This window comes from Bradyrhizobium sp. LTSP857 (assembly GCF_000938285.1).
Classification (GTDB): domain Bacteria; phylum Pseudomonadota; class Alphaproteobacteria; order Rhizobiales; family Xanthobacteraceae; genus Bradyrhizobium.
Genome location: NZ_JYMS01000007.1, coordinates 111,108 through 223,395 on the forward strand (window position 1 = coordinate 111,108; position 112,288 = coordinate 223,395).

The following is a 112,288-nucleotide window of genomic DNA, read 5'->3' on the forward strand; positions in this document are numbered from 1 at the left end:
CATCGCCGTGTTCCGCGAGGTCGCAGGCGAGCTTGCCGACTATTTCGATCCCTTCGCGACCGAGTCGATCGTTGCCTCCGTCACCCGCGTGTTGGCGCGGCAGGAGGAGTACCGCGGCAGGATCCGGGCCCGACGGCACGAGCTTGCCGAGCGGTTCGGTTACCAGACCCAGGCTCGCGACTTCCTCGGGCACGAAGCGCCCCCGGAACGCCTGGTCGCGGCCCGATAGGCGCGTCTCCGTGACTATCCAACCCGCAGCGTGGGCTGGTCCCGTCGATGCACGGCCTTGGCGAAGCTCGGCCACGCTGATCCAGGCCGCCGACGTACTTGCAGCCCTGATCGCGGCGTCGCTGCCCTGGTCGACCACGGCGCCTTCGATCTTCGTCGGGCTGTGGCTGCTCGCGGTGACGCCGACCATCGACTGGCGCGATTATGCGCGCAGCTTGACGCGGCCCGCATTCGCCTTGCCCTTCGTCCTCCTGCTGCTCGCGCTCGTCGGCACGCTGTGGTCGGACGGTGCGTGGGCGGACAGACTGCATGCGATCAAGCCGGTCGCAAAACTCGTGCTGATTCCGCCGCTGCTCTATCATTTCAGCCGATCGGAGCGCGGCTTCCAGGTCTGCCTCGCCTTTCTCGTCTCCTGTGCGCTGCTCGCGGTGTACTCCTGGATCGTGCTGCTCGATCCCACCTGGAAATTGACCGCGACCGCCTCGGCCGGCGTTCCCGTCAAAAACTACATCGACCAGAGCCAGGAGTTCACGCTGTGCGCCTTCGCGCTCGCGCTACCCGCGCTGACCTTTTGGCGCGGCGGAAGCGTGATCGCGACAGCCGCTTGCCTCTCGCTGATCCTGCTGTTCGTCACCAACATGGTGTTCGTTGCCTCGGCCCGCACAGCGCTGCTCTGCATTGCGGTGCTGCTGGCACTGTTCGCCTGGCAGCATCTCAGCCGGCGCGCCGCGCTGCTCCTGCTTGCAGGCGCCCTGGCCGCAAGCGCGCTGGCCTGGACGGCGTCGCCCTATCTGCGCCAGCGCATCACCGATATCGCCGTCGAGTATCAGCACGGCCGTGAAGACATCAGCCGTGCCTCGACCGCGCAGCGCCTGACCTATTGGCGCAAATCGTTCTCAGCCTTTGCGGAGGCGCCGCTGCTCGGCCACGGCACCGGCTCGATCAAGCGGCAATTCGAACGTGCCGCCAGAGGCGAAAGCGGCCTCGACGCCGAGATCGTCAGCAACCCGCACAACCAGACCCTCAACGTAGCCGTGCAATGGGGCCTGCTGGGCATCGTCTTGCTCTACGCGATGTGGATCGCTCATCTACGCCTGTTCGCGGGCGAAGGTCTTGCGGCCTGGATCGGACTCGTCGTCGTTGCACAGAACATTGTGAGCTCAGTTCTGAACTCGCATCTGTTCGATTTCCACGAGGGCTGGATCTATGTGCTCGGCGTCGGAATTGCCGGCGGCATGGCACTGAAGACCAAAGCCGGCGGCCAGCCCTGACTACTGGCCACGCTCGTGGCCGACTTCGCCGGTGATGACGTCACCAAACAGTGCGATCGGCGTTGTTGCCGGCGGCCAATTGCGCCGGCGCGATCATTTGCGCGCACTCTTTTTCCTGCTGCAATCTTGTCGTCTTTTCCGGAGCCGGCACCAGATGGAGGGCTATCCGTGAAATTGAGCAGAATAGCTCGCTTGCAATCTGCGCCGTTGGTACAGGCTTAATCCTCGGAACGTCGTCACTGATCGCTCCGCTCGCTCACGGAGCACAGCCGTCATGTTCGGTCGAAAAGCTCCAAGGCCGCTACGTTTTTTCAGGCCAAGGCTCCAACCTGCATTATGGCGCATTCGACTTTGACGGCGCCGGAAAAGTCGATGGCCGGCAGACCTCACTGCGTTACAAAACATCGGTCCAGCGGGAATCCCTGAACGGCACGTATGTACTGGAAGCCGATTGCACGGGAACAATGACCCTCGAAGGTCAACCTGGCGGCACGGCACATTGGGACCTCTATGTAACGAGCGACGGCAAGAAGGGCCGTATGATCCGCACCGATTCCGGGACCACAGGCGTTCGCACGTTCGAACAATAATGCGGCCATAGGTCTTCTGCTTACGCTTTGAACATCCTCAGCGCCCGCCCGTCAATCACGAGCAACGCGCTGCCGATGACAACCGCCCCTGCGATCTCGCGCGCGGAAATCGGCTCGCCCAGCACCAACCATCCCAGAAGGATGGCGGTCACGGGAATGAGCAGCGTCACCAGCATGACATTGGTTGCGCCCGAACGCCGCAGGATCTGAAAGAAGACGATATAGGCCAGCGCCGTCGAAAGGCTGGCCGAGCCAAGCACGGCAAGCCAGGTCGCGATACCCGGCATCGGCAAGCGCCACGGTTGCTCCATCGCGCCGGCGACGATCGCCATCATCACTGTGGACGGCATCAGTTGAAAGGTGGCGGTCCCAAGCGGCGGCGAGTCCTTCAACAACCGCCGCGCCGCCAGCGCCGCGAGGCCATAGCTGAATGCGCCACCGAGGCAGAGCAGAATGCCGAACCCCTGCCCGGCTCGCGTCTCGACGCCCCACCCTCTCAGGATGATCACACCGGCAAGCCCCAGCGCGACCCCGGCCACGCGCCGCATCTGCAACGCCTCTTCCCGCGCTGCAGCCATCACCAGCACCGTGAACAACGGCGTGGTGGCATTCAGGATCGACGCGAGCCCGCTTGGAATGAAGGTCTGGCCGATTACGATCAGCGAAAACGGAATGACGTTGTTGAGCAGCCCGATCGCGACGAACGGTTTCCAGCCCGTCACGCCCCTGGGAAGGCTGATGCCCTGTAGACGGAGCAGCGGCAGCAGAATGGCCGCGCCCAGCGCCACGCGCAGGAACACCAGGGTGAGCGGCGGCAATTCCCGCAGCGCTGCACCATTGAAGAAGAACGAGCCGCCCCAGAGGATCGAGAGCACAGCGAGCAGCGACCAGTCTCGCGCGTCGATCCGGTTGTCATTCGGGGACATGGCGTCTCACATCAGCAGTTGGCCTCCGCCTAGTACAGCGCGACGCACTTTGCCACCCGATTTCCGGGAAGGACGTAATTTAAGGCGGCTCTCGCTTCCGCGTATCCCACGCAATGTCCGCGACCACCGCGCCGATCACCAGAGCACCGCCGATCAGTGCATGAACAGCAGGGATCTCCCGAAAGGCCACCCAGATCCAGAACGGCATCAGAGGCGTCTCCAACGTCGCGATCAGGGATGCCTGGCTCGACGGCAGCAGGCGCGAGCCGCGCATGTAGAATGTCAACCCGAGCGCGACCTGAAGGCAGCCAAACATCGCGAGGATCGCAAGGCTGTTGCCGCTGACCTGAGCGATGTCGTGGGCAAATGGCAGGCTGACGAGGCTGCCGAGGAAATTCGACAGAGCTGCTGCTGCCACCATCGACGTATCCCTGTGGCGCCTAATGACAACCGTCATGGCCGAGATGGCGAGCACCATCAGGCAGCTCAGCGCGACGCCGGTGACGTCGGCGCCGGCCTCGATGCCGCCGACCGTGATGCCCACGCCGGCAAAGGCGACGAGGCTCGCGAGGAGTGTGCGCCACGTCGCGGCCTCGCCGAGCCACAGCCACGCCAAGGCCGCCGCCACAAACGGTTGCGTGGCGATCAGCACAGCCACGTTCATCACCTTGGTCATCTGAAGCGCGGGGATGAAGGAGACCATGCCGAGCGTTGACAATGAGGCGACGAGCAAGCCGCCGCGTCCTGGGACCACCAATTGCCGCAGCGCACCGCGGCCCTGCATCAGAACGAGAAATACCGTGATCAAGCTGCCGCCGAACAGGCCGCGCCAGAACAGGATGGTCCAGGGATCGAACGGCAGCAGCCGCGTGAAGAACGGCGCCGTGCTCCAGGCAATCGCGGCGGCGATGACAAGGGCAATGCCGAGACCACGGTCCGAACGACGCTGCCCCATGTGAATGCGCCCGTCTAGGAGGGCTGCTTCGGCCGCGACACCAGCTCGATCATCTTGCCTTCGTCCTCGTCCGGCATCGCAGCCGTCGCCCGCGCATACGACTCGACCGCGGCGCGTGCGACGAGCGGCTTGTCCGCGAGCAGGCTCTCGGCCAGCTTCACGGCATAGGCGGCATCCTTGTGCCGCAGCGCCGACGTAAACGTCGCGCCGCTGAAGTCGCGGGCAACCATGCGCTTGGAATGGCGCTGCACCTGGGGGCTGGCAGCGACGCCGGCCTGGATCGATTCCAGCACCAGCTTCATATCGAGCCCGGCCTGCTCGGCGATCGCAAGGCCCTCGGCAAGACCAGCGATCTGGATCGCGCCCATGAGATTGTTGATAAGCTTGTAGACCGTGCCGGAGCCGACCGCGCCGAAATGCCGGATGGTCGAGCCGATCGGTGCGAGGAACGGCCGCGCACGCTCGAGATCGACCGCGTCGGCGCCGACCAGCAGCGCCAGCTTTCCGCTGGCTGCCGCATCCGGCAATCCCGTCACGGGGCAATCGATGTAGATCAGCCCGCGCGCGTTGAGCTCGCGGCCCATCTCGCGCGCATGGTCATAGGAGACGGTGGAGCATTCGATCGCGATGGTGCCGGCCTTCGCCGTCTTGGCCGCGCCCTCAGGCCCGAGCCAGACCGCGCGCGAGGCTCCGTCATCGGCGACCATGGTGACGACGGCGTCGGCATCGATCGCGGCATCTTCAGGCGAGGTCGCCCAATGCGCGCCGCGCGCGATCAGGTCTTCAGCCTTGGCCTTGCTGCGATTCCACAGCGTCACGGTGAAGCCGGCATCGAGATAACGGCCGGCCATGCCGTGGCCCATCCGTCCAAGCCCGATGAAGGCGACCCGCGTCATGGCTAATCCACGTCCTCGATGTCAGCACCGGTGGTGCCGAAGGCGCGTTGCGCCAGCGTCGCGGCCATGAAGTCGTCGAGCTCGCCGTTGAGCACGCCCGAGGTATCGGAGGTCTGCACGCCCGTGCGCAAATCCTTCACCATCTGGTAGGGCTGGAGCACGTAGGAGCGGATCTGGTGGCCCCAGCCGATATCGGTCTTGGCGGCCTGATCGGCGGCGGCTTTCTCTTCGCGCCTCTTCAGCTCGATCTGGTAGAGCCGCGCGCGCAGCATGTCCCAGGCCTGCGCCTTGTTTTTATGCTGGGAGCGGCCGGCCTGGCAGACCACCGCAACGCCGCTCGGAATGTGCGTCAGCCGCACCGCGGATTCAGTCTTGTTGACGTGCTGGCCGCCGGCGCCACCGGAGCGCATGGTGTCGACGCGGACGTCGGATTCCTTGATGTCGATCTTGATGCTGTCGTCGATCACCGGAAACACCGCGACCGACGAGAACGAGGTGTGCCGCCGCGCGTTGGAATCGTACGGCGAGATGCGCACCAGGCGGTGCACGCCGGCCTCGGTCTTGAGCCAACCGTAAGCGTTGTGGCCGGAGACCTGGATAGTCGCGGACTTGATGCCGGCCTCTTCGCCCTCGGACTCTTCGACAATTTCGACCTTGAAGTCGTGAGTCTCGGCCCAGCGCGTGTACATGCGGAGCAGCATCTGGGCCCAGTCCTGGCTCTCGGTACCACCGGCGCCGGCATGGACTTCGAGATAGGAATCGAAACCGTCGGCTTCGCCCGACAACAGCGCTTCGAGCTCGCGCCGCGCAACTTCCTTCTTAAGCGCTTTCAGCGCAGCTTCGGCCTCAGTCACGACACCCGTATCGCCCTCGGCCTCGCCGAGCTCGATCATGCCGATGTCGTCTTCGAGCTGCTGCTCGACCTTGCCGATGCCTGAGAGCGAATCCTCCAGCGAGGTACGCTCCTGCATCAGCTTCTGGGCCTTCTGGGGATCGTTCCAGAGGTTGGGATCTTCTGCGAGCTTGTTCAGCTCAGCGAGGCGCGCCGTCGATTTCTCGACGTCAAAGATGCCTCCTCAGCAGCCCGACAGACTGCTTGATCTCTTCTACCAACCGTTCGATTTCGGCGCGCATGTCGTTCTCTGGTCTCGCGGGGTCGTGCCCGCGTGCAATTAAAACGGGATGTAGCGGCGGCGGCGGCAAAGCGCAACCGTCGGCACGCGGATCGTCCGTCTTATCCTAGGCCCTAGTACAGCCCGCCGGTGCCCGGCCGCATGAAGAAGCCGGAATCCGGCTGCTGCTGTTGCGACGCCGGCACGCCACCGCGGCCGTCAGCGTCAGCAACGCCAATAACCGAGTAATTATCCGGCGGCGCCGTGCCCGGCTTGAAGGCCTCCAAAATGGTGCCACCGGTCTCGCCGGGACCTGCGCGCATGCCGGTCTTGGCGACGACGCGGATCAGCTTGATGCCGGCCGGCACCTTGAAGGGAACCGCGGGCTTGTCGGCGAGCGCGAGCTTGAGGAAATCGCGCGCGATGGGGGCAGCCAGATGGCCGCCAGTCGCGGCGTTGCCCTTACCCAGCGGACGCGGCTTGTCGTAGCCCATATAGATGGCGACCGCGACGTCCGGCGAGAACCCGACGAACCAGGCGTCCTTGGCCTCGTTGGTGGTGCCGGTCTTGCCGGCGATCGGCTTGCCCACTTCCCTCACGACGGTTGCGGTGCCGGCCTGGACAACGCCTTCCATCAGCTCGGTGATCTGATAGGCGGTCATGGAGTCCAGCACCTGCTCGCGGCGGTCGATCAGCTGCGGCTCGGGCTGGTTCTTCCAACCACCAGCCGCGTCGCAGCCGCGGCATTCGCGCTGGTCGTGCTTGAAGATGGTGTGACCGTAGCGATCCTGGATGCGGTCGATCAAGGTCGGCTTCACGCGACGGCCGCCATTGGCAAGCATCGAATAGGCCGTGACCATGCGCATCGCCGTGGTTTCGCCGGCGCCGAGTGCGTACGAGAGATAATTCGGCAGCTCGTCATAGACGCCGAAGCGGCGCGCATATTCGCCGATCAGGGGCATGCCGATGTCCTGTGCGAGGCGCACCGTCACCGTGTTGAGCGACTGCCGCAGCGCGTTCCGCAGCGTCACCGGTCCCTGATACTTATTGGTGGAGAAGTTCTCCGGTCGCCACACGCCAGCACCCTGGCCCTGGTCGATTTCGATCGGCGCATCGAGAACGACGGTCGAGGGCGTATAGCCGTTATCGAGCGCCGCCGAATAGACGATCGGCTTGAACGACGAACCCGGCTGCCGATAGGCCTGCGTGGCGCGGTTGAACTGGCTCTGGTCGAACGAGAAGCCTCCGACCATGGCGAGCACGCGGCCGGTCCAGGGATCCATCACCACCATCGCGCCCGACACTTCGGGGATCTGCCGCAAACGGTACTGGCCTTCGACCGGAGTGCCATCCTTGTAGAGCGGATCGGCATAGATCACGTCGCCAGGCTGGAGCACCTGCGCCACGCCCGTGGCAGCCCTGCCCTTCGCGGCTCCGGAAGCCGCCTTCGCCCATTTGACGCCGTCGAGCGTGATCAGGCCGGTCTCGCGCTGCTTGCTGACGGCGCCGCCGAGTTCGCGGTTCGGCTGGAAGCCGATGCGCGCCGACTGGTCGCTGGTCTCCAGCACCACCGCCATACGCCATGGCGAGATGTCGGAGAGCGACTTCATCTCTGCGAGCTTCACGCCCCAGTCGCCCGAAATATCGAGCTTGCTCATCGCGCCGCGATAGCCCTGCTGCTCGTCATAATTGACGAGACCTGCGACCATGGTCTTGCGCGCCATGACCTGGATCTTCGGATCGAGCGTGGTGCGGACCGAGAGGCCGCCCTCGTAGAGCTTCTTCTCGCCATAACGCTCGAAGATGTCGCGACGGACTTCCTCGGCAAAATATTCGCCCGCGAAGGTGTGGGCAGCGTTGGAACGGCTGGTGACGGCGAGCGGCTCCTTGCGCGCCTTCTCGGCATCGGCCTGCTTGATCCAGCCGTTCTCCTGGAGACGGTCGATCACGTAGTTGCGGCGCTCGATGGCGCGGTCGCGGTTGCGCACCGGATGCAGGGTCGCCGGCATCTTCGGCAGCGCCGCGAGATAAGCGGCTTCGGCCACGGTGAGCTCGTTCACCGACTTGTCGAAGTAGACGAGCGAAGCGGCTGCGATGCCGTAGGCACCGAGGCCGAGATAGATTTCGTTGAGATAGAGCTCGAGGATCTTGTCCTTCGAATAGGTCTTCTCGATCCGCATCGCGAGCAAGGCTTCCTTGATCTTGCGGGCGAACGAGACCTCATTGGTCAGCAGGAAGTTCTTGGCAACCTGCTGGGTGATGGTGGAAGCACCCTGCGGACGACGATTGGAGCCGTAGTTCTGGAGATAGACCAGGCCGGCGCGGGCCATGCCGGTGTAGTCGATGCCGCCATGCTCGTAGAAATTCTTGTCCTCGGCCGCGAGGAACGCATTGATCACGAGTTTCGGCACCGCCTGGATCGGCAAATACAGCCGCCGCTCCTTGGCGTATTCGCCGAGCAGCGAACCGTCAGTCGCGTGCACGCGGGTCATCACCGGCGGCTCGTAATCCTGAAGCTGAGAGTAATCCGGCAAGTCCTTGGAGAAATGCCAGATCAGGCCCGCTACGGCACCGACACCGACAAGGAACAGCACCGTTCCCGCGGCGAACAGGAAACCCATGAACCGCACCAGCAAGCGCATTATCTGTTTATCCGTTCAAACCTTGGACCAGCCCAAGATAATCCAAAGGCGCCGAAAATGGGCGCCATCCTCATGTCGCGAATTCACCGGCCTACTCAATTACATCAATGCCGGACCGAAAGACGCTTGCGGAACGGGATTCTCGTCGATTCCGGAACCCCCTGCGTCGTTTTTATAAAGCGCCCGCTGTGGCCAAACTAGGGCTTAACAGCAGGACCCAACATTCCGTTCTTAATTGGCCGTTTTCAATTGCCTTGCCCCGCCGTCGCCATCCGCTTGGCCAGGAACGCATCGATCGCCTGGCCCATCGAGGCCACCGCACGCGACCGCCAGCCCTCGGAAACGAGGTGCTCAAGGTCGCCCTTGTTGGAGACATAGCCGATTTCCACCAGGACCGATGGCACGTCGGGCGCCTTCAGCACCCGGAACCCGGCCGATTTCAGCGGATGCTTGTGCATCCGCACGGTCGACTTCATTTCGCCCATCAGCAAATGCGCAAAACGGTTTGAAAAGGTGCGGGTTTCCCGTTGGGTGAGGTCGATCAGGATGTCGGCGACGTCGGTTGGCTCCTCCGCAAGATTGAAGCCGGCGATCGCGTCTGCTCGGTTTTCCGCGTCCGCCAGACGCTGGGCCTCGGCGTCGGATGCCTTGTCGGACAAGGTGTAGATCGTGGCGCCCTGCGCATCGCCTTCCGCGCGCGGCAGCGCATCGGCATGGATCGAGACGAACAGCGCGGCCTTGAGGTTCCGGGCGATTTTGGTCCGATCATTGAGCGGAATGAAGGTGTCGTCGTCCCGCGTCATCACCACGCGGTATTTGCCGGTCTTTTCCAGCCGCTCGCGCAGCGCCAGTCCAAAGGCCAGCACCAGATTCTTTTCGCTCTCGCCGCTCGACTGCGTGCCGTTGTCGATGCCGCCATGGCCGGGATCGATCACGACGACCGGGCGGCCGTCAGCCGGCGCCCCCGGCTTCTGCGCCGGCTCCGGCGCTGCGGCGGGAACAGTTGCCGGCGGCGCGGCGGCGATCGTCGGCCGCAATTCGGGACGGTTTTCCGGGGCCGGCGATTGCAGGAAGGCGGCCCGATCGACCTCCTCGAGCTCGAGCACAAGCCGGGCGGGCTGGCCGTTGGTCGCCTCCAGCACGTAGGAATTGGCGATCTTGGCAGGACCCGTCAGGTCGAACACGATTCGGGAGCCGCCAGGCATCACGAGCCCGTAGCGGAAGGCCTTGACCAGCCCCCGCCCCCCGGCCCCGGTGCCCGGAGCGAGTTGAAAATTGACCTGGGGAACGTCGACCACCACCCGGTACGGATCGGCGAGCGTGGTGGCGCGGAAGCTGACGGTCTGGTCGAGGTCGAGAATGAAGCGGGTCTGCTTGCCGTCACCGGCCAGCCGGGCGGCCGAGGCGATCGGATAATTCGCTACCGCAACAGAGGGTTGCGGCTGGCCTTCCGCCGCGCTCAGGCGCGAGGAATCGGCATATGGCAGTGCTGCGGCGCAAAGAAGCGCGCATCCTAGCAAAACCCGTTGATTTGTGCGGCTCGCCACCGATTCCGTGCCTCCGAGCAGCCTCTTTAACGCAATAGAACCACAGGGTTAATCAGTCCTTAATGACAGAGACGCGAAACTCGCTGACTGTGACCGGCGTGCGACGCTCCCTTGCACCGGTGGCCCATTCCTCGTATGTACGAAGTGCTGACGGCCAATAATTTCCGGTTGTGTCGCATTCAGCCTCCCGGTGCAGCGCCGGAACTCTCAAGGTTTGGGAATTCCAGCGTTTTTCCGTTCCCCTCTAAGACCAGCGCGGTGCGCGGCAGCGAGGTGGAGCGGGGCAAGCCCCGGCGGCAGACGGTCTCTGGTTACCACTCGCGTATCCGGGACAGTTTTGACAGCGACGTAGCTCTTTACCCGATCCCTTAATCCCAAGGGAGCGGTTCGTGATCCCAGGGCGAGCGCACTCGCGCCATGCCTGGCCAACAGCAACTGATTAAGGGGCGGCCCCGCCGCCCAATGTTTCATACGGGCCGACGCTTGATGCGCCAGACTGTGCCGACGAATTCTGAAGGACCATTCGCGACGCTGCGGAGCGAAACTCCCGCGCGCCGCATTGGTCCTCCGGCTTCCGATTCGGCGAGGCGCGAGAGACGGCGTTTCGGCCTTCCCCTCACCCCCGAATCAGGTGGACCGTCGCGTCACCGGGCAGCGCAACTCGCGCCCACGGTGAATCGCGCCCGCCGCCGCCAAGAGTTAAGACATGCCCAACAAGATGTTGATCGATGCCACCCACCCGGAAGAGACCCGGGTTGTCGTGGTCCGCGGCAATCGCGTCGAAGAGTTTGATTTCGAGACCGCGCAACGCAAGCAACTGCGCGGGAACATCTACCTCGCCAAGGTCACCCGGGTCGAACCCTCGCTTCAAGCCGCGTTCGTCGAATATGGCGGCAACCGCCACGGCTTTCTCGCCTTCAGCGAAATCCATCCCGACTACTACCAGATCCCGGTCGCCGACCGACAGGCGCTGATCGAGGCCGAAGAACAGGCCCATCGCGAAGCCGAGGAAGAGACCGAGAACCGTTCCCACGGCCGCCGCCGCTCGCGCCACCGCAACGCCCGCCGCCGCGGTCAGGGCGAGCGCGTCCGCAGCGACGTCGTCGAGGGCGCTGACGCTAACGCGGCCCAGCCGATCGAGGGCGAGGCGCGGCCAGAGCACGCCGCAGGCGCTCCGCATGAGGGCGAACATCTGCACGCCGACGCGGAGCATCACGGCGAGCTCGAAGCCCATCATCACGAGCACGATCACGACGATCATGGGCACGACGATCATCATCATGCCCATGATGACGATCACCAGCACACTCACGATCATGATGACCATCATCATGACGGCGACCATGATGATCACGACCATGATCACGCCGACGAGACGCCCGCGCCTGTCGCGACCGTTGCCGAGCCGTACGAGGCTGCCGCTTTCGATACGCACGCCGAGGCTCTGTCCGAAGCCGTGACCTCCGCCGCTGAACCGGCCGATGCCGTGTACGCCGCCGGCGAGAGCGTCGAGGCTCCGCATCACGACTCCGAAGCGACGGCCGAGGACGACGATGAGGATGACGACGACGACGCCGAAGAGGAAGTCGTCGAATCCGTCGGTGGTGACGACGTGCTCGAGGAAGTGCCGGAGCGCACCTTCCGTCCGCGCCGCCAGTACAAGATCCAGGAAGTCATCAAGCGTCGCCAGGTGATGCTTGTGCAGGTGGTCAAGGAAGAGCGCGGCAATAAGGGCGCTGCGCTGACGACCTACCTCTCGCTCGCCGGCCGCTATGCCGTCCTGATGCCGAACACCGCCCGCGGCGGCGGCATCAGCCGCAAGATCACCAGCGCACAGGATCGCTCTCGTCTTAAGGAGGTCGTGCAGGATCTCGACGTGCCCGAGGGCATGGGCATCATCTTGCGCACCGCCGGCGCCGCCCGTACCAAGCCCGAGATCAAGCGTGACTTCGAGTACCTGATCCGGATGTGGGAGACGGTGCGCGACCTGACGCTGCAATCACAGGCCCCGACGCTGGTCTATGAGGAAGGCTCGCTGATCAAGCGCTCGCTGCGCGACCTCTACAACAAGGAGATCGACGAAATCTCGGTTGCCGGTGACTCCGGCTACCGCGAAGCGCGCGACTTCATGAAGATGCTGATGCCCGCCAATGTCAGCGCGGTGAAGCAGTATCGCGACGGCCAGCCACTGTTCTCGCGGATGGGCGTCGAAAGCCAGCTGGATGCGATGTTCTCGCCGACCGTGCAGTTGCGCTCCGGCGGCTACATCGTGATCAACCAGACCGAGGCGCTGGTCTCGATCGACGTCAACTCCGGCCGCTCGACCCGCGAGCACCATATCGAGGACACCGCGCTCAAGACCAATCTGGAAGCGTCCGAAGAGGTCGCCCGCCAGCTTCGCCTGCGCGACCTCGCCGGCCTGATCGTCATCGACTTCATCGACATGGACGAGAAGCGCAACAACCGCGCGGTCGAGCGCAAGCTGTCCGATTGCCTGAGGCAGGATCGCGCGCGCATCCAGGTCGGCCGTATCTCGCATTTCGGCCTCTTGGAGATGTCGCGCCAGCGCATCCGCGCCAGCGTGCTGGAATCCTCGACCGATCCCTGCCCGCATTGCGGCGGCACCGGCCACGTCCGCTCGGTGTCCTCGGTTGCGCTCCAGCTCCTACGCGGCCTCGAAGAAATCCTGATGAAGGGCGCGACCCACAATCTCGTGGTCCGCACCCGCACTGACGTCGCGCTCTATGTGCTGAACCACAAGCGCGGTCATCTGCGCGACCTCGAAAACGGCTTCAAGGTCACCCTGGCGGTCATCGCCGACCCAAGCGTCAGCGGACCGCAAGCTTACCTCATCGACCGTGGCGAACAGGTGCATACGCTCGAAGCCGCCAAGGCGCTGCTCGCGGCGCAGGCTGCCGCAAGCCCGCCGCCGTTGGTCGAAGAAGCCTATGACGACGAGGAGTTCGATCCGGAGCTGGAATCCGAGGTCGAGACCGAGGAAACCGAAGGTCTTGCCGAGGAGCAAGCTGCCGGCGAAGCAGCGCCCGATCAGGACGGTCAGCGCCGCAAGCGGCGCCGGCGTCGTCGCGGTCGCGGCGGCCCGCGCGAGGGCGAGCCTCGCGAGGATGGCGCGCCCGCATTGGCCGAAGGGGCCGTTGCAACCGCCGAGACAGACGAGGATGCCGAGTCCGAGCCGGAGGGCGAGGATCAGGCGGGTCAGGCCCGTGGCGAGCAGGAAGGCGCGAGTGATCGCCGCCGCCGGCGTGGTCGCCGCGGTGGACGCCGCCGGCGCGGTGGTGGCGAGGAAGGTCTCGCCGGCTCCATCGGCGACGAGCTCAGCGCCAATGCGCCGCCGGAAGCAACCGATGCGGTTGCCGATTTCGACGGGTCGGGCGGCGAGGCTGCGCCCTCGATTGCGCATTCCGAAGACATCAACATCGTCGAGCCGCGGGTCGCTCAGCCTGAGCCACGCACCGAATCGCAAGCCACAGCGCCGGCCCAGCCTGAGCCTGCGGTTGCAGAGGAAGAACCCGCCGACGACAAGGCCGCGCGGCGCCGCTCCACGGTCCGGGAGAAGGTGAGCTTCCTGTCGAGCAGCCAGAGCGAGCCCGCAGCACCGGTTGCATCAGCGCCGGAGCCGGCTGCTACGCCAACGCCTGAGCCTGCACCGGAAGCTACGGCCGAAACATCGACCGCGCCGCGTCGCGCCGGCTGGTGGTCACGCCGTTTCGGCGGCGGCGAATAGAACGAACACGCAATAAAAAAACGCCCGGCCTGGCCGGGCGTTTTTCGTTTCACGGCTCGCCAAAACGCTAAAACATGATCCGGAAAAGTGCGCAGCGGTTTTCCGAAAAGATCATGCTCAAACAATGATCTAAAGCGCGATGGCGATTCATCCTAATCGCATAGCGCTTTAGGACGGCAGTTCGTCATCGCCAAGCGGCGCCACGTCGCGCGATGCGATCTGGCGGAGCTGGTCGTAGAGATCGGGCGCCTCGCTGGTGCACAGACAAACCCCCTTGGCGGACGGTGCCTCCCCGGCGTTGAGGTAGGCGTGGCCCATGGTGCTGTCGATGTAGATGCCGTCGCCCTCGTCGAGGATCTCCGGCGCGTAGAACTCGGTGTGGACGGCCACGCGTCCGCTCGTCACCAGAAAATACTCCTCGCCGCCATGCCGCAGCAGCGGCCCGAACTCGTCCAGCGAGCGCGCGCGGACTTCGGCCACAATCGGCACCATGCGTTTGCCGATCAGGTCGGTGCATTGATAGGTGTAGGTGTAGAATTTCGTGGTGATGATCTGCCCCTGCCCGCTGCGGCTGATGCTCCGCCGCGCGGTGACCGGCCGGCCCTGTGCAGGGGCCGCAACCGCAGGATTGAACAGCTCCGCGATCTCCATCTTCAGGCCCGAGGTGAGCTGAAGCAGCTTATCGTAGGTCAGCGACATCAGGCCGTTCTCGACCTTGGACAAGGTCGACAGCGCCATGCCCGTCCGCTCCGCCACCTGCTTGAGCGTCAGGCCGCGCGCCTGGCGGGCGGCCTTGAGGCATTGGCCGAGCTGGGAATTGGCCCCTTCGGGCGTCGTGATCTCGCTCATGCAGCAATCCTATCACGTCGCTCGGAAAAACTATTGGCCGATCCATCTAATCTTTTCGGCGTAGCGCACATCCAGATACCTCCTGCGGCGACATCCTGAGCATCCGAGCCAGGATTTGCGCATGAAATGGCCGGATTTGGCGAAAATTGGTGCTGGAACGCACTTTCCGATATGCTAAATTATTTTCACAATCCTGAAAGGAGCTGGCGTTTGTCAGGACTTTGCGACACGAGCGCCGTTGAGCTGCGCCGTCTGCTGGCCGCGCGGACGATCTCGCCCGTCGAGCTGCTCGACGCCTGCCTGTCGCGCATCGCCACGACCAATGCCGCCGTCAACGCGGTCGTGACGCTCGACGAACCGGGCGCGCGTGCCGCGGCCAAGGTGGCTGAAGCCGCCATCCAGCGCGGGGAGGAAGGTGGCGCGCTGCACGGGCTCCCTGTCCTCATCAAGGATACCCAGGACACCGCCGGGATGCGCTCCACCTATGGCAGCCCGCTGTTGCGCGACAATATACCCGCCGCCGACCAGGGCTCGGTCGCGCGGCTGCGCGCAGCCGGTGCCATCATCTTCGGCAAGACCAACACGCCGGAATGGGCGGCGGGCGGCAACACCCGCAACCCTGTTTTCGGCGCGACCGGCAATCCCTTCGATCCCATGCGCTCGGCGGCCGGCTCCTCCGGCGGCTCGGCGGTGGCACTCGCCTGCGGCATGGCCCCGCTCGCCTCGGGCTCCGACACCGGCGGGTCATTGCGCAATCCGGCAGGCTTCTCCGGCATCGTCGGCATGCGCCCCTCCTACGGCCTCGTGGCCAGCGAAAAGCGTGCCTTCGGCTGGTCCAATTTGTCGACCGACGGCCCGATGGCGCGCAATGTCGCCGACACCGCGCTGATGCTGTCGGTGTTGGCGAGCGACGATGTCCGCGATCCGCTCGCCTACACGCTGCCGGGCGAGCCCTTGCGTGGACGCGCTGAGCGCTGGACCGCGCCGCGTCCCGCAGACCTCGGCAAGCTACGTCTCGCCTTCACTGAGGATTTCGGCTTCGCACCGACCGAGCAGGCCATCCGCCGCGTCTTCCGCGATCGCGTGAAAAAGCTTGCGCCGTTGTTCGCCGAATGCCGCGAGGCCACGCCGGACTGCTCAGGCGCCGACGATGCCTTCGCCGTGCTGCGCGCGGGCCTGTTCCTGGCGATGCACGGCAAGAACTATAAAGAGCGGCCGGAGATGCTCGGTCCGAATGTCCGCGCCAATGTCGAGGAAGGCCTGAGCTACACACTCGAAGACCACGGGCGCGCCGCGACGACGCAGACGCGAATCTATCGCGCCTACCAGACCTTCTTCGCAAGCTGCGACGTGCTGATCAGCCCGACCATCACGCTGAGCCCGCGGCCCTGGTCGGAGCTCTATCCGGCCGAGATCGACGGCGTGCCGACAAAATCCTACTTCCACTGGCTCGCGCTCGCCTATGCCGTCACGCTTCCCGGCCACCCCGCGATCAGCATTCCGCTCGGCCGCGATGAAGCCGGCCTGCCCTTCGGTCTCCAGATCGTCGGCCCGCGCGGTGGCGACGCCATCGTGCTTGCCGTTGCCGCGAGCATCGAGGCTGCGTTCGCCGGCGATGCGCAATTGTGCCGGCCGGTGCCCGACCTGGCGCAACTCGCCGTGGCGCCACCGCTGTCGGCCGCGCCGGGCTTCCTCACCTGGGAATAGATCCACAAGCAGGCCAGGACCGCCGGGGCGCCAGCAAATCGGAGTTGAGCATGACCGACTTGTCGAGGCGCAAGACCAGCATCATCGCGTTCGTCATGCTCTATGTCGCCTATTGCATCTCCTACATCGACCGCGCGGCGATCTCGCTGGCGCTGGCGCAGATCGGCAAGGACTTCAATCTCCAGGCCGCCGATCTCGGCATCGTCATCAGCGCGTTCTTCTTAGGTTATGCCGCGATGCAGGTTCCGGGCGGATGGCTCTCCGACCGCTTCGGCTCGAAATACGTGGTGATCGTCACCATCGTGATGTGGTCGCTGTTCACGGCCTTCACCAGCCTCGCCTGGTCATTGACCTCGCTGATCGCCATCCGCTTCGTCTTCGGCATCGCCGAGGGCGCCTTTCCGCCGGCGAGCATTCGCGCCATCGCGGAGGTGTTCAAGAAGGACAGCCGGCCAAAAATGGCGGCGCTGCTGTTGTCGTCGAACTATGCCGGCAGCATGGTCGCGCCGCTGATCATGGCGCCGCTGATCCTCTGGCTCGGCTGGCGCCATGCCTTTAACACGATCGGCATTGCCGGCATCGTCTTCGCGGTGATCTATTTCGTCTTCGTCCCGTATCTCGGCCGCTCGGGCGAGACCAACGCGGGCGCGGCGGCGAAGGCCGAAAGCCGCGCGCCGATGCGCGAGCTCATGAAGAATCCGCTGCTGTGGCAGCTGATGGTGGTGTGGTTTGGTCTCAGCTGCGTCAACAAGGGCCTGGATTCCTGGATGCCGCTCTATCTGCTCCAGCAGCGCGGGCTCGATCTCAAGACCGTCGGCATCGTGGCGCCGATCCCGTTCGTGATGGCAACGATCGCGACCGCGATCGGCGGCTGGGTGATGACGACGTTCTTTGACGAGCGCGAAAAATATCTCCTGATCGGCAGCTCCGCGTTGACCGGCACCTTCCTCTACGCCATGTACAAGGCGGAGACGATCACGGTGCTGATCGCCTACCAGTCACTGGTCTATTTCTTCAAATCCTTCGTGCTGGCCGCTGTGGTTGCGCTTCCGACAAAACTGCTCCGCGACGACCAGATCGGATCGGGAGTCGGCATGGTCAATCTCGGCGGTCAGAGCGCAGGCTTCGTCGCACCGGCGGCGATAGGCTTCATCGTGACCGGAACCGGATCGTTCGATGCGGCCTTCGGCTTCCTGGTGGCGATGACGGCGCTGTCCGTCGTCGTCGCCGCGACCATCAACACCGCGCAGCCCAAGCTCGCGCAGCAACCGGCCTGACAGGAGTTTTGCCGATGCAAAGCGCAATCGTTCTCGGCGGCGGCATGGTGGGCGTGGGTGCGGCGTTGCATCTGAAGCAGCGCGGCTGGTCGGTCACGCTCGTCGACCGCAGGGAGCCGGGCCGCGAGACCAGTTACGGCAACGCCGGGATGATCCAGGCGGAGGCGGTGCGGCCCTATCCGATGCCGCGCGACCTCGCCACGCTCCTGAAGATCGCGACCGGCCGGACCAACGACGTGCGCTACAGCTTCTCGTCGCTCCACCGCCACGTCGAGCCCCTGCTCCGCTATTGGTGGCATTCGGCGCCGAAGCGGCATCGCGAAGCGATCGAGGCCTGGGCGCGCCTGATCGCCTATGCGACGCCCGAGCATGACATCCTGATCCGCGAGGCCCATGCCGACAATCTGATCCGCCGCGCCGGTTATCGTGCGCTCTTTCGCGATCCCGCTGCGTTGGACCACTCGATCAAGGACGCCGAACAAGACCGGCGCGAATTCGGCGTGAATTTTCGCGTGCTGTCAGGCAGCGAGCTCAACAAGGCCGAGCCGATCCTGCGCGACGATCTGCCCGGCGCCATCCACTGGCTCGACACCTGGACCGTGTCCGATCCCGGCGCGCTGGTCACGGCCTACGCTGACCTCTTCCTGCGCCTCGGCGGCACAATCGTGCTCGGCGATGCTCAGTCGCTGCAACAGACTGCGACCGGCTGGTCTGTCGCTACGGACCAGGGACGCATCGATGCTGCGGCGGCCGTCGTGACGCTCGGGCCGTGGTCGCCCGATCTGTTGCACAAGTTCGGCTATCGCATCCCCCTGGTGCGCAAGCGCGGCTACCACATGCATTACAGCGGCGGCGCATCGCTCGATCTGCCTCTGGTCGACAAGGGCCGCGGCTACGCCATGGGCCCGATGGCCAAGGGCATCCGCATCACCACTGGCGCGGAGCTGACGGGACCGGATGCGCTGGCAACGCCGGTGCAACTCGCAAGCGCCGAGGCCTCGGCGCGCGAGCTGCTCGACCTCGGCAAGCGCGCCGAGCCGGAGCCGTGGTTCGGCACCCGCCCCTGCACGCCCGACATGGTGCCGGTGCTCGGCCCCGCCCCGCGCCACCGCGGCCTCTGGATGAATTTCGGCCACGGTCACCAGGGCTTTACGCTGGGGCCCGCGACCGGACGCCTGCTCGCGGAGATGATGAGCGGCGAGACACCGTCGATCGATCCGACGCCGTACCGGCCGGAGCGGTTCTAGCTCTCGGCTGTCGCGGCAAGGACCGCGAGCGCGGCCGACAGCCGCATCAGCGGGTCGTCCCATTCGCGTGGCCTGCGCTGGCGGAACAGCCGCATGGTCGGATACCAGGGGCTATCCTCGCGATCGCGCAGCCAGCGCCAATCGAGCGCGTAAGGCGTCAGCATCCACACCGGACGGCCGAGCGCGCCGGCAAGATGCGCGACTGACGTATCGACGGCGATGACGAGATCGAGCGCCGCGACGGCTGCCGCCGTATCGGCGAAATCGCCGAGCATGGGCGCGAGATCGATGACATCGTTACGAAGCGCCGCCAGCACCTCGCCATCCTCGGGGCGCGGCTCCTTTTGCAGGCTGTAGAGCTGCACGCCCGGCATGACGAGGCGCGGCAAGACGGCCTCGGCCGACAGCGATCGCTGCCGGTCGCCCTTGTGCCTGGGATTGCCGGCCCAGGCCACGCCGACCTTGAGCCCTGCCACGCGACCAAGCGCGGCACGCCAGCGCAACAATTTTTCGCAATCCGGATGAAGATACGGAATGTCCGCGGGCAGATTATCGAGCGTGGTGCCAAAAATGCGCGGCAGGCTCATCAGCGGCAGTTGCAGATCGAACGGCGGCAGCACTTCGCCGCGCGTGATCACGGTGACATCGGGCAGCTGCCGCAGCAGCGAGGCGAGCGCGGGCTGCACCTGCAAAATGATCTTGCCGCCCTTCCCCGTCACCATCGGCAGATAGCGCACGAAATGCAGGGCATCGCCGAGGCCGTATTCGGCAAACACCAGCAATGTGCGACCTTCGAGCGGCTCGCCCTGCCATTCCGGTTCGTTGAAGGTCGGATCGCCGTCCGACAGCGTCTTGCATTTGCGGCGCCACCGATAGGCTTCGAACCCCTCGGCGAAATGGCCGTTCATCAGCAGGAAATGCGCGTGGTTGTATTGCGCGAGCGGCTGCTCCGGAGCGAGCGCAACTGCGCGGGCCGAGACCGTGAGCGCCTCGTCGATCTCGCCGGCATTGCGCAGCGCGACCGCGAGATTGGCGTGGCCCTTGGCATAGGCGGGATCGGCGGCAACAGCACAGCGATGTGCGGCAACGGCGTCAGCGACGCGCTCCTGCTTCTCGAAGATGATGCCGAGATTGGTATAGGCCGGTGCGTGATCGAGCTTGAGCAGCAATGCGTGCTCACAGGCCGCAACGGCGTCGTCGAGCGCGCCGAGATCGGAGAGGCAGGCACCGAGATTGGTGGCGACCATGTGATCCGCCGGATCGAGCGCGAATGTTTGCCGGTAAGTCTCGGCAGCCTCGTGCAGATGACGGGCCTCGTGCAGGACGAGGCCAAGCAGGCGCAGCGCCGCGATGTTGTCCGGCGCGAGCGCGATAGCGCAGCGGTACTGGACGATGGCGTCCTCGAGCAACCCTTGCCGATAGAGCGCGGCGCCGAGATTGCAGAGCAGTCCGACATCATCCGGATCGACTTCCAAGCCGCGACGATAGGCGGCCACGGCCTCGCCGAGCCTGTTCTGGTCAGCAAGGACGTTGCCGAGATTGAGCCAGACGCCGTGATAGCCCGGCTCCCGTGCGATCACGGCGCGATAGGCGTCCTCCGCCTCGGCCAGCCTTCCCTGCTCTGCAAGCGCGACGGCGAGGTTGAAGCAGGCCCGCGTCAGATGGGCATCGAGCGCGATCGCGCGGCGATAGGCGGCCTCGGCCTCATCGAAGCGCGACAGCTCGCCGAGCGCCACGCCGAGCTTGTTGTGCAGACCGGCATCGTCCCCCCGCCGGCGCAGCGCGCGTTGGAACGCCGCCACCGCCCCCTCGTGCTCGCCCTTCACCGCAAGCGCGTCGCCGAGCGTCACCAGAGCCGGCGCATGGTCGGGATCGAGGTTGAAGACGCGGTTCAGCAGTGCGGCGCCGTCGGCGGCACGGTCGGTGACGAAGGCGGCCACGGCGGCCAGATGCAGCGCCGGCACATGATCCGGCTCTGCCTTCAAAACTTCCGCGCAGAGCGCATCCGCCTGATCCGGCCGACCCGCCGAAAAATGCTTCGCCGCCTCCAGCACAATCCGATTCACAGCCGTATTGCCCACGATACCGCCCGCCCCTTCGACGTCAGAGATGCGGGTTAAACGGACGAGATCGCAAATTCCGTCAGTCGGCGCGCTCAGCCAACACGGCCTTGATGCGCTCGGCGTCCGCAGGCGTTGCCGGATTGTAGACGACCATGCCGAGATCGGGCCGGCCGTCGACGGCGAAGGCCGAATATTCGAACGCGATCGGGCCGAGCACGGGGTGGCGCAAATGCTTGACGCCCTCGCCATAGCTGCGGACGTCGTTGTCCGCCCACAGCCGCGCGAAGTCCGGGCTGAGACCGCAGAGCTCGTCGACGAACTCGGCGACATGCGAGACAGCGCCGGCGCGCGCTGCATCCGCCCGGAACGCCGCGACCACGAAGCGGGCCACGCTCTCCCAATCATATTGCGCGGCGCGCACACGCGGCTCGCAGAAGATCAAGCGCAGGATGTTGCGCCGTTCCGGCGCGAGCTTTGCGTAATCGGTCAGCACAACCGTCGCCGCGCGATTCCAGGCGACGACGTCCCAGATCGTCGTCCGGATGATCGCCGGGCTGGTTTCCAGTGCGTCAAGCACGCGCTGGAGCCGCGGCGAGACGCTTTCGGATGCCTGGTAACGAACCGCCGGCGGGCGGCCGAGCCCGATCAGAAACAGATGCTCGCGCTCGACATCGGTCAGCATCAGCGCGCGGGCAATGCGGTCGAGCACGTCCGCCGATGGCGCGCCGCCGCGGCCCTGCTCCAGCCACGTGTACCAGGTCGGGCTGATATTGGCGCGCTGCGCCACCTCCTCGCGCCGGAGCCCGGGGGTGCGCCTGCGGCTGCCGCCAAAGCCGAACGCCGCCGCATCCAGCCGGATGCGGCGATCCCTGAGATAGGCTCCGAGCAGGTTCTCGCTGGTGGTCTCGCTCATCCTGTTAGCTATTATACCCTGATAATATCACTACTTTACCCGGATAATTCTAGCGCAGATGGTCGTCTCCACCAACCCTCGATCGATCCTTGGAGATTGCCCATGCGTGCATTTGTCACTGGCGCCACCGGCTTTGTCGGCTCGGCCGTCGTTTCGGACCTGATCGCAGTCGGCCATCGCGTGCTCGGCCTTGCCCGCTCTGATGCGGGTGCCGCAGCGCTGATCGCGATGGGGGCTGAGGTCCATCGTGGGTCGCTGGAGGATCATGCCTCCTTGCGCAGCGGCGCGGCCGCATCGGACGGCGTGCTCCACCTTGGCTTCAACCATGACTTCTCGAAATTCCAAGACAATTGCGAGCTCGACCGCCGTGCCATCCTCGCCCTCGGCGAAGAGCTCAAGGGCTCCGAGCGCCCTCTCATCGTCACATCCGGCGTTGCGCTCCTGGCTCCCGGCCGTCTTGCGACCGAGGACGATGAGTCCGCGCACCGCTTTCCGCGCGTATCGGAATCGACGGCACTGTCGCTTTCCGGCGTCCGCGCCGCTGTGGTCCGGCTTCCGCCGACGACCCATGGCGAAGGCGACCATGGTTTTGTCCCGATCCTGATCAACCTGGCTCGCCAAAAGGGCGTGGCGGCCTATATCGGCGACGGGATGAACCGCTGGCCGGCCGGCCACCGCTTCGATGCCGCGCGCGTCTATCGGCTTGCGCTCGAGCAAGGCGCAACTGCACCGCGCTATCACGCGATTGCCGAGGAAGGCATCCCGTTCAAGGCGATCGCGGAGGTGATCGGCAAAAGGCTTGGCGTGCCCGTGGTCTCGAAATCGCAGGACGAAGCGGCCGAGCATTTCGGATGGTTCGCGCAATTCGCAGGCGTCGACGTGCCGACGTCGAGTGCGAAGACCCGCGCCTTGCTCGGCTGGGTGCCGAAAGAGATAGGGCTGATCGAGGATCTCGACCAGCCCTACTATTTCAAAGTCTGACGGCTGCTTGCAGATCAGTCCGTTGTAACAGCGGTTTCCATGTCCGACGGATCGATCTGCTGGTTCAGCCGCGCGTTGAGCTTGTCGCGATCAAGCTCGCCTTCCCACCAGGCGACGATCACGCAGGCCACGCCGTTGCCGCATAGATTGGTCAGCGCGCGGCATTCGCTCATGAATTTGTCGATGCCGAGCACAATCGCCATGCCCGGCACGAGCCGCGGATCGACCACGGCGAGCGTTGCTGCCAGCGTGATGAAGCCCGCGCCGGTAATGCCGGAAGCCCCCTTCGAGGTCAGCATCGCCACGACCAGGATCGTGAGCTGCTGGCCGAAGGTGAGATCGAAGCCCAGCGCCTGCGCGATGAACAGCGTCGCCAGCGTCATGTAGATGTTGGTGCCGTCCAGATTGAACGAATAGCCCGTGGGGACCACGAGGCCGACCACCGATTTGGAGCAGCCGAGCCGTTCCAGCTTCTCCATCAAGGACGGCAGCGCGCTTTCCGACGACGAGGTGCCGAGCACGATCAGGAGCTCGTCCTTGATGTAGGCCAGGAACTTGAAGATCGAGAACCCTGCGATCCGCGCGATGGTGCCGAGCACCACGAGCACGAACAGCGCGGCGGTCAAATAGAACGTCGCGATCAGCCCCATCAAATTGAGGATCGCGCCGGTGCCGAACTTGCCGATGGTGTAGGCCATCGCGCCGAAGGCGCCGAGCGGCGCCGCGCGCATCACGATCGAGATGACGCCGAACACCGCATGCGCGGCATCGTCGATGAAGCTGCGGATCACATGGCCGCGCTCGCCGAGCCCCATGATGGCGAAGCCGAACAACACCGAGAACAGCAGCACCTGTAGGATCTCGCCTTGTGCGAAGGCGCCGACCACGGTGTCGGGAATGATGTGCAGGATGAAGTCGACCGACCTCTGACCTTCGGCCTGCTTGGCGTAGTTGGCAACGGCCTGCGCGTTGGCCGCCGCACTGCCGAAGCCTGCGCCCGGCTTGACGAGGTTGCCGATAACGAGGCCGATCACCAGCGCAAAGGTCGAAACGATTTCGAAATAGACCAGCGCCTTGACGCCGATGCGTCCGACTTTCTTGGCGTCCTGGATATGGGCGATGCCCGAGACCACGGTGCAGAAGATGATCGGCGCGATCACCATCTTGATCAGCTTGATGAAGCCGTCGCCAAGCGCCTTGATCCAGTCGTTGGTGGCAATTTGCGGCCAGAGCCAGCCGACGATGGCGCCGAGCACGATGGCGATCAGCACCTGGACGTAGAGAATTTTATACCACGGCTTGGCGGCGCTGGGTGCGACCGGCGCCCCAACGATCGTTGTCGTCGTCATTGTTTCACTCCCCCTCAAACTCCACGGCCAGCCAAGATCAACTTGGCCGGCCCTGTCAATTGGAACTGATCGGATTCGGACGCTTTACCCGCGACGATCGATGATGCGGCGCGCCGCCGGCATCAATGTCGCACCCAGCGCGTTCTTGACCAGAGAGGCCGCGATGAACGGCGCGACGCCGACCTGCCAGGCCTTGGCGGCACCAAGGCCTAAGGCCAGCCAGCCGAAGCCTGCGGCGAAAATGACGATGTGGCCCACGGCCATCGCCGCGAACAGCAGGACCACGCTGCGATCCCAGCCCCTCTCGGCCAGCCAGCCGGTGACGAAGGCAGCGGCAACAAAGCCGAACAGATAGCCGGCGGTCGGGCCAACCAGCGGCGCAAGTCCGCCGACAGGGCCGGCGAAGACCGGCAGTCCCATCGCGCCCTCAGCGAGGTAGGCGATCATGGTTGCGCTGCCAAGGCGCCAGCCATAGGCCGCGCCGATCATCAGCACGACCAGGCTCTGCAACGTCATGGGCACGTAGGGCAGCGGCAGATTCACCTTGGCCGACAGCGCCATCAGCGCGGTGCCGAGCGCAACCAGCACGACCGCGCGCAAGCTGCCGACGGTTTCGCCCGGGCGGGTCGGCCACAACAGTGCGGCGAGAGGAAAATGCGGCGTGGCGGCGGACTGGGCGGTTCGGTCAGACAAGATGCACTCCGGAAGGCTGTTCGAAACTGGCGGCTATTTAAGCCAGTGAGCGATCCGGTCAACAGCCTCGCGCATCTCCGCAGCCGAGCGTGCATAGGAGAATCGTATGAACGAGCGGCCATGGATGGGATCGAAATCGACGCCCGGGGTGGCCGCAACATGGGCCTGTTCCAGCATCTTCTTGGCGAAGTCGAAACTGTCGGAGGTGAAGTCCGAGACGTCGGCATAGAGATAGAATGCGCCGTCAGCAGGCAGGAACCGGGTCAGGCCGGCCTTGGGCAATCCCTCGATCAAAATGCGGCGGTTTTCCTGATAGCCGTGCTTGATTTCCTCCATCTCGGCCGCGCCGTCGAAGGCAGCTTCAGCCGCGATCTGCGACAGCGACGGCACCGAGATCGAGAGGTTCTGCTGAAGCCGTTCGATGGGGCGCACCAGGATTTCGGGCACGACCATCCAGCCGACGCGCCAGCCCGTCATGCAAAAATACTTCGAGAACGAATTGATCACGAGTGCGTGCTCCGACAGCTCTGCCGCCGTCACCGCCGGAAACGCATAGTCGAGCCCGTGATAGATTTCGTCCGAGATGAAACGGATGCCGGCGTCTTCGGCAGCCGCTATCAGGCCAGCGAGCGCTTCTTTGGACATCATCGTCCCGGTCGGATTGGCGGGGCTGCCGACCAGCACGCCCTTCAGCGGCGCCTTGCGATGGGCGGCAAGCAAGGCCTCGCCGGTCAGCGCGTGGCGCGTCTCGTTCGTGGTCTCGATCAGCACCGGCTCGCAGCCGAGCGCAGTCAGGATATGCCGGTACGGCGGATAGCCCGGCACCGTCACCGCGACGCGATCGCCGGGCTCGAACATCGACAGGAACGCCAGGATGAAGCCGCCGGAGGAGCCCGTGGTGACCACGATCCGATCGGGGCTGACGGTGCAGCCATAGGCATCGCGATAATGCCGCGCGATGCGCTCGCGCAGACTGGGGATGCCGAGCGCGGAGGTATAGTCGATCCGTCCGGCTTCGAGCGCTGCATGAGCAGCCGCAATCGCGGTCTTCGGCGCACCAGCCGCGGGCTGGCCGACCTCCATGTGAATGACATGTCCGCCGGCCGCCTCGATCCGGGCCGCCGCGGCCATCACGTCCATCACCATGAACGGGGGAACATCACTGCGGCGGGACGGCTCGAGCCACTGCCCCACCCGGTTCCTCAATGTCGCATCGTGCATCGATTTCTGCTATTTCGCTGGCGGACCGGCCCGTTCGGTCCGTGAAACAGGGCTCTTGCGCCCCAGACTGGCCGCATTGTACGGCTCATAAGGGCATATCGCGTATCCGGTCCGCCGCCAATCACCAAAAACCAGCTGCTTTTGAAGCCGTTTGACCCAGACCGTTTGATGTTGCTCCAGATCGCATTGCGCAAGAAGGCCTCCGCCCTCACCGCCCTCGTCACGGCGGCTGCGATCGCGCTGCTGCCGGTCCCGGCGACGCAGGCGCAGGAAGGCCGCGGACCGCCGGTCCTGCGCGACACCGAGACCGAGCAGTTGCTGCGTGAATACACGCGTCCGATCCTGCGGGTTGCCGGTCTGGAGAAGCAGAACATCCAGATGGTGATCATCAACGACAACTCGTTCAACGCGTTCGTCGCCGATGGCCACCGCATCTTCGTCAATTACGGCGCGATCCTCCAGTCGGAGACGCCGAACCAGATCATCGGCGTGCTCGCGCACGAGACCGGGCATCTGGCGGGCGGCCATCTGTCCAAGATGCGCGAGCAACTCGCCAACGCCCAGACACAGATGATCATCGCCATGCTGCTGGGCGCAGGCGCCCTGGTCGCAGGCGCCAGCCGCGGCTCGAGCAGCGCGGGCAATAACGGGCTCGCCAATGCGGGCGCGGCCGCGATCGCCGGACCGCAGGAGATGATCCGCCGCTCGCTGCTGTCCTACCAGCGCCAGCAGGAAGAGAACGCCGACCGCGCCGGCGTGAAATTCCTGACCGCGACCCAGCAATCGCCGAAGGGCATGTACGAGACCTTCAAGCGCTTCACCAGCGAGAGCCTGTTCGCGGCCCGCGGCGCCGATCCCTATCTCCAGTCGCACCCGATGCCCGCCGAGCGCGTCGCGGCGCTCCAGGAATTCGCCAGCACCAGCCCTTATTGGGACAAAAAGGACGATCCCGCGCTCCAACTCCGCCATGACATGGTGCGCGCCAAGATCTCAGCCTTCATGGAGCGGCCAGAGCTGGTGTACCGCCGCTATCCCCTGACCAACGACGGCATGCCGGCGCGCTATGCCCGCGCCATCAGCACCTATCTGCACGGCGATTTACGCAGCGCGCTCGCCCAGATCGATCTGCTGATCCAGGCCCAGCCGAACAACCCGTATTTCTACGAGGTCCGCGGCCAGGCGCTTCTGGAGAGCGGCAAACCGGCCGATGCCATCGCTCCCCTGCGCAAGGCTGTCGCACTATCAAACAATGCGCCGCTCATCGAGATGTTACTTGGGCAGGCTCTGGTTGGAACCGATAATAAGACGTACACGGACGACGCCATCCGGATTCTCCGTGCCGCTGTGGTGCGCGAGCCCGAAGCCCCGCTCGGCTACATGCAGCTCGCGATGGCCTATGGCCGGAAGGGAGACTATGCCGAGGCGGATCTCGCGTCGGCCCAGGCCGCCTTCTTGCGCGGCGACAACAAGACCGCCCGCGAGCTTGCCACGCGCGCGAAAACCCGTTTCGCCGTCGGCACGCCCGGATGGGTCAAGGCCGACGATATCGTGGCGTCGAAACCGCCGCGCAACTAGACGATGCCTGATCGCCACATCTGCCACCATGACGTCACGACGCTACGCTTAAGTCCGCCGGGACGTTTTTTCGAGACCTGCTCTGGATAAGAGGATTTGCCAATGCCTTCGCTGCGCCTGCTTGCTTCCGCGCTGTTTGCGCTCGCCATCTTCGGCGCAACGGGACCGGCTTCGGCCGACAGCTTCTCCGGCGCCCAGCGCACCGACATCGAGGCGATCGTCAAAAACTACCTCGTCACCCATCCCGAGGTGCTCGAGGAGGCGATGGCAGAGCTCAGCAAGCGCCAGGCCACCGCGGAATCCGAGAAGCACGAAGCCAGCATCGCGCAGAATTCCGACGCGATCTTCAATTCACCGCGCCAGGTCGTGCTCGGCAACAAGGACGGCGACGTCACCTTCGTCGAGTTCTTCGACTACAATTGCGGCTACTGCAAACGCGCGATGAGCGACATGCTCGACCTCATGAAGGCCGATCCCAAGCTCAAGGTCGTGCTGAAGGAATTTCCGGTCCTGAGCCAGGGCTCGGTCGAAGCAGCACAGGTCGCCGTCGCCGTCCGCATGCAGGATCCCTCCGGCAAGAAATATCTCGACTTCCACCAGAAGCTGCTTGGCGGCCGCGGCCCAGCCGACAAGGCGCGCGCGCTTCAAGCGGCCAAGGAAGCCGGCCTCGACACCGCGAAGATCGAGAAGGACATCGCCAGTCCCGAGGTGCGCACCACCATCGAGGAGAACTTCAAGCTCGCCGAAGCGATGGGCATGAACGGCACGCCGAGCTACGTGATCGGCAAGCAGATCGTCGTCGGCGCCGTCGGCCTCGATGGCCTCAAGGAAAAGATCGGCGTCGCCCGCTGCGGCAAAGCGACCTGCTAACAAGGCGACTTGCTGATCGCGCTTTTCACAACATCATTCATGCGACGAGGCCGGCTGAAAAGCCGGCCTTTTCGTTTGTGGTGTTGCTGTCCGCGATCGTGTCGCAAACCCGGCGCGCGCATTCATCTGGCGTTCAACAAACAAATCCCCCGGAACCGAAGATGTTCCGGAACTCCTGATACCTCCTTTCGTTGTTGGCGCGGGCAATGACGCAAAATAAACACGTGAGGAGAAATTCAATGTCGAACCGCTTTATGATCTCGGTCGCCGCGCTTGCACTGTTCGTCGGCACCGGTCTGGCGAACGCACAAGGTACGATGAAGAACGACAACGGCGGCGCCGGCGCGCAGCCGACGCAGCATTCGCAACCCGCCGGCGGTGCCGCCGAGCGCGGTGGCGCGATGGGCAAGGAAGCCGCTCCCGAGAAGGGCACTGTTGGTCAGGCTGGCGGCTCCATGAAGCCGGGCGGCGCGGCCGAAGAGAAGTCGCCCGGTGCGATGGAGAAGTCCGGCGCCACGGAGAAATCCGGCGGGATGGAAAAGTCCGGCGCGATGAACAAGAACGCGGCTGAGGACAAGGCCGGCGCCCCCAAGGGCCAGCGCACCGACGAACGCGCGCAGGGTCAGATGGACAAGTCCCAGATGGACAAGTCCAAGAGCACGGAGACTGACACCAAGAGCGGCAACATGAACGCTCAGACCAAGGGCGCGGAAACCAAGGGCGCGGACAGCAAGTCGCAGACCACGACCGGCAACGCCTCCGCGACCGCTGCTGCACCGCCTGCCGAGAAGCGGAGCCAAATCTCAACGGCGATCAAGTCGACCAAGATCGAAGAGACCACGAACGTCAACTTCAACATCTCGGTCGGCTCGGCTGTCCCGTCGACCGTCCGTTTCCACCCGCTTCCGCCCCAGATCGTCGAAATCTATCCGGAGTGGCGCGGCTATGACGTGATCTTCGTGCGCGGCCAGTACATTATCGTCCGTCCTCAGACGCACGAGATCGTCTACATCATCGAGGGTTAAGCCGCTCAACTTGAGCTGTTTGCCAAACGAGGCCCCTGCCGGGAGATCGGCGGGGGCTTTCGGCACTCCGCCCTCCCTTTCCGACAGCCACGCTTCAGACTGGTTAACAAGCAATTTCCGTAGCTTCCGCACAGATTTTTGCACCCCGGATGAGCTGCCTGAAGCCACCTGGGAGGCCCTTCAAGGCTTCCCCTAGGACATTTTGTTACCTATAACCCCCGCCACGCCGAAGCACCTGCCGGGTTAGGAATGGCTGAACCAGCAACCGACACGATCCTCGTCCTGAACGGGCCGAACCTCAACATGTTGGGGACGCGCGAGCCGGAGAAGTACGGCCATGCCACGCTGGCCGACGTCGAGGCGCTGTGCCGGGCGACGACGGCGCAATTCGGTCTCAAGGCCGACTGCCGGCAGTCCAACCGCGAGGGCGAGCTGATCGACTTCATCCACGAGGCGCATGCCCGCAAGATGAAGGGCATCATCATCAATGCCGGCGGCTATTCCCACACCTCGATCGCGCTGCACGACGCGCTGCTCGCGGTGCAGATTCCGACCGTCGAGGTGCACGTGACCAACATCCACGCCCGCGAGAGCTTCCGTCACCACTCCTACACCGCGCGCGCGGCCTTCGCCTCGCTCTGCGGCTTCGGCATCGAGGGCTATCGCCTCGCCATCCAGGGCCTTGCCGCCAAGCTCGGCATCAAGCCCAAAGCCTGACGCTCCCTCAATCACACAGAACATTCGGATCAAAGAACATGGCGCGCCAGCCAGACGACAAAGCAGCCGCAAAGTTTTCCAGCGAGGATTCCGCGCTCGTCCGCGAACTCGCACTTCTGCTCGATGAAACCAGCCTCACCGAGATCGAGATCGAACGTGCGGGCCTGCGCCTGCGCGTCGCCCGCAACATCAGCGTTGCCGCGACCATGCCCGCGCCGATGGCGTATGCGGCCCCCGTGCCGGTCACTGCGACGGCCGCCGCACCTGCGGCTGCTGCGGCAGACATGTCAAAGCATCCGGGCGCAGTGACCTCGCCGATGGTGGGCACCGCCTATTGGGCGCCGGAGCCGGGTGCAAAACCGTTCATCGAGGTCGGCTCGAAGGTCTCGGTCGGCCAGAACCTGCTCATCATCGAAGCCATGAAGACCATGAACCAGATCCCCTCGCCGCGCGCCGGCACGGTGACCCAGATCCTGGTCGAGGACGGCCAGCCCGTCGAGTATGGCGAGCCCTTGGTGATCATTGAGTAACGGCATTCAGTAAAGGCTTGGGGCGGCGCAGCCGCCCTCGCCGCTTTCCGCGCGCCATTCGTCCCTTAAGGACACCATGTTCGACAAGATCCTCATAGCCAATCGCGGCGAGATCGCCCTTCGCATCCTGCGGGCCTGCAAGGAGCTCGGGATCGCGACCGTCGCCGTGCACTCCACCGCCGACGCCGACGCCATGCATGTGCGTCTGTCGGATGAGAGCGTGTGCATCGGGCCGCCGCCGTCGAAGGACAGCTATCTCAACGTGCCCGCGCTTCTCGCGGCCTGCGAGATCACCGGCGCGGACGCGGTGCATCCCGGCTACGGCTTTCTTTCGGAGAACGCCCGCTTCGCCGAAATCCTTGGCGAGCACAATCTGCATTTCATCGGTCCCAAGGCCGAGCATATCCGCCTGATGGGCGACAAGATCGAGGCCAAGAAGACCGCCAAGAAGCTCGGCATCCCCGTGGTGCCCGGCTCCGACGGCGGGGTCGGCCCCAGTGACGACGCGATGGCGATCGCCAGGAAGATCGGTTTTCCCGTGCTGGTGAAGGCTGCAGCCGGCGGCGGCGGCCGCGGCATGAAGGTCGCGCAGAGCGAGGCGGACCTTCAGGTGGCGCTGTCGACGGCGGCCAATGAGGCGAAATCCGCCTTCGGCGACGCCTCGGTCTATCTGGAAAAATACCTCCAGAAGCCACGCCATATCGAAATCCAGATTCTCGGCGACGGCCGTGGCGGCGCGATCCATCTCGGCGAGCGCGACTGTTCGCTCCAGCGCCGTCACCAGAAGGTCTGGGAGGAAGGCCCCTCGCCGGTGCTCGCAGCAGCCGCGCGGGCCAAGATCGGCGAGACCTGCGCGAAAGCGATGCGCGAGATGAAATATCTCGGCGTCGGCACCATTGAATTCCTGTTCGAGGACGGCGAGTTCTACTTCATCGAGATGAACACCCGCATCCAGGTCGAGCATCCCGTCACCGAGAGCATCACCGACATCGATCTCGTGCTGGAGCAGATCCGCATCGCCGCCGGCGGCGAGCTGCCGGCCAAGCAGAGCGAGATCCAGATCATCGGCCATGCGATCGAATGCCGCATCAATGCCGAGAACCCGCAGACCTTCCGTCCCTCACCGGGTCGGATCACGCAATATCACCCGCCGGGCGGGCTCGGTGTGCGCATCGATTCCGCGGTCTATCAGGGCTACACCATCCCGCCCTATTACGACTCGCTGGTTGGCAAGCTGATCGTCCACGGCAAGACCCGCGCCGAGTGCCTGATGCGGCTGCGCCGGGCGCTGGACGAGATGGTGGTGGAGGGCATCGAGACCACACTGCCGCTGTTCCGCGACCTGGTGCGCCAGCCCGCCATCATCGACGGCGACTACCATATCCATTGGCTCGAACAGTATCTGGCCGGCCAGACGGAACCGACCGCCAAATAATTCTCACCTCACCCTATGGAACCCTTTGTCTCCAATCGCATTATGGACGTTTGGGGACTGTTCCAAGGGGACGTTTTGAACTCCGCGACACCTAACAAGGCGAGACCGTCGTGACGGCTGGGGAACAGCGGCGGCGCACATTTTGGCAGATCCTGCTGTTCGCGGCAGGACTTCTGGTGCTGACCGTGATCAGCGCCGGCTCCGTCTATCTCGTCAACAAGGCCCGCGACGACAGCAAATGGGTGGTTCACACCCTCGAGGTGGAGAACCAGATCAATGCGCTGCTGCTCGAAATCCGGCGCGCCGAAAGCGGCGCGCGCGGGTTTCTCCTGACGCACAGTGCGGATTTCAAGACTGACCATGACAAGGCCGTGGCGGCCATCATACCCGTCCTCGACAGGATCACGCGTCTGACCGGCGACAATCCGGCGCAACGCGACAACATCGAGAAACTGAGCGCGGCGATCGAGACCCGGCTTGGCCAATTCGCCCAGGAAATGGACTTCGTCCGGCAGAGCCAGCCGGACAAGGCCATCGCGATGGTCCGCGAGGCCGCCGCTGCCAATACCACCTCCGCAATTGGCAGTGTCGCAGGCGCAATGATCCAGGAAGAAGAGGGACTGTTTCGGCTGCGCTCGACGAACGCCGACCGCAGCCAGACGCTCGCCGCGTCGATGACCGGCATCGGCTCCGGCCTTGTCGTGCTGCTGACGTTGATCTCGATCTGGCTGGTGCGGCGCTCCGCACGCGCCCGCGACGACGCCGAGCTACGCTTGCGGGATGCCAATCTCAATCTGGAGGCGACCGTCGACGAGCGCACCGCAGACCTGCGCGAGGCCAACGACGAGATCCAGCGCTTCGCCTATATCGTCAGCCATGACCTGCGCTCGCCACTGATCAACATCATGGGCTTCACCAGCGAGCTCGAAGAGCTCGGCGGCGACATTTTCCGTCGCATCGGCGGCCTCACCCATGTCCCGGCTGATGGGCCGCCGCTGCCCTCTGGTGAGGTCAGGCTCGAAGACCCCGACAGGCAGCTTTCGGGTGATTTTTCCGAAGCTCTCGGTTTCATCAAGTCGTCGATCGCCAAGATGGACCGACTGATCTCGGCGATCCTCAACCTCACGCGCGAGGGCCGGCGCGAATTCGAACCCGTCAAGATCGACACGCGCGAGTTGATCGAGACCATCGTGTCAACGCTGGCGCACCAGGCGGCCGAAGCCCAGGCCGAGATCCACATCGCCCCCCTGCCGAATATCATCAGCGACCGCCTTGCGCTCGAGCAGGTATTCTCCAATCTGATCGACAATGCGATTAAGTATCTCAAGACCGGAATACCCGGCGAAATCAGAATTCGCGGGCGCACCAAGCTCGGCTACGCTATCTTCGAAATCAGCGATAACGGCCGCGGTATCGATCCGAAGGATCATCAGCGGATTTTCGACCTGTTTCGTCGTGCGGGAACCCAGGACAAGCCCGGTCAGGGGATAGGTCTTGCACATGTCCGTGCACTTGTGCGTCGTCTCGGCGGCACCATGTCGGTATCGTCGGAACTGAATACAGGCAGCACCTTCACGATCACGCTGCCGATCACCTGGAACACCAGCAACCGGAACGCAGATCGATGACCCAGCCTGTCAGCATCATCATGATCGAGGACGACGAGGGACACGCCCGGCTGATCGAGCGCAACATCCGTCGTTCTGGCGTGAACAACGAGATCATCTCGTTCACCAACGGCACCGATGCGATGAAGCACCTGTTCGGCGCCGACGGCAGCGGGCTTGTTCAAAAGGGCAATGCCCTCCTGATCCTGCTCGACCTCAACCTGCCCGATATGAGCGGGATCGATATCCTGAAGCAGATCAAGGAAAACAAATATCTCAAGGCGTCGCCCGTGGTGGTGCTGACCACGACCGACGACTCCCAGGAGATCAAGCGCTGCTACGAGCTCGGCTGCAACGTCTACATCACCAAGCCCGTCAACTACGAGAATTTCGCCAACGCCATCCGGCAGCTTGGCCTGTTCTTCTCGGTCATTCAGGTCCCGCCCGCCGCCACATGACCCAGCACACACCGACACTGCTCTATATTGACGACGACGGCGCGCTGGCGCGCCTGGTCGACCGCGGCCTGACGCGACGCGGGTACAAGGTCATCCATGCCGCGAGCGGCGAGGAAGGCCTCGATCGTATCCGCCGCGCGGAGACGGACGGCTGCATCGACGTCGTGGCGCTCGATCAATATATGCCCGGCCTCGACGGGCTCGAGACGCTCGAACAGATCATGGCGATCCCAGATGCCCCGCCGGTGGTCTTCGTCACGGCGTCGCAGGATTCCAGCATCGCCGTCACCGCGCTGAAAGCGGGTGCGGCCGACTATCTCGTCAAGGACGTCAAGGGCGACTTCATTCCGCTGCTGCACGTCGCGGCCGAAGGCGCGCTGCGCCAGGCCGCATTGCAGAAGGCGCGCGACGAAGCCGAAGCCGAGGTTCACGCCTCGCGCGACCGCTACGCGGCGCTGGCCGCCGAGCGCGAACTCCTGCTGCGCGAGGTCAACCACCGCGTCGGCAACTCGCTCCAGATTATCGCCTCGCTCCTGCACTTGCAGGCAAGCTCAGCCGGGCAGGAAGAGGTCAAGGCCGCGTTGACCAATGCGATGGGCCGCGTCGCCGCAGTCGCCCAGGTGCACCGCCGCCTCTACACCTCGCAGGATCTGAAGAGCGTGATGCTCAACCAGTATCTGGACGCGTTGCTGGAGGATCTGCGCCGCTCGGCCGAAGGTAACCGAATGTCGCGCCTGACGGTGAAGGCCGAAGCGGTCGAGATTGACCCGGACCGTGCGGTCGCCGTCGGCATCATCGTCAACGAGCTGGTGATGAATGCGGTGAAATACGCCTATCCGGACGGTGCCGGCCCGATCCATGTCGAGTTGACCTCGCAGGGCGATGATCTCCTGCTGTCGATCACGGACGACGGGGTCGGTGACAACGTCAAGGCCGATCCGCGCTCGACCGGCATGGGCCAGCGCATCGTCGCGGCCATGGCCTCCAAGCTCGATGCCTCCGTCGAGCGCGATCCCGCGCATTCCGGAACCCGCATCACTCTGAGGTTCCGCGGCGTGCCCGCCGCGCCCGGCAAGGCGAACAGCGCCGCTGCGGGTTGATCCTCGCCAAGCAATCGCCCCCATCGCACGCGCATCGCGATCCTGCTATTGTCGTTGACCATGACTTCGCGCGACTCTGCCTCGTCTGAAATCACGCCGGCCGTGCTGCTGCGCGCCTATGCCTGCGGCATCTTTCCGATGGCCGAGAGCGCCGATGATCCGACCCTGTTCTGGGTCGAGCCGGAAATGCGCGGCGTGATCCCGCTCGAAGGTTTTCGCGTGGCCTCGCGGCTTGCCCGCACCGTGCGTTCGGATGCGCTTCGCGTCACCGTCAACACCGCGTTCAAGGCGACCATCGCCGGCTGCGCCGCGCCGCAGGCCGGACGCGAAGACACCTGGATCAACAAGCGCATCCGCGACCTCTATGGCGGCCTGCACGAGCTCGGCCATTGCCACAGCGTCGAGGCTTGGCAGGGTGACGATCTCGTCGGCGGCCTCTATGGCGTCAGCCTGGGGCGTGCCTTCTTCGGCGAGAGCATGTTCCACACCGCGCGCGACGCGTCCAAGGTCGCGCTGGTGCATCTTGTCGCACGGCTCATCCATGGCGGTTTCGAGCTGCTCGACACGCAATATGTCACCGAGCATCTGAAGAGCTTTGGTGCGGCGGAGATTTCGCGGCGGCGCTACACCGGCCTGCTCGACAAGGCGCTCGCCGGCGAGCCCGGCGATTTCCTCAGACTGTCCGCCGGCGATGCGATCCCCGGCGCACGCGCGCTCGAAATCATCGCCTCGCGGCAATAATCAGAGGGATTACCGGCCGAACCCGGGGAAGCCGAACAGGCCCGGCTGCTGCCGTGGTGGCGGAGGCGGCGGGTCCGGTTGCTGCTGCGGTGGTGGCAACGGCTGCGGCGGACGTTGCTGCTGCACGGCTTGCTTGGGCGCGGCCTTCTTCTGTGCCGGAGGCGGCGCTGTCGGCGCGGGCTTGGTCGCGGGATCGGGTGCCGCGGTCGCAATGGTCTGCTGCGGCTCTTTGCAGTCGGTCAGCCAGATGTCGTAGATCGGGTGCTCGACGCCGTGCAGGCCGGGGCTCGCGGCATACATCCAGCCCGAGAAGATCCGCTTCACCTCGCCCTGCAAGGTGATCTCGTCGACCTCGACAAAGGCATCCGTGTTGGTGGCCTCCGTCGCGGGGCGCGTGTAGCAGGCGTCGGTCTTCACGCGCAGCGCGCCGAACTGCACCGTCTCGCCGATCTCCTCGTCGAAATTGATGATGCGCCCGGTGATCTTGTCCAGGCCCGAGAAGGTCGCCTTCTTGTTCACGATCTTCTGGGCCGGCGGCTCGGTGACGACCTCGTCGCCGGGCTGGAGGCTGGCCGGCGCCTGCGGTATGGCGCCCTGCTGCGTCCCGCCCTTCTGCTGGGGCTGGCGCTGGCCAGGGGCTCCGGGAGCGACTCCCGGCTGCGCGTTTTGCGGATTGGGCGGCGCAACCGCCACCGACGGCGGCTGGTTCGGCGGGGCGACGGTTGAGCCCGGCGGCGGCGCCAGCGGCTGAGTCTCGACCGGACCCGGCATCACATTGCCTTGCCGGCTCGGCGGCGGGATGGGGCGCGACGGCAGCACACGGCCCTGCGGCGGCAGTTCCGGCACCTCTTCGTCGTCGTCGGGAGTTGGCTGCGGTTGCGGCTGCCCGCCACGAGGGATGCTCCCCGGCGGCCGCAGCGGCGGCGGATCGGAGAAAATCGTGCCGATCTGCGCCTGCGCAGGTGTCGCAGCCGTCAGCGCGGTGGCGGCCAAAAGCGCCGCAAGACCTGTCAGGGTAATGGTTCGAAACATAATCTCGCGCGGCTTCAACAGCGAATCGGGTTCGTTGGACATTCTACAGGGGATACCGCCGCTCGCAGGCCCTCCGGTTAACACGGCGAATACGGCGGGGAAAGGGCGGCATCCCAGCCCTGCCCGCCGCCGGCTGGCCAGACCGGCAGCCGGATGGGATAGTCCGAAGGCTCCTCCCCGGGGCCGAGGCGGGCATCGCCGTCCGAAAACGACGTCCAACCAGAACCAGAAACCGCAGGACCTCTCCGCCATGCCCGTCGTGCTCGATCCCGATGCCGCCGCCGTCTACAAGGCGTTCCAGGAGGCCGGCCGGCCCGCCTACGAGACCCTGACCGCACCGGAAGCGCGCGACTACTATTCGCAGGCGCGCTTTGCCACCAATCCGGAAGCACCGGAACTCGCCCGCGTCGCGCCGCTGTCGATCCCGGCACAGCACGGCGCGATTCCCGCGCGGATTTATGTGCCGAAGGAGCCGCGCCTCAAGAACGGGTTGGCGCCCGCGCTGGTGTTCTTCCACGGCGGCGGCTGGGTGATCGGCGATCTCGACTCCCATGACGTCGTATGCCGCCAGCTTGCCGATGCCGGCGCATTGATCGTCATCTCCGTCGATTATCGGCTCGCACCCGAGCACAAATTTCCCGCGGCAACCGACGATGCGATCGCCGCGACCAAATGGGTCGCCGCGAATGCGCGCGAGCTCGGCATCGACGCATCCCGTCTCTCGATCGGCGGCGACAGCGCCGGCGGCAATCTGACCGCGGTCACAGCCCTCACCGCGCGCGATGGCAACGGCCCCAAGATTGCGGGCCAGGTGCTGATCTATCCCGCCGTCGATTTCGCCTTGACCCACGGCTCCCACAGCGAGCCCGAGACCAGCGTGTTGCTGACGCATTCGGTGATCCGCTGGTTCCGCCACCACTATCTCAACGGCTCCGCGGACATCCACGACTGGCGCGCCTCTCCGGCGCGCGCGACGACGCTGGCCGGCTTGCCGCCCGCCTATGTGCTGACCGCCGGCGCCGATCCGCTGCGTGACGAGGGCGATGAGTACGCCGCACGCCTGAAGCAGGCTGGCGTGCCCGTCACCACCAAGCACTTCCCCGGCCAGTTCCATGGCTTCTTCACCATGGGCAAGCTCTTGCGAGAGGCCAACGTCGCCGTGAGCGAGATCGGCACGTGGCTGAAGGGATTGGGTTAGCGTAGTCCTGTAGCCCGCATGAGCGACAGCGACATGCGGGACCGCTATCACCACACGGAAAGACCTGTCCCGGATATCGCTTCGCTCATCCGGGCTACACGCCGACGATGCCCTGACCGAGATGCTCCGCGTTCTTGAAAATCTCTTCGTCATTCCCCTTCGCGGCCTGACCTGGCTCGGCGGCCAGGGCACGCGCGCGGTGGCGGCGGTCGCGTTCATCGCCGTTGCAGTGCCGCCGCTCGGCGCGCTGCTGCGTCCCTACGTCACCGAGGCGATCCTCGGCCTGCTCTGCATCTCCTTCATGCGGGTCGATCTGGCGGCGCTCTACGGCCATCTGCGCCGGCGGGCGCTGGTTGCGACCGCCACGGTCTGGACCACGATCGGCGTGCCGCTGATCGTCGGGCTGATTGCGCACGCGACCGGGCTCGACAGAAGCGCCCCCGGGCTCTTCCTCGCACTGATGCTCCAGAGCATGGCCTCGCCGATGATGGCAGCACCAGCGCTCGCGGCGCTGATGGGGCTCGATGCCACCCTCGTCCTGGTCACGCTGGTGACCGGGACAGCAGTCGTCCCGTTCACCGCGTCGCTGTTCGCGAGCCTGTTTCTCGGCGGCATGCTCAGCATCTCACCGCTTGTGCTCGGCGCAAAACTGCTCGGGATCCTCGCAATATCGCTATTCGCCGCGACCATGATCCGCTGGCTGTTCGGCGCCGAGGCGATCCAGCGCCACAAGCAGTCGATCGACGGCTTCAACATCATCATCCTCTTCATCTTCGCATCCGCGATCATGGGCGACGTGGCGCACGACTTCATCGCCGATCCCCTGTTCACGATCGGCATCGCGGCCCTTGCATTTGCGGTCTATTTCACGCTGCTCGCCGTCACGACCTTGCTGTTCCGCCGCATCGGCTACGAACGCGCCTTCGCCGTCGGGCTGATGGTGTCGCAACGCAATCTCGGGCTGATGCTCGCCGCGACCGCGGGCGCCCTGCCAACCACGACCTGGCTCTATTTCGCGCTGACGCAGTTTCCGATTCACCTTGCACCGTATCTGCTGACGCCGATCGCCCGGCGGGTGACGGCATCGGCAGATACGTCCGGTACGGCGCCCGCGGGCGGGACGACCTTATCGAGCTGACACCCCATAAGGCCAATCGGAGCGGCCTCAACTTGTTCTGTCGCGCCAACTTCGCCATCAGCGAAGGGGGCCGCTCACTCTGTTGCTGCCCGCAGCTCCGTACGGTTGAGCGCTGCACCATTGAGAAGTGGTATTTAGATCCCAAGCCCACTTCTTTCCGGCTGCCGCGCAAGCTTCGAAGCTGGCCCACTTGGGAGGCCAAGGCTCACCTGGATTCCATACCGGCTCTGTCTGTAGTTTCTGGATCTTTTGGGTAACGCGGGCATTCGCCGGCGCCACCGACAAGATCGCGACAACGAAACCCATGGACAAAAGTGCCGAGACTTTCATTGCTATGTCCTCCCAGATTTCCAGGACAGCAAACGCTATCCCAAGAGGTATGATAGCATATTTTCAACCAATGGGATTCCCGGACGCGGGTCTCCTGACTAACCCGCCCGCGCCGCGCGCCGCAGCGCTTGTGGCGGTTGGCCGAAGGCGCGGATGAAGGCGCGGCGCATGCGCTCCGGATCGCGGAAGCCGGTCGCCTCTGCCACGAGCTCGATCGCCTCGCGCGAGGATTGCACGCGCTCACGGGCAACCTCGATCCGCAGCCGCTCGATCGCCTTCGACGGCGTCGTGCCGGTCTCGGCGGCAAAGGCGCGCGCGAAATGCCGTGCGCTCATGCCGGCGCGATCGGCAAGATCCTCCACCGTCAGCGGCGCGTCGAGATTTTCCCGCGCCCAGGACAACAGCGCACCGAAGCGGCCATTCGGCGTCTTCAACTCCAGCAGCGAGGAGAATTGCGACTGGCCTCCACTGCGGCGATGGTAGAGCACGAGCTGGCGCGCGGTCTGTTGCGCGATGTCCTCACCATGGTCTTCAGTCACCATCGCGAGCGCGAGGTCGATGCCGGCGCTAATGCCGGCCGACGTCCACACATTGCCGTCGCGGGTGAAAATCTGGTCCGGCTCGAACTTCACCTTGGGATAGCGCGCGACGAAATCGCGCGTGCGGCCCCAATGCGTGGTGGCGCGGCGGCCGTCGAGCAGACCAGCTTCGGCCAGCACGTAGGCGCCCGAGCAGACGCTGGCGACCCTTACGCCGCGCCGCGCCAACCGCTGCACGAAGGCGCGCGTGACCGAGCAGCGCGCCGCGTCCGTCACGCCCGCACCGCCCGCCACGACCAGCGTCGTGATCACATTGGCCGACTTGAAATCGCGCGCCACAATCTCGACGCCGGACGAGCTGCGCACCGGCCCCGCCTTCAGCGCCAGCACCCGGATTCCGGGTGTCGTTTTGCCGCTGGCACGCGCAGCGATCTCGAACACCGAGATCGGGCCGGCCGCGTCGAGCAGCTGGAAGTCCGGGAAGATCAGGACGCCAATCATGGTCATGTCCGTAAATGAGGGAATTATGCCATTTTGGACGCAAGGGCATCATGCCAGTTTGCCGGCGTCAAGCTCATAGTTGGAGGCTCTCATGTCGCAACCGCTCCAGATCGGACTTTTGATGTTCCCGCGCGTCACCCAGCTCGACTTCACCGGCCCCTTGCAGGTGTTTTCGTCCCTCCCCGGCGCGCAACTGCACCTGATCTGGAAACGCATCGAGCCGGTGCCGAGCGATTCCGTGCTGACGCTGACACCGACCATGACGTTCGCGGATTGCCCGCAACTCGACGTGATCTGCGTGCCCGGCGGCCGCGGCACCGACGACCTGCTCAATGACGAGGAGGTGCTCGGTTTCCTGCGCAAGCAGGCCGAGGGCGCCAAATACGTCACCTCGGTCTGCACGGGATCGCTGGCGCTCGGTGCCGCCGGCCTGTTGAAAGGCTACCGCGCCGCCACCCATTGGAGCGCGATGGAGATGCTGAGCCAGTTCGGCGCGACGCCGACCAAGACGCGCGTCTGCATCGACCGCAACCGCGTCACCGGCGGCGGCGTCACCGCAGGGATTGATTTCGCGCTGACGCTGGTGTCGATATTGGTCGACCGCACCACGGCGGAAGCGATCCAGCTCGGTATCGAGTACAATCCCGCACCGCCGTTCAATGCAGGCTCGCCCGACACCGCACCGGCCGAGGTGCTGGCCCTGGTGAAGGAGCGCATCGCGCCAAACCAGGTCCGCCGTCTCGATGCGGTCAAGCGCGCGGCAGCGCGGGTGATGTAGCTTCGCGGGTCATAGCGCTACGTCCGTGTCCCGGACGCGGTGCAGCGTGCAACGCTGCGCCGCTGAGCCGGGACACGAGAGTAATTCACACAGCCCCAGAACAGAAAAAGGCCGCTCGGTTTCCCAAGCGGCCTTTCCTGTCTTACGACGGCGCACATTCTCATCGGGCGATTTCGGAACTTCCAGACCGGGGGCCTATCTCCCGATCGAGTCCTGGTCGGCGGCCGCTGCATTTCGGGACAGTCGCGAACTGTGGCCCGAACCGAACGCGATGGTCTCCCATCTCCGTAAGATGGGATCATTGAGCCGTACTGCCCGCACGAGCGCAACGCCCGCGCATGCACCATCCCCGCTGTTCCCGTTGTCCACAGCGGAGGATGCGGATGCGAATGCATAGAAAGTGGGAACAGGGCCACCATCAAAGTGATGGAGGGGCCTTTGTTTCATATCGCACCGCTGACGTGCGCCGGATGTTGAGGATGCGCGACCGTGTGGGGTGTAATCGTGTAGCCAAAAGGGTCGCGAAACGCGAAGTAACGGCCAAACGGCCCGTCTTTCGGCGCGAAGACGATTGGCGTCCCGTGCTCGACAAGATGGTCATGCAGCGCGTCGGCGTCATCGCAGCCGAACCAGATAGCGACGCCCAAGCCGAGCCTGTCCGTCTCCTTTAGGTCGACCAAGGGCTTGCGAACGGCGAACGGGACCGGCTTGGTTTCGAACACCACGGCGCCTGGTGGGCTGCCAGCGGCGACCTTCAGCCCGACGACTTCGGTGTAGAATGTCCGCGCAGCGTCGAGATCTTCAGTTTGAATGCCGATAAAATCGGGTCCGATCAGATGGGGCATGGCTGGTCTTTCCTCGTGCCTCGCAAGCCTATAATATCAGGTAGACTGATATAATGTAAGGTAACCTTATATGTCAAGGCATGAGGCTCGGTCGCGGATGGGCGATCCCTACGCGACGATCGGCTTTGCATTGAAGCAGGCTCAACAAGCACTGCGCACCCGCCTGGACGCTGGACTGCGGGAGATTGGGCTAACCACGCCCCAATATGCAGTGCTCGCTTTTCTGGAGGTCGACGCGGGTGCTTCGAACGCCGCGCTCGCGCGCCGTGCCTTTGTGACCCCGCAGACGATGCAGGCAATCCTGGTGGCACTCGAACGCGCAGGCCTCATCGCGCGGACACCCCATCCCGAACACGGACGAGTTCAAATGACCGAGCTGACGGCGAGAGGTCGGGGAGCATTGGAAGCGGCCACCGGGATCGTGGCCGATGCAGAAGAACGTCTACGAAACGCTTCGGCGCCTTTTGATCCCCAGGCCGTCGCTGCGATGCTGCTACGACACGCCGAGGCGCTTCGTTGAGTAGCGAACGATCGCTTCTTTAACGTCCTGCTAAAGAGCGGTCATTCAGCTTCCGCGTTCCGTTCGCCCAGAAGCTGCCTGTCTCACCAGGACCTGGGGTGAGGTGCGTCAACGCGCCGCTATCAGAGCCGACCTCATACGAAGTGCAGCGCGGCTCTATGAGTACACGCCCTAGCGTCCGGGCGTCCAGGGCTGGTAGTCGCCGGTCGCCTTGGGGCGCTTGCCGCTGGCGAGCGTCGAGCCCTCGGGACGATAGGCGTTCGGCGTGCCGGTGGGGTTCGGCTGATGCGGCTTCTGCCATTCGCGCGGCTGGTAGTTCTCCTCGGTCGGCGGCACATCGACGACGTGATGCATCCAGCCGTGCCAACCTGTCGGAATGCGGCTCGCTTCCGCATAGCCGTTATAGATCACCCAACGCCGCTCGAAGCCGAGCGCCGGATCGATCGCGCCGCCGCGGGTGCGGTAGTAGCGGTTGCCCTGCTCGTCCTCTCCGACCAGCTCTCCGTACCGCCGGGTCCAGAGTTGGGTGCCAAAGGTCTGGCCATTCCACCAGGTGAAGACTTTGAGGAAGAACTGTTTCATGCGCCAAGGGCCCTGCTTCGTAGGGTCCTGATGCCACCCGGGCAGTCAAATGTCCAGTTCGGACGGCGCAGCCGCGCCCCACGCAAGCCAAACGCCGCGACGCCAGCGCGGAGGCTGCTGCAAAATCGACGCGATCCGTTCATGCCGGGTACAGCGGCCGCATGGAAATCTGCCTTTCACACGCACACCGGCGTGATCCTAGGAACATTTGGCCCTTTCAAAGGGTTTGCTTCCAGGAAAAGGAGTTGCAAATGAACAGTCTGAGATTATTGAGCGCCGCTGCAGCGTTGGCGCTGGTTCTGCCGATGGCGACCCCGAGCTTCGCACAGGGCCATGGCGGCCACGGCGGCGGTGGTGGCGGTCACGGTGGTGGCGGCGGAGCTCACTTCGGAGGTGGCGGCGCCCGAATGGGCGGCGGCGGCTTTGGCGGTGGTGCCCGGATGGGTGGTGGCGGCGGTAATTTCGCGGCTGGCGCCGCAGTGCGCCCGAGTGGCGGAGCCGCCTTCAACGGCGGTGGCCGCAACTTCGCAGCCGGCAACAACTGGCATGGCGGCGGCGGCGGCGGCAACTGGCAGGGCGGCGGCTGGCGTCGCCATGGCGGTGGTGGCTTCTGGCCTGGCGTCGCGGCGGGTGCTGCGATCGGCGGGCTCGGCTCCTACGCTTATTACGGCGGCGGCTATTACAACGATCCCTCCTATTACGCCGACGACAGCTACTACGACGAACCGTCAGTGGCGGTGGTGCCCGACTCCGGTGGCGACGCCACCGGATATTGCGTCCAGCGCTTCCGGTCTTACGACCCGGCATCCGGGACCTATCTCGGCAATGACGGCCTGCGGCATCCCTGCCCGTAAGCCGGCCTGAAGCACGTAAACTATGACGTCATCCTTGGGCGGCGCCGGTGACTATCGGCGCCGCCCATTCGATTTGGCTGCGTGCTTGCCGTTCTCCAGCTTGCGGTACAGCTCGAGCCACCGCCGCTCTCAGGCCGTCAGCGGCTCTCCTTCGAACGACGACGCCGGCTGTCCCTCCTCGTCGAGCGGCGCCGTCGCGTCGAGCCGTTCGAACTCGGCAAGCTCATCCGGCGTCATGCAAACGGCAGCAGGCGCCTCCACGCATTTGAGACGATTGGTCTCACGCGATGGCCTCGACATCACTGCTCCGAACCCGTTTCCCCGACTCGCATGCTGCCGATCGCTGCGATCAGCCCGGCGAGCTCTGCTTGCCGCCCGGTCGCAGTCTTGGCGAAGACGCGGCGCAGATGGGTCTTGATGGTGTTCGGGGAGAGACTGAGGGATTGCGCGGTTTCGCGGATCGTGTTGCCGGAGGATGCTGCAAGCGCGACCCGCGCCTCGGCGTGCGTGAGGCCATACGCATCCCTGATCCGCTCGAGCGGGATCGATCGCCGGTTGGCGGGATCGATGACGAACAGCAATACCGCCGCATCTTTCACGCCGGCGTCCGACAGCCGCCCGAGATCCTTGCTCCGGATCGAAGAGATGAGAATCGTCAGGAGCCGGCCATCGGGATTGCGCGGCAGGCTCATGGTGCCACCGGCGGCTCCCTGGAGTGCCGCGCGGATCAATTCGTTGAGCCGCTGCGAATGCGCGGGTGAATGGGTCGCGATCGATTGATGCAGCCGCAACGATCCCTCCTCCGCCATCCGGCGTGACGTTACATTGGCGAACAGCACGTGCGCCTTGCGATCGAGCACGATGACACCATCGGCCAGCCGGTCGAGGATATTGAATGCTGCTTGCTGCATGGCCAGATAGCCGTCGATCCGAAATCCGAGCGTCACCGACCGGCACAGATGTGGAGACAACCATTCCAGAAGCCGCTGCTCGTCGGGATCGAACGGACCCCGCCGCACGCTGCGACACATGTTGAAGGCGGCACGAAAGTCCTGGCGCGCCGCGAGCGCCATCATCCCGTTGTGCCCGACCTCCTGTGGCCGCAGCACCTCGTCGTAGAAAGCGGATGCCTGAAGCTCCCCCAGCGAGACCGCTTCATCGGACATCACCAGCCGCCCGGTCGGCTGATGCTCCATGTGCAACGACCACGGATTCTGCATGTGCCGCTCCTGGTAGGCGCGGTTGCACTCTTCGTTCAGGCGTCCGTTGAAATCGAAATAGATGCGTTGGGCGGTGTAAGACTGGCCGAACAGGATGCCGCCCTCGCTGCGTGTCAGATCGGCGATCGCGGTGAGCGCATGCGGCCATAGATCGTTCTCGGCCGCCGCGTCATAGATCAGGTCGAGGACCTTCTCGATCCGGTCGCTGGACAATGTCACCGCACTCCCCCTGCCCGAACTCGACACCAGCCCGCGGCTGCATGCGCGATCCAAGGAGGTCAGGTGATCTTATGGCGACCGGCGATGGGACGCCTCACCCTATCGGGTGACGGCCAGCGTTCGAGACATCGGCAAATCCCGCGCCGCGTCGATGCCGACCGGGTGGCATTGGTCGGCAACCCTCGTCATGCTCCGGTCATGTATCCAGAAGCCGGCGAACAAGACGGCGAGGACGATTGCATAGACCGCGCAGGAACGGCGCGCCCATCGCCGATATGTCGAGCGATCTTCCTCGTTCAGGTCTTGCACGTCCTTCAACGAGCGCAGTCCATGAAGCGAGAGTCTGGTCATCGCGGAACCTCCCACACACGGTTCTGCAATATGTCGCCCCGGATTGCGCGTCATCATCCCGTTGGGTGAGGCACGCGTGTAACTCCGATGCTCGGAGCTGCTTTCGCTGGTCGTGCGGATTTGTCTCAACTTGTCATTGAAATCCGACGAAATTCACCCTGCCGCATGCCCCCGCAGACGGCCAAGGCGGTTATGATGCCCCCGGCGCCGGCCGTGGGGCTTGGAACTCGCAACCCGGCTATGCATTGCGCAGTGCATATCCACCTTGATCCAATCCAAAATTGACCCGGTGCACGATTCACCTATATCACCGATGGCTGTGGGGACTTCGATTTGCTGGGAAATGTCATGCCGCGTATCCTCGTGGTAGACGACGATCCGATGGTCGGCGCGACCATCGAGGTCCTCCTCCAACGTCAGGGCTTCGACGTCACGTTGACCGATGGCGGCGAAACGGGGCTGGCTGCGCTGGAAGCGCAGACCTTCGACGTGATGCTGGTGGACATCTTCATGCCGCATATGCGCGGCTTCGAATCCATCCGGATATTCCACGAGCGCGCGCCGGCTATACCGCTGATCGCCATGTCCGGCTACGCCTTCGCCTCGTCCGCCTCGCCCTCTCCGGATTTTCTCCGCATGGCGCTGGAGCTCGGCGCGGCGCGCTGCCTGCGCAAGCCGTTCACGCCTGAAACGCTATTGACCACGATCCGGGAATGCATCGCCGGTCCCAGCGAGAGTGCACAGCCGAAGGACACGAAAGAAGCCCCTTGATCCCCTCGCAGCGTGTCATTCTCGGTGCTGGACTTGCCATCCTCCTGATCATCACCGCCGCCTCGATCGGCCTCGACGTCAAGTCGCGGTCGGATGCGGCCTGGGTCAACCACACCGTCGAGGTGCTGAAGAAGATCTCGGACGTGCACCTGCTGGTTCGCCGCGCCGAGAGCGCGCTACGCGGCTACGAGATCTACCGCACGGCAGGCTTCATCGACGAATTCCAGGCTGCCCGCGGCCAGATCGCACCGGCGCTCGGCGACCTCAGGCTTGCCATCCGCGACAACCCCGACCAGGTGACGCTGATGGAGGCGACCGAGCCTCTCATCCTTCGGCGCATCGAGGTCGCAGCCGAATCGCTTCGGCTGCGCACGAATGGCGATAATGAGGGCTCCAACGCGCTGAGAGACCGCGGCGAGGGACGCGGCCTGATGGAGACGCTCACGGGAAATCTGGATCGGCTGGCCGCGGGCGAAGAGAAGCTGCGCGCCGCCCGCGAAGCGGCCTCGCGCCGGACCGGCATCGTACTGCTCGGCATCGACGTCATTGGCGCGCTGGTGATCCTGCTGCTGGTCGCCATGCTCTTGCGCGAGAGCCAGCGCACCACCGTGCAGCTCCAGAGCTCGCTGCACGAGACGCAGGCCGCCAAGGAAGTGCTCGAGGCGGCCGTCGCCGAGCGCACCGAACACCTCGTCACCGCGCATGACGAGCTGCGCCTGTCGGTCAACGTGCTCCAGAGCACGTTCCGCAGCATGGCGGAGGCGGTGCTGGTGATCGACAGCGAGGGCAACGTCCTGTTGTCCAATCCGGCTGCGGAACGGATGTTGCTGCATCGAGCAGGAATGAACCTGCGCAATCTGCGCGCCCTATCCGACGTCTTTCACGGCGACGGCGTCATGCCGCTCAAGCCGGCCGAACTGCCTTCCGCGCGCGTGCTGCGCGGCGAGAGGTTCGAGGATCTCGAGATGATCGTCCGCCCGCATGACGGCGGTCTGGCCCGACATCTCATGATCAGTGGCCGGCCGATGCTTGACGCGCAAGGCGCGATCTCCGGCGCGGTGCTGGTCTATCACGATGCGACGGCCTCGCGCGAGACCGAGCGGCAATTGTACCAGTCGCAAAAGCTCGACTCGATCGGCAAGCTGACCGGTGGTGTCGCGCACGACTTCAACAACATGCTGACGGTGATCTCCGGCAATACCGAGACGCTGGTGGCGAGCCTGAAGCAGCAGCCCGAGCTCCAGCGCGTGGCGCGCCTGATCGACGATGCCGCCGAGCGCTGCGCCGAGCTGATCCAGCACCTGCTCTCCTTTGCCCGCAGGCAACCGTTGCAGCCGCGCAACGTCGAGATCAACGCCGCGATATCAGACATCGCAAAACTGCTGCGTCCCACGCTCGGTGAGCAGATCCAGATCGAAACCATCCTCGAACAGGGGCCGATGACGGCGCATATCGATCCGTCCAGGCTGACCAACGCCGTGCTCAACATGGCGATCAACGCCCGCGACGCGATGCCGAACGGCGGCAAGCTGCTGCTCGAGACGCACAGGGCCGTGCTGGACGAGGCCTATGCGCAGGCCAACCCCGACGTGCGGCCCGGCCCCTACGTCATGCTCGCCGTCAGCGACACCGGCACCGGCATGCCGCCGGACGTCCAGGAAAAGGCGTTCGAGCCGTTCTTCACCACCAAGGAGGTCGGCAAGGGATCGGGCCTTGGCCTCTCCATGGTCTACGGCTTCGTCAAGCAGTCCGGCGGCCACATCAAGATCTACAGCGAGCAGGGCCACGGCACCACGATCAAGCTCTATCTGCCCCCGGGCCAAGGCATGGCCGAGATCACAAGCCCCGCCGCGCCGCAAGCCACAGGCGGCGTCGAGACCATCTTCGTCGTCGAGGACGACACGCTGGTGCGCAACTTCGTCACCGCGCAGCTCCAGAGCCTCGGCTACCAGACGGTGGCCGCCGCCGACAGCAAGGCTGCGCTGCAATTGATCGAGGCCGGCCAGGCCTTCGATCTCCTCTTCACCGACGTCGTCATCCCCGGCGGCATGAGCGGGCGCGAGCTCGCCGAGGAAATCGCGAAGCGCCGGCCGGGCGTGAAGGTGCTCTACACCTCCGGCTACACCGACAACGCCATCGTCCATCACGGCAAGCTCGACGACGGCGTGATGCTTTTGACAAAACCCTATCGTCGCAACCAGCTCGCCGAGATGATCCGCAAGGCACTGAACGGCGGCGGGATGACGGGCTAACGCGTCGCCAGCACCACGCCGGCGAGCGTGAAGATCACCGCGGCGATCTGCCCCGGCCCCAGCGGCTCGTGCAGGGCGATCGCCGAGGCCCCCACGCCGATCACCGGCACCGCCATGGTGCCGATCGCGGCCACCGAGGCCGGCAGGCGCGATAGCGCGGCGAACCAGCTGACATAGGCAATGCAGAACTGCACCACCGTTGAATAGGCCACCAGCCCCCAGCCGATTGGCGTCACCAGGTCGAGATGCGAGGTCTCGATGGCAAGGCCGACGATCGCGACCGGCAGGCAGCCGAGCCCGATCTGCCAGGCCGCCGCCGTGATCGGCGGCAGGCGGATCGGGTATTTCTTCAGGAGCACCGTGCCGAGCGCAAAGCTGGCCGCGCCGACCAGCGCCATGATGATGCCGGGGAGTTTGGCTTGGCTGGCGGCAAAGCCGTTGCCGCCCATGATCGAGGCCAATCCCGCAAAGGCCATCAACAGCGCGACGGTCCGCAGCACGGTCGGCCGCTCGCCGAGCACGGGCCAGGCGATCAGCGAGGCCCAGACCGGCATGGTGTAGGCGATCAGCGCCGCCTCGCTCGCCGGCAGCCAGAGCAGCGCGAGCCCCATCAGCACCATCCAGCCGGTGACGTTGAGGAGGCCTGCGACCAGGAGCCGCGGCCAGATCTCGGGCGGGACCTTCAGGCTATCGCGGCGGACCAAGGCGAGCGCCGCCAGCAGCACCGCCCCGAGCACGCCGGTCACCCCGCGCAGCGTCAGCGGCGGCAGCTCGCCGAGCAGGAACTTTGTCACCGGCCAGTTGAAGCCCCAGCCGACCGAGGTGATGGCAAGGAACATCAGGCCGGCCGGTGCGATGCGCGGCCGCAGCACCGGCTGAGTCGAATCAAGCATGTGGGGTAGTCCGGCAAAATCGCGGTCAGCTTGGCGCGGATTCGCCCCCCGCACCACCACCTCAGCGGGCATGCCTGCCCTCACCTTCCGTACCCCTACGTGAGTCCCGCCGAGACAACCCCGCTCCTCAAAAATATACCGGCCCTGTGAACAGCGGGGTGAAGCCTCCGTATGGTCACGGGATGCAAATTTTTTTGGTTTCGAATCCTTCAGGACTCACCGATACTTGCCCCCACAACAGGCGCGGGCTTGCCCCCTGTTATCCCCCACAATCCACCATATTTAGTATTTGATTCAGGAACTCGCACTAGTTCTTGACGGGCGCAACGGAGAGTCCTAGCTTTCGGTCCGTTCGGCGCGAGTGTGTTTGCGTCCCGCCGGCACTCCCCCAAAGGGTCCGCAAAACATCACTCCGCCAGGCCAGACAAAGGCAGCGGGATGAGGGCTTGTCTGCCCTCGAACAGCGGATCTTTCGGGCGCCAGAACGGGCCGGCAACAGGCTCGGACGGCAAGGTTGAATATGTAGCGTTGAGGCGTTGAACGCATGTCGCGCACATCCCGTTGGGGCGGATGGGTGTGGACATGCCGGCAGAGGTGAGGTGCTCGCACCAAGCCATCGCGCCGGGAGAAACAGGGCCGGATCCACCGGCTTGAACTGCGAAGCCTTGAGGCCGAACGGCCCGTCGAGGATTCGCGAAACGAAATAGCGACCCAGGCGCCTTGCGGAGGCGGTCTGGCGAAATAAAGGACGGGGCAAGACCATGCGGATTGAGCGGCGCCACACCACCCAGGGACAGTCACCTTACGCCGGGATCGATTTCCGGCTGACCACGTCGGAGATCCGGAATCCCGACGGCTCGGTCGTGTTCAAAATGGACAACGTCGAGGTGCCGACCGAATGGTCGCAGGTCGCCTCCGACGTGCTGGCCCAGAAATACTTCCGCAAAGCCGGCGTCGCCGCGCGCCTGAAGAAGGTCGAGGAGGAATCCGTCCCCTCCTTCCTGTGGCGCTCCGTGCCCGATACCGAAGCCTTGGCCGCCCTGCCCGAGAAGGAGCGCTATGTCAGCGAGCTCTCGTCAAAGCAGGTGTTCGACCGTCTGGCCGGCTGCTGGACCTATTGGGGCTGGAAGGGCAAATATTTCACCTCCGACGAAGACGCGCAGACGTTCTACGACGAGCTCCGCTACATGCTGACCAAGCAGATGGTCGCGCCGAACTCGCCACAATGGTTCAACACCGGTCTGCATTGGGCCTATGGCATCGACGGTCCCGGCCAGGGCCATTATTACGTCGACCCCTTCACCGGCAAGCTGACCAAGTCCAAGTCGGCTTACGAGCATCCGCAGCCGCATGCCTGCTTCATCCAGGGCGTCGGTGACGACCTCGTCAACGAGGGCGGCATTATGGACCTCTGGGTCCGCGAAGCCCGCCTGTTCAAATACGGCTCCGGCACCGGCTCCAACTTCTCGCGCCTGCGCGGCGAAGGCGAAAAGCTCTCCGGCGGCGGCCGCTCGTCGGGCCTGATGAGCTTCCTCAAGATCGGCGACCGCGCAGCCGGTGCGATCAAGTCGGGCGGCACCACCCGCCGCGCCGCCAAGATGGTCGTGGTCGACGCCGATCATCCGGATATCGAGACCTATATCGACTGGAAGGTGAAGGAGGAGCAGAAGGTCGCAGCTCTCGTCACCGGATCCAAGATCAACCAGAAGCACCTCAAGCTGGTGCTGAAGGCCTGCGTCAACTGCGAAGGCTCGGGCGACGATTGTTTTGATCCGGAGAAGAACCCTGCCCTGCGCAGGGAAATCAAGCTGGCTCGTCGCTCGCTGGTGCCCGACAACTACATCAAGCGCGTCATCCAGTTTGCCAAGCAGGGCTACAAGGACATCCAGTTCGACGTCTACGACACCGACTGGGATTCGGAAGCCTATCTCACGGTTTCGGGGCAGAACTCCAACAATTCGGTCTCGCTGAAGGACGATTTCCTCCGCGCGGTGGAAACCGATGGCGACTGGAATCTCGTCGGCCGCACCACGAAGAAGATCACCAAGACGCTGAAGGCGCGCGACCTCTGGGAAAAAATCGGTTACGCCGCCTGGGCGTCGGCCGACCCCGGCCTGCACTTCAACACCACCATGAACGACTGGCACACCTGCAAGGCGTCCGGCGACATCCGCGCATCCAATCCGTGCTCGGAATACATGTTCCTGGACGACACGGCGTGCAACCTGGCGTCTGCGAACCTGCTGACGTTCTACGACATCCCGACCAAGCGTTTCGACGTCGAGGGTTACGAGCACCTCTGCCGGCTCTGGACGCTGGTGCTCGAAATCTCCGTGATGATGGCGCAGTTCCCGTCGAAGGCGATCGCCGAGCTCTCCTACGAGTTCCGCACGCTCGGCTTGGGCTATGCCAATATCGGCGGCCTGCTGATGACCATGGGCCTGCCCTATGACTCGAAGGAAGGCCGTGCCATCGCCGGCGCGCTGACCGCGATCATGACCGGCATCACCTACAAGACCTCGGCGGAGATGGCTTCCGAGCTCGGCACCTTCCCCGGCTACAAGAAGAACGCCGCGCACATGCTGCGCGTGATCCGCAACCACCGCCGCGCCGCCCATGGCCAGTCCAACGGCTACGAGGCGCTCTCGGTCAACCCGGTGCCGATGGATCTGATCGCCTGCCCGCAGGCCGATATGGTCAAGCATGCGCAGGCGGCCTGGGATGCAGCGCTCGAGCTCGGCGAGAAGCACGGCTATCGCAACGCCCAGACCACGGTGATCGCGCCGACCGGCACGATCGGCCTGGTCATGGATTGCGATACCACCGGCATCGAGCCTGATTTTGCGCTGGTGAAGTTCAAGAAGCTGGCCGGTGGCGGCTACTGGAAGATCATCAACCGGGCGGTGCCGGCAGCGCTTCGCGTGCTCGGCTATCGCGAGAGCGATATCGCGGAGATCGAGGCCTACGCCGTCGGCCACGGCTCGCTCTCCAACGCCCCCGGCATCAACGCCTCAACGCTGCGCGCCAAGGGTTTTACGGATGAAGCGATCGCCAAGGTCGAGAAGGCCCTGCCGACCGCCTTCGACATCAAGTTCGCCTTCAACAAGTGGACCTTTGGCGAGGATTTCATCCGCGACCAGCTCGGCATCGGTGCCGAGGCCATCGCGGCTCCCGGCTTCGACCTGCTCCAGGCCGTGGGCTTCACCAAGCGCGAGATCGAGGCGGCCAACGTCCACATCTGCGGCGCGATGACGGTGGAAGGTGCTCCGCACCTCAAGGCCGAGCACTATCCGGTGTTCGACTGCGCCAATCCCTGCGGCAAGATCGGCAAGCGCTATCTGTCGGTCGAGAGCCACATCCGCATGATGGCGGCGGCCCAGCCCTTCATCTCGGGTGCGATCTCCAAGACCATCAACATGCCGAACGACGCCACGGTGGAGGACTGCAAGTCCGCCTACATGCTGTCGTGGAAACTCGCATTGAAAGCCAACGCGCTCTATCGCGACGGCTCGAAGCTCAGCCAGCCGCTCAACTCGCAGCTCATCAGCGATGATGAGGACGAGGACGATGCGGTCGAGAATCTCTACGAGAAGCCGATGGCGGCACGCACCGCCCAGGTCTCGGAAAAGATCGTCGAAAAGCTGGTCGAGCGCATCATCGTGATGCGCGAACGCGAGAAGATGCCGGATCGCCGCAAGGGCTACACCCAGAAGGCGGTCGTCGGCGGGCATAAGGTCTACTTGCGAACCGGCGAATATGACGACGGCCGCATCGGCGAGATCTTCATCGACATGCACAAGGAAGGCGCGGCGCTGCGCTCCTTCATCAACAACTTCGCCATCGCCGTGTCGCTGGGTCTCCAGTACGGCGTGCCGCTCGACGAATATGTCGACGCCTTCACCTTCACCCGCTTCGAGCCGGCGGGCCCCGTGCAGGGCAACGACAGCATCAAGTACGCGACCTCGATCCTCGACTACGTCTTCCGCGAACTGGCTGTGAGCTACCTCAGCCGCTTCGATCTCGCCCATGTCGATCCCAGCGAGACCGGGTTCGACGTGCTCGGCAAGGGCGTCGAGGAAGGCAAGGAGCCGGACGATCACGGCCACCGCGCGTCCAAGCTGGTGTCGCGCGGCCTCACCCGCTCCCGCACCGACAACCTCGTCGTGATGCGCGGCGGCTCGGCTGCGGTCGCGCAAGGCAACGACAGCGCCCCGAGCGGCGGCTCCAAGGTCACGTCACTCGCCTCCCACGGCGCAGGCCGTGCCGGCGACGTCCTGGAAGGCGCGGTCGCGCTGAAGCAGGAAGTGGCCCACGACCTGTCCCCCACGGAGAAGCTCGAAGCCCTCCAGTGGAGCAAGTCCGGTGCCGCACAGATGGCCGCTCCCAGCAAGGCCGAGCGCCGCGCGGAAGCCAAGGCCAAGGGCTACGAAGGCGAGATGTGCTCGGAGTGCGGCAACTTCACGCTGGTGCGGAATGGCACTTGTATGAAGTGCGATACTTGCGGAAGCACGACGGGGTGCAGCTAAAGCAAACTGGCAAGAGGCGGCACAAACATTGTGCCGCCTCAAACCAACGAACTCTCCAGCGATGAAGAAAAGCACGACATATCATAGCTGACGTGTGGAGGAGCCTCCCTCACCCCACCGCCTTCACTTGGCTTAATGAGTCCGCGTCCTAGTTAAAGGCGGTCCGGCTTCTGGAGCGGTTCAGAATTTATGGCGGTGCACGACGAAGACGGAATCGAGCGGCGTGGCCTGATGTTCGTGCTATCGGCGCCTTCGGGTGCCGGCGCGACCACGCTTTCAAACCTTTTGATGGACCGCATGCCGGGTCTGCGAAAGTCGGTCTCGGTGACGACGCGCGCGATGCGTCCTGGCGAGGTCGACGGCCGAGATTATCTGTTCGTCGACAAGGCCCGCTTCGAGGACCTGGTCAAGCGCCATGAGCTTCTGGAATGGGCAACTGTGTTCGGTAATCGGTACGGCACGCCGCGCGCGCCGGTCGAGGCCGCGCTGTCGGCGAGACAGGACGTACTTTTCGACATTGATTGGCAGGGCACGCAGCAGTTGCGCGAAAAAGCGCGTGCCGACGTGGTCAGCGTGTTCATTCTGCCGCCGTCCCTGGCCGACCTTGAAAAGCGGATGCATTCGCGCGCGCAGGATTCGGCGGAGGTGATCCGGGGGCGCATGAGCCGCGCCGGCCACGAATTGAGCCATTGGCCTGAGTACGACTATGTCGTCATCAACCACGATATCGATGCTGCATTCGCTGAAGTGCAGTCGATCCTTCAGGCCGAGCGACTTAAGCGCGAACGGCGGGTTGGGCTGCCCGATCAGATCCGCACTCTCGGTGCCGCGATCAACAACTTGTCCACATCATCGCATGACCAAGATTTGAGATCGGCAGATGACAATAATCAGCCATGGCCTCCCGCAGAGCCGCCTGGCGAGGCGTCTGCTGAGGACAATTTATCTCGAAACAGCGAACGCCCTGGTACCGTCGATCTTACTGCTCGTAGTCAGGCCATTGGCTCTCCCGGTTCGGGCACCGTCCGAACCTTTCAGGGTGACGTCTTTCAGGGTGCCTCTTTCCGAGTTGAAACGAACGCGCCACAGTCATGGGAGGCTGCCTTTGAGTTGCTGCAAGCGCGGGTCGCTCTATTAGAAACTGCTCTGGCGTCTCGACCGACCGGAATGGGCCACAATCAGGGTCCCACCCTTGACGACGGACTGAGCGTTGACGAAGCGGAAATTCGACAGTTCATCTCGCTCCTAAAAGAGCAACCTCCAACGGGGCCCGTTGACGGGCCGAAGCTACTCGAAGCCGCTCAGATAGCTGATCCCGCAAAAAACAAATGGCGACAGCGAGTAGACGAACTTTCAATGAGTGCAGTGAAGGGCGGGGTGACGGCTGTTGGCAAACATGTTGTCGAACACCTCATGCACGCTCAGTGGTTTTCTTCCGTCTATTCAGCACTTGAAGCGGTATTCGACGTTCTGAAAAGTTGTTTTTGAATAACGGTGACAGTGCGCTCAACTTACCCGCTCCGTCCTACCAATCTGCGGATTCGGCTAGCGTTTGGTGCACAAGTGTCAACTTTCACCGTAATCGCAGACTGGTTCCAGCTTCGTTGCTCATCAACACCCTGCCGCCGAATTGCCTTTGCGGTCGAGCCCTTCCCTTCTAAACTCCCGACACCACCGGCATGGGTTCCGACGGGCCTGGTAGACGCGGAGTCAAATTATGCCCACACCGGAGAGCTTCCCGATCGAGAAGATTTTCGTTCCCACGAAAATGAAGAAAGCTATCAAGCCCGAGATCGTCGGGGAGATCGCGGAAAGCATTCTGGACATCGGACAACAGGCCCCCATTTCCGTTCGGCTCGACGGAGACCGCCTCGTTCTGGTCGAGGGACTGCATCGGCTCGAAGCCTGCAAGGCGCTCGGCGAGACAACCATTATGGGTGTCATCGTCCCGGCGGAGCTTGCTCAACACAAGCCGCTGCTGTCCGAAGGACCCGCAGTCGAGGCAGAACGCATCAAGATGGCGCGATTGAAACAGCTGCGCCTCGAGAAGGAGGCCGCAGAGGCATCGACTTCTGCCTTGAAGGGCGTCAACGCAACGGAAGCGCCGCGCACCCGTCCGACGAAAGGCGTTCGCGACAATCCGAAGGCACCGGGCAATGCGGGATCGACACGGAGAACATTGTCGGACTGGATCACGCAGCAAAAGGGCAGCGGCGGCCGCTATTGATGTCCGGCTGCAGGTCTTGAGCAAGCGTAGCCCGGATGAGCGTAGCGATATCCGGGATCCAACCGCTCGAAGTCCCGGATGTCGCTACGCTCATCCGGGCTACGAACGACCGTTCGGTGTGGCACCTCGATCCGCCCCGCCCCCGAACCCGCCATAATTTCTCCTTCGCACGCGCGTTGTGTTGGACGGCGGCGAAACCTGTCCTTCCAACGATCGGACTGCCGCACTCCCATTGACGCCCGACTGGGTGGAAAGCGCATCGGTGCCTGAAGCGAACGACCCCAAACCTGGTGATCAGAAGCCTGAGACCCAAAAGCCTGATGCGCCCAAGCCCGACGAGGTGCGCACCGATGGCGGGCTGGCGCGGGCCTACGACCAGATCAAGAGCGCAGAGCAAGACCTTGCGCGGCTGGACCGGCTGGTTTCCGGAATGGAACACGGCCGCGAAGGCCCGCGGGCCTCGCAAGCAAGCGCCGGTGCGGAGGCAGCCAAGACTCTTGAGGACAAGACTTCTGAGAACAACACTCTCGAGGACAAGACTCCCAAGGACAGGGCGCCGCCGCCGGATCACAAGCTTCGCGATCAAGGCCTGAAGGGAGATCGGCCCATGCTGCGCGCACTGGTTGGCCTCGTGCTGGCGATCGGCATTCTCGGTGCCGCCTTCGCTTCGCACTATCGTGATGAGGCCAAGACAATCACCAAGTCGATCCTGGCGCGATGGGCTCCGCCGGGCGCGAATGAGCCCCCGCAAGCGTCCGCGGGTGAAAATCCGGCGCAGCCGCGGGCCATGCAACTGGCTGCTGCGGATGGGCCTGGTCCGCTGCCCGCCCCGCCGGCTGGCAAGGAAACGGAAAGCGCTCCAAGAACCGACGCTACAAGACCTGACACCGCTAGAACCGGTGCCACAGCGCCTGACCCATCATCGTCTGATCTCGCGCAATCGCTCAAGACCATCACCAACGAGCTTGCGAGCATCAACGGAAAGCTCGAGCAACTGAAAAGCCGCAACGAGCAGACGCTGCGCGAGCAGGCCGACACCATTCAACAGCTCAAGGCCGCGCAGGAGAAGGATGCGGCGGATAATGCGCGCCTCGCCGCGCAGGTCCAGGCGCTGCAATCGCAACCGACGGCTTCACCCGCACCTGCACCCGCGAAACCGGTCGTGCGGAGCGTGATGAACAACGAGACGGCTGCGCCTGTGCGGCCGCACGTGCAAGCGGCCGCACCTCGGCGGCCGAGGCCGCCGCCGCGAGGACGCTGGATGCCCCCGCCCTATATGATGGACGACCCCTACGGCTATCCGGATTGGTGAAGCCCTAGCGGCGGATCAGCCGACGACGCGGAGTGCCGCTCGCTGGAATTGCTGTGCCAGTGCACTAAACTCTCAGGCTCAACTGACCCAATCTGCCCAGTGCGCTACGTGCACTCGTGGGCCCGCTCGTCCCGCTTCTTCCGAACCTTGGCCAGCGAACGGTTTGCCTGTTCGACATAGCGCTGCGCTTCCTCTCCCCGACGCTCGCGGATGCCTTCGTAGACATGCGACCGCTGCTCGCGCTCCTTGCGGAGACCGATTGCTTTAAGTGCGGTGGAGATCAACGTTTGCCAGTTCATCACAGAACCTTCGCGAACTCCCTACCTCAGGTAGGACAGGTCAAACCCTTCCCGGCCCATCAGCCAGAACGTCCGCTTCCAATCGTCCGTTCCGTCCATAAGGATCGAGTAACCCTCATTCTGCATCACATTCGTCACCAAAGTGTGCTTGTGCAGCGCAGGTCCCCCAACCTGCCTGGCAGAGGTCACACGGTAGATATAGCCTGGCGTAAGCTCCTGCAAAAGCCTGCGGCAACAATGACTTACCACATCAAGAACCAGTCGGGAGCAGTTGGGCGGCAACCAGACTTTTGCAATGTCCCTGTTCATCGTCGATCGGATCGGGACCTTCCCCACCTGATCCAGGATGGTAACTTCATATCCGAATTCGTGGTAGTCGAATGATCTCAGATCCGGTAGCGGCGTCGAATCGCGTCGCGGCGTGAAGCCGACATCGATCAGGGTAAGCCACCGATCATCTTCGCTCAGGCCGATCGGAGCCCGAAGATAGATGCAGCCATCCTCCTCTTCGAAGTCGAGGTCATTCGGTAGGTCGTCGATGCTTCCCAGTAATGCGCGGACAGGCGGCAGGGACATGGACGATACGCTTCTCTCGGCGACCTCTCATTGAAGACCCCGATCTTTGGCGCACACGTCGACGCAGTTCAATCATAAATTGCATCAACAGGACAACTCGGAGGGATGGATCGAAGCGATACCCTCGATCGCTCGGACCGAGATGATGGGTTTCGCAAGGGCTCAACCCATCTTACGTGCTACCTTCCGGACGAGCGAAGGTCTTCGGCGACGCTGTCGAACGGGTTCTGGGTGACGACGGCCCCAAGGCCGCCCTGCTGCGCATCTGCGGATCGGGAGCCTTGGCGCTTGCCGGCTGCGAAAATGTCGTGCACGAGCCCGAGTTTCCCGAGCCCCAGGATGATCAGACCATTGATGTCGATCTCGTACCAGGCGTGCGACAGGTAGGCGTCGCGCGGAAACCGATGATGGTTGTTGTGCAGTCCTTCGCCGAAGGTGAGGATCGTGGTCACCAACTCGTTGGTCGTGCCGTCATTGGTCTCGAAGCGACGATAACCGTAGTTACCGTCGCTATGGCAGACCGAGTTCACCAGCGAGGTGGCCATGGTCATGATGTAGCTGCGGAACAGGCCCGAGAACAGCACGCAGCCGATCATCGTGTGCACGCCGCCGAACGCGTAGCCGATGGCGCCCGGAATGATCACCGCCGACAGCGCGTACCAGTACCAGCGTGTCCGGGTGAAGAACATGGCGATCGGGTCGGCCAGAATATCCTTGGCGTAGTATTCGCCATCAGAGGTCTCCCGGTCCCACACCCAGCCGCCTTGCGCATGCGCCATCCCCTTGGCGAAGCTGGCAAAGCGGTTGCCGGCGCCGTCATAGTAAGGGCTGTGGACATCGCCGGGCTTGTCGGAGTGAAGGTGGTGCCGGCGATGGTTGCTCACCCACTTCAGGATCGAGCCCTGCACCGCCAGCGTGGCGATCGCGGCCAAGATCGTCCGCATGACCGGACCGCAGCGGAAACTGCGGTGCACGAAGTAGCGATGCATGAAGCCGATCCCGACCGTGGTCAGCAGAAACATGCCGACGAAGACCGAAATCTCCACCCAGCCGATGCCTTGCCAGAATGCCCAGATCAGCGCCGCGAACGAACCTCCGACCATAAGGCCGAACGCGATATAGGAATCGAAAAACTTGGCGTCGACCACCGGGCCTTCAACAAGCACGCCGGGTGGCATTTTTGGTAGCGTCGTCTGGTCAGCACCGTCGTCCGACACCACGCCCTGCACTGCGGTCATTTCAGTCATTCCATTTACGCAAAATTAACTATTCTGCAGCGCAACCTACAGCCACGGGTTGTCTTCAGCAAGGACTCGAACGTCCCTGGGAGTGCGGAAAATTACGGTGAGGGTTAACTCTGGAACCAGCCGTCGCTGTGATATCCCCACACGGCCTTAAGCTGGCTGGAGCGACCTGTCCGCCGTAGCTCGAGGAGCGAAGGCGGAACCGGTCCCCCCAAACTCCGTCAGGTCCGAGTTCCGCAAGGGCTCACCTCGCCTTACCCGCACCCACAAAACCCATGCCAAGGAAAAGCACGAGCCTCCTCCCTCGCCTTCGCAGCGTCCGGCGGGGCGCGCGGTGGGCGCGAAAGAATTTCGCGCGCGCACCGCGGATGGTTCGGATCGCGGGCAGCGTGGCGATCCTGCTTGCGGCCCTGGTGCTGGTGAACACCGTCTATCAAATCATCCGCAAGCCGACCGAGCTGTTCGTCCTTGTCGGCAATTCTTTCGACAAGGAGCCGGCCGAGAACTGGCGGCAATACGGGCCGCTGTTTCGCAAGCATTCCACCGCGACGATCACGCCGGAATTGCTGGCCGCGCTGGCGCAGGTCGAGAGTTCAGGCAATCCGGTGGCGCGCACCTACTGGCGCTGGCGATTGAGCCTCAATCCGCTTGCGATCTACCGGCCCGCCTCCAGCGCCGTCGGCCTCTTCCAGATGACCGATCCCGCTTTCGCCGACGCCGCACGGTTCTGCGTCCGCGGCAATACGGTGACGGACAACGGCTGCGGGTTCTCCAGCTTGTATATCCGCGCGATCCCGAGCCACGCCATTGAGCTGGCATCGGTGTATCTCGACCGCCAGGTGGCCGACGTTCTCGCCCGCGCGGGCGATGTGAAGGCAAGCCGCGAGCAGAGGCAGGATCTGGCCGCCTTCATCCATCTCTGCGGCGCCGGTCCCGCCACAGCCTACGCGCGCCGCAAGTTTCAGATGATCGCCGACGAGCGCTGCGGCGATCACCTCGTCGCGGCCTACATCTCCAAGGTCAACGCGATGAAGCGGCAATTTTTGCGGCTTGCGGCGGATGACAGCAATTGAGGAGCGTAGCCCGGATGGAGCGAAGCGTAATCCGGGACCAGCGTTCCTTGTGGCAACACCCCGGATTGCGCTTCGCTCCATCCGGGCTACAAGGACCAATCAATTCCGCGTCCGGGTGGCCTTCACCACCAATACGGCCACCGCCAACCCTCATAGCGGACCCACGACGATTCCAGCGGAGGCCCGTAGGGATCGACGCGGTCGTCCTCAGGGCGATAACGATAGCGTGGAACAACATTGTAATCCCACGGCGTGGGCCTGATCACAGGTGCCGTGACGATAAGCCTCTCCTGCGGTTCACGAACGATGTGAGCCTTCCGCGTCCGGGCGTCAGCACCAGACGTCCCGAGATTGCACAGCACCACGGCAGCTCCGAGAGCGCACGCGACAGTCATGATTTTCATGCGTTGGCCTCCTTGCGAACAGAGTGCAAAAGGACGCAAAGCAAGGCAAGCGAAATTCGCTCTCGGCTCCTGGCGGATTCCTGGCGCGAAGCCCGTAGGGTGGGCAAAGGCGCACTTGCGCCGTGCCCACCATCTCTCAACAACTGCGCCACTCATGGTGAGCACGCTTCGCTTTGCCCACCCTACGCAGCCACCCATCCTACCAGCTCATCTAGGCATTCATTGTCGCAAGGCCGCGTGCTTCCGCATGCGGGACGGCACTTTGAGGCGGGTTGATATCCTTCAGGCTCTCATCGCTTTGATGGACTGCGAGGATGTTGATGCCGAGTGTCATCAACTGGTAGCCGTTGTCCTTCAGCCATTGCTCGAGTTGCCGGATATCGGTCTTGATCTTTTCGATCAACAGGATCGGGCGATACCTCTTGATGGTCTCCCGAGCCCCCTCAAGGGCCTCCATCTCCATGCCCTCGATATCGATCTTGATGAAATCCGTTCGCGGCAGATCGAGATCGTCCAGCGTCATTTTTCGGATGAAGACGGTGTTGTCCTTGTAGTCGATCGGCTGACCGATGAATTCGTTGTTCGGGCGCTGCCGCAATTCCAGGCTGCCGAAGCTGGACGGCGCAAAATAGTTCGGATTTGGAATTTCCATCGTCCCGGATTCGGAGGACACGGCCGCGTGCACCGCCAACGCATTGAAGCAGTTGTTGATGGCAATGTTGCCCGCCAGCGCATAGTAGATCCGCTCCTGGGCTTCGATCGCAATCACCGACCCCCAGCCCGTCATTGACGAGGCCCATTCGATCGTGTGCACGCCGATATTGGCGCCACAGTCGATGGCGATCACGCCGTCACCGTGGTGCTTCCGTCGCAAGGCCAGCAATTCGAGAGCGACCTTGACTTCCGTGGGATCGAAAGCAGCCGTTTCGAGGATCTGAAACCCCACGCCGTAGCCGCGGTCAGGCCCGACCATGCGATAGTCGAAGCGATTGACGATCATCGTTCCGTGGTTGGACGCGGCCAAGACAAAGGCCAGCTTTTGCCCCGCGATCGGCATGGTAGAATCTCCTCACACCCAGAGTAGATTCCACTATCTCAATGCCGGCTTATGCGAAGCTTGTCCCGACACCAGCTTGCAGCCCTCACACCGGCGCCATCATGAACAGGATCACCTCATGACCACAGTCCTCCGTATCGCGGCCTTCTCGGACGGCAGCCGAGGCGGCAATCCCGCCGGTGTCTGGATCGGCGAGGTCCTGCCCGATGCATCGAGGATGCAGGCGATCGCGGCCGAGGTCGGCTTCTCGGAAACCGCCTTTGCCGCGCCCGAGGGTGAGGCCTGGCGCGTCCGCTACTTTTCGCCGTTGATGGAGGTGCCCTTCTGCGGACACGCCACTATCGCGCTCGGTGCCGCGCTCGCGCACCGCTACGGCGATCGAAGTTTCGGGCTGCATCTGAACGATGCCGTCATTTCCGTCTCGGGGCGGCGCGACGGCACCACCATTGCAGCGGCGCTGCAATCGCCGCCGACGCGGAGCGCACCGCTCGATGCCTCGCTCCGGGATGAGTTGCTGGATCTGTTTGGCTACGCAGCCTCCGATCTCGACCCAAAACTTCTCCCTGCGAAAATTCACGGCGGGGCCGATCATGCTGTCCTGGCCTTGCGATCGCGCGACGCACTCGCGCGCATGACGTACGAATTCGAACGGGGCCGCGCGCTGATGGACAAAGCGGGTCTGGTCACCGTCGCGCTGGTGACGGTAGAGACGGCGCGGCTGTTCCATGTCCGCAATGCGTTTGCCGCCGGCGGCGTCGTCGAGGATCCCGCGACCGGTGCTGCCGCCGCCGCGTTCGCAGGCTATTTGCGCGACATCGGCTGGCCGCACGGCGGCGCCATCGACATCGTCCAGGGCGAAGACATGGGAGCGCGGTCGCTGATCCGCGCGGAGATCGGTGAGATGGCGGGCGGCTCGATCCGGGTCTCGGGGACGGCGCGCTTCATGGACGATGCGTGATCCCGTGGACGCGCGCGAGCAAGCGCCCTCCTCATCCCTTGTTTCCCTTGCATTCGCCTGCCTCGACCCTACGGTGCGCCGCGCGCACCAGCCGGAGACGAGACTCATCATGACCGACGCCACCAAATGCCCGAACTGCCAGTCGGAGCATGCCTATCAGGATCGCGATCTCTGGATGTGCCCGGAATGCGGCCATGAATGGAGCGCCACGGCCACCGCAGCCGCGGATACGCCGGTGGAAGCGGGTGTGCGCGATGCCCATGGCAATGTGCTCACCGATGGCGACAGCGTCATCGTGATGAAGGACCTCAAGGTCAAGGGCTCCTCATCGGTCGTCAAGGGCGGCACCAAAGTGCGCAACATCCGCCTCCAGGACGCCACCGACGGCCACAACATCGCCTGCAAGATCGACGGCATCGGCGCGATGAACCTGAAGTCGGAGTTCGTGAAGAAGGCGTAGATGCGTCGGGTGGATGACGTTGCGCTCATCCGCCTACACGCCCAGCAATCGGCCCCGATGGCGGCGAGGTACGATGCGTCAGGCGCCTGGCCGTCGCATGCGTCCCACCGTGGCATAATGCCCCTGTTTTGTCCGACGGGGCAAACTTTATTCGGCATCGCCGAAATCGAAATTCGCCAACGATTTCTACTTTGCATGGGGTTGTTTTCGATATTTTTGTCGGACGCCCAGCTATGATGCCGCAAGGTCACGCAGGCAGCCGCACCATCAGGGGCCATCCATGTCGAAAAAGCCGTCAGTCGATCACGACTATCACGCGAAGAAGGATCGCCTCGAGATCACCATCAAGCATTATGCCCTGGAGAAGAAATCCGACCGGGAGGACCTCGTGAAGCACATCGTACGCAGGCTCGAAAAAAGTCCGGCGCTCGCGAAAGCCACCGTCAAAAAGGCAAAGGCCAAACTCGGCAAGCTGCCGAAATCTCCGGGCAGAGGAGCCAGGTTGGCCGAAGTCGGAGACTGAGTGATCGCACCGCGATCACCTTTGCCTTTGCGCCAGGTAAAATCCGCACAGCACCGTCACGAGGCCTGCGGCCTGCAATGCCGTTGGCGGCTCGCCGAGCAGCAGCCAGCCGGTGAGCAGCGTCAGCGCCGGCACGCAGGCGGGGAACACCGCGGCACGCGCGACGCCGAGGCGCTGAACCGAGACGGCGAACAGATAGAGCGCGGCGGGGCCTGCGAGCACGCCCTGCGCCAGCGCCTGAATCGCATTCTCGCTCACGCCAATCGCCGCAATGCGCGCGAGCCCGCCGGTTGTGAAGTAGATCGGTAGCAGCAAGAGCGACAGCACGTTGATGACGAGCGCCGCCGACACGGCGGAGACGCGCCAGTGACGCAGCAGCGCGCCAAAGCCGGCGAACATCAATCCAGTGAGGACGAAGATCAGATCGCCCTGCACACCATCGGCCCCGATATGGCCGATCGATTCTGCACCGATCACGCAGAGACCGCCGACGATGACGAGCGCGCCGATGAAGCGCGAGGCAGAGATTCGCTCCTTCAGAAAAACGGCGGCAAGCAGCAGCCCTCCGAGCGTCGCGCAAGACGGCTGGATCACGCTGCCATGGCCGAGCGGCACGAACAGGAAGCCGGTGTAGGAGATCAGCGACATCACGGGGCCGCCGAGCACCATCAGCGCAAGGCCCCTGCCCCAGCCGATGCCGCAGAGATCCGAGACACCCGCACGCAGCACCAGCGGCAGGAACGCGATGCCGGACCAGATATAGCGATGCACCAGAAGATCGACCGGCGTGAATCCGACCTTCAGCCCGTGGCGTGTTCCGGCAAAGCCCAGCGCCCAGAACAGCGCAGCCGACAGGCCCGAGAGGACGCCGATGAGTGCCGGCGCCGCATCGTTCTTTTGAATGAGAGCGTCAGCGCCGCTCGTCCGCTGATCCATGGCGTAACCGTTATGTCAGTGGGCTGGGCGGCTCAACCCACGCGGTTGCAGGGCTGGCACGCGAAGGTCGATGCGACAGGCCTGCACATCACGCTTCCTCACCGAACACCATCCGCCATCCCTTGCGCGTGTCCATGTATTCCCGCACCTCGCGGATCCGATTCCCCGCCACCGTGAACACGAAGCAATAGTCGTTGTCGTAGGGTTTGCCGCTGGCAAGCGTGGCGCGCATCCGCTCCTCCACGATCACCACATCGCCATCGGCATAGACACCGCGAAAGGCGATGTCGACACCCGAGAACATCCGGTGCATCTCCTCCGCGATGAAGCGCGCAATCTGCTGTGCTCCGACCATATGGTCGGTGTGATCGAGCGCGACCGCGGTGGCGTTGCCTTTCGGCGCGATCCATTCGGCATCCTCGGTGAATAATGCAGCGATACGGTCGGCGTCGCGCGATGAAAAGGTCTTCCAGGCGTTCAGTACGATGTCCTTCGGGCTGGTCACGACGGCTCCCCGGTTTGCATTCACATGAGGCTTGCCTTCTAGGCCGGCATGCTCAGCGCGGCTCGCCACAATCGGACTCGGTCATCCCGCGGCACTTCCCAGCACAATCGCATGCGCTATCATGAGGTCATGCTGAGCTTCGAGGTCTGCAACGCCGCGCGCCTGCGCCGCGATCCCCGCTATGACGGCCGCTTCTTCACGGCGGTGAAGACCACGGGCATCTATTGCCGTCCGGTCTGCCCGGCCAAGCACCCGCTGACCCGCAACGTCGCCTATTATCCGACGGCGGCCGCAGCCGAGGCCGCCGGATTTCGGCCCTGCCTGCGCTGCCGTCCCGAGACCGCCCCATTCTGCCCGGCGTGGAACGGCACGCGCTCGACGGTCGCACGCGCAGTGAAGCTCATCAATGAGGGCGCGCTGGACGAGGACTCAGTGGTGACACTTGCCGAGCGGCTCGGCATCTCATCGCGCCATCTGGCGCGGCTGTTCGAGCGGCATGTCGGCGCGACGCCACAGCAGCTTGCCAAGACGCTTCGCGTCCAGCGCGCCAAGCGCCTGCTCGACAGCGGCGATCACACCATGACGGATATCGCGTTCCAGGCCGGCTTCGGCAGCCTGCGCCGTTTCAACGCCGCGTTCACCGAACTCTACGGCCGTTCGCCGTCGCGCCTGCGCGCAGTACGTAAGTCGCTTCGCTCATCCGGACTACAAATTGTGGCTATCAGAAAAAACCTGGGCTCAGATCCAACCCATACGTAAGGCTCAGCACGAACACGAACAACGCAGCCGCTGCAAACAGCGCGACATGCCTGAGAATGAATGCGCGCGAAGACGTGGTCGCAATGACGGCTTTCTGGGCAACAGGCACGATGGCCTCCGTTATGAAATCAATTATTGGCCGCTCAAAATGCGGCAGGCGCATCAAGCACCGCGATCTGCAAAGCAACTATTAAAGAGATCACACTCGGTTTGAACGGCTGTACATGATCGGAGCGTTACGGCGCTCTTTTTGGGCCGCAAGCTTCTCAGCCAGTGCATCTAGCGAGAGAATGCTATCAATCACCCTCGCGTGATGAGCATGCAACGCCTCGCGCGCATGCCTGTCGGATGAGGCAGTGGGTCTCGTCTCGCGAGCCCACTGCACTCACGCCGATATCAATTTAGCGGGCGCTGCCCGTGGTCACCGTCGCGGTCTTCAGCTTGCGCGGCGTCAGAACGCTTGCCTGATGGACCGTGGCGGTCGTAGCGGGCGCCGTCACGTCTTGCTGGACGTGCGCGGCACCGAGCACGCGGACCTGCAAGGGCGAGACCGGAAAGCCGTTGGCTTCATAGGCCGGCAGTTCGGCGGCGAAGGTTGCAGTCGAGCCTGCAATGGCGAGGGCGGCGGCTGCGATCGAAAACGTCAATTTCTTCACGGTGATGCTCCTGGGTGAGGATTCGGAGCACATCTAAGCGGGATTTGCTGCATTGCGACACACGCTGCTGCATTGCAACATCGCGTCGCGCGCATGGCGATATGTTTAATGTGCACAAGGGCTTGCGCTGTGCACCGCTATCACCGTCCTCATTGCGAGGAGTCGGTGGCAGCGGTGCCGCTCTATTTCAATGCAGTCGCCAGCGCTTGCAGTTTCGCGACGAGATTGGTGCCCAGCGCATAAATCACTTCGATAATCGCGAGCGCGATGCCCGCTGCGATCAGGCCGTATTCGATGGCGGTGGCGCCGGATTCATCGGCCACGAAGGCGGCCAACATGCATTTCAATTTCACTATCGCGTCCTTCCCAAATCTACCGGACGTTGCCGGCGGGCCAGCAATGCACCACCACAATCCAAGATTGAGTAAATCCTGATCGCTCAATTTGATGGTAATCTGGAACCGTTTTTGACTGTTTTTCCCTCTCGCGATCGCGGGAACCGTGTGGGAACCAGCGTTGCGCCGGGGCAACACTTGCTTGAAAAGCCCTTTTTCGCCGATTTGCGCCATTGCACCGCCACATCCTCCCCCGAACACTTGACGCGCCGCGTACTTGGCTGTGCAAACTGGTTCGGGTCAGAACCTTTTGGAGGCGGGATCATGAATGATCGGCGGTCTCTTATCGTAGCAGTATCGTGCCCCTCGGCCGTGATGATCGGCTGGCTGGCACTGTCCCTCTCCGCCTATGCCCCGGCCCTGATCGAGAACAGCGGCGCCAATGCAGCCGCCGTCTCGCGCGCGAAAGATCTCACCCGCCTCGAGCTCGCCGATATCCCGCGCGCTGCGACCATCGACGATGGCATCGCGCTGACTGCCGATATCGCAGCCGCCGCGGCGGCGACACCGAGTGTCGCGCCCGCCGAGGTGGCGACGACTGAGACGCCCGCCCCTGTCATCAAGCTCGCCTCGGCCGATCCGACCGACATGCTGCCGGTGGTCTCGCCGGCGCCTCAGATGCCACCCGAACCCGCTCCCGTCGCCAACGAAGCCGCGCCGGACCAGGAGCCCGCCATCAAGCTCGCATCCGCCGATCCAGGCGATGTCGTGCCACAGGAGACGCTGTCGCCTGCGGCGATCGCGGGCGGGCCTGTGGCCGAGAGCAAGGCCTCGCCGTCCGCCGACACCGTCGCCGTGCTCGACGAATGCTTTGTCATGGATGTCTGCATCGACCGCTATCTCTGGGCGCTCTATCAGCGCACGCCCAAGGAAGACTCGATCAAGGTCGAGGACCGCCGCGCCGTCACCATCAAGCGCAAGGGCAAGATGGTCACGGTGATGCGCAGCTTCACAAAGCTCGTCGACGAGGATTTTGGCTGGAAGGATCCGAAGGCGGCCGAGCACACCAAAATGGCGTTGATGGACTATGTCATCGGCGGCATGGACAAGAGCTTCAAACAGAAGCTGTTTCGCACGCTGCTCGCTGCCGAAGCCGCCGGCCTCTCGCCGGGAATCACCAGCGCGTTCCGTGATGACTATCGCCAGGAGATTGCGAGCGGCCTGAAGGCGGCCTCCAACCGCTCCTATCATGGCGGCAGTCTTCGCGGCGGCTACGGTCACGGCATGGCGGCCGATATCGTCAGCACCAAGGGCGACAATCGCGCGCAGCGCTGGGTCTCGACGGAAGTGCTGTGGAAATGGGTCGACGCCAACGGCAAGGGGCTCGGCATTGGCAGGCCCTATCTCGGCCGCGATCCGCCGCATGTCGGACCGATCGACGGACTGGAATATATTTCGAAGCGTGGCGTTGCGACCGACCGCAAGGAAGCTACCAACGCGAAGCCGAAGAAGGTGCGCGCTGTGGCAAGCGTAAAGCCGCCAAAGGCACAGGCGGCACGCGAGCAGAAGAGCCCAGCAAGGCCGCAGAAATCGGCGCAAACCACCGCGAAGCGGGCGACCTAATCCAGGTCTTATGTGCCTGACGCCGGCAGTGGCACGAGACGCATCTCGACCGATCCTGCCTCCTGCGTGCGAACCAGCACGGCAAAGACGGTCTCGACCGCAAGCCGCACGGCTGCCTCGATCGCTGTGCCCTTGGCCAGATGCGCCGCGACCAACCCGGTCAGGAGATCCCCGGTGCCATAGGGACGGATCGGCAGAAGCGGCGTCGCAAAGCGCGACAACTGCCCGTCCGCGCACAAAATCGTCTCCACCTGCCCCTCGGGCGTATCTGTGAGCACGCAGCCCGTGGCGATGATGTCGATACGCCGCTGGCCTGCAATCGCAGCGGCTGCGGCGCGCAGAGCCTCGGTATCCGCGATCGTGACGCCGGAGAGCAGCTCCAACTCGAACTGGTTCGGCGTGATCAGATTTGCGGCCGGCAACAGCCGGTGCCGCACCACGTCCAAAATGCCGTCGGCGACATAGACGCGGCCGTCGTCGCCGATCACGGGATCACAAAGATAAATCAGCTTCGAATTCCGCGTCAGCGCCCTCTCAACGAAATCGGCGACGACGGCCGCGTTATCGGGCGAGCCGAGATAGCCGGTGACGAGCACGGCGGCGTCATCGACGAGATCGCGCTCCTCGACGCCTTTAAGGAGATCGGCGACCAGCTCGGCCTCGAGCACGCGCCCGCGCAAGGTCGGATAGCGCGGATGGTTCGACAGCAGCGTCGTCGGCACCGCCGCAACGTTCACGCCCTCCGCCTGCATGGCATGGACGGCCGCGCTGTTGCCGACATGGCCGTGGACCACCTGGCTTTGAATGGAGATGACGAGCATGCAGAGGTCCGTAAGGTCAATCGTAGCGCGACGCAAGCATCGCAATCGTAGCCCGGATGGAGCGAAGCGTAATCCGGGACTCGCGCCCACGGCATGATTCCCGGATTACGCTTCGCTCCATCCGGGCTACGGGCCTATGGCAAATCATAATCAAGCCCCGGCCGCAGAGCCCGCATCGTCCGCGCCAGCCGCCGGTGCCCGGTCTCCTCCGACCGCGCCAGTCGGTCGGCGACCGCGACATGGTCCGCATCGCTCTTGTGCTGGTTGAGCTTGGCCTGCCCCTCGACCTGATCGACCACGAGATCGATCACACGTATGGCCGCCAGCATGCTCTCGCGCTTGGCTGCCTCCATCTGCTGGAGATCCCAGGGTTGCTTCGGCAGCCGAGCCTCCGCGACCGCAAGCAGCGCATCACCATGGCCGCGGTTCTCGGCCTGCCCCCGCAGATGCGCCACGCCCGACAGGTGCACGGCCTCGTAGAGCCAGGTCGAGACGTTGTCGGGCGAGGAATACCAGTCGTTGGAGATGTAGGCATCGTCGCCGGCGACGATCAGCAGGAATCGGCGCGTGCCGTCGGCAAGCTCGACCAGTGGGTTCCTGGCGGTGAAATGGAGCTGCACGATCGTTCGTCCGTCGCGCTCGGCCAATACGAACGGCACATGCGAGGCGCGCGGGCCCGTCGCATCCGCCACGACGATCATGCCGAAGCCGCGCCGGCCCGCAAACTCCAGCGCGCGTTGCTCCTCGATGCGAAACTGGGGCCGAAGGACATGCATGGCGTGGCACTCGATCTCTGGAAGAGAGGACGCGGAGAGGCTAACGATTCGTCGCGGGTTCGTCACGTCTGAGTAGTATGCTCCCTAGGCATGGCCAGCCCACCGAAAAGCCACGATCTGCCTGTTAAACATACCTACCGCGCGGTATCTTTCCTGCGCCTACACTCGAGTTTGCCATGACCACCGCATTCAATGCCTATGCAGCGCTCGCCCTTGCCATCGTCCTCGAGGTCACGGCGTCCGCCTTTCTTCAGCAGTCCGCGCAGTTCACGCGGCCCTGGCCGACGCTGGCGATGGTGCTGTTCTACGTCGCCTCGTTCTACGCGCTGTCGGTGGCGATCCGGGTCATCCCGTTGAGCATTGCGTACGCGATCTGGGGCGGCGTCGGCATCATCCTGACCGCGACCGTCTCCTTCGTGCTGTTCCTCCAGATGCTGGACGCCGCAGCCTTCGTCGGCATCGCGCTGATCGTATCGGGGGTCGTGGTCATCAACCTGTTCTCGGGGACCACGGCTCACTGATGCCGGCAAACGCCTACACCCGCACCAAGCAGCCCGAACAGGTCCGCCGCGCCCTGCTCGACTGCGCCGCGGCGATCGCCATGGACCATGGCGTGTCCGGCGTCACGGTGCAGGCGGTGGCGGCGGCTGCCGGCGTCACCAAAGGCGGATTGTTTCATCATTTTGGAAGCAAGCAGGCCCTGATCGAGGGCTTGTTCGCCGATCTGCTCGCCCGCGTCGATGCCGAGATCGACGCCGCCATCGCGGCGGATGCGAAGCCGCGCGGCAGTTTTACGCGCGCTTACGTGAACGCCGTGTTCACGGGCAAGGCCTTCGGCTTCGCCACGCCTTGGGCTGCGCTGAGCATGGTCGTTGTCACCGACCCCTCGCTGCGCCAGCTCTGGAACGACTGGATGAAGGCGCGCTTGAAGCGCCATCGCACGACCGACGGCGCACCCGAGCTCCAGATCGTGCGCCTCGCCGCCGACGGCGCATGGCTGTCCTACATCACGACAGGACAGACCCGGATGAACGCTGACCTCCGCGCCGTGCACGACCGGCTGATCGCGCAGACCCATCGGCGCGGGTAGCTCAACCCGGAATGGCAGTTACTGTGCCTGCGCCGGCTTGGGCGGACGCGGCGCGGATCGGGATGGCTTTGCCCCCGGCTTCGCGGCGGCCCGTGGCGGCGGCACATCAACCGATTCTAGATAGGCGGCAAGCGCCTTCGCGGTGTCGGAACCGGACGCGTAATGGTCCTGCAGGAACCAGGAGAGCGTGAGGCTGAAACGCCCCTTCGCAAGTCCGCGCGGACTGCGATGGCAGGTCGTGCAACCGTCGGCGAACAGCTTTTCGGCTGATTTGCCGGCGTCGAGATTTTGCGCGGAGGCGACCGTCGCCGTCAGCGCGACGGCGGCCACAAGAATCGTCAGAGGCGCGATAACTTCGCGCCCCGATCGAAATAGCGATATCAAAGTCGTCCCCTAGCCCCGTCTTGCGATCACGCCGCCAGCAACTGATCGAATTCGGGCGGCGCGTAGGCCTTGCCGTCCTGATCGGTGATGACGACCCGCCACCCCTCGCTCGCCCAAACCTTTGCTTTTGCCACGATGAGCAACCGGCTCTCACGGGCAAAACTGTATTTCTCATTGTCGCGTTCTGCGACCATTTTATAGGCCAATGCGCATCCCCATGCGTTACCCTGCACCGCTCTCGTCGTGGCAGCGGGCTTTGGCGGCAATTCGCCGGGAGCGTGGCAATTTGGTGCCGTCCGCGGCAGCATTGTGCCGACACCGGTTCCAGCCGAGCGGCGGAGGTTGATCATGCGCACCAACATGAACGCGATTTTGCTTGCGGCGGGCTTGTTCGCCGCTGTGCCTGCGGCCGCGCAGACCTACGATCCGCGCTATCCGGTCTGCATCGAGGTCTACACCATCGACGGCAACACGATCGATTGCAGCTTCATGTCGATGGCTCAGTGCACGGCAACCGCCTCCGGGCAGGCCGCCCAGTGCTATGCCAATCCCTATGTGGTGCAGAGCCGCCAGCCGGGCTTGGGCCCATCGCCGCCGCGACGGAACCGATAGCGCCCTGCGATCCGCTCAGTGGACGCGGATGACGTGTGGACGGCCGAGATCGATCAGCCCCTGCACGGCCGACAGACGGTCGTCCAGGGCAGCAATGGTCAGCAACAGATTGTTGCGGCGCTCGTCGAGCAGGCCCATCTCGGCGCCTGAGAGCTTGGTACTCGCCCGCTCCTTGTGGATGCTATCGAGCGATTTGCGCAGGCCGGCGATCAAGCCGGACAGTTGCTTGGCCTCTTTGGTCATCGACCGCTTCGCGACATTTTGGCGGCGCGTCTCCGCCTGACCTTGTCTCATCGTCATCCTCCCGTGCCCCGCCTGCCCCGAGTGGATGCTTACAGCTTTCGATAGAGATATTACGATCGATGAAATCTGCCCGCGAAAAACTGGTTCAAATTGTCGGCGCCTTGCGCCCGGCTCAACAAAAAGCCCGGCACAATGGCCGGGCTTTTCGGGATCGCTAGTGCTTCTGGTGGCCACCGGGGCCGCCAGCGGGCGCGCCGCCATGCGGGGCCGCATTCACGTGTGGCGCACCGCCGCCAGCATGCGGCATGACAGGTGCAGCGGCGCGCGGCGCCGGCATCTGCGCATGGGCGTTCATCGGTGATCCATGGCTGACGTTCGGCTGAGCCATATGCGGCATCGCGGGCCGAGCCGCTGGCGCGGCCGATACGCGCGGCGCTTCATGCGGCCGCACCATCGGCTGGGCACGCACCGCTGCGTGGCTCGCCGCATGATCATGCATCATCCGCGCCTGCGCATCGTGCGGGCTACGGGTCTGCACATTGGACCGCTCATTCACGAAGCGGTCGCTTCGTCCGCCACGCGTGCGGTCGGCCGCAATCGCGGCGTCGCGCTTGGCGATGGTGGCGTCATGCCGTGCCGTCGCAGCGTCACGTCCGGAGATCGCGGTGTTGCGCTTGGCATCGCTCTTGGCATCGTTGCGGCCCAACGCGACGGTCGCGTCACGTGTCGCCGCGCGGCCGATGCGGGCGGCGTGCGGATCGAGCGTCATTCGCGTCGCGATACGCTCATGCGAGCTCCAGTAGTTGTTCCAGTAGGCGTGACGGCGATACCAGGGCCGCGCCTCGTAGTAGCTCGACCAGTATGAACTCAGCACGAAAGGAACGACGGGCACGTCGACCTCGTCGACATAGTCTGGGAGATAGACGTAGTGATTGCGGTAGAGATATTCGAGATATTGCGACGACACCCAGCCGCGATCGTCGGAGAAACTCACGTCGCACCAGGCATTGCCGCGCAGGCAACCATGGATGTTGACGCGGGCCCCTTCGGGGACGCGATCGACCAGGGGAAAGCCCGATCCCGGACCGGCGCGCAGGCCGGTCGAGACGGTGACGATGCCCGGCGCGGCCAGCGCGGCCGTCGGAGCGAGCAGCAATGCGGCAACCAAAGCGGTTCTGAGTCTCATGGCGAAGTCCTCCTCTGAGAGGCGGAACGCGCGAACGGAATAAAGCGTTCCGCGCGCAAATGTCGCATCAGCCAAAAGATTGAGAGGCACGCCGCGCGCGGAGTTCGATATTCATCCGCCATTCATCAGAGGAGCACGCCTCAGTTCACCTGCAACATGAAGGCGTCGAAATACGCTGCGAGCGCAGCGAAATCATTAAGCGGCAGCACCTGCGCGACATACTGATCCGGCCGCACCACGACCATGCAGCCGGCCTTGCGATCGATGCCGCGCATGGCGAAGACGTCGCGGCCGCTCTTGAGATCAGGGCAGTAGATCTTCTCGTAGTCGATCAGGCCGTAGCGCCCCTTGCGCGGCAGCAGCAGCGCGGGCATCGCCTCGAGCGCAAGCTCGCGATGATCCATCTGGAACACCGCGCGCAGATCGATCACGCTGTCGATGTCGGCTCCAACAGGCGTATATCTCCGCACCGGGGATTCCCGCGCTTCGGTGAGGAAGTTGCATAACGCGCGAATGGCAGAGCCTGCCGCCGCGGGATCTTCCGCGCGCGAAAACGCGTAGATGCGGAAACGGCCGTCCGCCTGCGCGGCGTGGCCGAGATGGACAGGCTTTGCGTCCGCAAGCCGGATCACCGGCGCAGAGTGAAAGCGCGTACCGATGGCGAGACCTTGCGCGAGATGTTGATGGGATGTCGCTCCAGTGAGGACCGACGGACGGTAATGCGTCGCCGTGCCCGCTGTGTAGCGGCCGTGCCTGACGAAATAGTCCTGCGTCCTGGCCGCATCGGCACCGCCGGCCTTGGCAGCGGAGGCCAGAATTCCGGCCCATTCGCGATCGAAGTCGATCAGCTCACTCGCGACCGCCTGGCGCTCTGCCGAATAGGAATGCAGCAGGTGAGGTGCGCATTGCTTGCGGATGACCTTGGCGAGCTTCCAGCCGAGATTGAACGCGTCCTGCATCGAGACGTTCATGCCCTGCCCCGCCTTCGGGCTGTGGGTATGGCAGGCATCACCGGCGATGAAGATGCGCGGCAGGCGCGTATCGATCTCGGCGTCCGGCACGTCGTCGAACTTGTCGGTCAGGCGCTGGCCGATCTCATAGACCGACCACCAGGCGATCTCCTTCACCTCGAGCTTGTGGGGAGCAAGGATCCGCTGCGCCTTCGCGATCACATCATCGGCGGTGATGTTGCGGTTGGCGACGCGTTCGCCGACATCGAGCTTGGCCAGCTCGACATAGAGGCGGACCATGTAGCCGCCCTCGCGCGGGATGATGAGCAGGCTGCCGTCCTTCGCCGACTGGATCAACACCTTGAAGCGGATGTCCGGAAAATCGGTCACCGCCAGCACGTCCATCACGCCCCAGGCGTGGTTGGCGGAATCGCCGTGCAGCTCGCGACCGATTGATTTGCGCACCGTGCTGCGCGCGCCGTCGCAGCCGACGACATAGCGCGCCTTGATGGTCTCGACCTTGCCCTCGTTTGCGGCATCGCGTTCGAGGCGGACGATCACGGCATGGTCGGTGGGACCTGCGGCCGGGTCGACATGGAGGTCGAGCAGGCGTCGGCCATAATAGGGCTCGAGCTTGGCCGGCGACTTCCGCATGACATCGAGAAATCCGTCATGGATGCGCGCCTGGTTGAGGATGACATGCGGGAATTCCGACAACCCGTCCTCGACGTCCTGCACCCTTCCGCTACGGACGATCTTCTCCGGTGACCGCTCGTCCGGCTTCCAGAACGTCGTCTCGTTGACCCAATAGGCTTCCTTCAGCACGCGCTCGCTAAAACCGTATGCGTGGAACATCTCCATGGTGCGGCAGGCGATGCCGTCGGCCTGGCCGACCGAGAGCCGGCCCGGCTTCTGTTCGACGATGCAGGTCTTGATGTCAGGGAATTGCGCCAGCTGGGCGGCGAGCGTCAGGCCCGCGGGCCCGCAGCCGACGATGAGAACATCGACCTCGTCAGGCACTGGTCCTGACGCACCCGAGGCCAGAATGCGCTCGGCGGGATCGGCGATTTCAGGGTCGCCCGGCAGGAATCCATTCAGATGGAATTGCATGAGCACCTCTCCCGCCGATGTTCTATTTGGATATTGCTCAGTATGCTGACTATCAGTATACTTGTCAATGATCGGACGCGGCCCCGCTGGCTGAGGAGAATCTGGTGAGAGACAACAACGACATGCCCGGGCACCTGGCGCGCCGGTTCCAGCAGATCGCGGTCGCGGTGTTTCTGGCCGAGGTCGGCGATGCCGGCTTCGACCTCACGCCGGTACAATATGCGGCGCTTGCGACCATCAAAGCCAATCCTGGACTCGACCAGGTGACGCTGGCCGGACTGATTGCCTATGACCGCACCACCATCACCGGCGTAATCGATCGCCTGGTGCAGAAGGGCCTTGCGGAGCGCCGCGCCTCCAGCCGCGACCGCCGCGCTCGCGAGCTCGAGATCACCGACGAAGGCAAACGCACGTTGCGCAAGATCACGCCAGCTGTCGACTCCGCGCAGCGCATCATGCTGCGTGGGCTCAGCGCGAAGGAAGGCGAGGAGCTGATGCGGCTGCTGCACAAGGCTATCGCCGCCGGCAATGAGCTCAGCCGCGCGCCGTTGCGCGATATGCAGGCTTAGGTGGTATTCGGGTCCGCAATTGTCGCAGTGCGATGAAACCTGGAGCTAACCTTCGGCTGCTACCGTCGACCCAATTCGGCGCTTAACGCGCGATTAACTTTGCCGGTTTGGAGTTTCGGATGTTCAGGTTCGTTATTGTTGCCGCAGCGGTTGCGCTCTCGACCGTCCCTGCGCTTGCGAACGGGCACGGCGGCGGCGAAGCCGCTCCTGCGCCGAAGCCCGACGCCATGACTTCGCCGGCACGTGCCGTTCTGACCAAACAGGGTTCCAAGCTGGTCGACCTCAAGGGCATGACGCTCTATTTCTACGAGCGCGACACCAGCGGCAAGACATCGAGCTGTGACGGCAAATGCGCGGAGGCCTGGATTCCGCTGGCTGCTCCCGCGGATGCCCAGGCGATCGGCGATTTCACGCCGATCACGCGCAAGGACGGCAGCAAGATGTGGGCCTTCCGCTATCGCCCGCTCTACACGTCAGTGGCCGACAAGGCGCCGGGCGAAGCCAACGGCATCGCCACCACACTGCAATGGCGCGTCGCTCGGCCTGAAGATTAAGGCCGGAACGGCGCGCGTCCGTCAGTGCCTACGAGCTTCGCGTGGGCCGTGGAATCGACCGAGGCGTAATTCACCTCCGCGTTCCAGTTCAGCGCCATGTACACGACCATTCCGGCCAGAATCGACCCATAGAAGCCGAGGGTCACCAACCGCCATTTACGTACAATCCGGCGGTCCGTCTCGTTCAATTGATAAAGAAATTTCTGCATGGTGCCTCCAATGGCAACGAGCCATTGAGGCATAGCGCATCTGCAGCAAAACGCGTGTGAAGCACTTCACCTTTCGCGGTTCCAAAATCGGCTGGCCGACTTACTCCGCCTGCAAGGGCGACGGCACAGGCTTGAACGCCGGCATATTCGGATTCACCTGAAGCGGCCGGACCTTCGGCGTCACCACCACGGGCCCGGTTGCGAACCAGAGCGTAGCAACAGCCGCAATCACCATGCCGGCGCCAAGCGCTGCAACACTCTTCATGTTTCCGCCCGAGGCACTTAGTTGCTGAGGATGACGCCGTGCTGGCGTCGCGATGGGTGATCGGCGCCGACCAAGGCATTGGGATCGGTTGCGATCACGGCCTCGGGCAACGGCATCGGCTCAAGGCCGGCGAAGCGGCGATAGAGCGCCCCCATAACGGCTCCGCAAAATGCCGCAGGCACCAGCAGGGCGGCGAGGAGCGGCACCACAAACGTAAGCAGCAGCGCGCAGGCGAATGCTGCAACGCCTCCAATCACCGCGTATTGCCACGCGCTACGGCGGCCCATCGCCCGCGCGACATGGTGCACGCAGAGCATGAAGATGGTTGCAGGAATGACCGAGATCACCAGCATAACCAGGAAGGTCTGCGCGGGGATCACGGCCGCGAAGATATGCGCGGTGCTCTTGTCTGCGAAGCCGTTCATCAGCAGCGGCAGCAAGGTGTAGGGCAACAGCGTAGCGAGCACCGTCGGCATCAGCGCCGCGATCGCCATGCCTGCGACCGACGTGCGTACCCGAACCGGCCCGTCGAAAACCAATGGCGGTGGTGTTTCAGGTGCGTTGGCCGCGGGAGGCGCGCTATTCGCGCGTGCAACCGGACTGAGCCCGGCGAACTGGCCGTAGAGGAATCCGCCGATCATCCCCGCAATGGTCGGCAACAGGCCGATCGTGATCGCCGTGCCGTCGCCCGGCGCTGCGAGCTGGATGTGATTGCGGATCGCAATGCCGTAGCTCACGGCGGCCATGACACCGCCCATGAGCCCGTAGGCGAGCCGGCTCGATATCGTCCATTGCCGCAGTATGATGTGCCCGGTGAACAGAAAGACCGCATTCATGGCCATGCGGCCCGCATAGAATATCAGGATCTGATCCGGCGCCGGCACGCCCTCGGGATCGGTCACCTGCCCGCCTGCGACAGCAAAGACCAGCAGAATGGCTTCAATGATGGCGAGCGGAACGAGCGCGGTGAACAACGCGCGCGGCGAATTCTTGACGAGAGACATGCGAGCAACCCCTTGCTCGCTGCACGTTAGACGCGAAGCGTTACGGCCCGCGCAAGACAATGGGTAAAATTTTCGGCAAGCAACGCGCCGCTCGTTTCACCCGCGCCAGCCCGTCCCCGTCTCGATCTGCGCGCTCTGCCCGGGCGGAAGCACCACGACCGTCGCGTTGAGCTTCACCCGATCAAATAGATCGATCACGTCCTCGTTGCGCATCCGGATGCAGCCCGACGAGATCGCCTGCCCGATATATTCCGGCTGGTTGGTGCCGTGGATGCGATAGAGCGTGTCCTTGTTGCCGGTGTAGAGATAGATGCCGCGCGCGCCCAGCGGATTGGCAGGGCCACCGGCGACGCGCGCTGGATACGGTCCGAGCCGCGCCTGGATTTCTGCTGTCGGAACCCAGTCGGGCCATTCCGCCAAACGGCCGACGCGCGCCACGCCGGAAAACGCCATGGCTTCCTCGCCGACTGCGACGCCGTAGCGGATCGCCTTGCCCTCCGGCAGCACGTAATAGAGATAGCGCGCATCGGTATCGACCAGGATCGTGCCCGGCTGCTCCTTGCGCGGATAGTCGACGACGTGGCGGAGATATTGCTCGGGCACGTTCGCCTGGGCGTAAGGCGTATGCGCCAGCAATTGCCGGTCGCGCGGCGTCATGCTCGCGTCGGTCGACGGCGAAAGCGTCGCCTGCATGCATCCGCCGAGCGGAAGCAAGGCAATAGCGAAAATAGCGATTGAAAGTTTTGGCACCGCCGGCCCCCGATAGCGGATAGCGCCCCCAGCCCCGCCAGATGCTGCCCAAATCGTGCTAAAAACATGGCAGCCCGGAACACGTGGCCGTGTTCGGCTGCCCGGGTTCCGTCACCACAAACGGCGGAAGAGCGTCGCGATGTCTTCACCCCCTTGCCTTGCTTTGGTCAAACCCGGCTGGACTCGTGAGCCCTGGGGCTCGGGATGGGCTCTCCTCAACCAATCGGCTCGCGCCAATGCGGACGATCATGGCCTTACAAGGAGCTGCGATGCTCGCGACGCTGAACAGCAGGCAAATCGTCGATGAGATCGTGAAGGACACGATGAAAGACAACGATCCGCACGATGCCGTCCAGATTTCGCCCGACGTGGTGCGGGTCTCGCGCACCCACAACGATGCGCCGACCTTGGCGCCGGAGATCATGAACCGCCCGGAGCCGAGGATCGATCGCGCTCCCGAAGCTCCGGCGACGACGGCGCCGTCCGTTGACACGGCGATCCGCGTCGCCGCCAACGATATGCCCGGCCGGGAAAAACGATCTGCGGTCGGCAAATGGTTTCGTGGCGCGTTCATCACAATGCTGTTTGCCGGAGGAAGTGCCGCGGCAACCATCGCCTGGGAGAGCCACGGCGATACGGCAAGGCAAATGCTCGCCGAATGGACACCATCGTTGATGTCGCTGGTGCCATCGATGTCGCCGACAGCGCCCGTCGCCACCGCGCAAGCCGCGCCGGAAGCGACGACAGATCAGACCACCGACCAACCCGCAACACCGGCCGTGGTGCAGGATGCCGCAGCCGCGCCCGCTGCGACACAATCCGATCCGACCCAATCGCTGCAATCGATGACGCGCGATGTCGCTGCGATGGCGCAGCAGATCGCCCAGCTCAAGGCCAACATCGCCGAATTGAAGACCGCGCAGGAGCAGATGGCGCGCGAGATGGTGAAAACAGCCACGCCGAAACCGGTGGCGGATGCGAAGCCGATCGATCCACGCGCGCGAGTCGCCGCGCTACCGCCGCGGCCACCGGTTGCGCCTGTGCGCAAGCCGAAGCCGATCACCACGCCGGCGTATACGCAGACATATGCGCCCACACAGATCGCACCACCGCCACTGCCGTCACAGGCTGTCGCTGTCCCGCCGCCACCAGCAGCCGCCACACAAGCCGTTGCCGATGATGACGGACCTGTCGTGCGTCCGCCGATGCCGGTGCACTAGCGATCGCAACAGCACCATCGCAATCATCATCGCACTCGCGGCGCACGCTGTCCTGAGTCGGCGTGATGCGCTGAGTCCGTGCGACTACGGTGATGCGTTGCTGTGCGCAAGAGAAAAGGCCGTCGGGATCTATGCCGCCGGCCTTCTCTTGCAACTGCCGGTTCCCGGAGCCCGGTTCTGTTGCAATTCCATGCCTAATGATCACGCTTACATATTTAATAAAATCTTAATGCGCTCTTGTGCTGCACACGATTTTTGCGCCTTAAGCACAGAGTTTGCGCGGCCACTTCATTCAGTAATAATCGACTCAGTGATATCATCCGACATGTGCTGAAGACTTCTATTCGAGACTTGCGCTGAAGACTTGGGTCGTCACACCGGGGAATTCGGATGCCTTACTACTATTTCGATCTTGTGGTTGGTGAAGAGTTCAAGAACCAGGGCGGCATTATCCTCGAAGACATCGAGGTCGCCTCCGATCGCGCCGATCAATTGGCGAACGAGCTGTCGCAGGTGAAGCCGGAGCTTCATCAGAAGGGTTGCGCGGTGCGCGTCACCGATCGCGATCACAACGAGCTCTATCGCACGCCGCTCGATCCCGTGCCGGCCTGGCAACGATCCGGCTAGGCCGTCGGTCGTCCCCATTGCGCAGTCACGCTCCGGGCGCTAGCCTTCCCGAAATTTTGGGAGGTCCAAGGAATGCGCTACGGTTTCGTGATTGCCGGATTGTTGCTGATCGCCGCGCCAACCCAAGCCGCCGACCATCCAAGGTCGACCTATGTGACGTTGGTCTTGCAGGCCTTTGCCGCCAAGGTCGAATGCCCGAACACGGACGTGGCCTATCAGGATCTGGTGCAGAAGGCGCAGCAGATGCAGCTGCCCGACGACACCACCGAGAAGGTGCGCAAGGCGATCGCCTATATGCATACCGGCGGCAAGATGGGCGAGAAGCAGGACGACGACCTGATGGCCGAGGTCGCGGTGGCGACGCAAGCGACAGATCTCGATCAGCGCCGTCTCGGTATGCCCAGCTGGTGCGAAGCGCAGAAGTCGAAGCTCGCCGGCCTGATCCGGAGCAAGGGCTAGCTGGTGCGTCATTAGGCACGCCGCGACAGAACTTCCGCTCCGGCCAATAATTGTCACATTCCTCGCCAGCATGCGGGCGTCTTCACACCGGAGAACCCCATGCGGATAGCTCATACCGTTTTCGCGGCGCGCTCGCGGCCGGCACAATGCTGGCTCTGCCGGCGCTCGCGAAAAATTCCGACGCCCAGAAGGGCGAGGACAAGTCGACAGCGTCATCCTGTAGCGCCTACCAGCAGGCGCCGGACGGATCGTGGGAACAGCTCCCCTGCAAGGAAACCGGCGAGCGCGAACAGCCGCAGACGCAGCATCGCACGCCCGCTCAGGGAACCGATCACGAGGAGCGTTGAGCGCCTCCGTTTCCCGCGATCAGCTCTGGTGCGGGCCGCGGATGATCTTCATGGCGTCGGCGATGTGGCGCCACTCATTCGCGTCCTCCGCCTCGCCGCGGCTTTCGCAGGCCTGGGCCTGTTCTGCGGCCTTCGCGATCGCAGCAAAGCCGTGCTTCTCGAGCATCTGCCGCGCGACGGTGTGAACCTGGACCTCGGACATCATGGGCGCTCTCCCGTTTGACCAAGCCGCGGTGCAGCGCTCGCGTCCCGCGGGTTTCCGACAACGATTGAGGCGCGCGTCTCGTTCCGATCACATGCGCATACGACAAAGGCGGCCCGCTATGCCCGGCGGACCGCCTTTTTCACCCACCCCAAATGGGAGTCTTCGGCCGGGACCCCTACCCGACCGCCGCGCGTTTGCGCTCGAAATCGTTGGGAACTTCGATGTCGACCTCGAGGGTCGACACCTCGTCACCGCGCTCGAGCCGCACGATGACTTTGGTCGGGTCCAGCGTGACGTGCCTGGACACGACGGCGAGAATTTCCTCACGCAGCACACCGAGCAAATCGGGCTGGCCGCGCAATCCGCGTTCGTGGGCAAGCAGGATCTGCAGCCGTTCGCGAGCGACCGGAGCAGAGGCCTTGTTGCCGCGGAGAAGCCGGAGCAGACCCATGCTCATGCAGCCCTCCGTCGCAGCAGACGATCCATGAATCCCTTGCGCTCAGTCGGCACCTGCATAGCGACGGTCTCGCCGCACAGCCGCCGCGCCGCGTCGATATAGGCCCGTGCGGGCGCGCCATCCGCGTTCGACAGCGTCACCGGCGTGCCGACGTTCGAGGCGCGCAGCACGTCCTGGCTTTCGGGAATGATGCCGAGCAAGGGCGTCGCGAGGATTTCGAGGATGTCCTCGATGGTCAGCATCTCGCCGCGCGCGGCACGCGAGGGATCGTAGCGGGTGATGAGAATGTGCTTCTCGACGCGTTCGCCCTTCTCGGCCCGCACCGTCTTGGAATCGAGCATGCCGATGATGCGGTCGGAATCGCGCACCGACGAGACTTCCGGATTGGTGACGATCACGGCTTCATCGGCAAAACGCATCGCCATCGATGCGCCGCGCTCGATGCCGGCCGGGCTGTCGCAGATCACCCAGTCGAAGCGGCTGCGCAGATCGTCGATGACCTTGCCCACGCCCTCCTCGGTCAGCGCGTCCTTGTCGCGGGTTTGCGAGGCCGGCAGCAGCCACAGGTTCTCCAGCCGCTTGTCGCGGATCAGCGCCTGCGGCAGCTTGGCGACGCCCTGCACCACGTTGATGAGGTCGAACACGACGCGGCGCTCGGCCCCCATCACGAGGTCGAGGTTGCGCAAGCCGACGTCGAAATCGACGACGACGACCTTGTCGCCGCGTTGCGCGAGCGCTGCTCCCAGCGCGGCGGTCGTCGTGGTCTTGCCGACGCCGCCCTTGCCTGATGTGACGACCAGAACCTTGGCCATTGAAAATATCCTCCTTAACTGGTCAGTTCAGCGCTGTAATTCGCATGGTGCTGCCTTCGAGCCAGGCCTGGGCAGGCCGGCCGCGCAAGGCGTCGTCGATATCGTCGGCGGTCTGATAAAACCCATCGATTGCAAGCAGTTCGGCCTCGATCTTCTGACAATAGATACGTGCGCTCGCGTGACCGTTCACGCCCGCCATGGCGCGGCCGCGCAGCGCGCCGTAGATGTGAATCGAGCCACCGGCGACGACCTCGGCGCCGGAGCCGACCGAGCCGAGAATGGTGACGTCGCCTTCCGGGAAGATGATGGTCTGGCCTGAGCGAACCGGGCTTTCGAGCAGCAATGAGGTCGGCTTGGTCTCGACTTTCGTCTCAACCTTCTTCGGTGCGCTCGGCTCGATCACGCAACTCCGCCCGCCCGAGAGCAGCGGCGGCATCGACGGCGTCAGTCGCGCCTCCTCCACGCCCTCGATACCGAGCACGCGGATGTTGCGGTCCTGAAGGCTGATAAGCAGATGATTGATACCGGACTGGCTGAGATCGACCGAGGCGAGGTCGACCACCACGGGACGGCCGGCGAAGAAGCCCGGCGAGCGCGCGATGGTGGCGTCGATCTCCTGGAGCCAGTCCTGGATCGGAACCGTCGGCACGAACACAAAGGCCACGTAGGAGCGCCCGCGCAGGCGCACCATTTGGCGTTGAGGTTTTGCTAGGGCCTCCATGGCGGCCGACTCGTTCCCTGTTATTGAATGGTTAACGATGCGACCGACATGGTTAATGGACGGTTAATTTCTCCGTTGGGTTACGTGGGTTGGGCGGCTCGGCTGGGGGCTGGGACGCCCCTACCTGAGGCGCGAGCCGTTGGGCGCGCAAAGCGCCCCAGGGGGAGCCTCGAAGGATGAAACGGCCACGCAGCGAGAGTCGGGCCGTCGCCCTTCGAGGGCCGCCGAAGGGGCGGCCACCTCAGGGTGACGGGAGACAGAGCAACGCCTTGATCGGTAGCCCTACTTCTTCACCTTGCTCGCATCCATCTTGATGCTCGGATCGAGCATCTTGGTCGTGAACGCCGTGCTCACGTCGAACGGCTTCTCCATGCCGAGATAGCTCTGGACCAGCTCATAGTCCTTCTTCATCCGCTCGCCATCGATCCAGCCGAGCGCTTTCGTCGTCGTGAACTCGTCGGTCATCAGATATTTGATGCGCTCCCATTGGCGCTCCTGGCTCTCCTTGTCGAGACCGGAGACCTGGTCGAGCAGCGCCTTCAGGCAGGGCGTGGCGTCAGCGACGCAGGCTGCAAACGCCTTCTGCGAGACGCGGACGAAATCCTCGACGACCTTGGGGTTCTTCTGGAGGTAGGCGCCGTTGACGATCAGCGAGTTGCCGTAAGGGTTGAGCCCGATGTCCTTCCAGTTAACGTAGCCGAGATCGGGCCCGAACTCGATCACCTTCGAATCGTGCTCGTTGTAGAAGTCGCTGATGATGTCGACGGTGTGGCTCTTCAGCGCGGCGATCTTCGCGGTCGGCCCGATATTGACGAAGCTGACGGAGTCGGGGGCAAGCCCTGCGGCCTTGGCGAAGGCAGGCCACATCACGCGCGAGGCGTCACCGGGCGGATTGCCGATCTTGTGGCCGGCAAACTCCTTCACCCCGTTCACGCCATAGCTCTTCAGCCAGTAGAAGGTCTGGCCGGTGTTGGCATAAACGCTCATCACGGCAACAGTGTCGGCGCCCTTGCTTTTGGCCACCAGCATGGTCGCGAGATCGGCCACGCCAAAGGACGCGCCGCCGGAGCCGACCTTGGCTGCGGAGACACCGGAGCCCTTGCCGGTTTCGATGGTGAGGTCGATGCCGGCCTTCTCGTACCAGCCCTGCGCCTTGGCGTAATAATACGGCGAGTGGTCGGCTGTCGGGGTCCAGTTCAGGATCAGATTGACCGCCTCGCCGGCGCTTGCCGGCACCGCCGGAAGACCGAGCATCAGGGTCAAGAACAGGGTCGAGCCCGCCGCCTGCAAACGCTTCATCGCATCTCTCCTCATTCCCGCGACCCGGCTTGTCGCTCTCCCCATGTGAGGCTACCAATGCAACAAGCCCGCCCTCAACTTGTCAACTGTTTGGTTGGAAATGGCCGCAAAACGATCTGGCGACACCGTGCCGCAGCGGCGCGACCCCGTGGCCACCCGCAAGAAGCTGCTCAGCGCAGCGCGCCTGGAATTCGCCCGGCACGGCCTTGCGGGCGCCCGCGTCGACGAGATCGCCGAGCGCGCCGGCGTCAACAAGCAGCTGGTCTATCACTACTTTGGCGACAAGGATGCGCTCTACCTCGCCGTGCTCGAATGGGTCTATGAGGACATCCGCGAGCAGGAGCGCAGGCTCAATCTCGAAGGCCTGCCGCCGGAAAAGGCGATCCGCAAACTGATCGAAGCCTCGTTCGACCATCTCGCGGCAAACCCCGATTTCATCGTGCTCCTGAACGACGAGAACCGCGGCGGCGCCCGCCATGTCCGCGGCTCGACGCGGCTGGAAGCGATGCATTCCCCGCTGGTCAAAAGCGTCTCCCACATCCTCAACGAGGGCGTGCGCTCGGGCGTGTTCCGCAAGGGGATCGACCCCGTCCAGCTCTATATCTCCATCGCAGGGCTCAGCTATTTCTTCTTCTCCAACACGCCGACGCTGTCGGCGATCTTCGGCAAGGACCTGTCGAGCCGCACCCAGCGGCGCGCCCGCCGCAGGCATGTCGCGGATCTCGTGTTGCAGTCGCTCCGGCCGTAATCAACCAACTGGTTGAAACTTCCGTCGGAGCCGGTTAGGCTTGTCGTTGCGGCAGGGTGGCCGCCAACAGGGAGAAACCGGTGGCAGGTGACGGAGCAAGTCCGGCGCGCAGCTTTGCGATCATCCTGATCGTGCATCTGGCCGTGCTCGTGCTCTGGCAGGTGCTGGTCGACGCCTTCCACGTCCCGAAGTTCATCCTGCCCTCCCCACTCGCGACGGTGAAGACGCTCGGAATTGCGAATTACGCATGGGGCGCCAACACGCTGGTGACGGCGATCGAGATCCTCGGCGGCTTTGCGCTCGGCGCCGTCGTCGGCGTGGCATTCGCGGTGATCTTCAGCTGGGCGCCGCTGGTCAGCCTCGTTCTGCTGCCGCTGTTCGTGACGCTGAACATGATCCCGAAGGTGGCGCTCGGACCTCTCCTGATCGTCTGGTTCTCCTACGGCATCGTGCCGAACATCCTGATCGCGTTCAGCATCTGCTTCTTCCCGATCCTGCTGACCACCGCGCGCGGCCTGCGCGAGGTCGAGCCGGACCTGCTCGATCTCGTCAAATCGCTGCGCGGCTCGCGCTGGACACTGTTCCGCAAGATCCAGTTGCCGGGATCGCTGCCTTACATCTTCTCCGGCATGAAGGTCGGCGCCATCCTCGCAGTCGCCGGCGCCATCGTCGGCGAGTTCATCGCCTCCGAGCGCGGGCTCGGCTATCTCATGATCCAGGTGCAGTCGTCGCTCGACACGCCCGCGATGGTGATGGCCGTCGTGCTGCTGACGCTGCTCGGGGTCGCTCTCTACGGCATGGTGCTCGCGCTCGAACGCATGTTCGTGGTCGGCGATGCAAGACAAACCTGACAACGGCAAACTTGAAGGACCAATCGATGCTCCTCACCCGCCAGACGCTGCCGAAGACGATCCCTGATATCGCCGCGCTCGATGAGCTCCTGTGCCGTCCGACCCAGGCGCTGATCGACGATCTCAAGACGATCGATGGCGACATCATGATCCTCGGCGTCGCCGGCAAGATGGGACCGACGCTTGCCGGGCTCGCCAAGGCCGCCGCGCCCGATCGCCGCGTCATTGGCGTCGCCCGCTTCAGCGATGCCGGCGTCAAGGACTGGCTGCAAGCGCGCGGCGTCGAGACCATCAATTGCGACCTGCTGGATGAGGCCGCGATCAACGCGCTGCCGAAGGCGCCCAACATCGTCTTCATGGCAGGCCGCAAGTTCGGCGCCGAGGGCGATCTGTCGCTGACCTGGGCGATGAACGCGCATGTGCCGGCGCTGGTCGCACAGGCCTTCCCGTCGTCCCGGATCGTGGCGTTCTCGACCGGCTGCGTCTATCCTTTCGTGCCGGTCGACGGCAAAGGCTCGACCGAGGCCATGGCGCCAAACCCGCCCGGCGAATACGCCCAGTCCTGCGTCGGCCGCGAACGCATGTTCGAGTATTTTTCGCACAGACTCGGATCGCCGGGACGCCTATTCCGGCTCAATTACGCGATCGACATGCGTTACGGCGTGCTGCACGACATCGCGACAAAGGTGCTCACGGGCACCCCGATCGACGTCAGCCTCGGCCACGTCAATTTCATCTGGCAGGGCGATGCTTCGTCCCAGGCGCTGCGATGCCTCGCCCATTGCACGGCACCGACCTCGCCGATCAATGTCAGCGGCCATGAGATCCTCGCGGTGCGCGATCTCGCCGCAAAATTCGGGGCCAGGTTCGGCCGCGCGCCGGTGCTGGTCGGCGCGGAGCAACCGACCGCGTGGCTGACCGACACGTCACAGTCGGTCGAGCTATTCGGCCTCCCTGTCGTCGACACCGAGCAATTGATCGCCTGGACCGCGGACTGGGTGTCCCGCGCTATGCCGAGCCTCGGCAAGCCCACCAAATACGAGGTGCGCGATGGACGCTACTGACGGCCCGCCCATCCTCAAGCTCGGCGTCGACGATGCGATCGCAGGGCTCGCGCTCTCGACGGAAGCGCAATGGAACCAGACCGAGGAGGACTGGCGCGTTTTCCTGCGCGACGGCGTCGTGTTCGGCATTCGCGACGGCATGCGCCTGGTCGCCACGGCCGCGCTGCTGCCCTATTCCGGCAACAACGCCTGGATCAGTATGGTGCTGGTATCAGGCACGCATCGCCGCCGCGGCCTCGCCACCCGTCTCGTCGATGCCTGCCTGGAAACGGCGCGCAAGAACGGCCTGACGAGCTGGCTTGACGCGACACCTGCCGGCGCGGCCGTCTACGGACCGCTCGGGTTCACGCCGACCCTCCAGTTGCGCCGGCTGAAGCTGGTGAAATCCGCGCAGGCGTCCTCGCCGGCGCCCTCAGTCGCGACGCTCGACGCACTTCGCGCACGGGACCGGCGGGCCACCGGTTTCGACCGGACCGCCCTCTTGACCGCCTTCGCACGGCGCTCCGGCTCACGCATCGCGGCGGCGAATGGATGCATCGCGCTGGTCCGGGACGGCAGAACCGCACGTCATATCGGCCCATTGTTTGCCGACAATGCCGCGGAAGCGCTGGCTCTGGTTCACGCGATAGCGCGCTCTGAAAACGGACCATTCCTGGTCGACGCCGTCGCCTCGCAGGCCGCCTTCCTGGAAGGATTGACTGCATCGGGCTGGACCATCGAACGGCCATTCCAGCGCATGCGCTTCGGCCCCGCCACCACGACTGGCGAGGAAACGCCATTCGCCGTCGCCGGCCCTGAATTCGGATAGGACATCATGCACCACAGCCAGATCAACAGCGACATCCGCAAACTGATCGCCGAGGGCACCGTACTGCCGGCACACCCATTGGCTCTCACCGCCGAGCGCCAGCTCGACAAAACCCATCAGCGCGCGCTGACGCGCTATTACATCGACGCCGGCTCAGGCGGCCTTGCGGTCGGCGTGCACACCACGCAGTTCGCGATCCGCGATGTCGGCCTCTATCGGCCGGTGCTGGAGCTCGCCGCAGAGACAGCCGCGAATTGGACAAAACGTCCGCTGGCGATGGTCGCAGGGCTTGCCGGCCCGACCCGGCAGGCGACCACTGAAGCCCGCACCGCGCGCGACATCGGCTACCACGCCGGCCTGCTCAGCCTCGCTGCGATGAAGAGCGCCTCCGAGGACGAGATCATCGCGCACTGCACGGCAGTTGCCGCCGAAATTCCCCTCGTCGGCTTCTATCTCCAGCCGGCGGTCGGTGGCGTCATCCTGTCGAGCCACTTCTGGCAGCGCTTCGCCTCGATCGACGATGTCATCGCGATCAAGATCGCGCCGTTCAACCGCTACCGCACACTGGACGTGCTGCGTGGCGTCGCGGCAGCCGGTGCGCTCGATCGCGTCGCGCTCTACACCGGCAATGACGATCACATCCTGCTCGATCTCATGCTGCCGTTCGACCTGCGCGACAACGGCGTCACGACCCGCACGTACTTCAAGGGCGGCCTGCTCGGCCATTGGTCGGTCTGGACCGCAAGTGCGATCAAGCAGTTCGAGCGCTGCAAGGCGGCGCGGCACAAGGACAGCGTACCCGCTGATCTGCTCGCGCTCGATGCCCGCGTCACCGACTGCAACAGCGCCTTCTTCGACGTCGCCAACAATTTCCACGGCTGCATCGCCGGCTGCCACGAGGTGCTGCGGCGTCAGGGCCTGATGCAGGGCCTGTGGTGCCTCGATCCCAACGAAGGCCTGAGCGTAGGCCAGAACAACGAGATCGATCGCGTTTATCGCGAGCACGCCGACCTCAGCGACGACGCCTTCGTCGCCGCCAATCTGGACAAATGGCTGGCATGAGCGAAGAGCCTTTCATCAGCCTGCGCGGCGTCCGCAAAGTCTATCGCAGCGGCGGCACCGAGTTTCTCGCGGTGTCCGACGTCACCATGGACGTGCAGGAAGGTGAGTTGGTCTCGCTGGTCGGTCCCTCCGGATGCGGCAAGACCACGGTGATGAAGATCTTGGCCGGCCTGCACGACGCCGACGGCGGCACCGTAAAGATCGGCAATACCAAAAGCCCGTTCGATCCGAGCCGCGACATCGGCATGGTGTTCCAGCAGGCGCTATTGCTGAAGTGGCGAACGATCCTCGACAACGTGCTGCTGCCGGCCGAGATCGTAGGCCTGCCGATGAAGGCTGCCAGGGAGCGAGCGCGCGACTTGCTCAACCTGGTCGGGCTTGCCGGCTACGAACAGAAATATCCGCAGCAGCTTTCAGGCGGCATGCAGCAGCGCACCGCGATCGCGCGCGCCTTCATCCATGATCCAAAACTGATCCTGATGGACGAGCCGTTCGGCGCGCTGGATGCGCTGACGCGCGAGCAGATGAATCTGGAGATGCTGCGGATCTGGCGCGAGAGCGGCAAGACCATCGTCTTCGTCACGCACTCGATCCAGGAAGCCGTGTTCCTGTCCTCGCATTGCGCGGTGCTGACCGCGGGCCCTGCGAAGATGGCCGACTATTTCGCCATCGACCTGCCCTTCCCGCGCGCCCTGCCGCTCAAGACAACGGACGCATTCGGCGCCTATGCGCGCCGCATCTATGAGAAGCTGGGCTTGGGCGCGGCGTGAGAGCGTGAGCCTGGCGCGACGAAGAAGTCGCGCTCAGGCCAACGATGCGCCACGTCAAGACCGCGCCAGATGAATCCGTCCGCTCCTGCGCACATATTGCTTCGCTACGCTCTTGCGCACCGTTGCCCTGACGAGGCCTCCGTCGCGATTGGCAGCATCCGCGTAAACAGCAACGTCCTGGCTCGGCAGCGCCATCAAGAGACCGGTGCTTCCGAAGGCACGGCGGCCACTCCCGCTGGTGCTGGCAACAAGCGGGGCTTGCTCGTCCGGCTCCTCTTGATATCGCGTATCGCCGCAAGCGCCCCTGCCCACCGGCGGCAGTTTCGGCTTCACCGGGACAGCGGCTGGATCCGTGTCCTTGTACGACAAATCAACCAGCTTGGACGCAAGCGGGCCCATTTCGTGTCGCTCAAAAGCAGACAGCAACGGCATGCCTGAACCGGCAGCACTTGCATTGAATTCCACGCCTCGGATCAAGGGATCGCACACCGTGGCACGCGTCTGTCGCCGCGACTTGAAAAAGTTGAACGACAACGCTTCTCCTTGCTGATTCACCCGATCGATGGTGAGCCCGGTCGCATTGGCATTCAAAAGCTCCTTGTCGGTGATGAGGTTTACACCACTGACAGGCGAGGTATTGAAGGTGACGACCTTGGCGACCGCACGTCCCCGAGGCGCTGACAAAGCTGCAAACTGTCCCAAGCCTCCTCCCAACGAATGCCCGACCGTGACGATTTGCCTGCAACGCAGCTTTTGAACGTTGTTGAGAACCACACTGAATTCGCGCTGAAACTGACTGTATTCGGAATCGAAAGCCGTAACATAGGTCTCGAAGTTCGAAAGCCAGCTATTGAGACCCGAAACGCTGCCTCGAAACGCGATACTGGCCTCGCGGCACGTGCCGCTGGCATCGGTTCGAGACCAGATCTGATAGGATAGTCCCCTCGGATCTGGCTGATATTCCGCACCACACTGTCCTTGCGTCAAGCAGCGATCGGGGGCCTGGAATCGCCACCCCCTGCGAACCAGCAGATTCTGGACGCGATCAGGTTGAGCTGGAAAGGAACTCTTTATCGCAGCCGTCAATGATGCGACGCTGTCCGTTATCGTTTGGTACGACAACGCGGCCTGAATGGCGTATGGCGCATAGTAAGCTGCGATTCCGCGTACGTCCCCCTCGCTGGTGTAGCAGGAGTAATCGCTGGCCCGCAGCGAGCCGTTGATCAGCCGTCGCGGGTCGACAGAATACAAACGGGACCGGGGGCATCCCGGCGGCACCGCCGTTTCGCCCTTGGCGTCGGTGATCGTAAACGCGACGGTGTCGTTGAACTGCGCGGCGGCTGGCTGCGCGAGACCGATGAAAGCAAGCGCCGCAGTCGCTCACGCGATGCGAAAGCCGAATTTGCGAGCATCACCCATGATGGAGGCTCCAAAATTGATTGAATATGCGTCTGGCTTAAAATCAAACAACCCAAAATAGCTTATAACTTTAGCTTGTGCAACAATCCATACGCAACCGCGATCCCGGGCGACAACAATCAGCCGGATCGTGCTGATCGCTTGATGGCACGAGTGCGCCGGGCCCTGACGATGGCCATGACAATCGCGCAAGCGAGAGCGGTGCCGAGTGCGATCGGGACACCGGCGAAGATCAGCCATGGCAGGATGACGGTGTGATGCGCGCTGCTGACGTTACCACCGAATATGAGGCAGGAGCCGACCCCGCCTTCGTTCGGCTGACAGTTGGCATTGACGAACGGAGCAATCGCAAAACCGGGCGCGAGATAAGGCAGCAACGCGAAAACCACCGTGACCAACAGCGCAAGGAGAAGGCGCGCAGCAAGCCCCGCCCAGCCTCGAACGATCGCCAGATAACACAGCACGAGCCACACCGCCGCGAGCCCCAGCCAGGCGAATGCGCTGCCGATCACGACCGCTGCGGTGACTAGACCGGAAACGACGTCGCTAACGTTGACGCCCACAATGAGGCACACCTCCTTCTGGTCGACAACGCAGCCACCGATTTTGGCGAGCCCGCCGACCACGGAGATCGCGAGCTCCGGGAGGAAAGGAAGAACCACGAGCAACAGCAGAGCGAGGCGCCACCAATGCCGGCGTGCTTCTGTGGCAGGTTCGATGCTCATCACGGGCCAAGTGTTCGTCGGCGAAGTGCTCGCCAGCAATTCAACGCGTACGTGATACAAATGATAGGGCACAAGCAGTGGCTCGGAGCGAGCCAAAATTCAAAGCATTCCAGCTTCAATATGGCTCATATGATACAGCCGGAGATTGTGTCACGCAATCGGTAAATGCTAGCCGGCAACTCCGTCCACGCTCGCAAATCGCAGGCACTGCGATCGCGGCCGAACGCAGGAAGCGATCGGCCGCACATCGTTGCAACGCGATCAGCCCTTGCGCATCTTGCTGAGCAGATAGTTGTCGTAAAAATTCTCCGCGATCTGCGTGTAGAACAGCAGCTCCTTCATATAAGCGTCGTGGCTCTCCTTGGTCCGCTTGAACAGGTCGCTCTTGGCGGCGAGCTCGTTCAGATGTTCCTGGGTCGCCGTATAGCAGGCCTCCAGCACCGGCTGCGGGAACGCCTTCAACTCCGCGCCATTGGCGATCAGCCGCTTCAGGGCCGCCGGATTCACGCTGTCGTATTTCTCGAGCATCCAGGCGCCGGCCGCAGAACCGGCCTGGTTGAGGATCGCCTGGTACTGCTTCGGCAGTGCGTTCCACTTCTCGTCATTGACGATCATGTGCAACATGGCGCCACCCTCCCACCAGCCGGGGAAGTAGTAGTATCTGGCGACCTTGTGGAAGCCGAGCTTCTCGTCGTCATACGGACCGACGAATTCGACTGCGTCGAGCGAGCCCTTCTCCAGCGCCGCATAGATGTCGCCGCCCGCGAGCTGCTGTGGCACCACGCCGAGCCGCGCCAGCACATGGCCGCCCATGCCGGCGATGCGGAATTTGAGGCCCTTGAGATCGTCGACGGTCTTGATCTCCTTGCGAAACCAGCCACCCATCTGGGTGCCGGAATTGCCGCAGAGGATGGCGTGCGCCTTGAACGGCTTCAGCGCCTCGTTGGTGAGGTCGGCGCCGCCGCCGAAATGCCACCACGATTCCTGATGGCGATGGTTCATGCCGAACGGCGCGCCGGTCGCGTAGGCCAGCGCCGGCTCCTTGCCGATGTAGAAATAGAGCGGCGTCTGCGCCATCTCGATGGAGGCGACACTGACGGCATCGAGCGCCTGGAGGCCGGGAACGAGTTCGCCCGCCGCAAAGGTCTGGATCTGGAATTTATTGTCGGTGGCCTCAGCCACATATTTCGCAAAAGTCTGCGCGGTGCCGTAGATGGTGTCGAGCGACTTCGGAAAGCTCGAGGTCAGGCGCCATTTGATCTCGGGCAGCGACTGCGCGATCGCAGGGGCCGCAACCAGCGTCGTCGCGCCGGCGACCGCGCCGCCCTTGAGGAATGTACGGCGTTTCATGATAGGGTTTCTCCCTTGAGGTCAGCTTCGAATGGGTGGCCTTTTGGCCACGGTCTTCGCGGACCGTTTGCCCGTTCCTGAAGCGGAGTTCAAGTTTTGAGAGGACATGCCGCCGGACGGCCCGCGACCGCTCAGGAATCCTCGAGGAAAATCGACAGCGCCCGCTGCAATTCCTTGAACGCGCGCGGCCCGATCTTGGCCGCCAGAGTCTTCTCGCTCTCCGCGATCGCCGGCCGCAGCCGGCCCAGCAGTGCGACGCCGGGATTCGTCAGGTACAGCACGTAGTAGCGGCGGTTGATGGCGGAGGCGGAACGCTGCACCAGGCCGCGGCGCTCCAGATGATCCACCAGCCGCCCGAGTCCCGCCCGCTCGATCGACAGCGATTGCGCGATGGTCAGCTGATTGACGCCCGGATTGGCCTCGATCACCGACAGGACGGAGAACTGCGCCGGGCTGATGTCGAATGCGGCGAGCCGCCTACTGACGTCCTTGAAGACCCAGAGCTGGGCCCGACGGATGCGATAGCCGAGCGAATGAGACAGGTCGGCCGAGGCAAGCAGTTTTGTCCGGGCGGGCTTTGCGGCCGGCGCGGCGCGCGGCGGCGATCGAGACGGCTTTGCAATCGGCGCCCCGCGCGGCGCTGCCTTGCCGGATCCTTTGGCAGATCGCTTCCTGACGCCTGACTTCCCTGGATCCATCGACGACCATCTTTCACGCGCCGACGCAGCAGCATCCGGCCCGGTTGCTCGAGATTCGATTGCTCAGCCTATCGCAGCGGACCCGGATCGAGAAGCCGGGCGGAACCTGCTCCTGCGTATACAGCTTCTACGACAGGTTGCACTGCGGACTCGCGTGTTGCATCATGTTGACACGGCAACATCGCTCGCATATTCATCGTGAAAGCCTGCCGTTCACGAGCAGGCCATGGGGGATGACGCCCGTGCTTCCATCAGAGATGGACGCCTCTCCGCGTGCCATGACGCATCGCGGCAGGATGGTTTTGCGCACAGCCGAATGTGCGCTGCAGCGCATCGCAATCGCGCGCGCATGTCCCCAGGCAGCAGTCTCGCAAATGACTCTGAGCTCGCGACGCCTCGCGGCAGGCGCCGCGTCGCGACGATTTCGTTCAACCATCAATGATGAAACTGGGAGGGACTGACATGAAGCGACTATTCCTTGCATCGACGATCGTGGCCGGTTGGGCGGCTCTCGGCACACAGGTGACCGCGCACGGACTGCCTCCGAGCGGCGTGGCCCCACGCGCGGCCTGTACCGGCCTCACAGGGCTTACGCTCCCGAATACGCAGATCCTGAGTGCGACCCAGAAGTCGGGTTATTGCAACGTGATCGGCATCATCAACAAGCGGGTCTCGACGCAGGACCCCGATCATTTCACTTACGGAATAGGCTTCGCCCTCAACCTGCCCACCACATGGCATGGCCGCTTCGAGATGATGGGCGGCGGCGGCACCGACGGCAGCCTGCAAAGCGATCCGCAAGGTTCGGCCGGCGTCGAGCTCGGTCAAGGCTGGGCGGTCGCAGCCGATGACGGCGGCCACGAAGACAGCGCCAGCAACGCAGTCGGCGGATATCAGGACGACGATGCCGATGCGGGAGGCTCCGCGCATTTCGCGATCGACGCCCAGGCGCGCAGGGACTACGGCTACAACGGCATCGAAAAGACCGCGACGATCTCGAAGCAGATCATCTCCTATTTCTACGGCCTCGACCCCGTCTATTCCTACATCATGGGCTGCTCCAACGGCGGCCGCGACGCCATGGTCGCGTCGCAGCGATCGCCCTGGCTGTTCGACGGCGTGATCTCGCAAAATCCCGGCTTCAACCTGCCGCAGGCAGGTCTCGCGGAAGCCTGGAACGAGCAAGTGCTCGGCACGCTCGCCACAAGCAAGGACGTCAACGGCCAGCCGTATATTCCCGACACGTTCCCTCAGCAGGACCTTCAGGTCGCCTCGGCGGCGATCCTCAGCGCCTGCGACGCGCTCGATGGCCTCGTCGACGGGATCATCGACAATTACCACGCCTGCACGGCCAAGAAGGTCTATCCGGCGCTCGCCAGCTACACCTGCGGCAGCGGCTCGCATGGCAGCACGCCGCATGGCGGAACCTGCCTGACCAGCCCGCAAGTGGATGCGCTGAAGAAGATCTATGGCGGACCGGTCAACTCCAAGGGCGAGCGGCTTTATTCGAACTGGTTCTGGGACGCCGGCATCTGGACGCCGCCCACTGCGCCCGGCGCAGGCTGGCAATTCTGGAACGTCGTCACCGCACCGGTGCCGGGCGTCAACACCGCGATCAACCTGACGCTTGGCGCGGGCGCGATCCCGATGATCTTCCAGACCCCGCCCGTCGTCACGCCCGTCAACGGACCGAACGGCCAGGAAGCGTTCGTATTCAAATTCAACTTCGACACCGACGCCCCGAAGATATTCACCAAGACGGCAGCCTATCCGGAAAGCGCGATGGACTTCATGGCGGCGACCGCAACGGATCTGCGTCCGTTCAGGTCACGCGGCGGCAAGCTGATCATCTCGACGTCAGTCAATGACGGCATCTTCTCCGGCGCCGCGATTGCCCGTTGGTACCGCAAGATGGATCGGAACACGGACGGTCGTGCGACCGATTTCGCGCGGCTGTTTATGGTGCCGAACATGGCGCATTGCGGCGGCGGCGCGGCCACCGCCAGCTTCGCCGAGAATGAACTCAAGGCGATCACGAATTGGGTCGAAAACGGCATCGCGCCGGAACGCATCGTTGCGGCCAATACCAACACCGCATCGCCCTACCCGACCGGCGGCGTGTTCGATCCGCGGATTGCCCAGAACTTCCCGACCGGAGGCACGCGGCCGCTGTGCGTCTACCCGAAGATTCCGGCCTACAAGGGCAGCGGCTTGACCAGCGATGCCGCAAACTTTGCGTGCGTCGATCCCGGCTTCAACCGCGGCGGCGACCACGACTTCCACGACGATGACGACGGCCACGGCGGCGATAGGCATTGAGCATCGTGCGGGACAAGTAACGCGAAACAAGTGCGGCGCGCGGCTTTTACCGTGCGCCGCACGCCCTTCTCAGAGCAGCTTCGCGCTCACGAACAGCGCGCGCACGGCGTTGGTTGCCTGCACCACGAGCATCGCATTGTCGGCCGCGCCTTCGAGCGCGTGGACGGCGTCCTCATGCAGCGAGCGGAATTCCATCCACTCGACCGATTTGAAGTTGGTGAGGAACTGATAGGCCTGGCCGACGCTCGCAATCGCCAGCGTGTCACCGTTCAGCTTGATCTTGAACGTGGTGCGCAGCGGGGTGTCGGAACTTGCTGGATCACTCATGGGCTGCTTCTGGACGAGAACGGCTTAACGAAGGGGAAACGGCAGCCCCGCCGTTCCGGGCAATATCAGGAGTCGGTGCTCGCGCGCTGCGAGGCGGTTGCCGATCCGCTCAGGCTCGGCACGACGACCAGGCGGTTGAACTCGCCATTGTCGTAAGCCTTCATGAAGCGATCATAGTCCTTGATCGAGACGCAGCCATTGGAATCGCCGCGCGGCCCGAGCATGTAAGTGTGGGTGAGCAGGCCGACGCGGCCGAGCGCGCTGGTGCCGTCCGCGGGCGTCATGCGCAGCGCCCGCACGCCGTGGAACAGTTTTTCGCGCGGCTTGAGGTCGTAGGTCGCAGGCGGCGTGGCGCCGACCATGCGCTGGTCGACATGCTCGGGGTCGTCCATCAGCGCGCCCATGCCCGAATGCGCTTCGATCGCGACGCCGTTCGGCAAATAAAGCGCCTTGGCCGAGATGTCATAGACCGCCGTGCGCGAATCGTAGCCGAGGGCGGCGAGATCCGGCGCCTTGCCGAACAGGCCGCTGTCGGGGGTCAGCGAGGCCAGCTTGATCTTGTCGGTGAACTTTTCGAAGAAGTTGCGGTTGTCGACCCTCGGGTTGGTCTCCGCATAGGCCTGGCTCGATGCGATCTGGGCGGAGAGGTCCGCCTGAGTCGGGCGCGAGCGCGGCATCGGGACGGCATCGGCGCGCTGCTGCGAGGGCCGCCTCTCATCAACGGGCCGGTCGTCATCTGTCAGCGTCGAACGCCAGTCATCGCCCTGGAGCCTCTGGGCGAGCATCGCCTTGGCATCGCGGAGCTTGAGTTCCACCACGCTCAGCGCCGAACGTTCCAGCGTCCGCAGGCCGAGATCGCGGGCGGGCGGGCTGCCCGACGAGGTGAAACGGTCATTGAATGAGGGCGCATTGGCCGGCGGCAGCGCGGCGGAAACGAGTGGGGTCGAATCGTTCATATCCGCGACCCAGGCGGCAGCTCCCAGCGCCAGCGCAACGGCGGCCAGAGACAGCAAAATTGTCTCGGCCCGCCCGATACGGCGGCGCGACAACAGCCTCTCGGCTCCTGCGGTGTCGGAAACCATCAGATCCCCAAAATCGACCCCCGGGGGACCCACCCCCACCCGGAGACTCTATACCAGCTACCACATTGGGAGCCAAAAGTTAGGCATAATCGCGGCCGGCGAGGCACCCCGAGGTGGCCAATGACCGGTCCTTTTGACCTAAACCGGCTCGTCCAGGCTCAAAATCCGGCTTATTGCGACGTCCAGGGGAGCCGTCCCCGGGGGCCGGAGCAGAGCCACAGGATGTGGTTCATTTTCCCGCAAGGCCGTGGGCCTCGGCCTCAGCGCCAGGTCCGAGGCCATGTCCGAGCGCTACACAATCGGCTCCCGCGCGGAGGCGGAGGCCTACCTCGCCCGCCCCGTGCTTAGCGCACGACTGCCGCTGCCGTCAGCGTAAACCCGCGCTTAACACCGGTTGCCTATTGTCCGTGCAGGTTATTTTTCTCCCGCGCCAATTGCCGGACAGATCATGAAAATCGGTACGCTCCTGACCACCGCCATCGTCTCGCTCTCGACCGTCGGTGGCGGTCTCGCCGTCTATGTCGCTGTCACGAAATACCAGACGATGGACCGGATCACCGAAGCGCAGGGGCGACTCGCGATCGTCCGCGCCGTCAGCGACATCCCGCGCTATCTCAACCCCGAGCGCGGTTTCGCCACCAACATCCTCTACGGCCCCGCAACCGTCGACCCGACGCTGCTCACCGAGCACGACAAGCTCCGTAAGCAGACCGACGGCGCGCGCGACAAGATGAACGCGCTGCGCAAGGACCTGCCCGGCCCCTTCGACGACGGCAACACCACCGGCACCAATATCGATGCGCTGAATGCAAAGCTCACCGCGCTGCGCGAGGCCGTCGACAAGGCGATCGCAGGACCGGCGGATGCGCGCAAGGACGCCGCCAGGAAGATCGTCGCCGACAATGCCGTGCTCAACAGCGGCGTGACCGCGCTCCTCAACGAGCAGGTCCGCCGCATGGCGATCCTCAACGGCGACGCCTACCGTCAGGCCAGCTACGCCAACATCACCATGACGCTGCGCGACGTCGGCGGCCTCAACGCCAGCCTGCACAAGAACCTCGTCGGCGGCAAAAAGGTGGCGACCGAGGCCGAGAAGGCCGACATCGCCCGCTCGCAGGGACGCAACGACCAGATCGCGATGTCACTCCAGGAGTTGCGCGGCAATCCGGCGACGCCCGCCAATGTCGCTTCCGCGCTCGAGACGATGAACTCGGTCTATGTCGAGGGTTTTGGCCGCGAGCTGAAACTCGTGAAGGACGGCGCGGTCAGCGGCAAATACGAGCACGACGTCGAGACCTTCTACGTGGAATCGCAGCGCGGCCTGGGTTCGGTGATCGGCGTCCGCGACGCCTTCTACGACAACGCCGAGCAGATCCTGGCCGGTGCCTCGTCGGCCGCGCGCACGAGCTTCACGGTCGCACTCGCGGGCCTCATCGCCGTGCTGATCGCAAGCGTCGGGCTGGTCGTGACGGTACGACGCCGCGTCTGCACACCGATCGTCGGCCTGACCTCGCGGATGTCGCGGCTTGCCGACGGTGATGTCACTGAGGCAATTCCGGGCGCTGCGCGTTCCGACGAGATCGGGGCGATGGCCGCCGCCGTGACGGTGTTCAAGGACAACATGATCCGGGCCGACCGGCTCGCGGCCGAGAAGCAGGCCGAGAACGACGGCAAGATGCGCCGTGCGCAGATGCTCGACGAGCTCACGCGCGCGTTCGAGGCCAAGGTCACCGAGCTCGTCGGCGGCCTGTCGCAGGCGTCCTCCACGATGGAGAGCACGGCGCAGTCGATGACGTCGACGGCGGCCCAGACCAACAGCCAGGCCGCGGTCGTGGCGGCCGCCTCGGAGCAGACCTCGACCAACGTCCAGACGGTTGCGAGCGCGACAGAAGAGCTGACCTCCTCGATCGCCGAGATCGGCCGTCAGGTCGCACAGAGCAGCGAGATCGCCGCCCGCGCCGTCGACAACGCCCGCCGCACCGGCGATACCGCGCGTGCGCTCGCCGAGGGCGCGCAGAAGATCGGCGACGTCGTCACCCTGATCCAGAGCATCGCCGAGCAGACCAATCTCCTGGCGTTGAACGCGACCATCGAGGCTGCCCGCGCCGGCGACGCCGGCCGCGGCTTTGCCGTGGTGGCGTCCGAGGTGAAGTCGCTGGCCGGTCAGACCGCGAAGGCCACCACTGAGATCTCCGAGCAGATCTCCGCTATCCAGGCCGCGAGCGATGAGACCGTGACCGCGATCCGCAACGTCGCCGATGTCATCGCCGAGATCGACCAGATCGGCACCGCGATTGCGGCTGCGATCGAGCAACAGGGCTCGGCGACCAAGGAGATCTCCCGCAGCGTCCAGGAGGCCGCCCGCGGCACCCAGGAGGTCAACACCAATATCACCGGCGTGCAGCGCGCCGCCGACGACACCGGTGCTGCCGCCAGGGAAGTGCTGGGCGCAGCCGAGCAGCTCTCGACGCAGTCGCGCGACCTCGCCGGACAGTTCGACCGCTTCCTCGGTGAAGTCAGGGCCGCGTAAAAACCCTGAACGCACGCCGAAGCAGGCAAGCAGTTTTGCGACTTACGCCGTGGACGCGTTCAAGCGCTCGGCCAGATTGGGCTGCGGTAGTCCGCGCTGAAACATCAGCAGATCGAGCGACGGCGGCTCCTGCTTGGTCGTGATCGAAAGGCAGGCGTGCGCGTGGCCGCGATGATGAGTCTGGTGATTGAAGAGATGAAGTAGGATATCCGCGAGCGGCTGTTCCTGCGGCTTCCCGGACGTCGTCTGATAGGCGTGCAGCCGCGCCAGCGCTGCTTCGTCGTAACCGTCGACCACCGCAATGAGGCGCGCATCTTCGGCGAGCCGGGCGCGGGTAAGCTCCAGGCGATCCTCGTAGAGGATCTGGTCGAGACGCTTCGGCTGTTCGCCGATGGCCGTCAGCCGAGTCAGCCACAGCCTGTCGGTCAGAAGAAGGTGGTTCAGTGTGCCGTGCAGGCTGTGAAAGAACACGCCGACATCGGCACGATACAGCTCTTCCGGCAACGCGAGCGCCGCTTCGTAAAGGCGGGCGTTGGCCCAGGAATTATAGGCAGCAAGCTGCTGGAACAGGTTTGGCATCGACGTTCACTCCGCCTCATCAATGGCAGTTTGCGAATAGCAGTTTGCGCTTGCGTCAAAGGGTGAGATAATCTCACCTGTCGTTACCAGTGTAAGCGACAGATCATGCTTCCATCGCTCAGAGGTCTGCAGGCGCTTTCGGTGCTGTCTCAAACGGGCAGTCTCACGACAGCGGCCGACATCCTTGGGGTCAGCCGGTCGGCCCTGTCCCATCGGATCGCGGATCTCGAACACCAGCTCGGCGTGGGCCTCATCCAAAAGCGGGGACGCCGAGTCGCTCCGACCGATGACGCCGAGGCCCTCCTCTCGGTTATGGGCGACGCCCTCGACCGCATCGAGGCCGCTGTCGAGCCGATCCGCCGCCGGCGCTCTCAGTTGCGCATCAGTACGGTCGCGACCTTGGCGTCGCACTGGCTATTGCCGCGGCTTCCAGAATTCCGGGCCCTGCATCCGGATATCGAAGTGGCGCTCACCACGACCCGTCGTGTGATCGACCTTGAGGCCGAGGATATCGACTGCGCCATCCGCTATGGATTGGGGCGCTGGTCTGGACTGACGGCGGCCTTGCTGTTTCGCGAAACGCTCGCCCCTGTGGCCGCCCCGATCGCCGATCAGAATCTCGACGGCTCGTCCATTATCCGCGCCCGCTCGCGCTTTCGGGACTGGTCGCTTTGGTGGACGGCGTCCCGCCGCGCTGGAAAGCCAAGCGACGGCGGCCTGGTTGTCGAGTCCCGCGCGCAAGCCCTCGAAGCGGCGCTGGCCGGCGGCGGCATTGCGATGATCGATATGGCTTACCTCGAGGCGCATCTGTCGAGCGGAAGGTTGAGGCTGCTCGCGCCGCCCGTTACGCTCGACGAAGGCTATTATCTCGTCCGTCGACCCGTTGGCCGCAATGATCGCCTCGTCAGCGCCTTTGAGGACTGGATCCTCGCAGCGTCGGAACAGCCGAGGTCCGAGGCGCGACGGGTGAAGGCGCTTTCGACTCAGGGGCCGGCGCCGACCGGCTCGGGCCGCAACGGGAAGCACACCCCAATGTAGGCGGCCGCTGGGGAGAGGTGACACGGAGCGCGCTTAATATGGCGGCGCCTTCCGCGCGCGCTGCGCCTTGGCCGCCTCGATCCACCAATTGAGATCGTCGGCGAAGCGCGGGAACGACCGTTCCAGCGCCTTGCCGCCCTCGCCGATCGGCTCGCTCTCGGCCGACAGCGTCTGCGCGATCGGGCCGACGCCGATGGTGCTCGACACCACGACCATGCCCATCTCCGACAGCGTGCCGTGCCAGGCGGTCGAGGCGCGCGCGCCGGACAGGCGGCCGGCGGAATAACTCGCGATCGCGGCCGGGCGCCAGAACCACTCTTCCAGGAAATGGTCGGTGAGATTCTTCAATCCGGGCTGAATGCCCCAATTGTATTCCCCGGTGACGAAGACAAAACCGTCAGCGCCGCGGATCTGCCCCGCCAGCTTCTCCAGCGCCTCTGGCGCTTCGCCCTTCGGATGTTCCTTATACATGCGGTCGAGCATCGGCAGGCCGATCGCCTTGGCGTCGATGAACTCGACCTCCTCGCCACGGCCGCGCAGCCGATCGACGACGAAATTCGCAAGGCGAATGCCCATCCGGTCGGAGCGGTAGGAACCGTAGAGGACGAGGATGCGGTTGCTCATGGCCGGCAGGTTAGCACGGAGTCCGGCCCCAATCCATTTGCCACGCTATCGCCTGCGTCCGCGCTCCAGCGTTTCCGACGGCGTCTCGCCGTACTGGTCGCGATAGCTTCGGGAGAAATCGCTGAGATGCCAGAAGCCGAACGCCAGAGCGACGGCCTTGACGCTGTCAGCGCCTCCCGACAGCCGCTGGCGAACCAACCACAGCCGGCGTAGGCGCAAGAAACGGTGCAGGCTCATGCCACGATAGCGGCGGACGACATCATGCAAGGTGCGGACGGAGAGGCCGAGCTTGCGCGCGACCTCCTCGCTGTAGATCGGCTGCGAGAGATCGTCGGATATGAGCGCACGGATATCCTGAAATATCTTGAACTGCCGCTCGTCGTTCGGCCGAACCGTCCATCGCGCGGGAACCAGATTGGCGAACGCGGCATCGACCGCGCCGAACAGGGACTCCTTCATCGCGGCCGCCTTCAGCGGCACCTCAGTGGGATCGATGGGCTCGGACGCGGCAGCCACCACCTCCCTGACCACCTTGCGCAGCCAATGCAGCGCCAACGGACTGGTCTCGAATATCTTGAAGCTGGAACTCGTCGCGGGCCAGCCGCGATCCTTCACCTCGGGGCGGAACACGACCGAGGCAATCTGTCGCGGCACCTCCTCGATGGTGGTGTAGGCGGCCCCGCTGCTGCCGATGACGATGACCGCGCGGTCGCGCTGCGCGCCGTTGAAGCGAATGGGAACGTCAAGGTCGTCCATCGCAAAACCGACCGCGGTGCAATCGGCGATGAGCTGCGCGTCCACGACGCGCGGAAACGCCCGCGTGACGTTCACGTCACAGCCTGGCAATTGTACGATGATCTGCTCAGTCGCAATCCTTCGCACGAACGGCGTGAACTCGAAGTTCAGGCCACGGATCGCGTTGCGAAACTCGTCGACGTCTGCAAATCGAAATATTTTTGGCGCCAACGCAGGCGCATCATCAATGCTGGTCATGACAAATGAAAAGCTGCGTCGCGAAACGACGCGCGTCCGGCGGACAGTACCGGTCTGATCCCCCCCTTTCGGTTGCCCCGCTACACCGAAAGACACATCCTAAGCGCTTTCAACCAATTGGCGAGCCCTCAGCTCAAAGAACTAGGCGGCGGGTCCTCTCCTGCCAAATTTCGATAGCGTTTCTCCTGAAGCAGCCGGTGTGCTGATACCCGAGACGATCAAAGTCTAAAATCCAAATTAACAACTTTGAGGCGAAATAGGGCCCGTTCATTTCGTCGACGTTATTTTTAGAGTTCAGGCTCCTGCCATGATGGCAAATTCGCCTGCCGATATTCTTGTCGAGTTGGAAGAAGCGGTCGCGGCGTGCCCGCCGGAGCGCTGTGCCCGCATTCTCGCAGGCATTGTTCGTCTGCTCGCAACCAGCCGCGACCGGCCGCAGGAACTGCTAGTCAACGTGCTCGATGGCGTGCTGCTGCGCCTGACAGGACGCGTTGCGCCGAGTGCGCTGGTGCAGCTCAGCCGGGCGCTTGCCGACATGGATGTTGCACCGCAAGATACATTGCGCCAGCTGGCTTCGCACGAACACCAGGACGTCGCGTGCCCGCTTCTGCTCAAATCGCACGCGCTATCAACGGCCGACCTCGAGGCGGTCGCCGGGTCGTGCGGCGAACGCCATCAACTCGCGATCGCGGCCCGGGACCAAATCGAAGCAGTTGTGGTTGAGGCGCTGGTCAAACGCGGCGGCCGGGCGGTCTGCCTTGCGCTGATTGGGAACCCCGGCGCCATGTTCTCCGATGCCGCCTATGCTTTGCTCGTTGAGACGAGCGCGGCGGATGACGCAGTCACGAAGGCGCTGGCGCTCCGGCCGGGCACGCCCGATATCGTCGTTCGCAAACTGCTCTCCGCGTCACCCGGCAAGATTCCAGCCAACAAGACTCCGGCCAAGCCCAACGCCTCCGCCGCGCCCCCTGCATCGAACCCGGAGCCCGCTCCGGTTCCACCAAAGCGGCCCTGCTCCGCTGACTATGCGAGCGCAAGGCCGGAGATCGTTGCGCTTAACCGCGTCGGCAAGCTCAACGATTCCACGGTGAACCGCTTCGCGATCCGTGGCGAGATTGCCAATTTGTTCACCGCCTTGTCGGTGCTGTCAGGGGCGCCGATCGAGATCGTCGAGCACGTCATGACCGATGACGATTGCGAAGGCCTGGTGATGGCCTGCCGGGCTTCGCGCCTGAACTGGCAGACCACGCTCGCGATCCTGAGCAATCGCGGCGGCGCACGCCTCTCTTTTGCCGAGCGCGAACGCGCACAACACATTTTCGAAACACTTCTTTTGTCGACCAGCCAATGGACAGTGCGCTGGGGGGAAATCGCAGCCAACGCCAGCACAAGCGATGCGGGAAATCGCGGCGTAAAAATGGGGGTTAGCCGATGAAATTCGACGGTCGCAAGGCGCTTCGCGTGCGGATGGATCACAAGCAGGCTGTCAATCTGATGGGCTCGGACGGCACCTGGCGACGCAGCTGCGTCCTGCTCGACGTGTCGCAGAGCGGCGCCAAGATCGAGGTCGAAGGCACACTCGACGTGCTCCAGGCCAAGGAATTCTTCTTGCTGCTGTCGTCGACGGGTCTGGCCTATCGGCGCTGCGAGCTGGTCTGGATCGATGGAACCACGGCCGGCGTCCACTTCCTCACCGCAGACGGCAGGAAGAAACCGCCGAGCGCTGCCGCCGCACAGAACTCCACCCAGAGCAAATAGACTCAAGACTTCGTCAAGTTCGTTGAACTCCAGTGTAGTCCAGGTCAACCGTGCAGAATGCGCGAACCATAACCCGCCCCGTCAAAGGCGACGAAGGCATCCGAGCGACGGACGCGGCACGCCCGTTCGTGCATGTGCTAGCCGATTCTTCTGACAAACTGGCCGGCGTCTGCTCGATCCTTGAACAGCAGTTTACCGTCGCGGGCGAGCGCCTCGACGCGGAAGCGAAGCTGTCCCAAGTGCCGTTCGCCATCGTCATCCGCGCGGAGCTGCGTGACACCGGCACCATTGCAGCCATCAAGAAGCGGGCCGCCAAGCTCGCGAAGGCCACCAAGCGTATCTTCCTCGTCGAGCACTCCTCGCACACAACTATCTCGCAGGCCTACGCCCTCGGCGCCACGTTCGTGCTTCCCGGCACGATCAACAAGATCAAGCTGCTGGCGGCGCTGGCTGACCCGGCCGAGCCGTCATCGGCTTCGTCAGGCAACACGCCACAACGGGACAACGCCGTCGAAACCGCGGCGACCGCCATCGCGTCGATGTTCACGGCGGTGACGCTCGGCGCGCCCCTCGACGTCGACGGCACCAAGGAGGCCGGCCGCCAGATCGCCGATCGCATCACCGAGCACGGCTTGTCCGAATGGCTCACGACGGTGCGGCGTCACCACGAGGGAACCTACCAGCACTGCCTGCTCGTGACCGGCGTGGCGATCGACTTTGGCCTGAGCCTCGGCGTCGGAAGGACCGATCTGGAGCGCCTGTATACGGCCGCCATGTTCCACGACATCGGCAAGGCCCAGATCCCGCTTGCGATCCTGGACAAGCCCGGCCGCCTCGATGCCGACGAGCGCGCCATGATCGAGACCCATCCGACGGCAGGTTACGAGTTTTTGAAGGATCACCAAAAAATTTCGCCGGAGATTCTCGATGCCGTCCGGCATCACCACGAATATCTCGACGGCAGCGGATATCCGGACGCGCTGTGCGGTGAGAACATCAACGACATCGTGCGCATTCTCACGATCTCGGACATCTTCGCCGCGCTGATCGAGCACCGGCACTACAAGCCGACGATGCCGCGCAACGAGGCCTACAACATTCTCTGCGGAATGAGCGGAAAGCTGGAGAAGGCGCTTGTGACCTCGTTCAAAGAGGTCGCGCTCACACGGTGAGCCCGCGCGAACCCGCCGCCAAGAACGACGTCACGAGCCCACCTTAGTGCGTGGCCCGATATTTGACGCGGTGCGGGATAGACCGGCAGGCCAGCCCTTCCGCAAGCAGCTTCATGTCCTCGCGTCTGCCGCTGCGGACCAGCCTGCTGAACTCTTCAGGAGTGAAGGGAAGACTTGGATCATCATCAATCGGGCGCCGCATTCGCGTACCGAACAACCGTCGAACCAGGCTAGCGAGCCGCCGCATGTCAATTCCCTCGCGCCAGCATCAAACCTTTCAGTGCGCATATTGTTCCTCCCGCGCGATCGAGATTGCAAGGGGCCGCGGGGAGTCCGCACGAAAAATTTCGTGAGGGAATCATCTCCCGCTCCGCGCCAGTCGGCCCGTCGCGTCAGTCAGCAAAACCGACGAACCGTACGAACTCCTCGTTGTGCTCGCGATCAGAGCGAACGGCGTTCGCGGCGAAGCTATCGTCGGGATAACCCAGCGCGACGCAGGTCATGATGACCTCGTCCTCGGGGATCTTGGCAACCTCGCGCACGATGTCGGAACGCATGATGCCCTGCCCGTTGATCACGGAGCCGAGACCGCGGTCCCAGGCCGCGAGCACGATACCGTAGCAGAGCGCGCCGAGATCGAAATGGCAGACCGCGCCGGGGTCAAGCACGCGGTCATAGCTGAGCACCAGCGAGACCGGCGCATCGAACTGGCGGAAACCGCGCAGCACCCAATCCTGCCGCATCGGCTTGTCGTCGCGCGCGATCCCCATCGCGCCAAACAATTTTTTGGCGACGTCGACCTGGCGCGTGCGGTGAATGCCCTGGTACTCGCCGTGACTGATGATGTCGCGCTTGGCCTTGGCGCCGGCCACCATCTCCTCCATGTTGCGACGGCGGACCTGTTCCAGCGGTTCGCCGGTCAGCACATGGACATGCCAGGGCTGCGTGTTCATCGACGACGGCGCGCGCTTGGCACTGTCGATGATCGCCTCGATCACCGCGCGCGGTACCGGCTCGTTCTTGAAACCGCGCACGCTGCGGCGCGACTGGACCAGCGTCTCGAATTCCACCTCTTTACCTCCCTGGCGCATACCCGTCCGGCAGTTGCCGATGCGGCGCGCGAAATCTATGCTACCCCGTAAGCAAGACCAAGAGGACCCGCCACACCCCGTGAGGACCTACCATGGCCGCGCCGCTCGATCCCGTCATCGCCCAGATCATTCCGCTGCTGCCGCTGCGCGATCCCACGACGATGACGCCACAGAGCGCCCGCGATTCCTTGCGTGCACTGGCTGCCGCGCGCGCGGCTGTGCCGCCGCCGCCCGTCGATCTCGTGCAGGACATCAAGGTCAAGGGCGGCGCCGGCCCGCGCGATGCGCGGGTCTACCGGATCGGCGACCGTCCCGCGCCGACCGTGGTGTTCTTCCACGGCGGCGGCTGGGTCGCGGGCGATCTCGATACCCATGACCGGCAGGCGCGCAATCTGGCGATCGAGACCGGCGCGGTCGTGATCTCTGTCGACTATCGGCGCCCGCCGGAAACGCGCTTTCCCGGCGCGTTCGAGGATGCCTTCGCCGCAAGCAGCGACATCTTCAACCGCATCGCGGAATTTGGCGGCGATATCAAGCGTCTCGGCGTGGCCGGCGACAGCGCAGGCGGCAATCTGGCTGCGGCGACCGCGATCGCCTGCCGCGATGCCGGCATCAAGCTCGCCGCGCAACTGCTGGTCTATCCCGTGACGGACGTTGTCGGCAGCTATGCCGATGCGCGGGAGAACGCGCACTATCCGTCACGAGCAGAGAATGCGGAAGGATACTTCCTGTCGCGCGCGGTGATGGAGTGGTTTGCCGGTCATTATCTTGCCGATCCCGGCCACGCCGCGGACTGGCGGGTCTCGCCACTGCGTGCCGCGTCGCTCGCAGGCGTTGCGCCCGCGATCGTCACCACCGCCTGGTTCGATCCGTTGCGCGACGAAGGCGCGGCCTATGCGCGGGCGCTGGAGGCTGCCGGCGTGCGGGTGAAGCATCATGAAGGCGCCGGCCTGATCCACGGCTATTTCGGCCTCGGCGAAGCCTCCGAGATCGCCCGCGCCGAGGCGCAACGCGCGCGCGCCGATTTCAAGGCGCTGCTCGCGCGGGGGATTTGATCGCGTTGCGGCCCGGCGGGCTCGAATTGCCCAACCATCTCATTCGCATCATCATCGGCCTGATTGCGGCACTGCTATTGGTCGAGAACACCTCGGCCGCGCCGCAGACCGTCTACTTTCCCAGCGTCGACGGCCACACGGCGCTCGTCGGCTACCTGTTCCAGCCGGCCACGCCGGGGCCTTGGCCTGCCGTCGTCATGCTGCACGGTCGCGGCGGGCCGTATTCGAGCAACGACAATGCCGACTGCACTTATGTCGGTCACGACACGGCGTCCCCCTGCAATGCCGCCACACTGTCCAAACGCCACGCGATGTGGGGCGAGTACTGGTCGGCGCATGGCTATCTGGCCCTGCTGCCGGACAGTTTCGGCCCACGCGGCAAGGCGCACGGCTTCGGCCGCTTCACCCATGACGATCCCGATCGCGCCGACGTCAACGAAATGACCGTGCGCCCGCTCGATGCCGAAGGTGCGCTGGCTTATCTGCGCGGACGCGGCGACGCCATCCCCGGCCAGATCTATCTCCAGGGCTGGTCCAATGGCGGCAGCACCGCACTGAACGTGATGATCCGCCAACGCAGCCAGGCAACGGGCTATCGCGGCGCCCTCGTGTTCTATCCGGGCTGCGGGCAGGCCGCGCTGCTCGCATCGACCATCTCGACCACCGCGCCGATCGCCATGTTCCTTGGGACCGACGATGAGGAGGTGTCGCCCGTGATATGCCAGCACGTCGCCGATAGGTCGCGGCAAGCCGGTAGCAGCATCGATGTCACCGTCTACCCCGGTGCCACCCATGATTTCGACGAGCCCTCATCGCGGCGGCAGTCCGCGCCCGGGAATCAAGCCGCCATGGATGACGCGCTCGTCAAGGCCATTGCCATCCTCGACCGTTGGAAAAATTGAGGCGGACGCGAACGCCGCCCACCGATCCTGCTTGATTGCGCCATGATTCCGGGCTCCAATTCACGCGCCATCTTTTTTGGTTTAGGGAGACAACCATGATGAAGCGGATTTTCCTGGCAGCGATCGTTGCCACCTTTGCAGCAGGCTCGGCCCTCGCGGACGACACCTGCGAGAGCAAGGCGGTCGGCAAGGACGGCAAGGCCTTGGCGGGTGCTGCCAAGACCTCTTTCCTGAAGAAGTGCAAGGAAGACGCCTGCACGCCCAAGGCTGTCAGCGCGGACGGCAAGCCGCTCGCTGGCGCCGCCAAGAACAGCTTTCTGAAGAAGTGCGAGATGGGCGCGTAATCGCTGCGCGTTCGCTGCTTCTTTAGCGAGCAATCCGCAAACGGACTCCGTCATGGCCGGGCTTGTCCCGGCCATCCGCGTTTGTGTTTCCGTGTCGCAAAGAACATCAGCTAACTCCCCGCGCTTGCCGAGCGCCCAATCCAAATCATTCGATGACATCACAACCCTAGACAGAAAGCCTCGGCTGACGGATCATGGCGTGCTGAGCGAATTGGGGCGGATCGACGAGGCTTTCTAGGAGAGGGACGTCAAGATGTTGCAACTTCGAGTGCGTAATCAGATCATGGCGACAGTGAGCTTGCTGTTCGCGCTGTTCATCAGTCTTGAAGCCGCGAACGCGAGGGGCGTCGGTCTGCCCAACGTCATGGTTCTCGCAACCGGTGGCACCATCGCCGGCAGCGGGGCGAGCAGCACCACCGTGGTCGGGTACACCGCAGCCACGGTGGGCATCGAGACCCTCCTGAACGCCGTCCCCGAACTGAAGACGGTGGCTAACGTCAAGGGCGAGCAGGTTTTCCAGATCGCCAGCGAGAACATGAACAA

General features: G+C 64.1%; 114 protein-coding genes and 1 pseudogene (2 of these 115 only partly in view). 61 read left to right on the forward strand and 54 right to left on the reverse strand.

Features of this window, described 5'->3' with window-relative positions; genetic code table 11:
- From UP06_RS02005 to UP06_RS40555, 3 genes are all read left to right on the forward strand, one after another.
- Positions 1-229, forward strand: partial view of a glycosyltransferase family 4 protein gene (locus UP06_RS02005; protein ID WP_045000038.1) — the end only. The gene continues 1,151 nt to the left of window position 1, outside the view; 229 of the gene's 1,380 nt are visible here — the last part of the coding sequence; its start codon lies off the left edge, out of view; its stop codon occupies positions 227-229.
- Between the two features lie 10 nt (positions 230-239).
- A complete protein-coding gene (locus UP06_RS02010) occupies positions 240-1,499 on the forward strand; it encodes an O-antigen ligase family protein (protein ID WP_045000039.1) in 1,260 nt (419 codons plus the stop codon).
- A gap of 65 nt (positions 1,500-1,564) precedes the next feature.
- On the forward strand, positions 1,565-2,089 hold the full coding sequence (locus tag UP06_RS40555; RefSeq protein ID WP_156162713.1) for a hypothetical protein: 525 nt from the start codon (positions 1,565-1,567) through the stop codon (positions 2,087-2,089).
- 20 nt (positions 2,090-2,109) lie between these two features.
- Here UP06_RS40555 and UP06_RS02015 read toward each other — a convergent pair whose 3' ends face one another.
- From UP06_RS02015 to UP06_RS02040, 6 genes are all read right to left on the reverse strand, one after another.
- Positions 2,110-3,015, reverse strand: coding sequence for a DMT family transporter (locus tag UP06_RS02015; protein ID WP_045000040.1), 906 nt, complete (start codon positions 3,013-3,015; stop codon positions 2,110-2,112).
- A 79-nt stretch (positions 3,016-3,094) separates the two neighbouring features.
- Positions 3,095-3,970, reverse strand: a complete 876-nt coding sequence (locus UP06_RS02020; protein WP_045000041.1) for a DMT family transporter — start codon at positions 3,968-3,970, stop codon at positions 3,095-3,097.
- 14 nt (positions 3,971-3,984) lie between these two features.
- Positions 3,985-4,866: an NAD(P)-dependent oxidoreductase gene (locus UP06_RS02025; RefSeq protein WP_045000042.1), complete on the reverse strand. Its 882-nt coding sequence runs from the start codon at positions 4,864-4,866 to the stop codon at positions 3,985-3,987.
- 2 nt (positions 4,867-4,868) lie between these two features.
- Positions 4,869-6,000 (reverse strand): peptide chain release factor 2 gene (gene prfB, locus UP06_RS02030; protein WP_156162714.1). Its coding sequence is split into 2 segments (ribosomal slippage): positions 4,869-5,930 and positions 5,932-6,000, totalling 1,131 coding nucleotides; the frame shifts between segments, so codons are not numbered across the junction.
- Between the two features lie 112 nt (positions 6,001-6,112).
- Complete coding sequence (locus UP06_RS02035; protein WP_045000044.1) at positions 6,113-8,620, reverse strand: penicillin-binding protein 1A; 2,508 nt, start codon at positions 8,618-8,620, stop codon at positions 6,113-6,115.
- Between the two features lie 245 nt (positions 8,621-8,865).
- Positions 8,866-10,167 carry an N-acetylmuramoyl-L-alanine amidase gene (locus tag UP06_RS02040; RefSeq protein ID WP_045000045.1) on the reverse strand — a complete coding sequence of 434 codons (1,302 nt, stop codon included), beginning with the start codon at positions 10,165-10,167 and terminating at the stop codon, positions 8,866-8,868.
- Positions 10,168-10,873: 706 nt separating this feature from the next.
- Between UP06_RS02040 and UP06_RS02045 the strand changes: the two genes are divergently transcribed.
- The gene (locus UP06_RS02045; RefSeq protein WP_045000047.1) at positions 10,874-13,912 is read left to right on the forward strand and encodes an Rne/Rng family ribonuclease; all 3,039 of its coding nucleotides are present in this window, start codon (positions 10,874-10,876) and stop codon (positions 13,910-13,912) included.
- Between the two features lie 168 nt (positions 13,913-14,080).
- On the opposite strand, the gene UP06_RS02050 is transcribed toward UP06_RS02045, so the two are convergent.
- Positions 14,081-14,761, reverse strand: a complete 681-nt coding sequence (locus UP06_RS02050; RefSeq protein ID WP_045000049.1) for a helix-turn-helix domain-containing protein — start codon at positions 14,759-14,761, stop codon at positions 14,081-14,083.
- Positions 14,762-14,971: 210 nt separating this feature from the next.
- Here UP06_RS02050 and UP06_RS02055 point away from each other — a divergent pair, with 210 nt between their 5' ends.
- From UP06_RS02055 to UP06_RS02065, 3 genes are read left to right on the forward strand one after another with little or no spacing between them, the layout of a single operon-like run.
- The gene (locus UP06_RS02055; RefSeq protein WP_045001057.1) at positions 14,972-16,468 is read left to right on the forward strand and encodes an amidase; all 1,497 of its coding nucleotides are present in this window, start codon (positions 14,972-14,974) and stop codon (positions 16,466-16,468) included.
- A 50-nt stretch (positions 16,469-16,518) separates the two neighbouring features.
- Positions 16,519-17,745, forward strand: coding sequence for an MFS transporter (locus UP06_RS02060; RefSeq protein ID WP_045000050.1), 1,227 nt, complete (start codon positions 16,519-16,521; stop codon positions 17,743-17,745).
- Between the two features lie 14 nt (positions 17,746-17,759).
- Positions 17,760-18,992: an NAD(P)/FAD-dependent oxidoreductase gene (locus UP06_RS02065; protein WP_045000051.1), complete on the forward strand. Its 1,233-nt coding sequence runs from the start codon at positions 17,760-17,762 to the stop codon at positions 18,990-18,992.
- Here the strand turns inward: UP06_RS02065 and UP06_RS02070 are convergent.
- Entirely contained in the window at positions 18,989-21,058 is a 2,070-nt protein-coding gene (locus UP06_RS02070) for a tetratricopeptide repeat protein (RefSeq protein ID WP_245305376.1), read from the reverse strand. The two genes, UP06_RS02065 and UP06_RS02070, sit on opposite strands and share 4 nt — an antisense overlap.
- Before the next feature lie 76 nt (positions 21,059-21,134).
- On the reverse strand, positions 21,135-21,968 hold the full coding sequence (locus tag UP06_RS02075; RefSeq protein WP_045000054.1) for a helix-turn-helix transcriptional regulator: 834 nt from the start codon (positions 21,966-21,968) through the stop codon (positions 21,135-21,137).
- A 102-nt stretch (positions 21,969-22,070) separates the two neighbouring features.
- Between UP06_RS02075 and UP06_RS02080 the strand changes: the two genes are divergently transcribed.
- Positions 22,071-22,949: an SDR family oxidoreductase gene (locus UP06_RS02080; RefSeq protein ID WP_045000056.1), complete on the forward strand. Its 879-nt coding sequence runs from the start codon at positions 22,071-22,073 to the stop codon at positions 22,947-22,949.
- 14 nt (positions 22,950-22,963) lie between these two features.
- Here the strand turns inward: UP06_RS02080 and UP06_RS02085 are convergent, their stop codons facing one another.
- The 3 genes from UP06_RS02085 to UP06_RS02095 all read right to left on the reverse strand — a co-directional run bounded on the left by UP06_RS02085 (position 22,964) and on the right by UP06_RS02095 (position 26,212).
- On the reverse strand, positions 22,964-24,298 hold the full coding sequence (locus tag UP06_RS02085) for a dicarboxylate/amino acid:cation symporter (RefSeq protein WP_045000058.1): 1,335 nt from the start codon (positions 24,296-24,298) through the stop codon (positions 22,964-22,966).
- A gap of 84 nt (positions 24,299-24,382) precedes the next feature.
- On the reverse strand, positions 24,383-24,934 hold the full coding sequence (locus UP06_RS02090; RefSeq protein WP_045000060.1) for a biotin transporter BioY: 552 nt from the start codon (positions 24,932-24,934) through the stop codon (positions 24,383-24,385).
- A 90-nt stretch (positions 24,935-25,024) separates the two neighbouring features.
- Positions 25,025-26,212: a pyridoxal phosphate-dependent aminotransferase gene (locus tag UP06_RS02095; RefSeq protein ID WP_045000062.1), complete on the reverse strand. Its 1,188-nt coding sequence runs from the start codon at positions 26,210-26,212 to the stop codon at positions 25,025-25,027.
- A 168-nt stretch (positions 26,213-26,380) separates the two neighbouring features.
- On the opposite strand from UP06_RS02095, the gene UP06_RS02100 reads away from it, so the two are divergent.
- The 10 genes from UP06_RS02100 to aat all read left to right on the forward strand — a co-directional run bounded on the left by UP06_RS02100 (position 26,381) and on the right by aat (position 36,270).
- Complete coding sequence (locus UP06_RS02100; protein WP_045001059.1) at positions 26,381-27,787, forward strand: M48 family metalloprotease; 1,407 nt, start codon at positions 26,381-26,383, stop codon at positions 27,785-27,787.
- A 102-nt stretch (positions 27,788-27,889) separates the two neighbouring features.
- Positions 27,890-28,657, forward strand: coding sequence for a DsbA family protein (locus UP06_RS02105; RefSeq protein ID WP_045000063.1), 768 nt, complete (start codon positions 27,890-27,892; stop codon positions 28,655-28,657).
- Positions 28,658-28,896: 239 nt separating this feature from the next.
- On the forward strand, positions 28,897-29,682 hold the full coding sequence (locus UP06_RS02110) for a DUF1236 domain-containing protein (RefSeq protein WP_045000064.1): 786 nt from the start codon (positions 28,897-28,899) through the stop codon (positions 29,680-29,682).
- Between the two features lie 249 nt (positions 29,683-29,931).
- Positions 29,932-30,399, forward strand: a complete 468-nt coding sequence (gene aroQ, locus UP06_RS02115) for a type II 3-dehydroquinate dehydratase (protein ID WP_045000065.1) — start codon at positions 29,932-29,934, stop codon at positions 30,397-30,399.
- Positions 30,400-30,437: 38 nt separating this feature from the next.
- Positions 30,438-30,929 carry an acetyl-CoA carboxylase biotin carboxyl carrier protein gene (gene accB, locus UP06_RS02120; RefSeq protein ID WP_045000067.1) on the forward strand — a complete coding sequence of 164 codons (492 nt, stop codon included), beginning with the start codon at positions 30,438-30,440 and terminating at the stop codon, positions 30,927-30,929.
- Positions 30,930-31,005: 76 nt separating this feature from the next.
- A complete protein-coding gene (gene accC, locus UP06_RS02125; protein WP_045000069.1) occupies positions 31,006-32,364 on the forward strand; it encodes an acetyl-CoA carboxylase biotin carboxylase subunit in 1,359 nt (452 codons plus the stop codon).
- 110 nt (positions 32,365-32,474) lie between these two features.
- The gene (locus UP06_RS02130) at positions 32,475-33,992 is read left to right on the forward strand and encodes a sensor histidine kinase (RefSeq protein ID WP_045000071.1); all 1,518 of its coding nucleotides are present in this window, start codon (positions 32,475-32,477) and stop codon (positions 33,990-33,992) included.
- Entirely contained in the window at positions 33,989-34,429 is a 441-nt protein-coding gene (locus UP06_RS02135; protein WP_045000073.1) for a response regulator, read from the forward strand. Before UP06_RS02130 ends, UP06_RS02135 begins: the two co-directional genes overlap by 4 nt.
- A complete protein-coding gene (locus tag UP06_RS02140) occupies positions 34,426-35,529 on the forward strand; it encodes a sensor histidine kinase (protein ID WP_045000075.1) in 1,104 nt (367 codons plus the stop codon). Before UP06_RS02135 ends, UP06_RS02140 begins: the two co-directional genes overlap by 4 nt.
- 60 nt (positions 35,530-35,589) lie before the next feature.
- Positions 35,590-36,270: a leucyl/phenylalanyl-tRNA--protein transferase gene (gene aat / locus UP06_RS02145; RefSeq protein WP_045001061.1), complete on the forward strand. Its 681-nt coding sequence runs from the start codon at positions 35,590-35,592 to the stop codon at positions 36,268-36,270.
- Positions 36,271-36,279: 9 nt separating this feature from the next.
- Here aat and UP06_RS02150 read toward each other — a convergent pair whose 3' ends face one another.
- Positions 36,280-37,344 (reverse strand): DUF2155 domain-containing protein, encoded by a 1,065-nt coding sequence (locus UP06_RS02150; protein WP_045000077.1) that lies wholly within the window; start codon positions 37,342-37,344, stop codon positions 36,280-36,282.
- 208 nt (positions 37,345-37,552) lie between these two features.
- On the opposite strand from UP06_RS02150, the gene lipP1 reads away from it, so the two are divergent.
- Complete coding sequence (gene lipP1 / locus UP06_RS02155) at positions 37,553-38,500, forward strand: LipP1 family hormone-sensitive lipase (protein ID WP_045000079.1); 948 nt, start codon at positions 37,553-37,555, stop codon at positions 38,498-38,500.
- A gap of 121 nt (positions 38,501-38,621) precedes the next feature.
- Entirely contained in the window at positions 38,622-39,638 is a 1,017-nt protein-coding gene (locus UP06_RS02160; RefSeq protein WP_045000080.1) for a hypothetical protein, read from the forward strand.
- A 428-nt stretch (positions 39,639-40,066) separates the two neighbouring features.
- On the opposite strand, the gene UP06_RS02165 is transcribed toward UP06_RS02160, so the two are convergent.
- Entirely contained in the window at positions 40,067-41,008 is a 942-nt protein-coding gene (locus UP06_RS02165; RefSeq protein ID WP_045001063.1) for a GlxA family transcriptional regulator, read from the reverse strand.
- 91 nt (positions 41,009-41,099) lie between these two features.
- Here UP06_RS02165 and UP06_RS02170 point away from each other — a divergent pair, with 91 nt between their 5' ends.
- Positions 41,100-41,786, forward strand: a complete 687-nt coding sequence (locus UP06_RS02170; RefSeq protein ID WP_045000082.1) for a DJ-1/PfpI family protein — start codon at positions 41,100-41,102, stop codon at positions 41,784-41,786.
- Positions 41,787-42,229: 443 nt separating this feature from the next.
- Here the strand turns inward: UP06_RS02170 and UP06_RS02175 are convergent, their stop codons facing one another.
- Complete coding sequence (locus UP06_RS02175) at positions 42,230-42,631, reverse strand: VOC family protein (protein ID WP_045000083.1); 402 nt, start codon at positions 42,629-42,631, stop codon at positions 42,230-42,232.
- Positions 42,632-42,728: 97 nt separating this feature from the next.
- Here UP06_RS02175 and UP06_RS02180 point away from each other — a divergent pair, with 97 nt between their 5' ends.
- The gene (locus UP06_RS02180; protein ID WP_045000085.1) at positions 42,729-43,151 is read left to right on the forward strand and encodes a MarR family winged helix-turn-helix transcriptional regulator; all 423 of its coding nucleotides are present in this window, start codon (positions 42,729-42,731) and stop codon (positions 43,149-43,151) included.
- 171 nt (positions 43,152-43,322) lie between these two features.
- On the opposite strand, the gene UP06_RS02185 is transcribed toward UP06_RS02180, so the two are convergent.
- Positions 43,323-43,733 (reverse strand): NADH:ubiquinone oxidoreductase subunit NDUFA12, encoded by a 411-nt coding sequence (locus UP06_RS02185; protein ID WP_045000086.1) that lies wholly within the window; start codon positions 43,731-43,733, stop codon positions 43,323-43,325.
- Between the two features lie 251 nt (positions 43,734-43,984).
- Here UP06_RS02185 and UP06_RS02190 point away from each other — a divergent pair, with 251 nt between their 5' ends.
- Positions 43,985-44,587 (forward strand): BA14K family protein, encoded by a 603-nt coding sequence (locus tag UP06_RS02190; RefSeq protein ID WP_045000087.1) that lies wholly within the window; start codon positions 43,985-43,987, stop codon positions 44,585-44,587.
- A gap of 129 nt (positions 44,588-44,716) precedes the next feature.
- Here UP06_RS02190 and UP06_RS40560 read toward each other — a convergent pair whose 3' ends face one another.
- From UP06_RS40560 to UP06_RS02200, 3 genes are all read right to left on the reverse strand, one after another.
- The gene (locus UP06_RS40560; protein ID WP_156162716.1) at positions 44,717-44,887 is read right to left on the reverse strand and encodes a hypothetical protein; all 171 of its coding nucleotides are present in this window, start codon (positions 44,885-44,887) and stop codon (positions 44,717-44,719) included.
- Positions 44,887-46,026, reverse strand: a complete 1,140-nt coding sequence (locus tag UP06_RS02195; RefSeq protein WP_156162717.1) for a helix-turn-helix transcriptional regulator — start codon at positions 46,024-46,026, stop codon at positions 44,887-44,889. Before UP06_RS02195 ends, UP06_RS40560 begins: the two co-directional genes overlap by 1 nt.
- 99 nt (positions 46,027-46,125) lie before the next feature.
- Positions 46,126-46,377, reverse strand: a complete 252-nt coding sequence (locus UP06_RS02200) for a hypothetical protein (protein ID WP_045000090.1) — start codon at positions 46,375-46,377, stop codon at positions 46,126-46,128.
- A 348-nt stretch (positions 46,378-46,725) separates the two neighbouring features.
- On the opposite strand from UP06_RS02200, the gene UP06_RS02205 reads away from it, so the two are divergent.
- Together UP06_RS02205 and UP06_RS02210 are read left to right on the forward strand one after the other, a co-directional pair.
- Positions 46,726-47,148, forward strand: coding sequence for a response regulator (locus UP06_RS02205; RefSeq protein WP_045000092.1), 423 nt, complete (start codon positions 46,726-46,728; stop codon positions 47,146-47,148).
- On the forward strand, positions 47,145-49,400 hold the full coding sequence (locus tag UP06_RS02210) for a CHASE3 domain-containing protein (RefSeq protein ID WP_045000094.1): 2,256 nt from the start codon (positions 47,145-47,147) through the stop codon (positions 49,398-49,400). The genes UP06_RS02205 and UP06_RS02210 overlap by 4 nt, the downstream gene beginning before the upstream one ends.
- Here UP06_RS02210 and UP06_RS02215 read toward each other — a convergent pair.
- Positions 49,397-50,293 (reverse strand): DMT family transporter, encoded by an 897-nt coding sequence (locus tag UP06_RS02215; protein WP_045000096.1) that lies wholly within the window; start codon positions 50,291-50,293, stop codon positions 49,397-49,399. The two genes, UP06_RS02210 and UP06_RS02215, sit on opposite strands and share 4 nt — an antisense overlap.
- Positions 50,294-51,054: 761 nt before the next feature.
- Between UP06_RS02215 and UP06_RS02220 the strand changes: the two genes are divergently transcribed.
- The 4 genes and pseudogenes from UP06_RS02220 to UP06_RS02235 all read left to right on the forward strand — a co-directional run bounded on the left by UP06_RS02220 (position 51,055) and on the right by UP06_RS02235 (position 58,358).
- Complete coding sequence (locus tag UP06_RS02220) at positions 51,055-54,819, forward strand: vitamin B12-dependent ribonucleotide reductase (protein WP_045000098.1); 3,765 nt, start codon at positions 51,055-51,057, stop codon at positions 54,817-54,819.
- 189 nt (positions 54,820-55,008) lie between these two features.
- Positions 55,009-55,641 (forward strand): annotated as a pseudogene (gene gmk / locus UP06_RS02225) (guanylate kinase); the annotation flags it as partial.
- 895 nt (positions 55,642-56,536) lie between these two features.
- Complete coding sequence (locus tag UP06_RS02230; protein ID WP_045000100.1) at positions 56,537-57,046, forward strand: ParB N-terminal domain-containing protein; 510 nt, start codon at positions 56,537-56,539, stop codon at positions 57,044-57,046.
- Positions 57,047-57,308: 262 nt separating this feature from the next.
- Entirely contained in the window at positions 57,309-58,358 is a 1,050-nt protein-coding gene (locus UP06_RS02235) for a prolipoprotein diacylglyceryl transferase (protein ID WP_245305378.1), read from the forward strand.
- A gap of 104 nt (positions 58,359-58,462) precedes the next feature.
- Here UP06_RS02235 and UP06_RS02240 read toward each other — a convergent pair whose 3' ends face one another.
- The 3 genes from UP06_RS02240 to UP06_RS02250 all read right to left on the reverse strand — a co-directional run bounded on the left by UP06_RS02240 (position 58,463) and on the right by UP06_RS02250 (position 60,471).
- A complete protein-coding gene (locus tag UP06_RS02240) occupies positions 58,463-58,657 on the reverse strand; it encodes a hypothetical protein (protein WP_045000102.1) in 195 nt (64 codons plus the stop codon).
- A 21-nt stretch (positions 58,658-58,678) separates the two neighbouring features.
- Entirely contained in the window at positions 58,679-59,233 is a 555-nt protein-coding gene (locus UP06_RS02245) for a hypothetical protein (RefSeq protein ID WP_045000104.1), read from the reverse strand.
- 179 nt (positions 59,234-59,412) lie between these two features.
- Positions 59,413-60,471, reverse strand: coding sequence for an acyl-CoA desaturase (locus UP06_RS02250; protein ID WP_045000106.1), 1,059 nt, complete (start codon positions 60,469-60,471; stop codon positions 59,413-59,415).
- A 281-nt stretch (positions 60,472-60,752) separates the two neighbouring features.
- Here UP06_RS02250 and UP06_RS02255 point away from each other — a divergent pair, with 281 nt between their 5' ends.
- Positions 60,753-61,550, forward strand: a complete 798-nt coding sequence (locus UP06_RS02255; RefSeq protein WP_045000108.1) for a transglycosylase SLT domain-containing protein — start codon at positions 60,753-60,755, stop codon at positions 61,548-61,550.
- A 615-nt stretch (positions 61,551-62,165) separates the two neighbouring features.
- Here the strand turns inward: UP06_RS02255 and UP06_RS02260 are convergent.
- A complete protein-coding gene (locus tag UP06_RS02260) occupies positions 62,166-63,011 on the reverse strand; it encodes an FkbM family methyltransferase (protein ID WP_045000109.1) in 846 nt (281 codons plus the stop codon).
- A 118-nt stretch (positions 63,012-63,129) separates the two neighbouring features.
- Between UP06_RS02260 and UP06_RS02265 the strand changes: the two genes are divergently transcribed.
- The 3 genes from UP06_RS02265 (at position 63,130) to UP06_RS02280 (ending at position 64,952) form a co-directional block, all read left to right on the forward strand.
- Positions 63,130-63,969 carry a PhzF family phenazine biosynthesis protein gene (locus UP06_RS02265; protein WP_045000111.1) on the forward strand — a complete coding sequence of 280 codons (840 nt, stop codon included), beginning with the start codon at positions 63,130-63,132 and terminating at the stop codon, positions 63,967-63,969.
- A 109-nt stretch (positions 63,970-64,078) separates the two neighbouring features.
- Positions 64,079-64,429, forward strand: coding sequence for a zinc ribbon domain-containing protein YjdM (locus tag UP06_RS02270; protein WP_045001069.1), 351 nt, complete (start codon positions 64,079-64,081; stop codon positions 64,427-64,429).
- Positions 64,430-64,709: 280 nt separating this feature from the next.
- Entirely contained in the window at positions 64,710-64,952 is a 243-nt protein-coding gene (locus tag UP06_RS02280; RefSeq protein ID WP_045000115.1) for a hypothetical protein, read from the forward strand.
- A 15-nt stretch (positions 64,953-64,967) separates the two neighbouring features.
- Here the strand turns inward: UP06_RS02280 and UP06_RS02285 are convergent, their stop codons facing one another.
- Positions 64,968-65,888 (reverse strand): DMT family transporter, encoded by a 921-nt coding sequence (locus UP06_RS02285; RefSeq protein WP_045000117.1) that lies wholly within the window; start codon positions 65,886-65,888, stop codon positions 64,968-64,970.
- A gap of 88 nt (positions 65,889-65,976) precedes the next feature.
- Entirely contained in the window at positions 65,977-66,393 is a 417-nt protein-coding gene (locus UP06_RS02290) for a nuclear transport factor 2 family protein (RefSeq protein WP_045000119.1), read from the reverse strand.
- Positions 66,394-66,504: 111 nt separating this feature from the next.
- Between UP06_RS02290 and UP06_RS02295 the strand changes: the two genes are divergently transcribed.
- Positions 66,505-67,152, forward strand: a complete 648-nt coding sequence (locus UP06_RS02295) for a bifunctional transcriptional activator/DNA repair enzyme AdaA (protein ID WP_245305379.1) — start codon at positions 66,505-66,507, stop codon at positions 67,150-67,152.
- Between the two features lie 401 nt (positions 67,153-67,553).
- Here the strand turns inward: UP06_RS02295 and UP06_RS02300 are convergent, their stop codons facing one another.
- On the reverse strand, positions 67,554-67,808 hold the full coding sequence (locus UP06_RS02300) for a hypothetical protein (RefSeq protein WP_045001073.1): 255 nt from the start codon (positions 67,806-67,808) through the stop codon (positions 67,554-67,556).
- Between the two features lie 182 nt (positions 67,809-67,990).
- Positions 67,991-68,155: a Flp family type IVb pilin gene (locus tag UP06_RS02305; RefSeq protein WP_045001074.1), complete on the reverse strand. Its 165-nt coding sequence runs from the start codon at positions 68,153-68,155 to the stop codon at positions 67,991-67,993.
- 312 nt (positions 68,156-68,467) lie between these two features.
- On the opposite strand from UP06_RS02305, the gene UP06_RS02310 reads away from it, so the two are divergent.
- A complete protein-coding gene (locus tag UP06_RS02310) occupies positions 68,468-69,766 on the forward strand; it encodes a M15 family metallopeptidase domain-containing protein (protein WP_045000120.1) in 1,299 nt (432 codons plus the stop codon).
- 8 nt (positions 69,767-69,774) lie between these two features.
- Here the strand turns inward: UP06_RS02310 and pdxY are convergent, their stop codons facing one another.
- A complete protein-coding gene (gene pdxY, locus UP06_RS02315; RefSeq protein ID WP_045000122.1) occupies positions 69,775-70,587 on the reverse strand; it encodes a pyridoxal kinase in 813 nt (270 codons plus the stop codon).
- Between the two features lie 134 nt (positions 70,588-70,721).
- A complete protein-coding gene (locus UP06_RS02320; protein WP_045000124.1) occupies positions 70,722-71,363 on the reverse strand; it encodes an FMN-binding negative transcriptional regulator in 642 nt (213 codons plus the stop codon).
- Between the two features lie 176 nt (positions 71,364-71,539).
- Between UP06_RS02320 and UP06_RS02325 the strand changes: the two genes are divergently transcribed.
- Both UP06_RS02325 and UP06_RS02330 read left to right on the forward strand, forming a co-directional pair.
- Entirely contained in the window at positions 71,540-71,884 is a 345-nt protein-coding gene (locus UP06_RS02325; protein ID WP_045000126.1) for a DMT family transporter, read from the forward strand.
- Positions 71,884-72,453, forward strand: coding sequence for a TetR/AcrR family transcriptional regulator (locus UP06_RS02330; protein WP_045000128.1), 570 nt, complete (start codon positions 71,884-71,886; stop codon positions 72,451-72,453). The genes UP06_RS02325 and UP06_RS02330 overlap by 1 nt, the downstream gene beginning before the upstream one ends.
- 18 nt (positions 72,454-72,471) lie before the next feature.
- Here UP06_RS02330 and UP06_RS02335 read toward each other — a convergent pair whose 3' ends face one another.
- Both UP06_RS02335 and UP06_RS41915 read right to left on the reverse strand, forming a co-directional pair.
- The gene (locus UP06_RS02335; protein WP_156162775.1) at positions 72,472-72,789 is read right to left on the reverse strand and encodes a hypothetical protein; all 318 of its coding nucleotides are present in this window, start codon (positions 72,787-72,789) and stop codon (positions 72,472-72,474) included.
- A gap of 74 nt (positions 72,790-72,863) precedes the next feature.
- Entirely contained in the window at positions 72,864-73,199 is a 336-nt protein-coding gene (locus tag UP06_RS41915) for a hypothetical protein (RefSeq protein ID WP_245305381.1), read from the reverse strand.
- On the opposite strand from UP06_RS41915, the gene UP06_RS02345 reads away from it, so the two are divergent.
- A complete protein-coding gene (locus UP06_RS02345) occupies positions 73,186-73,449 on the forward strand; it encodes a DUF3551 domain-containing protein (RefSeq protein ID WP_045001078.1) in 264 nt (87 codons plus the stop codon). The genes UP06_RS41915 and UP06_RS02345 overlap by 14 nt on opposite strands.
- A 15-nt stretch (positions 73,450-73,464) precedes the next feature.
- Here the strand turns inward: UP06_RS02345 and UP06_RS02350 are convergent, their stop codons facing one another.
- The 3 genes from UP06_RS02350 to UP06_RS02360 form a co-directional block, all read right to left on the reverse strand.
- Entirely contained in the window at positions 73,465-73,743 is a 279-nt protein-coding gene (locus UP06_RS02350; RefSeq protein ID WP_045001080.1) for a hypothetical protein, read from the reverse strand.
- 163 nt (positions 73,744-73,906) lie between these two features.
- The gene (locus UP06_RS02355) at positions 73,907-74,878 is read right to left on the reverse strand and encodes an SH3 domain-containing protein (RefSeq protein WP_045001082.1); all 972 of its coding nucleotides are present in this window, start codon (positions 74,876-74,878) and stop codon (positions 73,907-73,909) included.
- A 140-nt stretch (positions 74,879-75,018) separates the two neighbouring features.
- On the reverse strand, positions 75,019-76,938 hold the full coding sequence (locus tag UP06_RS02360; RefSeq protein ID WP_045000132.1) for an FAD-binding monooxygenase: 1,920 nt from the start codon (positions 76,936-76,938) through the stop codon (positions 75,019-75,021).
- A gap of 104 nt (positions 76,939-77,042) precedes the next feature.
- On the opposite strand from UP06_RS02360, the gene UP06_RS02365 reads away from it, so the two are divergent.
- A complete protein-coding gene (locus tag UP06_RS02365) occupies positions 77,043-77,507 on the forward strand; it encodes a MarR family winged helix-turn-helix transcriptional regulator (RefSeq protein ID WP_045000134.1) in 465 nt (154 codons plus the stop codon).
- A gap of 119 nt (positions 77,508-77,626) precedes the next feature.
- Positions 77,627-78,061 carry a COG4315 family predicted lipoprotein gene (locus tag UP06_RS02370; RefSeq protein ID WP_045000137.1) on the forward strand — a complete coding sequence of 145 codons (435 nt, stop codon included), beginning with the start codon at positions 77,627-77,629 and terminating at the stop codon, positions 78,059-78,061.
- Here UP06_RS02370 and UP06_RS02375 read toward each other — a convergent pair.
- The 4 genes from UP06_RS02375 to UP06_RS02385 all read right to left on the reverse strand — a co-directional run bounded on the left by UP06_RS02375 (position 78,058) and on the right by UP06_RS02385 (position 80,232).
- On the reverse strand, positions 78,058-78,270 hold the full coding sequence (locus UP06_RS02375; RefSeq protein WP_156162720.1) for a hypothetical protein: 213 nt from the start codon (positions 78,268-78,270) through the stop codon (positions 78,058-78,060). The genes UP06_RS02370 and UP06_RS02375 overlap by 4 nt on opposite strands.
- 100 nt (positions 78,271-78,370) lie before the next feature.
- Entirely contained in the window at positions 78,371-78,535 is a 165-nt protein-coding gene (locus tag UP06_RS41370; protein WP_197087105.1) for a hypothetical protein, read from the reverse strand.
- 17 nt (positions 78,536-78,552) lie between these two features.
- Positions 78,553-79,539, reverse strand: coding sequence for a hypothetical protein (locus tag UP06_RS02380; protein WP_045000139.1), 987 nt, complete (start codon positions 79,537-79,539; stop codon positions 78,553-78,555).
- Between the two features lie 96 nt (positions 79,540-79,635).
- The gene (locus tag UP06_RS02385; RefSeq protein ID WP_197087106.1) at positions 79,636-80,232 is read right to left on the reverse strand and encodes a L,D-transpeptidase; all 597 of its coding nucleotides are present in this window, start codon (positions 80,230-80,232) and stop codon (positions 79,636-79,638) included.
- Positions 80,233-80,558: 326 nt separating this feature from the next.
- Here UP06_RS02385 and UP06_RS02390 point away from each other — a divergent pair, with 326 nt between their 5' ends.
- From UP06_RS02390 to UP06_RS02405, 4 genes are all read left to right on the forward strand, one after another.
- The gene (locus UP06_RS02390; protein ID WP_045000143.1) at positions 80,559-81,509 is read left to right on the forward strand and encodes a hypothetical protein; all 951 of its coding nucleotides are present in this window, start codon (positions 80,559-80,561) and stop codon (positions 81,507-81,509) included.
- A 390-nt stretch (positions 81,510-81,899) separates the two neighbouring features.
- Complete coding sequence (locus UP06_RS02395; RefSeq protein WP_045000145.1) at positions 81,900-82,136, forward strand: DUF6894 family protein; 237 nt, start codon at positions 81,900-81,902, stop codon at positions 82,134-82,136.
- 72 nt (positions 82,137-82,208) lie between these two features.
- Positions 82,209-82,595 (forward strand): hypothetical protein, encoded by a 387-nt coding sequence (locus UP06_RS02400; RefSeq protein ID WP_045000147.1) that lies wholly within the window; start codon positions 82,209-82,211, stop codon positions 82,593-82,595.
- A gap of 146 nt (positions 82,596-82,741) precedes the next feature.
- Positions 82,742-82,942 (forward strand): hypothetical protein, encoded by a 201-nt coding sequence (locus UP06_RS02405; protein ID WP_045000149.1) that lies wholly within the window; start codon positions 82,742-82,744, stop codon positions 82,940-82,942.
- 19 nt (positions 82,943-82,961) lie between these two features.
- Here UP06_RS02405 and UP06_RS02410 read toward each other — a convergent pair whose 3' ends face one another.
- From UP06_RS02410 to UP06_RS02430, 5 genes are all read right to left on the reverse strand, one after another.
- Positions 82,962-83,147 (reverse strand): hypothetical protein, encoded by a 186-nt coding sequence (locus UP06_RS02410; RefSeq protein WP_045000150.1) that lies wholly within the window; start codon positions 83,145-83,147, stop codon positions 82,962-82,964.
- Between the two features lie 175 nt (positions 83,148-83,322).
- On the reverse strand, positions 83,323-83,604 hold the full coding sequence (gene minE, locus UP06_RS02415) for a cell division topological specificity factor MinE (RefSeq protein WP_045000152.1): 282 nt from the start codon (positions 83,602-83,604) through the stop codon (positions 83,323-83,325).
- Positions 83,601-84,416: a septum site-determining protein MinD gene (gene minD / locus UP06_RS02420; protein ID WP_045000154.1), complete on the reverse strand. Its 816-nt coding sequence runs from the start codon at positions 84,414-84,416 to the stop codon at positions 83,601-83,603. The genes minE and minD overlap by 4 nt, the downstream gene beginning before the upstream one ends.
- 22 nt (positions 84,417-84,438) lie before the next feature.
- Entirely contained in the window at positions 84,439-85,137 is a 699-nt protein-coding gene (gene minC, locus UP06_RS02425) for a septum site-determining protein MinC (protein ID WP_045000155.1), read from the reverse strand.
- Positions 85,138-85,419: 282 nt separating this feature from the next.
- The gene (locus UP06_RS02430; RefSeq protein ID WP_045000157.1) at positions 85,420-86,436 is read right to left on the reverse strand and encodes an ABC transporter substrate-binding protein; all 1,017 of its coding nucleotides are present in this window, start codon (positions 86,434-86,436) and stop codon (positions 85,420-85,422) included.
- 100 nt (positions 86,437-86,536) lie between these two features.
- On the opposite strand from UP06_RS02430, the gene UP06_RS02435 reads away from it, so the two are divergent.
- From UP06_RS02435 to UP06_RS02460, 6 genes are all read left to right on the forward strand, one after another.
- Positions 86,537-87,184, forward strand: a complete 648-nt coding sequence (locus UP06_RS02435; RefSeq protein WP_045000159.1) for a TetR/AcrR family transcriptional regulator — start codon at positions 86,537-86,539, stop codon at positions 87,182-87,184.
- Positions 87,185-87,264: 80 nt separating this feature from the next.
- A complete protein-coding gene (locus UP06_RS02440) occupies positions 87,265-88,035 on the forward strand; it encodes an ABC transporter permease (protein ID WP_045000161.1) in 771 nt (256 codons plus the stop codon).
- Between the two features lie 26 nt (positions 88,036-88,061).
- A complete protein-coding gene (locus UP06_RS02445; protein ID WP_045001084.1) occupies positions 88,062-89,099 on the forward strand; it encodes an NAD-dependent epimerase/dehydratase family protein in 1,038 nt (345 codons plus the stop codon).
- Positions 89,086-89,907, forward strand: a complete 822-nt coding sequence (locus UP06_RS02450) for a GNAT family N-acetyltransferase (RefSeq protein ID WP_045000163.1) — start codon at positions 89,086-89,088, stop codon at positions 89,905-89,907. Before UP06_RS02445 ends, UP06_RS02450 begins: the two co-directional genes overlap by 14 nt.
- 6 nt (positions 89,908-89,913) lie before the next feature.
- Positions 89,914-90,969 carry a dihydrodipicolinate synthase family protein gene (locus UP06_RS02455; RefSeq protein ID WP_045000165.1) on the forward strand — a complete coding sequence of 352 codons (1,056 nt, stop codon included), beginning with the start codon at positions 89,914-89,916 and terminating at the stop codon, positions 90,967-90,969.
- Positions 90,957-91,739: an ABC transporter ATP-binding protein gene (locus UP06_RS02460; protein WP_045000167.1), complete on the forward strand. Its 783-nt coding sequence runs from the start codon at positions 90,957-90,959 to the stop codon at positions 91,737-91,739. Before UP06_RS02455 ends, UP06_RS02460 begins: the two co-directional genes overlap by 13 nt.
- 54 nt (positions 91,740-91,793) lie before the next feature.
- Here UP06_RS02460 and UP06_RS02465 read toward each other — a convergent pair whose 3' ends face one another.
- From UP06_RS02465 to UP06_RS02480, 4 genes are all read right to left on the reverse strand, one after another.
- Positions 91,794-92,990: a Tle-like phospholipase domain-containing protein gene (locus UP06_RS02465; protein WP_045000169.1), complete on the reverse strand. Its 1,197-nt coding sequence runs from the start codon at positions 92,988-92,990 to the stop codon at positions 91,794-91,796.
- A 287-nt stretch (positions 92,991-93,277) separates the two neighbouring features.
- A complete protein-coding gene (locus UP06_RS02470; RefSeq protein ID WP_156162722.1) occupies positions 93,278-93,886 on the reverse strand; it encodes a hypothetical protein in 609 nt (202 codons plus the stop codon).
- Positions 93,887-94,144: 258 nt separating this feature from the next.
- Positions 94,145-95,233 (reverse strand): TRAP transporter substrate-binding protein, encoded by a 1,089-nt coding sequence (locus UP06_RS02475; RefSeq protein WP_045000171.1) that lies wholly within the window; start codon positions 95,231-95,233, stop codon positions 94,145-94,147.
- Between the two features lie 131 nt (positions 95,234-95,364).
- Positions 95,365-95,931 carry a MarR family winged helix-turn-helix transcriptional regulator gene (locus tag UP06_RS02480; RefSeq protein ID WP_045000172.1) on the reverse strand — a complete coding sequence of 189 codons (567 nt, stop codon included), beginning with the start codon at positions 95,929-95,931 and terminating at the stop codon, positions 95,365-95,367.
- 462 nt (positions 95,932-96,393) lie between these two features.
- On the opposite strand from UP06_RS02480, the gene UP06_RS02485 reads away from it, so the two are divergent.
- The gene (locus tag UP06_RS02485) at positions 96,394-98,250 is read left to right on the forward strand and encodes a tannase/feruloyl esterase family alpha/beta hydrolase (protein WP_045000174.1); all 1,857 of its coding nucleotides are present in this window, start codon (positions 96,394-96,396) and stop codon (positions 98,248-98,250) included.
- A 69-nt stretch (positions 98,251-98,319) separates the two neighbouring features.
- Here UP06_RS02485 and UP06_RS02490 read toward each other — a convergent pair whose 3' ends face one another.
- Together UP06_RS02490 and UP06_RS02495 are read right to left on the reverse strand one after the other, a co-directional pair.
- A complete protein-coding gene (locus UP06_RS02490) occupies positions 98,320-98,577 on the reverse strand; it encodes a hypothetical protein (RefSeq protein ID WP_045000176.1) in 258 nt (85 codons plus the stop codon).
- Positions 98,578-98,642: 65 nt separating this feature from the next.
- Positions 98,643-99,590: a DUF2778 domain-containing protein gene (locus UP06_RS02495; protein ID WP_045001086.1), complete on the reverse strand. Its 948-nt coding sequence runs from the start codon at positions 99,588-99,590 to the stop codon at positions 98,643-98,645.
- A gap of 189 nt (positions 99,591-99,779) precedes the next feature.
- Here UP06_RS02495 and UP06_RS39575 point away from each other — a divergent pair, with 189 nt between their 5' ends.
- Together UP06_RS39575 and UP06_RS02500 are read left to right on the forward strand one after the other, a co-directional pair.
- Positions 99,780-100,007 (forward strand): DUF1810 family protein, encoded by a 228-nt coding sequence (locus UP06_RS39575; protein ID WP_502691510.1) that lies wholly within the window; start codon positions 99,780-99,782, stop codon positions 100,005-100,007.
- Between the two features lie 100 nt (positions 100,008-100,107).
- On the forward strand, positions 100,108-102,189 hold the full coding sequence (locus UP06_RS02500; protein ID WP_045000178.1) for a methyl-accepting chemotaxis protein: 2,082 nt from the start codon (positions 100,108-100,110) through the stop codon (positions 102,187-102,189).
- A 42-nt stretch (positions 102,190-102,231) separates the two neighbouring features.
- On the opposite strand, the gene UP06_RS02505 is transcribed toward UP06_RS02500, so the two are convergent.
- Positions 102,232-102,768 carry a DinB family protein gene (locus tag UP06_RS02505; RefSeq protein ID WP_045000179.1) on the reverse strand — a complete coding sequence of 179 codons (537 nt, stop codon included), beginning with the start codon at positions 102,766-102,768 and terminating at the stop codon, positions 102,232-102,234.
- Between the two features lie 105 nt (positions 102,769-102,873).
- Between UP06_RS02505 and UP06_RS02510 the strand changes: the two genes are divergently transcribed.
- Complete coding sequence (locus UP06_RS02510; RefSeq protein WP_063778852.1) at positions 102,874-103,806, forward strand: LysR substrate-binding domain-containing protein; 933 nt, start codon at positions 102,874-102,876, stop codon at positions 103,804-103,806.
- A gap of 33 nt (positions 103,807-103,839) precedes the next feature.
- On the opposite strand, the gene UP06_RS02515 is transcribed toward UP06_RS02510, so the two are convergent.
- Entirely contained in the window at positions 103,840-104,430 is a 591-nt protein-coding gene (locus tag UP06_RS02515) for an NADPH-dependent FMN reductase (protein ID WP_045000181.1), read from the reverse strand.
- A gap of 45 nt (positions 104,431-104,475) precedes the next feature.
- Positions 104,476-105,423, reverse strand: a complete 948-nt coding sequence (locus UP06_RS02520; RefSeq protein ID WP_045000182.1) for an AraC family transcriptional regulator — start codon at positions 105,421-105,423, stop codon at positions 104,476-104,478.
- A gap of 307 nt (positions 105,424-105,730) precedes the next feature.
- Here UP06_RS02520 and UP06_RS02525 point away from each other — a divergent pair, with 307 nt between their 5' ends.
- The 3 genes from UP06_RS02525 to UP06_RS02535 are packed head-to-tail and all read left to right on the forward strand — an operon-like array spanning position 105,731 to position 108,353.
- Positions 105,731-106,858 (forward strand): DUF2336 domain-containing protein, encoded by a 1,128-nt coding sequence (locus UP06_RS02525; protein WP_045000184.1) that lies wholly within the window; start codon positions 105,731-105,733, stop codon positions 106,856-106,858.
- On the forward strand, positions 106,855-107,181 hold the full coding sequence (locus tag UP06_RS02530) for a PilZ domain-containing protein (RefSeq protein WP_045000186.1): 327 nt from the start codon (positions 106,855-106,857) through the stop codon (positions 107,179-107,181). The genes UP06_RS02525 and UP06_RS02530 overlap by 4 nt, the downstream gene beginning before the upstream one ends.
- A 50-nt stretch (positions 107,182-107,231) precedes the next feature.
- Positions 107,232-108,353 (forward strand): HD-GYP domain-containing protein, encoded by a 1,122-nt coding sequence (locus tag UP06_RS02535; RefSeq protein WP_045000188.1) that lies wholly within the window; start codon positions 107,232-107,234, stop codon positions 108,351-108,353.
- A gap of 392 nt (positions 108,354-108,745) precedes the next feature.
- On the opposite strand, the gene UP06_RS02540 is transcribed toward UP06_RS02535, so the two are convergent.
- Entirely contained in the window at positions 108,746-109,423 is a 678-nt protein-coding gene (locus UP06_RS02540; protein WP_045001089.1) for a nitroreductase, read from the reverse strand.
- 113 nt (positions 109,424-109,536) lie between these two features.
- Between UP06_RS02540 and UP06_RS02545 the strand changes: the two genes are divergently transcribed.
- The 4 genes from UP06_RS02545 to UP06_RS02560 form a co-directional block, all read left to right on the forward strand.
- Positions 109,537-110,499 (forward strand): alpha/beta hydrolase, encoded by a 963-nt coding sequence (locus tag UP06_RS02545; RefSeq protein ID WP_045000190.1) that lies wholly within the window; start codon positions 109,537-109,539, stop codon positions 110,497-110,499.
- Positions 110,496-111,401 (forward strand): dienelactone hydrolase family protein, encoded by a 906-nt coding sequence (locus tag UP06_RS02550; protein ID WP_245305385.1) that lies wholly within the window; start codon positions 110,496-110,498, stop codon positions 111,399-111,401. Before UP06_RS02545 ends, UP06_RS02550 begins: the two co-directional genes overlap by 4 nt.
- 95 nt (positions 111,402-111,496) lie before the next feature.
- Complete coding sequence (locus tag UP06_RS02555) at positions 111,497-111,745, forward strand: hypothetical protein (RefSeq protein ID WP_045000191.1); 249 nt, start codon at positions 111,497-111,499, stop codon at positions 111,743-111,745.
- 253 nt (positions 111,746-111,998) lie between these two features.
- A protein-coding gene (locus UP06_RS02560; protein WP_082081211.1) for a type II asparaginase crosses the window boundary here: on the forward strand, positions 111,999-112,288 show its 5' portion. Its footprint extends 802 nt past the window's final position; only the first 290 of its 1,092 coding nucleotides appear in the window; it begins with the start codon at positions 111,999-112,001; its stop codon lies beyond the right edge, outside the window.

Bases quoted from the DNA above. Each gene is read 5' to 3' on its own strand.
- aroQ (WP_045000065.1), top strand. From the start codon at position 29,932: ATGGCTGAACCAGCAACCGACACGATCCTCGTCCTGAACGGGCCGAAC.
- UP06_RS02025 (WP_045000042.1), bottom strand. From the start codon at position 4,866: ATGACGCGGGTCGCCTTCATCGGGCTTGGACGGATGGGCCACGGCATG.
- UP06_RS02525 (WP_045000184.1), top strand. From the start codon at position 105,731: ATGATGGCAAATTCGCCTGCCGATATTCTTGTCGAGTTGGAAGAAGCG.
- UP06_RS02200 (WP_045000090.1), bottom strand. From the start codon at position 46,377: ATGACCAGACTCTCGCTTCATGGACTGCGCTCGTTGAAGGACGTGCAA.
- UP06_RS02555 (WP_045000191.1), top strand. From the start codon at position 111,497: ATGATGAAGCGGATTTTCCTGGCAGCGATCGTTGCCACCTTTGCAGCA.
- UP06_RS02280 (WP_045000115.1), top strand. From the start codon at position 64,710: ATGTCGAAAAAGCCGTCAGTCGATCACGACTATCACGCGAAGAAGGAT.
- UP06_RS02545 (WP_045000190.1), top strand. From the start codon at position 109,537: ATGGCCGCGCCGCTCGATCCCGTCATCGCCCAGATCATTCCGCTGCTG.
- UP06_RS40560 (WP_156162716.1), bottom strand. From the start codon at position 44,887: ATGTCGAGGCCATCGCGTGAGACCAATCGTCTCAAATGCGTGGAGGCG.
- UP06_RS02160 (WP_045000080.1), top strand. From the start codon at position 38,622: ATGCTCCGCGTTCTTGAAAATCTCTTCGTCATTCCCCTTCGCGGCCTG.
- UP06_RS02175 (WP_045000083.1), bottom strand. From the start codon at position 42,631: ATGCCCCATCTGATCGGACCCGATTTTATCGGCATTCAAACTGAAGAT.
- UP06_RS02110 (WP_045000064.1), top strand. From the start codon at position 28,897: ATGTCGAACCGCTTTATGATCTCGGTCGCCGCGCTTGCACTGTTCGTC.
- UP06_RS02230 (WP_045000100.1), top strand. From the start codon at position 56,537: ATGCCCACACCGGAGAGCTTCCCGATCGAGAAGATTTTCGTTCCCACG.
- UP06_RS02500 (WP_045000178.1), top strand. From the start codon at position 100,108: ATGAAAATCGGTACGCTCCTGACCACCGCCATCGTCTCGCTCTCGACC.
- UP06_RS02165 (WP_045001063.1), bottom strand. From the start codon at position 41,008: ATGATTGGCGTCCTGATCTTCCCGGACTTCCAGCTGCTCGACGCGGCC.
- UP06_RS02140 (WP_045000075.1), top strand. From the start codon at position 34,426: ATGACCCAGCACACACCGACACTGCTCTATATTGACGACGACGGCGCG.
- UP06_RS02505 (WP_045000179.1), bottom strand. From the start codon at position 102,768: ATGCCAAACCTGTTCCAGCAGCTTGCTGCCTATAATTCCTGGGCCAAC.
- UP06_RS02085 (WP_045000058.1), bottom strand. From the start codon at position 24,298: ATGACGACGACAACGATCGTTGGGGCGCCGGTCGCACCCAGCGCCGCC.
- UP06_RS02310 (WP_045000120.1), top strand. From the start codon at position 68,468: ATGAATGATCGGCGGTCTCTTATCGTAGCAGTATCGTGCCCCTCGGCC.
- UP06_RS02250 (WP_045000106.1), bottom strand. From the start codon at position 60,471: ATGACCGCAGTGCAGGGCGTGGTGTCGGACGACGGTGCTGACCAGACG.
- UP06_RS02135 (WP_045000073.1), top strand. From the start codon at position 33,989: ATGACCCAGCCTGTCAGCATCATCATGATCGAGGACGACGAGGGACAC.
- UP06_RS02240 (WP_045000102.1), bottom strand. From the start codon at position 58,657: ATGAACTGGCAAACGTTGATCTCCACCGCACTTAAAGCAATCGGTCTC.
- UP06_RS02355 (WP_045001082.1), bottom strand. From the start codon at position 74,878: ATGAGACTCAGAACCGCTTTGGTTGCCGCATTGCTGCTCGCTCCGACG.
- UP06_RS02530 (WP_045000186.1), top strand. From the start codon at position 106,855: ATGAAATTCGACGGTCGCAAGGCGCTTCGCGTGCGGATGGATCACAAG.
- pdxY (WP_045000122.1), bottom strand. From the start codon at position 70,587: ATGCTCGTCATCTCCATTCAAAGCCAGGTGGTCCACGGCCATGTCGGC.
- accB (WP_045000067.1), top strand. From the start codon at position 30,438: ATGGCGCGCCAGCCAGACGACAAAGCAGCCGCAAAGTTTTCCAGCGAG.
- UP06_RS02395 (WP_045000145.1), top strand. From the start codon at position 81,900: ATGCCTTACTACTATTTCGATCTTGTGGTTGGTGAAGAGTTCAAGAAC.
- UP06_RS02060 (WP_045000050.1), top strand. From the start codon at position 16,519: ATGACCGACTTGTCGAGGCGCAAGACCAGCATCATCGCGTTCGTCATG.
- UP06_RS02460 (WP_045000167.1), top strand. From the start codon at position 90,957: ATGGCTGGCATGAGCGAAGAGCCTTTCATCAGCCTGCGCGGCGTCCGC.
- UP06_RS41915 (WP_245305381.1), bottom strand. From the start codon at position 73,199: ATGTTGGTGCGCATGATCAACCTCCGCCGCTCGGCTGGAACCGGTGTC.
- UP06_RS02100 (WP_045001059.1), top strand. From the start codon at position 26,381: ATGTTGCTCCAGATCGCATTGCGCAAGAAGGCCTCCGCCCTCACCGCC.
- UP06_RS39575 (WP_502691510.1), top strand. From the start codon at position 99,780: ATGACCGGTCCTTTTGACCTAAACCGGCTCGTCCAGGCTCAAAATCCG.
- UP06_RS02510 (WP_063778852.1), top strand. From the start codon at position 102,874: ATGCTTCCATCGCTCAGAGGTCTGCAGGCGCTTTCGGTGCTGTCTCAA.
- UP06_RS02190 (WP_045000087.1), top strand. From the start codon at position 43,985: ATGAACAGTCTGAGATTATTGAGCGCCGCTGCAGCGTTGGCGCTGGTT.
- UP06_RS02330 (WP_045000128.1), top strand. From the start codon at position 71,884: ATGCCGGCAAACGCCTACACCCGCACCAAGCAGCCCGAACAGGTCCGC.
- UP06_RS02215 (WP_045000096.1), bottom strand. From the start codon at position 50,293: ATGCTTGATTCGACTCAGCCGGTGCTGCGGCCGCGCATCGCACCGGCC.
- UP06_RS02325 (WP_045000126.1), top strand. From the start codon at position 71,540: ATGACCACCGCATTCAATGCCTATGCAGCGCTCGCCCTTGCCATCGTC.
- minE (WP_045000152.1), bottom strand. From the start codon at position 83,604: ATGAGCATGGGTCTGCTCCGGCTTCTCCGCGGCAACAAGGCCTCTGCT.
- UP06_RS02405 (WP_045000149.1), top strand. From the start codon at position 82,742: ATGCTGGCTCTGCCGGCGCTCGCGAAAAATTCCGACGCCCAGAAGGGC.
- UP06_RS02485 (WP_045000174.1), top strand. From the start codon at position 96,394: ATGAAGCGACTATTCCTTGCATCGACGATCGTGGCCGGTTGGGCGGCT.
- UP06_RS02050 (WP_045000049.1), bottom strand. From the start codon at position 14,761: ATGAGCGAGATCACGACGCCCGAAGGGGCCAATTCCCAGCTCGGCCAA.
- minD (WP_045000154.1), bottom strand. From the start codon at position 84,416: ATGGCCAAGGTTCTGGTCGTCACATCAGGCAAGGGCGGCGTCGGCAAG.
- UP06_RS02220 (WP_045000098.1), top strand. From the start codon at position 51,055: ATGCGGATTGAGCGGCGCCACACCACCCAGGGACAGTCACCTTACGCC.
- UP06_RS02350 (WP_045001080.1), bottom strand. From the start codon at position 73,743: ATGAGACAAGGTCAGGCGGAGACGCGCCGCCAAAATGTCGCGAAGCGG.
- UP06_RS41370 (WP_197087105.1), bottom strand. From the start codon at position 78,535: ATGAAGAGTGTTGCAGCGCTTGGCGCCGGCATGGTGATTGCGGCTGTT.
- UP06_RS02260 (WP_045000109.1), bottom strand. From the start codon at position 63,011: ATGCCGATCGCGGGGCAAAAGCTGGCCTTTGTCTTGGCCGCGTCCAAC.
- minC (WP_045000155.1), bottom strand. From the start codon at position 85,137: ATGGAGGCCCTAGCAAAACCTCAACGCCAAATGGTGCGCCTGCGCGGG.
- UP06_RS02455 (WP_045000165.1), top strand. From the start codon at position 89,914: ATGCACCACAGCCAGATCAACAGCGACATCCGCAAACTGATCGCCGAG.
- UP06_RS02450 (WP_045000163.1), top strand. From the start codon at position 89,086: ATGGACGCTACTGACGGCCCGCCCATCCTCAAGCTCGGCGTCGACGAT.
- UP06_RS02170 (WP_045000082.1), top strand. From the start codon at position 41,100: ATGTCGCAACCGCTCCAGATCGGACTTTTGATGTTCCCGCGCGTCACC.
- UP06_RS02245 (WP_045000104.1), bottom strand. From the start codon at position 59,233: ATGTCCCTGCCGCCTGTCCGCGCATTACTGGGAAGCATCGACGACCTA.
- UP06_RS02360 (WP_045000132.1), bottom strand. From the start codon at position 76,938: ATGCAATTCCATCTGAATGGATTCCTGCCGGGCGACCCTGAAATCGCC.
- UP06_RS02065 (WP_045000051.1), top strand. From the start codon at position 17,760: ATGCAAAGCGCAATCGTTCTCGGCGGCGGCATGGTGGGCGTGGGTGCG.
- UP06_RS02480 (WP_045000172.1), bottom strand. From the start codon at position 95,931: ATGGATCCAGGGAAGTCAGGCGTCAGGAAGCGATCTGCCAAAGGATCC.
- UP06_RS02105 (WP_045000063.1), top strand. From the start codon at position 27,890: ATGCCTTCGCTGCGCCTGCTTGCTTCCGCGCTGTTTGCGCTCGCCATC.
- UP06_RS02045 (WP_045000047.1), top strand. From the start codon at position 10,874: ATGCCCAACAAGATGTTGATCGATGCCACCCACCCGGAAGAGACCCGG.
- aat (WP_045001061.1), top strand. From the start codon at position 35,590: ATGACTTCGCGCGACTCTGCCTCGTCTGAAATCACGCCGGCCGTGCTG.
- UP06_RS02095 (WP_045000062.1), bottom strand. From the start codon at position 26,212: ATGCACGATGCGACATTGAGGAACCGGGTGGGGCAGTGGCTCGAGCCG.
- UP06_RS02410 (WP_045000150.1), bottom strand. From the start codon at position 83,147: ATGATGTCCGAGGTCCAGGTTCACACCGTCGCGCGGCAGATGCTCGAG.
- UP06_RS02400 (WP_045000147.1), top strand. From the start codon at position 82,209: ATGCGCTACGGTTTCGTGATTGCCGGATTGTTGCTGATCGCCGCGCCA.
- UP06_RS02385 (WP_197087106.1), bottom strand. From the start codon at position 80,232: ATGCAGGCGACGCTTTCGCCGTCGACCGACGCGAGCATGACGCCGCGC.
- UP06_RS02255 (WP_045000108.1), top strand. From the start codon at position 60,753: ATGCCAAGGAAAAGCACGAGCCTCCTCCCTCGCCTTCGCAGCGTCCGG.
- UP06_RS02490 (WP_045000176.1), bottom strand. From the start codon at position 98,577: ATGAGTGATCCAGCAAGTTCCGACACCCCGCTGCGCACCACGTTCAAG.
- UP06_RS02180 (WP_045000085.1), top strand. From the start codon at position 42,729: ATGGGCGATCCCTACGCGACGATCGGCTTTGCATTGAAGCAGGCTCAA.
- UP06_RS02205 (WP_045000092.1), top strand. From the start codon at position 46,726: ATGCCGCGTATCCTCGTGGTAGACGACGATCCGATGGTCGGCGCGACC.
- UP06_RS02320 (WP_045000124.1), bottom strand. From the start codon at position 71,363: ATGCATGTCCTTCGGCCCCAGTTTCGCATCGAGGAGCAACGCGCGCTG.
- UP06_RS02265 (WP_045000111.1), top strand. From the start codon at position 63,130: ATGACCACAGTCCTCCGTATCGCGGCCTTCTCGGACGGCAGCCGAGGC.
- UP06_RS02185 (WP_045000086.1), bottom strand. From the start codon at position 43,733: ATGAAACAGTTCTTCCTCAAAGTCTTCACCTGGTGGAATGGCCAGACC.
- accC (WP_045000069.1), top strand. From the start codon at position 31,006: ATGTTCGACAAGATCCTCATAGCCAATCGCGGCGAGATCGCCCTTCGC.
- UP06_RS02370 (WP_045000137.1), top strand. From the start codon at position 77,627: ATGTTCAGGTTCGTTATTGTTGCCGCAGCGGTTGCGCTCTCGACCGTC.
- UP06_RS02020 (WP_045000041.1), bottom strand. From the start codon at position 3,970: ATGGGGCAGCGTCGTTCGGACCGTGGTCTCGGCATTGCCCTTGTCATC.
- UP06_RS02295 (WP_245305379.1), top strand. From the start codon at position 66,505: ATGCGCTATCATGAGGTCATGCTGAGCTTCGAGGTCTGCAACGCCGCG.
- UP06_RS02015 (WP_045000040.1), bottom strand. From the start codon at position 3,015: ATGTCCCCGAATGACAACCGGATCGACGCGCGAGACTGGTCGCTGCTC.
- UP06_RS02375 (WP_156162720.1), bottom strand. From the start codon at position 78,270: ATGCAGAAATTTCTTTATCAATTGAACGAGACGGACCGCCGGATTGTA.
- UP06_RS02390 (WP_045000143.1), top strand. From the start codon at position 80,559: ATGCTCGCGACGCTGAACAGCAGGCAAATCGTCGATGAGATCGTGAAG.
- UP06_RS02345 (WP_045001078.1), top strand. From the start codon at position 73,186: ATGCGCACCAACATGAACGCGATTTTGCTTGCGGCGGGCTTGTTCGCC.
- UP06_RS02075 (WP_045000054.1), bottom strand. From the start codon at position 21,968: ATGAGCGAGACCACCAGCGAGAACCTGCTCGGAGCCTATCTCAGGGAT.
- UP06_RS02520 (WP_045000182.1), bottom strand. From the start codon at position 105,423: ATGACCAGCATTGATGATGCGCCTGCGTTGGCGCCAAAAATATTTCGA.
- UP06_RS02035 (WP_045000044.1), bottom strand. From the start codon at position 8,620: ATGCGCTTGCTGGTGCGGTTCATGGGTTTCCTGTTCGCCGCGGGAACG.
- UP06_RS02435 (WP_045000159.1), top strand. From the start codon at position 86,537: ATGGCCGCAAAACGATCTGGCGACACCGTGCCGCAGCGGCGCGACCCC.
- lipP1 (WP_045000079.1), top strand. From the start codon at position 37,553: ATGCCCGTCGTGCTCGATCCCGATGCCGCCGCCGTCTACAAGGCGTTC.
- UP06_RS02430 (WP_045000157.1), bottom strand. From the start codon at position 86,436: ATGAAGCGTTTGCAGGCGGCGGGCTCGACCCTGTTCTTGACCCTGATG.
- UP06_RS02080 (WP_045000056.1), top strand. From the start codon at position 22,071: ATGCGTGCATTTGTCACTGGCGCCACCGGCTTTGTCGGCTCGGCCGTC.
- UP06_RS02150 (WP_045000077.1), bottom strand. From the start codon at position 37,344: ATGTCCAACGAACCCGATTCGCTGTTGAAGCCGCGCGAGATTATGTTT.
- UP06_RS02445 (WP_045001084.1), top strand. From the start codon at position 88,062: ATGCTCCTCACCCGCCAGACGCTGCCGAAGACGATCCCTGATATCGCC.
- UP06_RS02270 (WP_045001069.1), top strand. From the start codon at position 64,079: ATGACCGACGCCACCAAATGCCCGAACTGCCAGTCGGAGCATGCCTAT.
- UP06_RS02285 (WP_045000117.1), bottom strand. From the start codon at position 65,888: ATGGATCAGCGGACGAGCGGCGCTGACGCTCTCATTCAAAAGAACGAT.
- UP06_RS02475 (WP_045000171.1), bottom strand. From the start codon at position 95,233: ATGAAACGCCGTACATTCCTCAAGGGCGGCGCGGTCGCCGGCGCGACG.
- UP06_RS02515 (WP_045000181.1), bottom strand. From the start codon at position 104,430: ATGAGCAACCGCATCCTCGTCCTCTACGGTTCCTACCGCTCCGACCGG.
- UP06_RS02380 (WP_045000139.1), bottom strand. From the start codon at position 79,539: ATGTCTCTCGTCAAGAATTCGCCGCGCGCGTTGTTCACCGCGCTCGTT.